Annotated in this window: 107 protein-coding genes and 2 pseudogenes (1 of these 109 cut by a window edge); 66 read left to right on the top strand and 43 right to left on the bottom strand. The window is 61.5% G+C overall.

What is annotated here, in order from left to right:
• Together P0D73_RS20295 and P0D73_RS20290 are read left to right on the top strand one after the other, a co-directional pair.
• Positions 1–1,058: the 3' portion of an MFS transporter gene (locus P0D73_RS20295; RefSeq protein WP_408176993.1), read on the top strand. It extends 67 nt beyond the left edge of the window; only the last 1,058 of its 1,125 coding nucleotides appear in the window; the start codon falls outside the window, past its left edge; it ends in the stop codon at positions 1,056–1,058.
• 87 nt (positions 1,059–1,145) lie between these two features.
• Positions 1,146–1,877 carry an SDR family NAD(P)-dependent oxidoreductase gene (locus P0D73_RS20290; protein WP_408176994.1) on the top strand — a complete coding sequence of 244 codons (732 nt, stop codon included), beginning with the start codon at positions 1,146–1,148 and terminating at the stop codon, positions 1,875–1,877.
• Positions 1,878–1,926: 49 nt separating this feature from the next.
• Here the strand turns inward: P0D73_RS20290 and P0D73_RS20285 are convergent, their stop codons facing one another.
• The 3 genes from P0D73_RS20285 to P0D73_RS20275 all read right to left on the bottom strand — a co-directional run bounded on the left by P0D73_RS20285 (position 1,927) and on the right by P0D73_RS20275 (position 3,999).
• The gene (locus P0D73_RS20285; RefSeq protein ID WP_408176995.1) at positions 1,927–2,379 is read right to left on the bottom strand and encodes a winged helix-turn-helix transcriptional regulator; all 453 of its coding nucleotides are present in this window, start codon (positions 2,377–2,379) and stop codon (positions 1,927–1,929) included.
• A 227-nt stretch (positions 2,380–2,606) separates the two neighbouring features.
• Positions 2,607–3,020 (bottom strand): DUF302 domain-containing protein, encoded by a 414-nt coding sequence (locus P0D73_RS20280; RefSeq protein ID WP_408176997.1) that lies wholly within the window; start codon positions 3,018–3,020, stop codon positions 2,607–2,609.
• Positions 3,021–3,123: 103 nt separating this feature from the next.
• Positions 3,124–3,999 carry a glutamate/aspartate ABC transporter substrate-binding protein gene (locus P0D73_RS20275; protein WP_408176998.1) on the bottom strand — a complete coding sequence of 292 codons (876 nt, stop codon included), beginning with the start codon at positions 3,997–3,999 and terminating at the stop codon, positions 3,124–3,126.
• A gap of 370 nt (positions 4,000–4,369) precedes the next feature.
• On the opposite strand from P0D73_RS20275, the gene P0D73_RS20270 reads away from it, so the two are divergent.
• Positions 4,370–5,857, top strand: a complete 1,488-nt coding sequence (locus P0D73_RS20270; protein ID WP_408176999.1) for an alkaline phosphatase family protein — start codon at positions 4,370–4,372, stop codon at positions 5,855–5,857.
• Between the two features lie 7 nt (positions 5,858–5,864).
• On the opposite strand, the gene P0D73_RS20265 is transcribed toward P0D73_RS20270, so the two are convergent.
• The 3 genes from P0D73_RS20265 to P0D73_RS20255 all read right to left on the bottom strand — a co-directional run bounded on the left by P0D73_RS20265 (position 5,865) and on the right by P0D73_RS20255 (position 11,736).
• Entirely contained in the window at positions 5,865–8,942 is a 3,078-nt protein-coding gene (locus P0D73_RS20265; protein ID WP_408177000.1) for an efflux RND transporter permease subunit, read from the bottom strand.
• Positions 8,943–8,954: 12 nt separating this feature from the next.
• Complete coding sequence (locus P0D73_RS20260) at positions 8,955–10,106, bottom strand: efflux RND transporter periplasmic adaptor subunit (RefSeq protein WP_408177002.1); 1,152 nt, start codon at positions 10,104–10,106, stop codon at positions 8,955–8,957.
• 124 nt (positions 10,107–10,230) lie between these two features.
• Positions 10,231–11,736 carry an efflux transporter outer membrane subunit gene (locus P0D73_RS20255; protein WP_408432696.1) on the bottom strand — a complete coding sequence of 502 codons (1,506 nt, stop codon included), beginning with the start codon at positions 11,734–11,736 and terminating at the stop codon, positions 10,231–10,233.
• A 262-nt stretch (positions 11,737–11,998) separates the two neighbouring features.
• Between P0D73_RS20255 and P0D73_RS20250 the strand changes: the two genes are divergently transcribed.
• The 3 genes from P0D73_RS20250 to P0D73_RS20240 all read left to right on the top strand — a co-directional run bounded on the left by P0D73_RS20250 (position 11,999) and on the right by P0D73_RS20240 (position 15,313).
• Positions 11,999–13,369, top strand: coding sequence for an MFS transporter (locus tag P0D73_RS20250; protein ID WP_132382202.1), 1,371 nt, complete (start codon positions 11,999–12,001; stop codon positions 13,367–13,369).
• Between the two features lie 393 nt (positions 13,370–13,762).
• Positions 13,763–14,695 carry a hypothetical protein gene (locus P0D73_RS20245; protein WP_408177004.1) on the top strand — a complete coding sequence of 311 codons (933 nt, stop codon included), beginning with the start codon at positions 13,763–13,765 and terminating at the stop codon, positions 14,693–14,695.
• Between the two features lie 45 nt (positions 14,696–14,740).
• Complete coding sequence (locus tag P0D73_RS20240) at positions 14,741–15,313, top strand: OsmC family protein (protein WP_408177006.1); 573 nt, start codon at positions 14,741–14,743, stop codon at positions 15,311–15,313.
• A gap of 149 nt (positions 15,314–15,462) precedes the next feature.
• Here the strand turns inward: P0D73_RS20240 and P0D73_RS20235 are convergent, their stop codons facing one another.
• From P0D73_RS20235 to P0D73_RS20225, 3 genes are all read right to left on the bottom strand, one after another.
• Positions 15,463–16,311 (bottom strand): SDR family oxidoreductase, encoded by an 849-nt coding sequence (locus P0D73_RS20235; protein WP_408177007.1) that lies wholly within the window; start codon positions 16,309–16,311, stop codon positions 15,463–15,465.
• A 72-nt stretch (positions 16,312–16,383) separates the two neighbouring features.
• Positions 16,384–17,145, bottom strand: a complete 762-nt coding sequence (locus P0D73_RS20230; protein ID WP_408177008.1) for an SDR family NAD(P)-dependent oxidoreductase — start codon at positions 17,143–17,145, stop codon at positions 16,384–16,386.
• Positions 17,146–17,174: 29 nt separating this feature from the next.
• A complete protein-coding gene (locus P0D73_RS20225; RefSeq protein WP_408177009.1) occupies positions 17,175–17,915 on the bottom strand; it encodes an SDR family oxidoreductase in 741 nt (246 codons plus the stop codon).
• 269 nt (positions 17,916–18,184) lie between these two features.
• Here P0D73_RS20225 and P0D73_RS20220 point away from each other — a divergent pair, with 269 nt between their 5' ends.
• The gene (locus tag P0D73_RS20220; protein WP_408177011.1) at positions 18,185–19,126 is read left to right on the top strand and encodes an AraC family transcriptional regulator; all 942 of its coding nucleotides are present in this window, start codon (positions 18,185–18,187) and stop codon (positions 19,124–19,126) included.
• A gap of 90 nt (positions 19,127–19,216) precedes the next feature.
• On the opposite strand, the gene P0D73_RS20215 is transcribed toward P0D73_RS20220, so the two are convergent.
• Entirely contained in the window at positions 19,217–20,032 is an 816-nt protein-coding gene (locus tag P0D73_RS20215) for a class II aldolase/adducin family protein (RefSeq protein ID WP_408177012.1), read from the bottom strand.
• A gap of 294 nt (positions 20,033–20,326) precedes the next feature.
• Positions 20,327–21,481, bottom strand: coding sequence for a porin (locus tag P0D73_RS20210; protein WP_408432692.1), 1,155 nt, complete (start codon positions 21,479–21,481; stop codon positions 20,327–20,329).
• A 295-nt stretch (positions 21,482–21,776) separates the two neighbouring features.
• Here P0D73_RS20210 and P0D73_RS20205 point away from each other — a divergent pair, with 295 nt between their 5' ends.
• On the top strand, positions 21,777–22,583 hold the full coding sequence (locus tag P0D73_RS20205; RefSeq protein ID WP_408177014.1) for a MetQ/NlpA family ABC transporter substrate-binding protein: 807 nt from the start codon (positions 21,777–21,779) through the stop codon (positions 22,581–22,583).
• 123 nt (positions 22,584–22,706) lie between these two features.
• On the opposite strand, the gene P0D73_RS20200 is transcribed toward P0D73_RS20205, so the two are convergent.
• The 3 genes from P0D73_RS20200 to P0D73_RS20190 form a co-directional block, all read right to left on the bottom strand.
• A complete protein-coding gene (locus P0D73_RS20200) occupies positions 22,707–23,822 on the bottom strand; it encodes a succinylglutamate desuccinylase/aspartoacylase family protein (RefSeq protein WP_408177015.1) in 1,116 nt (371 codons plus the stop codon).
• 260 nt (positions 23,823–24,082) lie between these two features.
• Complete coding sequence (locus P0D73_RS20195) at positions 24,083–24,865, bottom strand: ABC transporter substrate-binding protein (protein WP_132382224.1); 783 nt, start codon at positions 24,863–24,865, stop codon at positions 24,083–24,085.
• 378 nt (positions 24,866–25,243) lie between these two features.
• Positions 25,244–25,486, bottom strand: coding sequence for a hypothetical protein (locus P0D73_RS20190; protein WP_408177016.1), 243 nt, complete (start codon positions 25,484–25,486; stop codon positions 25,244–25,246).
• Between the two features lie 477 nt (positions 25,487–25,963).
• On the opposite strand from P0D73_RS20190, the gene P0D73_RS20185 reads away from it, so the two are divergent.
• The 5 genes from P0D73_RS20185 (at position 25,964) to P0D73_RS20165 (ending at position 30,447) form a co-directional block, all read left to right on the top strand.
• Positions 25,964–27,112 carry an ABC transporter substrate-binding protein gene (locus P0D73_RS20185; RefSeq protein WP_408177017.1) on the top strand — a complete coding sequence of 383 codons (1,149 nt, stop codon included), beginning with the start codon at positions 25,964–25,966 and terminating at the stop codon, positions 27,110–27,112.
• On the top strand, positions 27,112–28,926 hold the full coding sequence (locus P0D73_RS20180; protein ID WP_408432689.1) for a diguanylate cyclase domain-containing protein: 1,815 nt from the start codon (positions 27,112–27,114) through the stop codon (positions 28,924–28,926). The genes P0D73_RS20185 and P0D73_RS20180 overlap by 1 nt, the downstream gene beginning before the upstream one ends.
• A gap of 343 nt (positions 28,927–29,269) precedes the next feature.
• The gene (locus P0D73_RS20175) at positions 29,270–29,578 is read left to right on the top strand and encodes a hypothetical protein (RefSeq protein WP_132382232.1); all 309 of its coding nucleotides are present in this window, start codon (positions 29,270–29,272) and stop codon (positions 29,576–29,578) included.
• Positions 29,575–29,982, top strand: a complete 408-nt coding sequence (locus P0D73_RS20170; RefSeq protein WP_408177020.1) for a hypothetical protein — start codon at positions 29,575–29,577, stop codon at positions 29,980–29,982. Before P0D73_RS20175 ends, P0D73_RS20170 begins: the two co-directional genes overlap by 4 nt.
• An 18-nt stretch (positions 29,983–30,000) precedes the next feature.
• Positions 30,001–30,447: a lytic transglycosylase domain-containing protein gene (locus P0D73_RS20165; protein ID WP_408177021.1), complete on the top strand. Its 447-nt coding sequence runs from the start codon at positions 30,001–30,003 to the stop codon at positions 30,445–30,447.
• 61 nt (positions 30,448–30,508) lie between these two features.
• Here the strand turns inward: P0D73_RS20165 and P0D73_RS20160 are convergent, their stop codons facing one another.
• From P0D73_RS20160 to phnG, 7 genes are all read right to left on the bottom strand, one after another.
• Positions 30,509–31,642, bottom strand: coding sequence for an alpha-D-ribose 1-methylphosphonate 5-triphosphate diphosphatase (locus P0D73_RS20160; protein ID WP_408177023.1), 1,134 nt, complete (start codon positions 31,640–31,642; stop codon positions 30,509–30,511).
• A gap of 91 nt (positions 31,643–31,733) precedes the next feature.
• A complete protein-coding gene (phnL, locus tag P0D73_RS20155) occupies positions 31,734–32,498 on the bottom strand; it encodes a phosphonate C-P lyase system protein PhnL (RefSeq protein ID WP_408177024.1) in 765 nt (254 codons plus the stop codon).
• 8 nt (positions 32,499–32,506) lie between these two features.
• Positions 32,507–33,277, bottom strand: a complete 771-nt coding sequence (gene phnK, locus P0D73_RS20150; protein ID WP_132382240.1) for a phosphonate C-P lyase system protein PhnK — start codon at positions 33,275–33,277, stop codon at positions 32,507–32,509.
• On the bottom strand, positions 33,274–34,206 hold the full coding sequence (locus tag P0D73_RS20145; RefSeq protein ID WP_408177025.1) for an alpha-D-ribose 1-methylphosphonate 5-phosphate C-P-lyase PhnJ: 933 nt from the start codon (positions 34,204–34,206) through the stop codon (positions 33,274–33,276). The genes phnK and P0D73_RS20145 overlap by 4 nt, the downstream gene beginning before the upstream one ends.
• On the bottom strand, positions 34,203–35,333 hold the full coding sequence (locus P0D73_RS20140; protein WP_408177027.1) for a carbon-phosphorus lyase complex subunit: 1,131 nt from the start codon (positions 35,331–35,333) through the stop codon (positions 34,203–34,205). Before P0D73_RS20140 ends, P0D73_RS20145 begins: the two co-directional genes overlap by 4 nt.
• Positions 35,333–35,956 carry a phosphonate C-P lyase system protein PhnH gene (gene phnH, locus P0D73_RS20135; protein ID WP_408177028.1) on the bottom strand — a complete coding sequence of 208 codons (624 nt, stop codon included), beginning with the start codon at positions 35,954–35,956 and terminating at the stop codon, positions 35,333–35,335. The genes P0D73_RS20140 and phnH overlap by 1 nt, the downstream gene beginning before the upstream one ends.
• Positions 35,956–36,453 carry a phosphonate C-P lyase system protein PhnG gene (phnG, locus tag P0D73_RS20130; RefSeq protein ID WP_408177029.1) on the bottom strand — a complete coding sequence of 166 codons (498 nt, stop codon included), beginning with the start codon at positions 36,451–36,453 and terminating at the stop codon, positions 35,956–35,958. Before phnG ends, phnH begins: the two co-directional genes overlap by 1 nt.
• A 181-nt stretch (positions 36,454–36,634) precedes the next feature.
• Here phnG and phnF point away from each other — a divergent pair, with 181 nt between their 5' ends.
• The 3 genes from phnF to phnN are packed head-to-tail and all read left to right on the top strand — an operon-like array spanning position 36,635 to position 38,669.
• On the top strand, positions 36,635–37,393 hold the full coding sequence (gene phnF, locus P0D73_RS20125; RefSeq protein ID WP_408177031.1) for a phosphonate metabolism transcriptional regulator PhnF: 759 nt from the start codon (positions 36,635–36,637) through the stop codon (positions 37,391–37,393).
• Complete coding sequence (locus P0D73_RS20120) at positions 37,390–38,112, top strand: DUF1045 domain-containing protein (protein ID WP_408177032.1); 723 nt, start codon at positions 37,390–37,392, stop codon at positions 38,110–38,112. Before phnF ends, P0D73_RS20120 begins: the two co-directional genes overlap by 4 nt.
• A 2-nt stretch (positions 38,113–38,114) precedes the next feature.
• The gene (gene phnN, locus P0D73_RS20115; protein WP_132382253.1) at positions 38,115–38,669 is read left to right on the top strand and encodes a phosphonate metabolism protein/1,5-bisphosphokinase (PRPP-forming) PhnN; all 555 of its coding nucleotides are present in this window, start codon (positions 38,115–38,117) and stop codon (positions 38,667–38,669) included.
• Positions 38,670–38,675: 6 nt separating this feature from the next.
• Here phnN and P0D73_RS20110 read toward each other — a convergent pair whose 3' ends face one another.
• The gene (locus P0D73_RS20110; RefSeq protein WP_132382255.1) at positions 38,676–39,584 is read right to left on the bottom strand and encodes a LysR family transcriptional regulator; all 909 of its coding nucleotides are present in this window, start codon (positions 39,582–39,584) and stop codon (positions 38,676–38,678) included.
• A gap of 134 nt (positions 39,585–39,718) precedes the next feature.
• Between P0D73_RS20110 and P0D73_RS20105 the strand changes: the two genes are divergently transcribed.
• A complete protein-coding gene (locus P0D73_RS20105) occupies positions 39,719–40,909 on the top strand; it encodes a M20 aminoacylase family protein (RefSeq protein ID WP_408177033.1) in 1,191 nt (396 codons plus the stop codon).
• 63 nt (positions 40,910–40,972) lie between these two features.
• Complete coding sequence (locus P0D73_RS20100; protein ID WP_408177035.1) at positions 40,973–42,274, top strand: MFS transporter; 1,302 nt, start codon at positions 40,973–40,975, stop codon at positions 42,272–42,274.
• Positions 42,275–42,319: 45 nt separating this feature from the next.
• On the opposite strand, the gene P0D73_RS20095 is transcribed toward P0D73_RS20100, so the two are convergent.
• A complete protein-coding gene (locus P0D73_RS20095) occupies positions 42,320–43,144 on the bottom strand; it encodes an IclR family transcriptional regulator (protein WP_132382367.1) in 825 nt (274 codons plus the stop codon).
• A 205-nt stretch (positions 43,145–43,349) separates the two neighbouring features.
• On the opposite strand from P0D73_RS20095, the gene P0D73_RS20090 reads away from it, so the two are divergent.
• The 9 genes from P0D73_RS20090 (at position 43,350) to P0D73_RS20050 (ending at position 52,911) form a co-directional block, all read left to right on the top strand.
• Entirely contained in the window at positions 43,350–44,054 is a 705-nt protein-coding gene (locus P0D73_RS20090; RefSeq protein ID WP_132382369.1) for a FadR/GntR family transcriptional regulator, read from the top strand.
• 67 nt (positions 44,055–44,121) lie between these two features.
• Positions 44,122–45,012, top strand: a complete 891-nt coding sequence (gene ltnD, locus P0D73_RS20085; RefSeq protein WP_408177036.1) for an L-threonate dehydrogenase — start codon at positions 44,122–44,124, stop codon at positions 45,010–45,012.
• 13 nt (positions 45,013–45,025) lie between these two features.
• Positions 45,026–46,336 carry a 3-oxo-tetronate kinase gene (otnK, locus tag P0D73_RS20080; protein ID WP_408177037.1) on the top strand — a complete coding sequence of 437 codons (1,311 nt, stop codon included), beginning with the start codon at positions 45,026–45,028 and terminating at the stop codon, positions 46,334–46,336.
• Positions 46,333–46,995 (top strand): 3-oxo-tetronate 4-phosphate decarboxylase, encoded by a 663-nt coding sequence (otnC, locus tag P0D73_RS20075; RefSeq protein ID WP_408177038.1) that lies wholly within the window; start codon positions 46,333–46,335, stop codon positions 46,993–46,995. Before otnK ends, otnC begins: the two co-directional genes overlap by 4 nt.
• A 70-nt stretch (positions 46,996–47,065) precedes the next feature.
• Entirely contained in the window at positions 47,066–48,403 is a 1,338-nt protein-coding gene (locus tag P0D73_RS20070) for an MFS transporter (RefSeq protein ID WP_408177039.1), read from the top strand.
• Positions 48,404–48,472: 69 nt separating this feature from the next.
• On the top strand, positions 48,473–49,261 hold the full coding sequence (otnI, locus tag P0D73_RS20065; RefSeq protein ID WP_408177040.1) for a 2-oxo-tetronate isomerase: 789 nt from the start codon (positions 48,473–48,475) through the stop codon (positions 49,259–49,261).
• A gap of 17 nt (positions 49,262–49,278) precedes the next feature.
• Positions 49,279–50,259 carry a D-erythronate dehydrogenase gene (gene denD / locus P0D73_RS20060; protein WP_408314692.1) on the top strand — a complete coding sequence of 327 codons (981 nt, stop codon included), beginning with the start codon at positions 49,279–49,281 and terminating at the stop codon, positions 50,257–50,259.
• Positions 50,260–50,639: 380 nt separating this feature from the next.
• Positions 50,640–51,842 (top strand): 3-oxoadipyl-CoA thiolase, encoded by a 1,203-nt coding sequence (gene pcaF, locus P0D73_RS20055; protein ID WP_132382383.1) that lies wholly within the window; start codon positions 50,640–50,642, stop codon positions 51,840–51,842.
• A 496-nt stretch (positions 51,843–52,338) separates the two neighbouring features.
• The gene (locus tag P0D73_RS20050) at positions 52,339–52,911 is read left to right on the top strand and encodes a hypothetical protein (protein ID WP_408432682.1); all 573 of its coding nucleotides are present in this window, start codon (positions 52,339–52,341) and stop codon (positions 52,909–52,911) included.
• A 92-nt stretch (positions 52,912–53,003) separates the two neighbouring features.
• On the opposite strand, the gene P0D73_RS20045 is transcribed toward P0D73_RS20050, so the two are convergent.
• A complete protein-coding gene (locus P0D73_RS20045) occupies positions 53,004–53,384 on the bottom strand; it encodes a DUF2917 domain-containing protein (RefSeq protein WP_408432680.1) in 381 nt (126 codons plus the stop codon).
• A gap of 412 nt (positions 53,385–53,796) precedes the next feature.
• Positions 53,797–55,785: a sigma-54-dependent Fis family transcriptional regulator gene (locus tag P0D73_RS20040; RefSeq protein ID WP_408432678.1), complete on the bottom strand. Its 1,989-nt coding sequence runs from the start codon at positions 55,783–55,785 to the stop codon at positions 53,797–53,799.
• Positions 55,786–56,197: 412 nt separating this feature from the next.
• Here P0D73_RS20040 and P0D73_RS20035 point away from each other — a divergent pair, with 412 nt between their 5' ends.
• From P0D73_RS20035 to P0D73_RS20005, 7 genes are all read left to right on the top strand, one after another.
• The gene (locus tag P0D73_RS20035) at positions 56,198–57,262 is read left to right on the top strand and encodes an ATP-NAD kinase family protein (protein ID WP_408432676.1); all 1,065 of its coding nucleotides are present in this window, start codon (positions 56,198–56,200) and stop codon (positions 57,260–57,262) included.
• A 40-nt stretch (positions 57,263–57,302) separates the two neighbouring features.
• Entirely contained in the window at positions 57,303–58,286 is a 984-nt protein-coding gene (locus tag P0D73_RS20030) for a thiamine pyrophosphate-dependent dehydrogenase E1 component subunit alpha (protein WP_132382393.1), read from the top strand.
• Between the two features lie 36 nt (positions 58,287–58,322).
• Positions 58,323–59,327, top strand: a complete 1,005-nt coding sequence (locus P0D73_RS20025) for an alpha-ketoacid dehydrogenase subunit beta (RefSeq protein WP_408177048.1) — start codon at positions 58,323–58,325, stop codon at positions 59,325–59,327.
• A 3-nt stretch (positions 59,328–59,330) separates the two neighbouring features.
• The gene (locus tag P0D73_RS20020; RefSeq protein ID WP_408177049.1) at positions 59,331–60,443 is read left to right on the top strand and encodes an acetoin dehydrogenase dihydrolipoyllysine-residue acetyltransferase subunit; all 1,113 of its coding nucleotides are present in this window, start codon (positions 59,331–59,333) and stop codon (positions 60,441–60,443) included.
• 1 nt (position 60,444) lies between these two features.
• Positions 60,445–61,431, top strand: coding sequence for a lipoyl synthase (lipA, locus tag P0D73_RS20015; RefSeq protein WP_408177051.1), 987 nt, complete (start codon positions 60,445–60,447; stop codon positions 61,429–61,431).
• A gap of 286 nt (positions 61,432–61,717) precedes the next feature.
• The gene (locus P0D73_RS20010) at positions 61,718–62,755 is read left to right on the top strand and encodes a hypothetical protein (protein ID WP_408177052.1); all 1,038 of its coding nucleotides are present in this window, start codon (positions 61,718–61,720) and stop codon (positions 62,753–62,755) included.
• Between the two features lie 152 nt (positions 62,756–62,907).
• A complete protein-coding gene (locus P0D73_RS20005) occupies positions 62,908–63,114 on the top strand; it encodes a hypothetical protein (RefSeq protein ID WP_408177053.1) in 207 nt (68 codons plus the stop codon).
• A 139-nt stretch (positions 63,115–63,253) separates the two neighbouring features.
• On the opposite strand, the gene P0D73_RS20000 is transcribed toward P0D73_RS20005, so the two are convergent.
• From P0D73_RS20000 to P0D73_RS19985, 4 genes are all read right to left on the bottom strand, one after another.
• Positions 63,254–63,646, bottom strand: coding sequence for a 2-oxoglutarate dehydrogenase (locus tag P0D73_RS20000; protein WP_408177055.1), 393 nt, complete (start codon positions 63,644–63,646; stop codon positions 63,254–63,256).
• Positions 63,647–63,729: 83 nt separating this feature from the next.
• Positions 63,730–65,577 (bottom strand): S10 family serine carboxypeptidase-like protein, encoded by a 1,848-nt coding sequence (locus P0D73_RS19995; RefSeq protein WP_408177056.1) that lies wholly within the window; start codon positions 65,575–65,577, stop codon positions 63,730–63,732.
• Positions 65,578–66,029: 452 nt separating this feature from the next.
• On the bottom strand, positions 66,030–66,518 hold the full coding sequence (locus P0D73_RS19990) for a GNAT family N-acetyltransferase (protein WP_408177057.1): 489 nt from the start codon (positions 66,516–66,518) through the stop codon (positions 66,030–66,032).
• Positions 66,519–66,541: 23 nt separating this feature from the next.
• On the bottom strand, positions 66,542–67,759 hold the full coding sequence (locus P0D73_RS19985; protein ID WP_408177058.1) for a sensor histidine kinase: 1,218 nt from the start codon (positions 67,757–67,759) through the stop codon (positions 66,542–66,544).
• A gap of 281 nt (positions 67,760–68,040) precedes the next feature.
• On the opposite strand from P0D73_RS19985, the gene P0D73_RS19980 reads away from it, so the two are divergent.
• Entirely contained in the window at positions 68,041–68,400 is a 360-nt protein-coding gene (locus tag P0D73_RS19980) for a response regulator (protein WP_243658532.1), read from the top strand.
• A gap of 103 nt (positions 68,401–68,503) precedes the next feature.
• Here P0D73_RS19980 and P0D73_RS19975 read toward each other — a convergent pair whose 3' ends face one another.
• Positions 68,504–69,403, bottom strand: coding sequence for a LysR family transcriptional regulator (locus P0D73_RS19975; RefSeq protein WP_408177061.1), 900 nt, complete (start codon positions 69,401–69,403; stop codon positions 68,504–68,506).
• A 104-nt stretch (positions 69,404–69,507) separates the two neighbouring features.
• Between P0D73_RS19975 and P0D73_RS19970 the strand changes: the two genes are divergently transcribed.
• Positions 69,508–70,389 (top strand): aldo/keto reductase family oxidoreductase, encoded by an 882-nt coding sequence (locus tag P0D73_RS19970; protein WP_408177062.1) that lies wholly within the window; start codon positions 69,508–69,510, stop codon positions 70,387–70,389.
• A gap of 18 nt (positions 70,390–70,407) precedes the next feature.
• Here P0D73_RS19970 and P0D73_RS19965 read toward each other — a convergent pair whose 3' ends face one another.
• Positions 70,408–71,316, bottom strand: a complete 909-nt coding sequence (locus P0D73_RS19965) for a LysR family transcriptional regulator (RefSeq protein ID WP_408177064.1) — start codon at positions 71,314–71,316, stop codon at positions 70,408–70,410.
• Between the two features lie 71 nt (positions 71,317–71,387).
• Between P0D73_RS19965 and P0D73_RS19960 the strand changes: the two genes are divergently transcribed.
• Positions 71,388–72,164, top strand: coding sequence for an NAD(P)H-dependent oxidoreductase (locus P0D73_RS19960; RefSeq protein ID WP_408432670.1), 777 nt, complete (start codon positions 71,388–71,390; stop codon positions 72,162–72,164).
• Between the two features lie 187 nt (positions 72,165–72,351).
• Positions 72,352–73,206 (top strand): alpha/beta hydrolase, encoded by an 855-nt coding sequence (locus P0D73_RS19955; RefSeq protein WP_408177066.1) that lies wholly within the window; start codon positions 72,352–72,354, stop codon positions 73,204–73,206.
• Positions 73,207–73,254: 48 nt separating this feature from the next.
• Here P0D73_RS19955 and P0D73_RS19950 read toward each other — a convergent pair whose 3' ends face one another.
• Entirely contained in the window at positions 73,255–74,547 is a 1,293-nt protein-coding gene (locus tag P0D73_RS19950; protein ID WP_408432668.1) for an aspartate carbamoyltransferase, read from the bottom strand.
• Between the two features lie 385 nt (positions 74,548–74,932).
• Between P0D73_RS19950 and dapA the strand changes: the two genes are divergently transcribed.
• A complete protein-coding gene (gene dapA / locus P0D73_RS19945) occupies positions 74,933–75,856 on the top strand; it encodes a 4-hydroxy-tetrahydrodipicolinate synthase (protein ID WP_408177069.1) in 924 nt (307 codons plus the stop codon).
• A 101-nt stretch (positions 75,857–75,957) separates the two neighbouring features.
• Positions 75,958–76,227 (top strand): hypothetical protein, encoded by a 270-nt coding sequence (locus P0D73_RS19940; RefSeq protein ID WP_408177070.1) that lies wholly within the window; start codon positions 75,958–75,960, stop codon positions 76,225–76,227.
• Positions 76,228–76,237: 10 nt separating this feature from the next.
• Here P0D73_RS19940 and P0D73_RS19935 read toward each other — a convergent pair whose 3' ends face one another.
• The 3 genes from P0D73_RS19935 to P0D73_RS19925 all read right to left on the bottom strand — a co-directional run bounded on the left by P0D73_RS19935 (position 76,238) and on the right by P0D73_RS19925 (position 78,902).
• Positions 76,238–77,836, bottom strand: coding sequence for a SagB/ThcOx family dehydrogenase (locus P0D73_RS19935; RefSeq protein WP_408177072.1), 1,599 nt, complete (start codon positions 77,834–77,836; stop codon positions 76,238–76,240).
• Positions 77,837–78,035: 199 nt separating this feature from the next.
• Entirely contained in the window at positions 78,036–78,290 is a 255-nt protein-coding gene (locus P0D73_RS19930; protein ID WP_408177073.1) for a hypothetical protein, read from the bottom strand.
• A 294-nt stretch (positions 78,291–78,584) separates the two neighbouring features.
• A complete protein-coding gene (locus P0D73_RS19925) occupies positions 78,585–78,902 on the bottom strand; it encodes a hypothetical protein (RefSeq protein ID WP_132382427.1) in 318 nt (105 codons plus the stop codon).
• A gap of 594 nt (positions 78,903–79,496) precedes the next feature.
• Between P0D73_RS19925 and P0D73_RS19920 the strand changes: the two genes are divergently transcribed.
• From P0D73_RS19920 to phaP, 4 genes are all read left to right on the top strand, one after another.
• The gene (locus tag P0D73_RS19920; RefSeq protein WP_408432665.1) at positions 79,497–79,628 is read left to right on the top strand and encodes a hypothetical protein; all 132 of its coding nucleotides are present in this window, start codon (positions 79,497–79,499) and stop codon (positions 79,626–79,628) included.
• Positions 79,629–79,815: 187 nt separating this feature from the next.
• Entirely contained in the window at positions 79,816–80,034 is a 219-nt protein-coding gene (locus tag P0D73_RS19915; RefSeq protein ID WP_132382429.1) for a hypothetical protein, read from the top strand.
• 435 nt (positions 80,035–80,469) lie between these two features.
• The gene (locus P0D73_RS19910) at positions 80,470–80,667 is read left to right on the top strand and encodes a hypothetical protein (protein ID WP_408177074.1); all 198 of its coding nucleotides are present in this window, start codon (positions 80,470–80,472) and stop codon (positions 80,665–80,667) included.
• 162 nt (positions 80,668–80,829) lie between these two features.
• Entirely contained in the window at positions 80,830–81,396 is a 567-nt protein-coding gene (phaP, locus tag P0D73_RS19905; RefSeq protein ID WP_408177076.1) for a TIGR01841 family phasin, read from the top strand.
• 221 nt (positions 81,397–81,617) lie between these two features.
• Here the strand turns inward: phaP and P0D73_RS19900 are convergent, their stop codons facing one another.
• Positions 81,618–81,821, bottom strand: coding sequence for a hypothetical protein (locus P0D73_RS19900; protein ID WP_408177077.1), 204 nt, complete (start codon positions 81,819–81,821; stop codon positions 81,618–81,620).
• A 1,295-nt stretch (positions 81,822–83,116) separates the two neighbouring features.
• Here P0D73_RS19900 and P0D73_RS19895 point away from each other — a divergent pair.
• A complete protein-coding gene (locus P0D73_RS19895; RefSeq protein ID WP_408177079.1) occupies positions 83,117–84,208 on the top strand; it encodes a TIGR03118 family protein in 1,092 nt (363 codons plus the stop codon).
• A gap of 164 nt (positions 84,209–84,372) precedes the next feature.
• Here P0D73_RS19895 and P0D73_RS19890 read toward each other — a convergent pair whose 3' ends face one another.
• Complete coding sequence (locus P0D73_RS19890) at positions 84,373–86,448, bottom strand: putative bifunctional diguanylate cyclase/phosphodiesterase (protein ID WP_408314795.1); 2,076 nt, start codon at positions 86,446–86,448, stop codon at positions 84,373–84,375.
• 75 nt (positions 86,449–86,523) lie between these two features.
• On the bottom strand, positions 86,524–86,958 hold the full coding sequence (locus P0D73_RS19885; protein WP_408432663.1) for a rhodanese-like domain-containing protein: 435 nt from the start codon (positions 86,956–86,958) through the stop codon (positions 86,524–86,526).
• 132 nt (positions 86,959–87,090) lie between these two features.
• On the opposite strand from P0D73_RS19885, the gene ftrA reads away from it, so the two are divergent.
• The 8 genes and pseudogenes from ftrA to P0D73_RS19845 all read left to right on the top strand — a co-directional run bounded on the left by ftrA (position 87,091) and on the right by P0D73_RS19845 (position 94,536).
• Positions 87,091–88,056, top strand: coding sequence for a transcriptional regulator FtrA (ftrA, locus tag P0D73_RS19880; protein ID WP_408432661.1), 966 nt, complete (start codon positions 87,091–87,093; stop codon positions 88,054–88,056).
• An 87-nt stretch (positions 88,057–88,143) separates the two neighbouring features.
• Positions 88,144–88,464, top strand: coding sequence for a hypothetical protein (locus tag P0D73_RS19875; RefSeq protein ID WP_408432659.1), 321 nt, complete (start codon positions 88,144–88,146; stop codon positions 88,462–88,464).
• 45 nt (positions 88,465–88,509) lie between these two features.
• Positions 88,510–88,776 (top strand): annotated as a pseudogene (locus tag P0D73_RS19870) (DUF2252 family protein); the annotation flags it as partial.
• A 529-nt stretch (positions 88,777–89,305) separates the two neighbouring features.
• Entirely contained in the window at positions 89,306–90,409 is a 1,104-nt protein-coding gene (locus P0D73_RS19865; protein ID WP_408432657.1) for a tyrosine-type recombinase/integrase, read from the top strand.
• Between the two features lie 332 nt (positions 90,410–90,741).
• Positions 90,742–92,076, top strand: coding sequence for a hypothetical protein (locus P0D73_RS19860; protein WP_408432655.1), 1,335 nt, complete (start codon positions 90,742–90,744; stop codon positions 92,074–92,076).
• 422 nt (positions 92,077–92,498) lie between these two features.
• Positions 92,499–93,836, top strand: coding sequence for a hypothetical protein (locus P0D73_RS19855; protein WP_408432653.1), 1,338 nt, complete (start codon positions 92,499–92,501; stop codon positions 93,834–93,836).
• Entirely contained in the window at positions 93,833–94,216 is a 384-nt protein-coding gene (locus P0D73_RS19850) for a hypothetical protein (protein ID WP_408432651.1), read from the top strand. The genes P0D73_RS19855 and P0D73_RS19850 overlap by 4 nt, the downstream gene beginning before the upstream one ends.
• 68 nt (positions 94,217–94,284) lie before the next feature.
• The gene (locus tag P0D73_RS19845) at positions 94,285–94,536 is read left to right on the top strand and encodes a CppA family protein (RefSeq protein ID WP_408432649.1); all 252 of its coding nucleotides are present in this window, start codon (positions 94,285–94,287) and stop codon (positions 94,534–94,536) included.
• A gap of 742 nt (positions 94,537–95,278) precedes the next feature.
• Here P0D73_RS19845 and P0D73_RS19840 read toward each other — a convergent pair.
• Entirely contained in the window at positions 95,279–95,875 is a 597-nt protein-coding gene (locus tag P0D73_RS19840) for a helix-turn-helix domain-containing protein (RefSeq protein WP_408432647.1), read from the bottom strand.
• Between the two features lie 321 nt (positions 95,876–96,196).
• Between P0D73_RS19840 and P0D73_RS19835 the strand changes: the two genes are divergently transcribed.
• The 6 genes from P0D73_RS19835 (at position 96,197) to P0D73_RS19810 (ending at position 100,168) form a co-directional block, all read left to right on the top strand.
• Positions 96,197–96,745, top strand: a complete 549-nt coding sequence (locus P0D73_RS19835) for an HAD domain-containing protein (RefSeq protein WP_408432645.1) — start codon at positions 96,197–96,199, stop codon at positions 96,743–96,745.
• Positions 96,746–96,747: 2 nt separating this feature from the next.
• Positions 96,748–97,275, top strand: a complete 528-nt coding sequence (locus tag P0D73_RS19830; RefSeq protein ID WP_408432643.1) for a hypothetical protein — start codon at positions 96,748–96,750, stop codon at positions 97,273–97,275.
• Between the two features lie 220 nt (positions 97,276–97,495).
• Positions 97,496–97,777: a hypothetical protein gene (locus P0D73_RS19825; protein WP_408432641.1), complete on the top strand. Its 282-nt coding sequence runs from the start codon at positions 97,496–97,498 to the stop codon at positions 97,775–97,777.
• Positions 97,778–97,851: 74 nt separating this feature from the next.
• Positions 97,852–98,283: a DUF6088 family protein gene (locus tag P0D73_RS19820; protein ID WP_408432639.1), complete on the top strand. Its 432-nt coding sequence runs from the start codon at positions 97,852–97,854 to the stop codon at positions 98,281–98,283.
• Between the two features lie 303 nt (positions 98,284–98,586).
• Positions 98,587–99,573: a hypothetical protein gene (locus P0D73_RS19815; RefSeq protein WP_408432637.1), complete on the top strand. Its 987-nt coding sequence runs from the start codon at positions 98,587–98,589 to the stop codon at positions 99,571–99,573.
• Between the two features lie 13 nt (positions 99,574–99,586).
• On the top strand, positions 99,587–100,168 hold the full coding sequence (locus P0D73_RS19810) for a DUF2442 domain-containing protein (RefSeq protein WP_408432635.1): 582 nt from the start codon (positions 99,587–99,589) through the stop codon (positions 100,166–100,168).
• An 866-nt stretch (positions 100,169–101,034) separates the two neighbouring features.
• Here P0D73_RS19810 and P0D73_RS19805 read toward each other — a convergent pair.
• On the bottom strand, positions 101,035–101,178 hold the full coding sequence (locus P0D73_RS19805; RefSeq protein ID WP_408432633.1) for a hypothetical protein: 144 nt from the start codon (positions 101,176–101,178) through the stop codon (positions 101,035–101,037).
• Between the two features lie 418 nt (positions 101,179–101,596).
• Here P0D73_RS19805 and P0D73_RS19800 point away from each other — a divergent pair, with 418 nt between their 5' ends.
• Entirely contained in the window at positions 101,597–102,250 is a 654-nt protein-coding gene (locus P0D73_RS19800) for a hypothetical protein (protein WP_408432631.1), read from the top strand.
• A 699-nt stretch (positions 102,251–102,949) separates the two neighbouring features.
• Here the strand turns inward: P0D73_RS19800 and P0D73_RS19795 are convergent.
• Positions 102,950–104,758, bottom strand: coding sequence for a phospholipase D-like domain-containing protein (locus tag P0D73_RS19795; RefSeq protein ID WP_408432629.1), 1,809 nt, complete (start codon positions 104,756–104,758; stop codon positions 102,950–102,952).
• Positions 104,759–105,367: 609 nt separating this feature from the next.
• On the opposite strand from P0D73_RS19795, the gene P0D73_RS19790 reads away from it, so the two are divergent.
• The 3 genes from P0D73_RS19790 (at position 105,368) to P0D73_RS19780 (ending at position 108,381) form a co-directional block, all read left to right on the top strand.
• Positions 105,368–105,805, top strand: a complete 438-nt coding sequence (locus tag P0D73_RS19790) for a hypothetical protein (RefSeq protein WP_408432627.1) — start codon at positions 105,368–105,370, stop codon at positions 105,803–105,805.
• Between the two features lie 807 nt (positions 105,806–106,612).
• Positions 106,613–107,542: a non-homologous end joining protein Ku gene (gene ku, locus P0D73_RS19785; RefSeq protein ID WP_408432625.1), complete on the top strand. Its 930-nt coding sequence runs from the start codon at positions 106,613–106,615 to the stop codon at positions 107,540–107,542.
• On the top strand, positions 107,539–108,381 hold the full coding sequence (locus P0D73_RS19780) for a tetratricopeptide repeat protein (protein ID WP_408432623.1): 843 nt from the start codon (positions 107,539–107,541) through the stop codon (positions 108,379–108,381). The genes ku and P0D73_RS19780 overlap by 4 nt, the downstream gene beginning before the upstream one ends.
• A 204-nt stretch (positions 108,382–108,585) precedes the next feature.
• Here P0D73_RS19780 and P0D73_RS19775 read toward each other — a convergent pair.
• Positions 108,586–108,803: pseudogene (locus P0D73_RS19775) on the bottom strand (hypothetical protein).
• Between the two features lie 72 nt (positions 108,804–108,875).
• Positions 108,876–109,085: a hypothetical protein gene (locus P0D73_RS19770; RefSeq protein WP_408432621.1), complete on the bottom strand. Its 210-nt coding sequence runs from the start codon at positions 109,083–109,085 to the stop codon at positions 108,876–108,878.
• A gap of 146 nt (positions 109,086–109,231) precedes the next feature.
• Here P0D73_RS19770 and imuA point away from each other — a divergent pair, with 146 nt between their 5' ends.
• The 3 genes from imuA to P0D73_RS19755 form a co-directional block, all read left to right on the top strand.
• Positions 109,232–109,939 (top strand): translesion DNA synthesis-associated protein ImuA, encoded by a 708-nt coding sequence (gene imuA, locus P0D73_RS19765; protein WP_408432619.1) that lies wholly within the window; start codon positions 109,232–109,234, stop codon positions 109,937–109,939.
• Positions 109,869–111,338: a Y-family DNA polymerase gene (locus tag P0D73_RS19760; RefSeq protein WP_408432617.1), complete on the top strand. Its 1,470-nt coding sequence runs from the start codon at positions 109,869–109,871 to the stop codon at positions 111,336–111,338. Before imuA ends, P0D73_RS19760 begins: the two co-directional genes overlap by 71 nt.
• 5 nt (positions 111,339–111,343) lie before the next feature.
• The coding region (locus tag P0D73_RS19755) for a PHP domain-containing protein (RefSeq protein WP_408432615.1) at positions 111,344–112,144 on the top strand (801 nt) is incomplete at its 3' end.

The following is a 112,144-nucleotide window of genomic DNA, read 5'->3' as shown; positions in this document are numbered from 1 at the left end:
ATCTGGGCGTGGCCGAAGGAACAGCCGGGCTAGCGGTCACTGCCACCGCGGTACTCGGCTTTATCGCCGCGCCGGTAACGGCGATTGCAATCGGCAAAGCCGACCGCAAGCTCGTCCTGCTTGGTCTCACGGTCTTGCTCATCATTTCCAGCGTATTGTCGTGGACTGCCGGAAGCTTCGCGACGCTACTGATCGCCCGCATCATCCTCGGCATTGGGGTAGGTGGGTTCTGGGCCATCTCCATTACCGCGGCAGCGAAGCTTGTTGCGCCGGAGAAGGTGCACGCGGCGTCGTCGCTCGTGTTCGCCGGCATATCGATCGGTTCTGTGATCGCAGTTCCGGCCGGCTCCTACATCGGTGCTCATGCCGATTGGCGTGACGGATTTCTTGGCGCGAGCATCCTGGCCGTTGTTTGCTTCATCTTGCAGCTCGTTTTTCTTCCGACGCTCAAGATGAAAGAAGGGGTAAGCGTCAGTGACTTCTTTGGCTTGCTGAAGGACCCAAAGATCCGGGCGATCTTCTTGACCGTGATCTTCATCGTTGCCGGGCAGTACGCAGGCTACACTTTCGTCACGCCTTACCTGGAACAGATCACTCATCTCGATGCCGCCATCGTCAGCGGCCTGCTGTTCGCGTACGGCGTGTCTACTGTCGTCGGGAATTTTGCCGGCGGTGCCTTCGCCGGGCGGAACCTGCATAGCACGGTGGTCGCCACGGTGTGGATCTTCGTGTTGTCTCTCGCTGCGATGGCAGTCTTCGCAACCAGCCCCATCTTCGCTGGCGCGGCGTTGCTGATATGGGCTCTTTCGTGGGGAATGGCTCCCGTGGGAACTCAGCTGTGGCTATATAACGCGACCTTGCATGCGCCTGAAGCCGCGCAGGCGATGAACACGAGCGTGTTCCAGCTGTCGATAGGATTGGGCTCGCTGGCCGGAGGCATCGTAGTCAATAAAGTTGGATTGCGCGGTTCGATGTGGCTCGGTGTCCTGATTCTGGCCCTTGCGGTCATGATGGTCTACATCGTCGGCCGTACGAATCCGCAGGCTGCCGTCGCGTGAGATGGATATCCTTCTCACGCTAGTAACGAACGCCGAACTCTTTTCGATCGTGCTGTGCTCGATGTGTTGACTTGACAGGAGATGAAGATGCAACCAACCGCAGTAGTGGTGGGCGTTGGCTCGGAGGAAGGCCTTGGCGCCGCAGTCGCGCGCCGATTCGCGCGTGGTGGCTTCCATGTGCTAGTGGGCGGCCGTACTATGAGCAAGCTCGAACAGGTAGTGGCGGGCCTCGCTGACGGAAACGGAACGCCGGTTCAGGTGGATGCTACGAACGAAGAGGATGTCCTGCGGCTATTCGAGCTGGCGTCGTCTCCTGGTGTCGGGCGCTCACCAGCCAGTGTCGTGGTCTTCAACGCCGGAAACAACCAGCACATCCCGTTTCAGGAGGTGTCCAGCGCTCAATTCGAGGACTTTTGGCGTGTGGGCTGTCTTGCCGGTTTTCTGGTCGGCAAAGAGGCGGCGAACCTTATGTTGCCTCAACGCCAGGGTACGATCATCTTCACCGGAGCGTCGGGTAGCTTGAGAGGAAAGCCCGGCTACGCGCATTTTGCAGCGGCGAAGGCGGGGCTTCGCATGGTAAGCCAGAGCATGGCGAGGGAATTCGGACCACAAGGCCTGCATGTCGCTCATGTGGTGATCGATGGTGGCATCAACGGAGCCAGGCTGAAGAACCTGCGTCCAGACGCCGTTGCCCAGCGAGGAACGGATGGTCTGTTGAACATCGATGCTATTGCCGAGACTTACTGGCAACTGTATCTGCAACACCCCACTGCGTGGACTCACGAGATCGACCTGCGGCCGTTCAAGGAATCGTTCTGACGCGTCTGGATGAGTCCATTCTTTAAACCGATGCAGCCCTCACCGCCGGCTAGTTCATGAAGACGATGCGGGGCACCAGAACATCCTTCGGATGGAGATGGCGCCCGTCTTCCGACATCATCGCTAGCCGCTTGAGAGGCCGCTTTTTCTTGGCATCCAAAGGGATGGAGCCGCGCTCCCCGGGTTCGAACAGATATTCGGCGCCCCACTGACCGAGCGCGACAAGCACGGGGAGCAAAGCCTCCCCTTTGCTGGTCAGTGCATACTCCTGGTATGCGCTGCCATCCGAGGCGGGGACAATTTCCATCACCCCCTGTTCGACCATTGATTTCAGACGGGCCGACAGGATATTTTTGGGGATTCCGAGGCTGCGCTGGAACTCGCTGAAGCGGCCTATGCCGGCCGTCGCGTCGCGGATGATGAGCAGCGACCACCAGTCGCCAATTTCATCGAGCGCCCGGGCGATCGCACAGAGATTCCCTTCGAGACTTTTGCGTTTCATGGCTGATCCTGCTTGACTATGCCCTAGCATATCATATCTGGTATCTTTATTGAACCAACGTGATGGAGGCATGAGAGAGTCTTCGCGGTGACTATCTCGTCATTGCACCCGCCAGGAGAGGCTCTGTCGCAGGACTGCGATCGGCTCGCCCGGACCGGGCCTGCCGCGATGGTTATTGCTGGTGGGAGGCCTGTCCTGCGGGCGATGGATTGTCTTTCTCCGCCTAGTCAATGCGCAGCGGCTGCCTCGACCAGAGCGACCACGCCACTGAGCGGCTTCATCAAATCATCCGGAAGTCCATGACGTTGGCGGAGATACTCGATCGAGTTGAACGACAACCATGTACGGCCATCGGTATCCTCCCAGACGAGTACCTTAAGCGGAAGATCCAGCGCAGCAGTAGGCGCGCATTGCATCAATGGCGTACCAGCCTTGGGGTTGCCGAAGATCACGAGTCGACTGAAGCTTAGCGCGAGCCCGGCTCGCTCGGCGTCGCCACTGAAATCGATGCAGCTGAAAAGCATCAGCCCCCGTTCCCGGATCAACTGTTGGAGGCGCTCGGTTGTTGCGGCACCGGAGCGCGCGCTTGCAAAGGTGACGATGCCGTTATCGGCACTCTCAGTAGTTGAGTTGGTGGTCATGGTGTCTCCAATGCGGACGGTACGCGTTCGACGTAGTCCAGACGAGCGCACCAACTCAGTTTAGGTGTTCCCGGAACCAGCGTGGTCGATTTTTAGCCCAGTCTCAATCAAACGACTTGTCGTTCGGCGCTGCGTACAATTTTTCCAGTCCCTCGCTCATGGGAAAGTCAAAGTTGATGCCTTTCGGCGGTACCGGCTTCATGAACCACTTGTCGTACATGGCTTTGATATCGCCGCTTTTCATCTCGTGAATCATGACGTCGTCGACCAGCTTCCTGAACTCCGGGTCGTCCTTGCGGAGCATGAAGCCATACGCTTCGGACGATTGAGGCGTTCCCACAATGACCCAGTCGGCGGGCTTGGCCGTCAGCGAGCGCGCGCCGGCAAGCAGGACGTCGTCCATCATGTAGGCCACGGCCCGGCCGGTTTCGAGCGTGACACGGCCTTCACCGTAATCTTTCGCGCTGATGATCTGCATGTTCATCTTTTTCTCCTCGTTCATTTTCCTGAGGAGACGTTCTGACGTGGTTCCCTGGTTGGTCACGACGGTCTTGCCGGTAAGATCGGCGAAATCCTTGATGCCGGAGTCTTTGCGCGTCAGGAGACGCGTCGTGGCAACGAAGAACGTGTTGGAAAACGCGACCTGGTTTTGCCGGGCCGTCAGGTTTGTCGTCACCCCGCATTCGAGGTCGACGGTGCCGTTCTGCACGAGTGGAATGCGGTTCTGCGAGGTGACCGGTATGAAGCGGACGCGCAGATCGGGGCGGCCAGTCTTGGCCTTCACCGCGTCGATGATTCTGTTGCAAATATCCTGGGAAAATCCGATCACCTGATTATTCGTATCAACGTACGAAAACGGCACGGATGTTTCGCGGTGGCCGATCGAAATCGAATTTCCGTTCTGGATTTTTGCCAGGGTCGACTGCGTCTCCTGCGCCGAGGCGGTGGTCGAAACAACGGCAAAAGTCGCGAGGGCCATCAACAGCCTGTGTTTCATAACAATTTCCCCATCGTGGTAAGAGCCCGTCTCTGCGCGTGTGCGCGGCCGATTTGATACATATGTTGCCAAAAAAATATTTAATGCAACATATGTTAACCACTGATACGCCAAACATTTGGCCGCTTTGATTGCACGAGCGGCACAGGGGGTCGACGGGTGCCTCACAAGGGCCGGTCACGCTGCGCTGCAATCCACGTCTGCGAATGCGTGTGATTTCGCCTGTCGGCATCGCGGCCGGAATCCGCTCGGGGGAGGGGAACGTTAAATGCTACTTCGGTCGACGGAGTCGCGCGGCGGCACGAACGAATACAGCCGCGCGAGTTGCACATCGACCCTGGAGACAAACAAAATGAGCACTCGGCCCACCAATCCGCCTGATCCTGCACGCCGGAAAATTCTCGCTGCGCTGGCAAGTTCTATTGCGTTGTCGGCTTGCGGCGGAGGTGGCGGCGGCAACTCCGGGTCAGGCGGGTCGACCAATCCTGCGATCGGAGCGATCCCGCCAGATCGCGCCAATCTTCCGCGTCCTCCATTGCCCGATCCGTCGACTTCCGGCATCGACCATATCGTCCTCGTCACGATGGAAAACCGTTCCTTCGATCATCTGCTCGGCTGGGTGCCGAACGCCGAAAGCGCGCAGGCTGGGCGCACGTTGACTGATGCGTTCGGCACGGCCCGCGCGTCGTTCGCGCTCACGGCAAATGCGGCCTATGGCTTCCAGGGCTGCGCATACGCGGACCCGGATCACGCGTACGACGCCGGGCGCACCCACCTCGCAAACGGCGCAATGAACGGCTTCCTGCTGACGCCGGCCACCAGCCTCACGCCTGGCGACTTGCTGCCGATCGGCTATTTCCAGGCCACGGATCTGGAGTTCTACCAGGGGGCTGTCGCGCAATACACCGTCTGCGACTATTACATGAGCGGCATTCTTGCCGACACCTACCCGAATCGCGTCTACCTGCATAGCGGTGAAACGGACCGCCTTTCCGACACGCTCGACACCTCGTCATTGCCGACCATCTGGGACCGTCTCGACGCGAAGAACATCTCGTCGACGTACTACTTCCACGACGTGCCGTTCACGGCGCTCTACGGAACCCGCTATGTCGGCCGTTCGAAGTTGTTTGCCGATTTCCTGACCGATGCCGCCGCGGGCACCTTGCCGTCGTTCTGTATGGTCGATCCGAGTTTCGGCGGCGAAGCACAGGGGACGTCGAACGACGACCATCCGCATGCCGACGTCCGCAACGGCCAGGTGCTGTTGGGGCAGATCTACGATGCGCTGCGCACCAGCCCGAACTGGAGCAAGACGCTCGTGATCATCGTCTACGACGAGTGGGGCGGCTTCATGGAACATGTCGCGCCGCCGATAAGGACGGTGTCGGCCGCCGAAAGCGCGTTGGGCAACGACGGGCGGCTCGGGTTTCGCGTGCCTTGCGTGCTGCTCGGACCGCGTGTGCGGGCGAACAGCGTGTCGCGCTATCCGTTCGATCCTAGTTCGATCCATCAACTGCTTGCCTGGCGCTTCGGGCTCGACCCGCTCGGCGTGCGGGGAAGCGATCCGGGAACGGTCAACCTGGCGTACGCATTGGATCTGGCGGACGCGCCACGCACCGACGCGCCTGCCATCGCCGTCACGCAGGGTGTTTTCGGCGCGGCGTGCGCGGCGTCGGCGTCCACCGGCGCTTCGGTCGTGACCGGCATCGGAGAACTGGACAAGAGCCAGGTCACGCCGGGAAGCACCGTCCCCGATACGTCAGTGAGCCCGGTGGGCGGCCGTTTCGCGGAGCTGAGAACGAAGGCGGACGCTCTTGGCTTCCCGAGCCCGAAGTAACCTGGCGTCAAGCGTGATCCGCTGGATTGCCTTGACCCGCCTTCGGCGCTCCGGCGTCCTGATGATGATCGGCGGCGAGAAACATATACATCGCGGGCACCACGAACAACGTGAAGAGCGTGCCGATCGACAGCCCCGTGAAGATCACGAGGCCCATCGCATTGCGGCCCGCGGCGCCTGCCCCGGAGGCGACCACGAGCGGCAGGACGCCGAGCACCATCGCCGCCGTGGTCATCAGAATCGGGCGCAGCCGCACGCCGGCCGCCTCTTCCAGGGCTTCGCGCTTCGATCTGCCGGCATGTTGCAGTTCGTTGGCGAACTGGACGATCAGAATGCCGTGCTTGCTGACGAGCCCCATCAGCGTGACGAGCCCGACCTGCGTGTAGATGTTCAGCGTCGTCAAGCCGATGTTGATGAAGATCAGCGCGCCGAAGAGCGCCATCGGCACCGAAATCAGAATCACGATCGGGTCGCGGAAACTTTCGAACTGGGCCGCGAGCGCAAGGAACACGATGATCGTCGCGAACATCAGCGTGATGATAAAACCGCCGGACTCCTGCACGAACTGCCGCGATTGCCCCGAGTAGTCCGCCGAATAGCCTGCTGGTGCTGCCTGTGCGGTCGCCTTGCGCAGAAAGTCGAGGACCTCGCCTTGTGACACGCCCGGCACGATCACGCCGGAGATCGTCGCCGAGTTGAGTTGCTGGAAGTGGTTGATCGATTCCGGCACGACGTTGTGTTCGAGATGCGCAATCGTCGAAGCCGGCATGACACTGCCGTCCGGCGTGCGCAGGTAGTAATCGAGCACCTGTGAAGGATTCAGGCGGTCGGTCTGCAATACCTGCGGAATCACCTTGTACGAGCGCCCGGCGATCGAGAAGTAGTTGACATAGCCGCCGCCGAGCGCCGACCCGAGGGCCTGCCCGACGTCGCTCTGCGAGAGGCCGAGCGAAGCGACCTTGTCGCGGTCGACGACGAGCGTGGCTTCCGGCTTGTCGAGCTTGAGATCGCTGTCGACGAAGAAAAACATCCCGCTCGCGCGGGCTTGTTGCAGAACTGCCTGCGATACCTCGTTGAGGTTCTCGAAAGGCTCGGTCGTGCTGATGACGAACTGCACCGGCAAGCCCTGCGAGCCCGGCAGCGGCGGAAACTGGAATGCCGCGACACGTGCCCCGGCAATCTCATTCCATTTCTGCTGCAATTCCTGTTGCAACGCGGTCGCGCCCTTGCTGCGCTGATCCCATGTCTTGAACAGCACCCCGCCGATTCCCTGGTTGAGTGTCGGTGAGCCCGTGAGCTGGAACATCTGCGAGTATTCAGGCAAGGCCTTGGATATGTCGAATACCTGGTCCGCGTACGTCTGCATCTGCTGGATGGTCGCGTTCGGCGGCCCCTGGATCTGCGACAGTACGATGCCCTGATCCTCCTGCGGCGCGAGTTCCGATTTCGACGTCATGAACAGGTAGACCGTTCCGCCGAGCAGCAGCGCGCCCATCACGGTGAATACGGGCCAGGTGTCGAGCGTCGCGTGCAACAGACGGCCGTAGCCACGATGAAGGCGTTCGAACTGGCGGTCGACGAAGCGCGCGAAGCGTCCCGACTCCTGGTCCGCGCGAAAGAAGCGCGAGCACATCATCGGCGACAACGTGAGCGCGATCACGCCGGACACCGTCACCGCGCCGGCCAGCGAGAACGCGAACTCGGTGAAGAGGGCGCCGGTCAGGCCGCCCTGAAAACCGATCGGCGCATACACGGCGATCAGCACGACGGTCATCGCGAGGATCGGGCCGCCGAGTTCGCGCGCGGCGATCAGCGCGGCCTCGAATGGCGCCTTGCCTTCCTCCTTCATGTGGCGATCGACGTTCTCGACGACGATGATCGCGTCGTCCACCACGAGCCCGATCGCGAGCACGAGCGCGAGCAGTGTCAGCAGATTGATCGAATAGCCGAGAAACTGCATCACGAAGAACGTGCCGATGAGCGACAACGGCATTGCGATCAGCGGCACGACGACCGCGCGCAAGCTGCCGAGGAACAGGAAAATCACCGCGGTGACGATCAGCAGCGCCTCGACCAGCGTCTTGATGACTTCGACGATCGCGGTGTTGATGAAATCGGTTGCGTCATAAACGATCTCGCCCGTCATGCCGGTCGGGAACTGCTTCTGCAGCCCCGGAAAGATGGCCTTCACGCGCTTGGCGACATCGAGAATATTGGCGTCCGGCGCGACCTTGATGCCGATGAACACCGAACGCTTGCCGCTGAACGCGACATTGAAGTCGTAGCTGTCGGCGCCGAGCACGACGTTCGCGACGTCTTCGAGGCGCACGATCGCGCCGTTCTTCTGTTTGACGACGAGTTGCTTGAAGTCGTCGACGGTGTGCAGGTCCGTGCCCGCGTTCAGATCGACGCTGACCATTTGCCCCTTGGTCGTGCCGAGCGTCGCGAGATAGTTGTTGTTGCCGAGCGCCGTGAAGACGTCGGCTGCCGTCACGCCGTGGGCGGCGAGCCGCGTCGCGTCGAGCCACGCGCGCAACGCGAACTGCCGGCCGCCGAGGATTTCAGCCGTCTGCACGCCTTCGATCGAATCGAGCTTGGGCTTGATGACGCGTAACAGGTAGTCCGTGACGTTGTTGCTCGGCAGCACGTCGCTGTAAAAGCCCATGTACATCGCGTCGGTGGTCTGCCCGGTCTGTATCGTCAGCACCGGCTGCTGCGCCTGCGGCGGCAACTGGTTGCGCACCGAGCCGATCTGCGTATTGATCTCGGTCAGCGCGCGGTTCGCGTCGTAGTTCAGGCGCAGCGTTGCGATAATGGTCGACACGCCGGTGCTGCTCGTCGACGACATGTAGTCGATGCCTTGCGCCTGGGCAATCGCCGACTCGAGCGGCTGTGTGATGAAGCCGGCGATGGTGTCGGCGCTCGCCCCGTAGTAGGCCGTGGTGATCGTCACGATGGCGTTTTCGGTCTGCGGATACTGGCTGACTTTCAGCGCGGCCAGCGAGCGCAACCCGAGCACGAGGATCAGCAGGCTGACGACCGAGGCAAGCACGGGCCGGCGGATAAAGAGATCGGTGAAGGTCATCGCGCGGTCTCTCTATTGTTCCTGGGGCGCCGGGTTCGGATTGTCCGACGGCTGCACGCTGTTGTTGATGACGAGCGGCGTGCCGTTCTTCAGCTTGAGCTGACCGCTGGTCACGACCTGCGTGCCGGCGTCGATGCCTTTGAGGATCGCGACCTGATCGCCGCGCGTCGGGCCAGGCGTGACGAACACCTGCTGCGCGACGGGCAGCGCCTTGCCCTGTGCATTGGGTTGCGTGCCCGGCTTGACGATGAACACGGTCGCGCCATAGGGGTTGTAAGTGATCGCGGTTTGCGGGAGCGTCAGGTAGCGCTGTCCGGCGCCCGCGTCGATCTTCACGTTCGCGTACATGCCCGGCAGCAGCTTGCGCTCGTGGTTGTCCACGCTGGCTTCGATCTGCACGTTGCGCGTGGTGCTGTCGACCTTCGGGCTGACCGACTGGATCTTGCCCTTGAACGTTTGCCCGCTGTAGGCGTTAGTGTCGACCACGATGGTCTGGCCGATCGCGAGTTGCCCGAGCTGCTGCTGCGGCACGTAGAAATCAGCGTAGATCGGATCGATTGCCTGCAGTGTGACGATCGCATCGCCCGGATTGATGTACTGCCCCGGATTGATCGTGGTGATGCCGAGACGTCCCGCAAACGGCGCGCGAATGATCTTCTTGTCGACAAGCGCGGCCTGTTGCGCGACTTGCGCCTTCTTGCCCTTGAGGTCGGCGGCGTCCGCGTCGAGCTGCGCCTTGGCGATCGCCTTGATGTCGTACTGCGCCTTGTCGCGCATGTAGACCGTCTGCGCGAGTTCTGCGGCTGCCTGGAGCGACTGGAGCAGCGCCACGTCGCTGTCCGCGTTGAGCCTGACAAGCACTTGTCCGGCTTTCGCTTCCTGTCCCGAGCTGAATGCCACCTCGCGCACGAGGCCGGCGACTTCGGTGGTGACATCGACGCCGCGCACGGCGCGCAGGCTGCCGACCGCCGCAAGCTGCGGCTGCCATTGCTGATAACCGGCGACGACTGCCGAGACGGTGGCGGGCGGCGCCGAGTTGCCCGCCATGAACTTGGCGAACATATGCGTGCGAAACACGTTGAAGCCGACGAGCGCGGCCAGCAGCAGGCCGACACAGATCAGCATGATCACCATCCGTTTTGTCAGCGGTTTTCTTTCGGTCATCGTGATGTCCTTGCACGGCATTGGGCGAAAGCGCCGGACGGTTCGTCCTTTCGTTCCTTCGTTTCTGACGGCGCGTGTTGCAAAGAGCGGTGAAGCGAGTGTCCCGTCGGGCTATGGCAATGCGTCAATGCGTGGTCGCGGCGGTGGCCGGCGCGGCGGCGTTCCACCAGCCGCCACCGAGCGCCTGGAAGAGGGCCGCGGTGTCGGCGTAGCGGGCTGCCTGAGCCTGAGCGAGGCTCACCACGGTTTGCTGGTACTGGCGTTGGGCATCGAGAAGCGATAGATAGCTCACGCCGCCGACGCGGTACTGCCCACGCGTGAGTTCCAGCGAGTCGTTGGCGGCATGCCAGGCATCCGTCTGCGCTTTCAGGCCGGTCGCGTCGTGATCGAGCGCGCGCAGCGAGTCCGCGACGTTCTGAAACGCCAGCAGCACCGTTTCACGATATTGCGCGTCGGCCTGCTCGTACGCCGCCTCGGCTGCGCGCTTCTGCGCGCTCAGTTGCCCGCCGTGGAAGACCGGTTGCAGCAGGCCGGCGCCGATGCTCCAGATCGTGCTGCCGGCTTTGAACACCTGTGCCGGCGTCAGAGCCTCGGCGCCGTAGCTGGCCGACAGCGTGATCTGCGGATACATCGCCGCGGTGGCCACGCCGATTTGCGCGCTGGCCTGATGCAGCACGGCATCGGCGGCGAGAATGTCGGGCCGCTGTTGCACCAGGGCCGACGGCAGGCTGACAGGCAGCGTTTCGGGTAACGAAAACATCTCGAGCCTGAATTCGGGCAACGCGGTGTCGCTGGGCAGTTTGCCGGCCAGCACGGCGAGCTGGTGACGCACCTGGTCGAGTTGTTGTTGCAGCGGCGGCAGCGTAGCGCGGGTCTGCGCCAACAGGGTCTGCTGCGCGAGCACCGTCGTACGGCCCACGCCCCCAAGTTCGAACTGCTTGCCGAGTACGCCCAGTTGCTCGTCTTCTTGCGCGGCGATCTGCTCGGTCGCCTCGATCTGGGCGCGCAGCGACGCTTCCTTGACGGCCGCGGTCACGATGTTCGCCGACATCGCGAGATAGGCCGCCTGCAACTGGAAGCGCTGGTAATCGACTTGCGCGTGCACCGCTTCGAGTGCGCGCCGGGTGCCGCCGAACACGTCGAGTTTGTACGACACGTTCACCGATGCGTTGTAGAGATTGAACTCCTCGACGAGTCCGGGCTCGCCGAATGTGACGCCGTTGAATTTTTCGCGCGTGGCGCCGAGTTGCGCGTCGACGCTGGGCAGAAGGGTGCCGCCCGCTTGCGCCGAGAAGTTCTCGCGCGCCTGCCGCAGGGCCGCTTGCGCCGCCGCGATGTTCGGACTGTTGACGAGAGCCTGACGGATCAGCGTGTCGAGCGGCTCGCAATGAAAGAGGGCCCACCAGGCGGCGGGAATGTCCTGTCCCGGCACGAAGCGCTGCGGCAAGCCGGCGGCTCCCGGGGAAGAGGCCGTCTGCTCGGGCAGCGGCGAGGCGGTGTAGGTGTCGGTAGCGGGCGCGGGGGGAGAGCGGTAGTCAGGACCGACCATGCAGCCGGCCACTGCGGCGCAGCCGCATAGCGCGACGCACAGGCGCCGCTGCCGGACAATACGCGGGTTAACGTCGGTCATCGATCCACCTTATATCGCCTGCGTTCTGACTAAACGAGCGAGCGGACGCGGATATTCGGGCAACGTGAACGTTCGGTGTTTCTTTTCCTGCCTGACGCCGGAATTTACCACGCGGGACGATAGCTACGCGTAGCCTAGCACGGTCGATTGCTGCGCTCGCACACGAGATCACGTAGGCAGTGCGCTTGACCTGCCGCCACCGGAATCTCCCATCGCGCAAACGGTCTATACTGGAATATCGCCCTTTTTTTCGGGGGATCAAATGGCTGCCACGCAATCCGGGGCGACGCCCCTCTCCGATCAGGACGCTCGGCGGCAGTTACGCCGCGCCGTCATCGCCAGCACGATTGGCACTACGATCGAATGGTATGACTTCTTCCTCTACAGTACGGTCACCGGCCTGGTTTTCGCGAAGCTGTATTTTCCCGGATCAGACCCACTTGTCGGCACACTGCAAGCTTTCCTGATTTACGCCGTCGGCTTTATAGCGAGGCCGGTTGGCGCGGCTATTTTCGGCCACTACGGCGATCGCATCGGACGTAAAGCCACGCTCATCGTCACGCTGTTGTTGATGGGATTCGCCACGTTTGCCGTGGCCTTTGTTCCGACCTATGCGACGATCGGCATCTGGGGCGCCGTCGCGCTCACGGTGCTGCGTTTCATCCAGGGCGTGGGCGTCGGTGGCGAATGGGGTGGCTCGGTCCTGATGTCGATGGAATGGGCGCGCACCAACGCGCACCGCGGCTTCGTCGCCTCCTGGCCGCAGTTCGGGGTGCCGGCGGGACTGTTCCTGGCCAACCTCGCCGTGCTGGCCATGAGCGAGATCTCCGGCAGCGCTTTCCTGACGTGGGGCTGGCGCGTTCCCTTCTTTCTCAGCATCGTACTGGTCGCGATCGGCCTCTACATCCGCCTGAATATTCTCGAGACGCCGATCTTCGCGCGGCTCCTCGCCGAACACAAGATCGAGAAGACGCCGATGCTCGAGGTATTGCGCCGCCAGCCGAAAGACATTCTTCTCTCGGCCTTTGCGCGCATGGCGGAACAGGCACCGTTCTACATTTTCACGGCCTTCGTCTTCACCTATGGCGTCACGACGCTGGGCGTGACACGCGACCTGCTGCTGACGGCGGTGCTGGCGGCTTCCGTGCTGGAATTCGTCACCATCCCGCTGTTTGGCCATGTGTCCGATCTGATCGGGCGGCGGCGGATGTACATGATCGGTGCCGCCGCTGTCGGCGTATTCGGCTTCCTCTATTTCGGCATGGTCGACACCAGGAATCCAATGTGGATCTTTGCGGCCATCGTGCTCTCGCTGGTACCGCATTCAATGATGTATGGTCCGCAAGCTGCATTGATCGCCGAATCGTTCACGGGGCGGCTGCGTTACAGCGGGGCGTCCATGGGCTACCAGTTGGCTTCGGTCATTGCGGGCGGCCCCGCGCCGCTGATTGCGACCGCGCTCTTCGCTTACTACCATTCGGGCTATGCGATCGCCGGCTATGTGCTGGTGTGCTCGGTGCTCAGCCTGATCGCCGCTTCGCGGCTGGGTGACTACACGAACAAAGACATCTCGCAGGAATACGACGATGCGCGGACGATGGGCGATAGCGGGCACGCCACTCCAGCCGCATGATTAGTCGGCTTGCCGCGGCTTCCATCAATAGGCCGCGGTCAGAGCGGGTCGGGTTCGCATTGCCTGTCTTCATTTCCACCACGCTAATTCCCGTTACCTCTGGTCCTACATACCTCGACAACATCCGCGGGCGCGCGACCTGACCGGTGCCTCATTGCGCCCATTGGCCAGATTGCCAGCGTGCCCCGTGCCATGCCCGACGCAATGTTCCTTCACATGCGTCGAATCTGATCAGGCGTTTCAGTCATATCTTACGGCGACCTGATCATAGAACCTCGCGTCTCCCAATCGTACATTTGAGCCACCGGAATGCCAGGTCAGCCGCCTGCCTTCAGGCCGGTAGATGAACGCTCACGGCCCCGCCGCATGACGATCCATATTGGGAGAAATGCTATGAATGCAGTATCGCGACTCACCGACCGCGATCGTTACGCGCGGTGCATTCGCGCTTCAAAGATGGTCAGCTGGGACATCGACCGTGACGTGATTCGAGGCCGCACCTTTGACACGTCGCAGAAGTATTTGCCAGACGGACTCTCGCTGGCTCCGAATTTCATCACGCTCTCGGATAGCGAGAAGCTTTTTGTCAGCCAGATTCAGGGACGCACGTATGCCAACGTGTTCGGACTGGTGGAGCGCTTCATCAACGCCAAGGTGCTGGAAGTCAGCCGTGACTATTGGCTTGGCGACCAGGTGGCGCTCGAGGCGCTGGTCCGCTTTAGCGACGAGGAGCTTAAGCATCAGGCGCTGTTTCGCCGCATCGACATGCTGGTCGGTGAAACGCTGCCCGCTGGCTATCGCTTCAACGTCGACCCTGATGCCATTGCCGCCGTGGTCCTCGGCAAGAGCACCTGGGCCGTGCTGGCGCTGACGCTGCATATCGAACTGTTCACCCAGCTTCACTATCGCCATAGCATTGATCCAGACGGTCAGCTTTCCGAACTATTCAAGAATGTATTCCTTTACCACTGGAAGGAGGAGAGTCAACACGCCATTCTCGACGAGCTCGAATGGGGACGTCACGACGCCACTGTCACGGCTAACGATCGCGACAAGGCTGTTGACGAGTTCATCGAACTGGTCGTCGCGATCGACGGCATTCTGCAGGCGCAGGCCGTAGCCGACGCGCGTTACTTCGTGGCCAACTGCGGCCGCGCGGTCTATGAAGCGGAAACGCTGTCGATCGAAGCGAATTTCCTCGAGGCCTACCGGTGGCAATACATCCACTCGGGTGTACGTCACCCTCATTTCAGGGAGGTGCTTTATAGCCTTATTTCCGAAGACCAGGCCATGCGCATCCAGACTGCGCTCGCCACCCTGCAATAAGACTTTCTGAAGCTGAACAACCCACGTTTGTCCAGGAGATGGAACATGAATGCCAATGCACAGACCCATGAAACTAACATCGTCAACGGCCTCAACGTCGACGACCTGTTCTCCCTGATCGAAGGCGTCAAGGGCGATGCGTCGAAAGCCAACACCAGTTGGCGCGTTGCCACGACCTGGAAGGGCCAGGCCCGGAGTCACTCCGAGGTAAAGGGGTTCGCGATCGGAGGGCAGGACGTGTCGCGTCGATTCACGATCGATATCGATGAACCTCTCGAACTCGGCGGCTCGAACCAGTTCGCCAATCCTCAGGAGCATCTGATCGCGGCGCTGAACGCTTGCATGACGGTGGGTTACGTGGCGCAGTGCGCTGTTCGCGGAATCACGCTCCAATCTCTCGAGATTGAAACGGAGGGCGACATCGACCTTAGAGGCTTTCTCGGGCTCGACCCGAAGGTGGCAAACGGCTACGAGAGCCTGCGTTATACCGTTCGTATCAAGGGCAGCGGTACCAAGGAACAGTTCGCCGAAATCCACGACGCTGTCATGGCCACTTCTCCCAACTTCTACAATCTAGCAAATGCCGTCTCCTTGAAACCCACGCTTCTGGTCGGGTGAGCTTCGCGATGTAGGGCGGCGCGACTCGAATCGTTTCCGTCGCGCCGCCTTCCAACTGCGGATCGCCAACTCAGCTGTCCGGTGAACGGTCATACGCGTTCACCGACGTTCACCGGTTCCAACTTTTCGGCACGTGTTCAGGCTTGAAGTTACTCGACGAAATCCGTTGCTTCGGAAGAGCCTTTCCAGGCGTCGACATCGTGCTGGACCGCCGCGGTCTTTTGCGCCGCCAGTTCGTTCGCAATCTTGCCGGCGAACAGGTGCAACGGGGGTTCTGTTACGTCCACCGCCTGCATGATCAGCAGGGCCAGCTTGTCCGGGTCGCCTGCCTGACGACCGTGCAGCGTGCCGAGATGCAGATCGAGCGATGCCTTGGCCTCGGTGTATTCATCGATCTGCCGTTTGGCCACCGCTAGCGCGCCACTCGACAAAAACTCCGTGCGCACCGGCCCCGGATATACCACCGTTGCCTTGATGCCGAACTCGGCCACCTCGGCGGCCAGCGACTCCGTCAGGCCGGCGATGGCGAACTTGCTCGCCACATAGCTGCCCCAGCCGGCGTAGCCGCCCTGGAAACCCACGATCGAAGCGATATTGATCACGTGCCCGCCGCGCTGGGCACGCAGGTGCGGAAGTGCATGCCGCAGCACCGTCAGCGGGGCGAACAGGTTGATGTCGAAGTTTTGCCGAAGCTCCTCGTCCGAAAGCCCTTCAACGGTGCCTTGTTGCGCATAGCCGGCGTTGTTGACGACCACATCGATCTTGCCGAAGGTTTCGATCGTCCTGGCGATAGCGGACCGCACGCTCTGGTCGTCGGTGAGATCCACTTGCAGAGGAAGAAACTGCCCGGAAGCCTGGCCGATCGCTTCGGTCAGCGACGCTACGGTTCGCGAGGTCGCCGCGACGCGATCGCCGCGCGCGAGGAGTTGCCGCACGAGTCGTTGGCCGACGCCTTTCGACGCGCCGGTGACAAACCAGATTTTTGCAGACTTGCTCATGATGATGTCCTTTGATAGATCAGTCATGCGAAATTAATGGAGGCTAATTGTTTAAAGGAACACGGCCATGAATTACTTGAGCGCCACGCTCATTCCACCATCGGCCATCACCACCGCGCCGACGATATAGCTGGCTTTATCGGAAGCCAGGAAGGCGATCACTTCGGCGATTTCCCGCGGATCGGCCGCCCGTTTGATCGGCGCGCTCTTGCCATGCGCGGCGAGAAAAGCCGGCCCGTCTTCGTGGATGTGGTTCGTGATGTTCGTCACCGCATCGCCCGATCCGACCGCATTGACGCGAATGCCGTGATCGATCGCCTCGAGCGACATGGCGCGCGTCAACTGGGCGAGCGCGCCTTTCGACGCCGCATAAGCGGCGATCAGCGGAAACGCCTGATAACACGCATATGAACCCACGTTGACGATCGCGCCCGTCTTCGCCGGCATCATCGCGCGCATTGCCTCGCGCGAGAAAAGGAACGCGCCGGTGGAATTGACTGCCTGAATGCCGTTCCAGTCGTCGAGCGTCATGTCAATGACCGGCTTGTTGATGATGATGGCCGCGTTGTTGACCAGAATGTCCAGCCGCCCAAAGCGTTCTGTCGCTGTCGACACCGCACGCACCGCGCTTTCTTCATGCGCGACGTCGGCGATGAGCGGCACGATCCCCGGCTGGGCCAACGCTTCGACATTGGCGCCGCGATCGACGGCGATCACGGTGGCGCCTTGGGCGTGCAGTAGTTCGGTGGTGGCGAGTCCGATGCCGCTAGCCGCGCCAGTGACGATGGCGACTTTGCCGGCGAACAGCTGGTCTGTGGATGCAGATGAGGTCATGATGAATTTCTCCTGGGGGAAGGGGATGCTTAGAAGGGACTGGCCGTCGGACGCACGACGAGTTCGCTCACGTCGACATCCGCCGGCTGCTCGATCGCGTAGGCGACTGCGCGCGCAATGGCGTCGGAGGTCAACGCGATCCGGCGGAAGTCACGCATTGCGGCCCGCGCCGTCTCGTCGGAGATCGAATCGGCCAACTCCGACTCCACGACGCCCGGGCAGATCACGGTCACGCGAATCTTGTCGGTTTCCTGCCGCAAGCCATCCGAGATGGCGCGCACGGCGAATTTGGTGGCGCAGTACACGGCGGCCGTCGGCGTGACGGCCAGCCCGCCGATCGAGGACATATTGATGATCTGGCCGAACCCCTGCCGCTCCATGGTCGGCAGTACCGCGGCGATGCCGTGCAACACGCCGCGCACGTTCACGTCGATCATGCGATTCCACTCGTCCACTTTGAGCGAACTCAAAGGCGACAAAGGCATCACGCCGGCGTTGTTGACGATCACGTCGATACGGCCGAAGGTGTCTAGCGCGAACTGGGCGAAAGCGTTCACGTCGGCGGCGGACGTGACGTCGAGTGCCCGATAATGAACCGAGCCGCCGCTCGCCTGGATTGTCTCGGCCAACGCCGCGAGTCGTTCGGTGCGCCGTGCGCCGATCACGAGCTGATGCCCCTGGGCAGCGAGCAGCCGAACCGTTGCTTCGCCGATACCGCTGCTTGCCCCGGTGATGAGGATGACCTTGGGTTGGTTGGTTTGCGTTGTCATGGTGCGTTCTCCGTTCCGATAGTTCGTGCAGGTTTTGTCCGAGGGGCGCCGCGAAGGCCGTACATCAGAAAGCAGGGCAATCGCGGCGGCGTGTCTCTCGAGACCTTCGGCAGCACTGTGCAACCGATGACCCATCTTATGAGCCGGCCACCTGCGTGCGAATACACGCGACAATGGCGGTATTGCCTATTCCTATCGACGTGGGTTGTTGCCCGTTGATCGAGTCCGGCGGAATCGCTTAACCTGACCTCGCAAAAAAAGGAGTTCTCGTGACCGTTGCCGACAACCCGGTTTCCACAAGAATGGTGAGCCTGCTTGGGCGTCTGGCGCCGAATGAGGGGTACACCCAGTCCGCACTGGAATCGGTGCGGTTCATGCGCTCGAACCGGCCGCTGGGGCGCACACCCGTGCTGTACGAACCCAGCATCGTGATCGTGTGCCAGGGGCGCAAGCTGGGCTTTCTGGGCGAAGAGGTGTACGTCTACGATGCGCAGCACTACCTGGTTCTGTCGGTACCGCTGCCGTTTTCGACGGAAACCGAGGCGAGCGAGTCCGAGCCGATGCTGGCCGTGTCGCTGCGGCTTGATCTCACCGATCTGACCGACCTGATTCTGGCGATCGATCAAGCGGCGTGCCAGCAGCAAGGCACGCCGCTTGGGATCGTCTCCACGCCGCTGGAGGGCGATCTTGCCGACGCTACGTTGCGCCTGCTACGGGCGCTGAGCTCGCCGCTCGATGCCCAGGTGCTCGGGCCGTCAATCGTGCGCGAAATCTGCTATCGGGTCCTGGTGGGGGAGCGTGGTGCGGCGATGCGAGCGGCGCTCGCCCATCAAGGCCGCTTCGGCAGGGTGGCCAAGGCGCTGCGGCGGATCCACACGGACTTTGCCGAGCCACTCGATGTCAGCCGTCTCGCCGACGAGGCCGGCATGAGCGTGCCGGCTTTTCACGCCAATTTTCGGGCCGTCACGCAGACTTCTCCGATCCAGTACATCAAGTCGACGCGCCTTCATCAAGCGCGCCTCATGATGATCCGCGATGGCTTGACTGCCGCGTCCGCGTCGGCGCGAGTCGGCTATGAGAGCCCGTCGCAGTTCAGCCGCGAATTCAAGCGGTTTTTTGGCCGCTCGCCGGTGGACGAGGCTCGGGACATGCGAGCGTCTTTCGCGCTTTCGCCCGCCGCGAAGATCGACGATTTTGTTGCGTCTCACTGATAGCCCGCTTCACTCATGCTGCGCGCGAGTTACGGCGCTCAGACCGGGCATCGGCGCTGAGCGCAAAGGCAACGGCAACGGAGAATGGCGCTAGCTGCGGTAATCGGATTTCGGGTCGTCGATCAGACGGAGCGCGGCTTGCCACGCCAGCTCCGCGATTTCCGCCGAATCCTCGCGAGCGAACTGGCTCGCGGTCAGTTCACAGACTTCGCGCGGCGGGATGCGCAAGGCGCTGCCGCCGGCCAACGCCTGAATCTGCGCCTGGCAGGCACGTTCGAGGAAGTAGATCTCATGGAATGCTTCGGCGGCCGTGGCGCCTGCGGCCAGCAATCCGTGATTGCGCAGGATCATCGCCTTGCAGGTGCCGAGATCGCGGACCAGACGTTCGCGTTCGCCGAGTTCCAGCGCGATGCCTTCGTAATCGTGGTAGCCGAGCTTGCCGTAGAACTTCAACGCATGCTGGCTGATCGGCAGCAGCCCTTGTTCCTGAGCGGATACAGCGGTTCCGGCGGCCGTGTGCGTGTGGATCACGAAATGCAGGTCGTCCCGCGCGGCGTGAATCGCCGAGTGGATCGTGAAACCCGCGGCGTTCACGCGGAACAATGCGGGCTCGGTTTGCGCGCGCTCGTCGACGACCTTGCCCTGATGATCGATCTTCACCAGATCCGAAGCGCGCATCTCGTGGAACAGGACACCATAGCGATTGATCAGGAAGGCGGCTGGCTCACCCGGCGCGCTCGGCAGACGCGCGGTAATGTGCGTGTCGATCATGTCCGTCATGCGGAAATGCGCGACGAGCCGGTAAAGCGCGGCCAGTTCTTCCCGCACATGCTGCTCGCTATCGGATTGCGTGCTGCGTGCTGCGCGCGATTCCAGCGCAGGGTCGGATAATTGGGTCGTTTGCATTTGAGAAGGCTCCGAGGTTCGCACTTGTTGTCGTGTGCGTAATGTTCGCTGCCGGCGAGGCTGGCAAGCGTCGCGGCTTCAGTAAACAATACGCCGTTATCGTCGGCGAGGACCAGTCCGTCGGACCGTACCATGCTCGCGCATGGTCTCGTGCCGTTAACGGAAGCCAAAAGCAACGGGGCGAATGATCTCCGATAAAAAAGAACTCGCCCAAAAAGAAAAACGCCCCGCAGGGCGTTTTTCAAGAACCTCGGTCCAGCAGGAAACTCGCGTTCCCCGCTGAGAGAGACTCGCTTAGAACTTGTGACGGATACCGACGCGGAACGCCAACTGGTTGTCCGAACCCGTGCCCGACGTGTTGAAAAAGCTCGTGCTCGAACCAATCTGCGCCTGCACATCGCCCGTTGCCGCGTTGTGGCCCGAAGCGATCTGGTAGATACCCAGTGCATATACGTCCGTACGCTTGCTCAGCGCGTAGTCGACGCTCAGGTCCGCCTGGTTCCAGTGGCCCGTGTTCGCGTTGCTCAGGTGCATGTACGTGTAGCCCGCGCCTGCCGTCAGAGCCGGCGTGAATGCGTACTTCGCGCCTGCTTCATAGGCGGCGAACGTCGTCGAACCACCCGTGATCGGCTCGAAGCGCGTGTTCGTGTACAACGCCCACAGCGTCGCTGCGCCGATCGAGTAACGGCCGCCGACGCCGAACGTGCGCAGATCGCGCACCGTGCCGGTCGTCACGTTGGCCATGGCCGTCGGGAACGCCGGCGTTGCCTGACCCGGGAAGCGGATGTCCGTGTAAGCCGCGCCGACGCCGAACGGGCCGTTTGCGTAGTTCACGCCGAAGCTATAAGCACGCGACGAACCGGCGGTCGTGCCGACCGTCGGTGCGCCGGCAAATGCGCCTGCCTGGTTCGAGAAGCCGTACATCGCGCCGAAGGTCAGGCCCGCGAAATTCGCGCTGCTGAACTTGACTGCGTTGTTGATACGGCTCGACGTCAACTGGTCGACGTCGTTGATGTGGTAAGCGTAGTTACCCGCGACGGTCTGGCCGCCGGTCGAGTAGTTGCCGCCCAGATAGTCCGTCGAAAACGAGTACTGGCGACCGAACGTCAGCGAGCCGATACCGTCCTTCGACAGACCGACATAAGCTTGACGGCCGAACAGCGCGCCACCCTGGCCGAGCGTGCCGTTGCCGCTGTTAAAGCCGCTTTCCAGGACGAACAGCGCCTTCAGGCCGCCACCCAGATCTTCCGTGCCGCGCAGGCCCCAACGGCTGCCTTGCGAAACGCCGTCGTCGTACTTGAAGAGGTTGTCGTGACCCGTTGCGGTCTTCGAGTTGTTCACGTAGCTGATACCGGCATCGATCAAGCCATACAGCGTGACGCTGCTTTGCGCGTGGGCGGCGGTGGCGAAGACGGCGAGAGTAGCGGCGGTCAATACTTTCTTGTTCAAGACTTTCTCCGATTAAAAATTAAGCGATCGCGGCGCCGAACTCTTTGGTCAGGTCGTGCGATGGCCCGAAATTTAAGGGAACGCAGAGTAAGGTATGTGACAGCATGGGTTATTTTTGAAATCTGTCGCGCCGGCGCGACACTCACATGGCGCCGCCCGCTCAAATCACGCAGGCCATGCGCGTATAAGCTTTTTCCGGATCGTGCATATAAGCGTGTGAAAAACGATTGGTTTCGGGCGCCCCGGCCGCATGCGACGATGCGCGCCTATCAACAAATCACACGTGGGGCAACGCATGCAACGCCGGAGAATCATCCAGAACCTGCTCGCTATTGCGGCCATTTCGCTCACGGCCACGTTCGCGCACGCGGACGACAAACAACTCAAGATCGGCACGATGAGCGGTCCCGACGCGCAAATCTGGACGGTCGTGACGAAAGTGGCGGCGCGCGAAGGTCTGAACGTCAAGGTCATCGAATTCAACGACTACGTGCAGCCGAACGCGGCGCTCGACGCGGGCGATCTCGACGCCAATGGTTTTCAGCACCAGCCGTTTCTCGACAGCCAGATCAAGCAGCGCGGCTACAAGATCGTCAACGTCGGCCTGACCTATGTGTCGCCGATGGGCTTCTATTCGAAGAAACTCAAGTCGCTTAAGGACTTGCCGGAAGGCGCGAAGGTCGGCATCCAGAACGATCCGTCGAACGGCAACCGTGCGCTGCTGCTTCTGCAGAAGTACGGCGTGATCAAACTCAAGCCGGGCGTCGGCACGAATGGGGTGAACGCGACGCCGCTCGACGTCGCCGAGAATCCGAAGAAGATCAAGCTGGTCGAACTCGACGCCGCGCAATTGCCGCGCGCGCTCGGCGATCTCGACGCGGCGTCGATCAATACCGACTACGCGGTCAAGGCCGGCCTGCAGCCGACCAAAGACGCGATCGCGATCGAGGACCTCAAAGGCCCGTACGCGAATCTGATCGCGGTGCGCGAGCAGGACCGCAATCAGCCGTGGGTAAAGAAGCTGGTGGCGGCGTACGAGTCGGACGAAGTGCGCAAGTACATCGATACGCAATTCAAAGGCGCGATCATTCCGGCCTTCTGAGCGCGGCTTCGACACACGGAGTGCAAAAGCAGATCGCCCGCTGAAACAGCGGGCGATTTGTCTTTCGGCTCAAGCTTTTACAGGTGCAATGCGCGGCAACGCGGCACCGTCCACGGTTGCGCTTTAGTTGCTCAACAGCGAGCCGCTGCGGAACGCCTTCGCGCCGGCGATGCGCGCGAACTCCAGACCGGCCGTCGCAAAGCGCGTCAAATGCCGTGCGTACAGCACGCCGGCCACGCTGCTCTTCAGCGTGACGACTTGCTCCGTCAGCGGATCGACGATATCGGCGATCTCATGGCCCACGTCGACCCAGGTGCCCACTTCGCAGCGATACACCAGCACGCCGCTCATCGGCGCGACGATCGGCTCGGCGCCGGCGAGCGGCGTGGCGGCGAATTCGAGCGGCGGCAGCGGAGCGGCCGTGCCGTCGATCACGCCGCGCGAGGTCAGGTATTCGATGATCGCCTGGGCATCATGCTCGGCGTACTCGTACGACACTTCGCGCTGGCCGCGCAGCTCGATCGTGACCGAGATCGAGCCGTTCGGAATCGGGAAGCGGTCGCCGTAGCGGCCACGCAGATCCGACCAGCAGAAGCTGTGGATTTCATCGAACGGGTTGCCCACCGAATTGAGCGCGAGCAGCGAGGCCTTGGCATCCAGGTAGCAGGCGAGCGGCTCGACTTCCGGCCACAGATCCGGATTCGTGTAGAGGTGCATCGCGGCTTCCCAGTCGCAGTGCAGATCGAGCACGATGTCGGCGTCGTACGAGAGCTTTTGCAGTGCGAGGCGCTGCGATTCGAGTTCGGTTGCCGGCTGTTGCGCATCGAGCGCCTCGCGCATGGCCGTACGGATGGCGGTGCGGTTGGCGTCGACGTTGTCGGTCAGGCGCGACTCGATTACCGGCTGCACCAGCGCCGACAGATCGTGGAAATTACGGTTGAAGTTCTGCGCGGTGTTGGTTTCGAAGCGTCCCGTCAGATGGCCGAGAAAGTGCTGGTTCAGGCCGATCGGATTGGCCACCGGCACGATCACGACTTCGCCGCGAAGCTTACCGGCCGCTTCCAGCGCGGCCAGCTTGCGGCGCAGCGCCCACGACACCAGCATGCCGGGCAACTCGTCGGCATGCAGCGACGACTGGATGTAGATCTTCTGCCCGCCGCCGGGACCGTAGTGGAAACTCATGAGGTTGCGGGCGGTGCCGAGCGTCGGGGCAATCAGCGGATGGGTTTGGGTTTGCATAGTTTTCAAATCCGCGGCCAGGTGGGGCGTGCCGCGCTATCTCGTTGATAACAGTGGGGAAACTTGCTTGGCGGCCGGTCAGTCTCGGGGCCGGCGGGTGGCGCCTTGCGGGCGCCTCGATCGCACGATCTTAGCCGATATGACGCAGTGTGTGGTTTTATGCGACGCCGCAAATGAAACGGGCTCCGCATGTGGCGGAGCCCGTTTCGGCAAACCGGCAGGCGCGCCGTCAGACGCGCATGGCTGGTTGAGTTGGCAACTTAGCTGCCGTACACGTCGAAGTCGAAGTACTTCTTCTCGAGCTTCTTGTACGTACCGTCCTTGATGATGTCGGCGATCGCCTTGTCGATCTTCGCCTTCAGATCGGTGTCTTCCTTGCGCATGCCGATGCCCGCGCCGTTGCCGAGGATCTTCGGATCGTCGAGGTTCTTGCCGACGAAGTCGAAGCCGGCGCCGCGCGGCGTCTTCAGGAAGCCGATTTCAGCTTGCACCGCATCTTGCAGCGCTGCGTCCAGACGGCCCGACAGCAAGTCGGCATAGACCTGGTCCTGGTTCTGATACGGCACGACCTTCGCGCCCTTCGCTTCCCAGTACGTCTTCGCGTAGGTTTCCTGGATCGTGCCTTGTTCCACGCCAACCGTCTTGCCCTTGAGCGAGTCGGCCGTCGGCAGGATGCCCGAACCCTTCTTCGCGACTAGGCGCGTCGGCGTGTTGAACAGCTTGTTCGAGAAGGCGATCTGCTCGGCGCGTTGCGGCGTCATGGACATCGACGACAGCACGCCGTCGAACTTCTTCGCCTTCAGGGCCGGGATCATGCCGTCGAAGTCGTTTTCGACCCACACGCACTTGGCCTTCAGGCGCGCGCAGATTTCATTGCCGAGGTCGATGTCGAAGCCAACGAGCTTGCCGTCCGAGCCCTTCGACTCAAACGGAGGATAGCTGGCGTCAACGCCGAAACGGATGGTCGACCACTCTTTAGCGTGTGCGCCAATCGAGACGGTAGCAAGCAGAGCAACCGTCAAAGCCGCTAGCAGTTTTTTCACTGTTTAACTCCTCGTGTAGTTCAAATACGCCCGCATGCGGTTGTACCGCTGCGAGTCACCCGGCGCGACTCACGACCGGGCTTGGGTTGAAGCTGCCAGCCGGGGCGGCCAGCAGCGCGCGCCAAGCTTATCAGTTCAAAAAGATTGGGTAGCTAGTGAAACACCGGATGGCGCGGGAGGATAGCTTTTAAGGTCCAAGTGTGGTGGAGATTCAAAAGCGGCCGTGATGCGTATTGGATGGAATGGCCGCTCGCCTTGCGCATGTAATCGCGTAGTAATGAAGTTGGCTAATTGCGTCCGTATTGCAGTTCGGCCGAATGACGCGCGATTCAAGCCACCCGGGCGCGGCGGACTAAAAACCGGCCATTTACTCCTTATTTACTGCTTACCCAGCGAATCCGCGCGCCCGGCGCCGACCTCGCCGCACCACAGTTCGCCTTTGTCCATCATCTGCGCCTCCTGCGCGGACATGCCCGCGCAGGTGCCGCGCATGTCCGGCGTCTCGCGCTCAGTGCGCGCGAGCGCGGCCCGGTTCATTTCGCCCTGAAGCCAACTGCCGAAGCACCCAATCGACCCGGCCGCGACGGCCACCCACATCCACTCTGTTTTGCTCAAGCGCATTGTCTGTTTCTTGTCCGACTCTTCGACTGCCCGCAAGACAGGCCGCGCGACATCCGGCGACGCTGCCGTCGACCGCCGGCGGCGGACTGGGCAAGAGAGTTTATCGGCACCGGCGCGGGGTTCTTTAGAGGCGGCCCTCTATCTCCGAATGGCGTTATTAAGCGCGGACAATCGCGCGCTATTACAGCGCTTGCGCGCGTTTCAATCGATAGGCGGCGAGTTAAAGTTTCCGCATAAAGTGCCGTTAAATGCAGTTGAGCGGCTTTGATGCATCACGTTCGACCGGATATTTTTTCGACTCTGGCTAAGCCAAAAACCAAAAATGGTTTCCTTAGCGCTATCATCGATGCTCCTCGCGCTCCGCTACACGCAGCATCGAGCGCATCTGTCTGAAGAAAGTCACCGAGCACCCCGTCCGCGGATCGAGTCCGCGTGTTTGCGCTCGTCGGAAAGACCTTCTGCTAAACGGTGTTGGTTATGCACATGATGTTGACGGCAGATGAAAAGCGCTTTTGTAAACGATTCTTCCATTCACGAATCGCTGCCGCCTTGGCGCGCGCGCGTTTGTCGTGTCGCGGCGTTTGTTCGGGATATTTAACATTTCTGATTGGCGCGGTTATCTGCCTGGGCGTTTGTTTGGCGTCGCCAGTTAAAGCCGAAGAAAAGATTCTGCGCGTGCTGGCATGGCCCGGCTACGCGGACGCCGACGTCGTCAAGAATTTCGAGGCGCGTTATCAAGCCAAAGTGGAAGTGACGCTGGTCGATTCCGACGAGGCGCTGTGGGCGCAAATGCACGCCAAACATGCGCCGCCTTTCGACGTGCTCGCCGCCAATACCGCGGAAATCCAGCGCTACACGCAGGCGAATCTGCTGGCGCCGCTCGATCTCGCCAGCTTGCCGAACACCAAAAAGCAATTGCCGCGCTTTCAGGCGCTCGCGTCGATCGGCGGCATCACGTCGGGCGGCAAGGCGTACGCCATTCCGTTCACGTATTCGTCGATGGGGCTGATCTACGACCGCAAGCAGGTCGCCGTGGCACCGCGCTCCATGCGCGAATTGTGGAATCCGCGCTACCGCGGCAAGGTGCTCGACTTCAATAGCGCGCAGCACAATTTCTCGTTCACGGCGCTGGCGCTCGGCTATCCCCATCCTTTTCAGCTCGATGCCGCGCAAATGCGCGCGATCGCGCACAAGCTCGTCGATCTGCGCCGCAATCTGTTGACCTATTACACGTTGCCCGAGGAGGCGACCGCGTTTTTCATCCAGCACAAGGTTGCGCTGATGTTCGGCAACTACGGCACCCAGCAGGTCGAATTGCTGCGCCGCGCGGGCGCCGACGTCGGCTACGTGATTCCCGACGAAGGCGCGCTCGCGTGGCTGGATTGCTGGTCGATGACGCGCGCGGCGGCCGATCAGCCGCTGGCGCTCGCGTGGATCAATTACATGCTCGAACCGGACGTGAGCGCCTTGCTGACGCAACGCCAGGGACTCGCCAACACGTTGACGGCGCCCGCGGAAAATAGCGATAACGCGCGCATCGTGTGGATCGGCCCGGTCGAAGATATTCAGCGGCGCGAGGACCTGTGGGCCAGAATCGTGTCCGGGGACCGGTCGGAGCGTTTTTGATGATACGCCCGGGGCTGACCTTCAAACTATCCGTGCTGCTTGCGTGCATCGGCGTGCTCGCGTCCGGCGCGACCGGCTATTACGCGTATCGCGCCAACCGCACGATGCTCGTGAACGAAGCCGAGCGCAGCCTGCTTACGTCGACGGAATTGCTCGGCCAGCGCTTTTCCACCTCGATCGACGACGTCGCCGCCGACGCGCTCGTGCTCGCGAGCATGCCGTCCACGGCGGAGGTCGCGCAGACCGACGACGGTATCGGCCCGAACGTGGCGCGCGAACGGCTGGCGCAGGTGTATTCCAGTTTCATGGTGCATCACCCCGAGTACCTGCAAGTCCGTCTGATCACGCGCCAGCACTATGGACTCGAACTGGTGCGCTTCGACCGCGACGCCGACGGCCTCGTGCGCGTCGAAGGCAACAAGCTGCAGGAGAAAGGCCAGTTCGCGTACGTGTTCGACACGCTGGCGTTTTCGCCGGGCCGCATCTACACCTCGCCGATCTCGGTCAACCACGAGTACGGCACGCATGCCGCGGAGGGCAAGCCGACCTTGCGGGTCGGCACGCCGGTGTCGAACGTCAATGGCGCGGTGGTGGGCGTGATCGTGATCGACATCGATCTGGCGGGTTTGTTCAAGCGCCTGCAAAGCGATTTGCCGAGCGACTATCAGGTCTATCTGGCTAACGAGTGGGGCGATTTCCTCGTTAATCCGGATGCGTCGAAAACCTTCGGCTTCGATCGTGGCCGGCGCGTGCTGATGCAGGACAGTTTCTCCGTCACCAAGCCGCTGTTCGAGCAGACGCAAAGCGAGGTGCTGGTCAACGGCCTTGGGCGGCCACGGCAGGCCGCCGGCCAGGTGCTCGCTTTCGTGCGCAGGCCGTTCGGCGATCTGGAGGGCAACCGCTTCATCGTGCTCGGTCTGGCCAAGCCGCTCGAAGACGTGCTGTCCGGCGCGAATCTGCTTGGCAACAGAATCGTGCGCATGGTGCTGATTTTCAGCGTGCTGGCGCTGTTCCTTGCGGTTCTGTTCGCGCGCGCGCTGACCAAGCCGCTGCACATTCTCGCGTACGCGGCGACGCATCTGTTCGCCGAGCACGCCATGGAAACGCTGCCGCTCAAACGGACCGACGAGATCGGCGTGCTGGCGCGCTGCTTCGACCGGCTGCGCCGCGAAATCGAATCGCAGATGGACGTGTTGCACACCAAGCAACGCGAGCTCGTGCATCTCGCCACGCACGACGTGCTGACCGGACTGCCGAACCGCGTGCTGTTCATGGAGAAGCTCGAAAGCGCAATCGACGAAGCGACGCGGCGCGAGGAAGGGCTGGCCGTGCTGTTCGTCGACCTGGACCGCTTCAAGCAGATCAACGACCAGTTCGGCCATGCCGTCGGTGACAAGGTGCTCGTCGCGGTGGCGCGCCGCTTGAAGCAGGTGCTCTGTTCCGCGGATGTGGTGGCGCGTCTGGGCGGCGACGAGTTCATCGTGCTGATCGAGGGGCCGCGCTCGGCGGAGGCGGCGCCCGCGATTGCCTCGCGGATCATGGCGACGTTGAACGAGGAACTCCGCGTGGACGGGCAGGGCATGACGGTGGGCGCGAGCATCGGCATCAGCCAGTTCCCCGACGACAGCGGCACGGCCGAGGAGTTGCTGCTCAACGCCGACGCCGCGATGTACGCGGCCAAATCCGGCGGACGCTGCGCCTATATGCGCTATCACGTCGTGCTCGAAATGCGCCGCCGCGAACAGCTCGAGCAGGCGCACGCGCAGGCAGACGTAGGCGCAACGGAAGGGCGCGAGGCCAAGCCGACGGCCTGATGCGCCTGTTACGCTTGAGCTGCACGCCCAGCTTTGCTGGCTGCTTGCCGGTTGCTTGCCGGTTGCTTTCTAATTGCTTTCTGATCGCGTCGCCTGCTGCTCTCTCCCCAGCAAAACCGCGAGGCAACTTTGCCTCGATCCTCGCTTTGCCGAGCGTCGAAGCAATCGTTTGCGCCGATCTTGAGGCAAGTCTTTTTGATTTTCGGCGAAGCGTTTCCGCCATATCAACTTTGCCGCGGGCCTGCCGAAAACTCCGATATAGCAACGGATTTGACGGGAGATTGCCGTGAAGCGACAGATAGGGTTGTTGGCTGCCGTTTTCGCGTTCGCCGGGTGCGCCCAGATGCCTCCGCCGACTGCGGCCCATACGGACAAAGCGCCGAACGAGGTGATCAGTTTCGACATTCCGCCCGACGCGCTCGGCGCGCGCGATCCGCAACTCAGCGCCGTGCTCGCCAAAGCGGGCGCGTTGGCCGCCGCGCAGCCGCAGTCCACCGTCGTTCTCGTGACCGCGCTGGGGCAGGATTTTGCGTACCTGAATCAGGCGGTATGGAAGGGCGTGCCCGCACAGCGCACGGCCCGCGTGAACTTCGAGAACCGCACCGCCGGAGTGGGTCAGCCGTATAGCGTGTCGATCAGGACGGTTCAATGATGGAGGGTACCGTGACGGTTCGCATCATTTTGCTGGCGCTGGCCGCGCTTCTGAGCGCGTCGGCCTTTGCCGGCCAGCCGGGCGCGGACCTGCAATCCGCCGGCGCATTTCCCGCAGCATTTCCCGCCGCGGCGGACAAGGTTTATCCGCCGTTGCCGTCGCTCGCCATGCTTCCGCCTCCGCCCGCAACCGACGACGACTTGCCGCTCAAACCGGCTACGCGTCGAAAGAAGCCGCATGGGGCGGTTCAGACGCAGGAGCGCAGAGGTCCGCCGGGCCCGGTCGTGCGCATCGTCGTGTCCGACGCCTCGCATGCCTATCTCGACTCCGTGCAACGACAGATCGATCAGGCGTTGGCCAGTAAATCGGGCGGCGACCCGACGCTCGCCACTCTTTATCACTAACTAGCGGAAGGATGCGTCATGTCCTTGAAGATCTTCCTTATTGCGCTCGCCTGCCTGCCGGTGTGCGGCGTCGCGCAAGCAGCCGACGATTGCTTCAACGAAGCCGCGGCGTATCAGGGCGTCAACCCGTGGGTGCTGCGAGCGCTTGCGTGGTACGAATCGAAGGGCGACGCGAGCGCGATACGCCAGAACGCAAACGGCTCGATCGACGTGGGTCAGCTGCAGATCAACTCGATTCACTTCGACGACCTCGCGCGCGAAGGCGTGCCGCATCGCGCGCTGATCGATCCGTGCGTGAACGTGTACGTGGCCGCCTGGCTGCTGAAACAGAAGATGGTCAAGCACGGCAATACGTGGCGCGCGATCGGCGCTTACCACTCGGAAACGCCAAAGCAGCGCGATGCGTATGCGCGTGGGATTCAGAAGGTGCTGGTGGCGTGGGGGCAACTGCCGTCCACGCCATGAGGATGCTCGCGAGCCGCGCATCGCGAGCCCGGCGAGCAATAAAAGCCCTATAAAAAAGCCTTCAAACGATCCGTGCCCCGCCGCGATACGTCGCGCGCGGCACCGGCAGCTTATCGAGCATCGTCACGCGCACGAAGTCCCCGCGCAAACCCGCTTCGATCGCGCCGCGGTCGTGCAAACCGGCGGTGCGCGCCGGTTCGGCGGAGACCGTCGCCATCGCTCGCGGCAAGGTCCAGCCGGCTTTGTCGACCAGTTCGAACACGGCGGTCATCAGGCTCGACGGCACGTAATCCGACGACAGGATATCGAGCAAGCCGGCTCGCGCCAGTTCGAGCGCCGAGACGTTGCCCGAATGCGAGCCGCCGCGCACGATGTTCGGCGCGCCCATGATGGTCGAAATGCCGTGTGCGCGCGCGGCCTCGGCGGCGATGCGGGTGGTCGGGAATTCGGCGAGCACGATGCCTTCCTCCTTGGCCTGCTCGACGTGTTCGATCAGCGTGTCGTCGTGGCTCGCCACCGGAATGCCGAGGCGGTTGCAGCGTGCGACGATCTCGCGGCGGTGCGCATCGGCGTAACGCGCCTGTTCGACCGACAGTTCGGCGAGCGCGGTCGCGACGTGTTCGTCGCTCAGCTTGCCGTTGCGTTCCTGGAAGCGGCGCCATTGCTCGCGGTCGTGCCACTGACGCTGACCCGGCGTGTGATCCATCACCGAGGCGAGCCGCAGCAGCGGATGCGCGCACAGCGAGTCGAACACTTCCACGACGTCGGCGGTGGCGATTTCACAGCGCAGATGCAGGAAGTGTTCGGCGCGCAGCAGCTTGCGCTCGGAAAACCGTGTGAGCGATGCCGCGCATTGCGTCTGCAAGTCGCGGCCCCGCAGCCCCACGTTCGTGCGCGAGCCGATGGCGAGCGCATCGAACACCGTGGTGATGCCGGCCGCGGCCACTTGCGCGTCGTGGATCACGAAGGCGGCATCCGTATTCCATTGCACGCCCGGACGCGGCGCGAGATGCTTCTCCAGATTGTCCGTGTGCAGTTCGATCAGACCGGGCAACAGATAGTCGCCGTCCCAATCTTCGGCTTCGCGCGCGCTGGTCGTGCCGCGCTCGACGTCGCGAATCACGCCGTCTTCGACGCGTAGCACGCCGGTGAATACTTCGTCTCGCGTCACGATGCGAGCGTTCCTGATCAACATCGACTTGCTCCGTAGTCAGTCAGACTTGAGTGTGGCTGTGTGGTTGCTGTGTTGACGCCGCATGCGTCAGTGTAGTGCCGTTTGGTGTCACTTAGTGACGCAGCGGCGGCTGCAGTTCCAGGCGGCGCGTGGCCACCTTGCCGCGCGTATCCTCATCGTGAAAGATCCCGACGATCGCCGCGCCGCGCTCGCGCGCTTCGACGATCAGATCGGCGACCACGTCGCGGTTTTCCGCGTCGAGCGAGGCCGTCGGTTCATCGAGCAACAGTAGCGGATGCTCCGCGATCAGACCACGCGCGATATTCACGCGCTGCTGTTCGCCGCCGGAGAACGTGGCGGGCGCGAGCGACCACAGACGTTCCGGCACATTCAATCTGGCCAGCAGCGCGGCGGCGCGCGAGCGCGCTTCGTCTTCAGGGACGCCGCGCGAGAGCAGCGGTTCGGCGACGAGCGTGAGCGTCGGCACGCGCGGAATCACGCGCAAAAACTGGCTCACGTAACCGACCACGCCACGGCGCAGGCGCAGCACGTCGTGCGGTTCGGCGCCGGTGATCGACACGGGCCGGCCGTCATTTGCCGCATCGCGAATCGCAATCGAGCCGCGGCTTGCCAGGTAATTGCCGTACAGGCAGCGCAGCAGCGTGCTCTTGCCCGCGCCCGACGGTCCGACCAACACCACGCATTCGCCGCGCTCGACTTCGAGCGAGACGCCCGCGAGCGCTTCGATCTGCACGCCGCCCTGGCCATGCAAGATAAACGTCTTGCCGATGCCGACCGCGCGCAGCATCAGCGCCGCGTTGTCGATGAACGCGCGCTCGCCGGCGCGCGCTTCACTGCTTGTTTCAATGGATCGCATTGTGAGCCTCAAACCGGCAGAACCGAGGAAACCAGCGTTTGCGTGTACGGGTGCTGCGGATCGTCGAGCACCTGATCCGTCAGGCCCGCCTCGACGACTTCGCCACCCTGCATCACCATCAACCGATGCGCGAGCAAACGCGCGACGCCGATATCGTGCGTGACGATCAGCACCGACAGATGCAGCGTGGACGTCAGCGTGCGCAGCAGATCGAGCAGACGCGCCTGCACCGACACGTCGAGACCGGCGGTGGGTTCGTCCATGAAGACGAGCCGCGGACTGGTGACGAGATTGCGCGCGATCTGCAAGCGCTGCTGCATGCCGCCCGAAAACGCAGCGGGAAATTCGTCGATACGCGAAGCGTCGAGTTCGACGCGCTCCATCCACTGCGTGGCCGCGTAACGGATATCGCCATAGTGACGCGCGCCGACGGCCATCAACGGCTCGCCGATATTCGCGCCGGCCGAGACGCCGCTGCGCAGTCCGTCGCGCGGATTCTGCTGGACGAAGCCCCACTCGGTGCGCATCAGCAAGCGGCGGCGCGGTTCGGACAACGCGAGCAGATCGAGCTGGTCGCCATGCGTGGCCGTGTAGTGAAGCGAGCCGCTGTCGGCCGCGGTTTTGAGCGCGAGCGTGTTGAGCAGTGTGGTCTTGCCCGAGCCGGATTCACCGACGATGCACAACACCTCGCCCGGATACAGGTCGAAGCTGACGTTTCTGCAGCCGTTGCGGCCGCCGTATTGTTTGGTGAGCGAGCGGGCGCTCAGAAGCGGCGTCATGCGGGCTCTCCTTTGCGTGCTTCGCGTGCCGGCAGATCGAGATCCGCGTCGCCGCGGCGTTCGTGGCAGTAGTCGCTATCGGAGCAGACGAACATGCGTTTGCCGGCGTCGTCCACGATCATTTCGTCGAGAAAGCTCTCCGTCGATCCGCACAGCGCGCACGCGTGCTGCCACTTCTGCACTTCGAACGGGTGATCGTCGAAGTCGAGGCTGCGCACCGGCGTGTACGGCGGAACTGCGTGAATGCGCCGTTCGCGGCCGGCGCCGAACAATTGCAGCGCGGGGTTCATATGCATCTTCGGATTGTCGAACTTCGGAATCGGCGAGGGCGAAGCGAGGTAGCGATGGTTGACGATCACGGGATAGTCGTAGGTGGTCGCAATGCTGCCGTGATGCACGATATCCTCGTAAAGCTTCACGCTGATCAGACCGTAATCGGCGAGCGCATGCAGCTTCTTGCATTCGGCGACGCGCGGTTCGAGTCGAAAGAGCGGCTCGGGCATCGGCACCTGATAGACGAGAATCTGCTTGTCGGTGAGCGGTGCTTCGGGAATGCGGTGACGGGTCTGGATGATCGTCGCGTCGACCGTGCGGCGCGTGGTCGCCACGCCGGTGGTGCGCGCGAAGAAGCGGCGGATGTTGACCGCGTTGGTGGTTTCGTCGGAGCCCTGATCGATCACCTTCAGCGTGTCCTCCCTGCCGATGATCGCCGCGGTGACCTGAATGCCGCCGGTGCCCCAGCCGAACGGCAGCGGCATTTCACGCGAGGCGAACGGCACCTGATAACCCGGCACGGCGACGGCCTTGAGCAAGGCGCGCCGCAGCATGCGCTTGGTCTGTTCGTCGAGGTACGCGAAGTTGTAGCCGTCGGCAGCGCTGTCGTATGATGCGGCGGACGCGGTGGCGAGAGATGTGTCGGGCGCGTTCATGCTGCCTGCTCCTGCTGAGCGTTGGGTTGGTCCTCATTCTGCATGGCGTGCTGCGCACGCAAACGGCGCACGAGTTCCAGCTCCGATTGGAAGTCGACATAGTGCGGCAGCTTCAGGTGCTGCACGAAACCGGACGCTTCGACGTTATCGCTATGCGAGAGCATGAATTCGATGTCCTGTGTCGGCGAGGCAAGCGTTTCACCGAGCTCTTCGGCGCGCAAAGCGCGGTCGACCAGCGCCATCGCCATCCCCTTGCGCTCCGAGTGGCCGAACGCGAGACCGTAGCCTTGCGTGAAGGTCGGCGGCACCGCGCCGCTGCCGGCGAACTGGTTGATCATCTGGCATTCGGTAATGTCGATGTCGCCGATTTCGACCGTTTCGCCTAGCTCGTCGAGTTCCATTTCCACGGCGATCGTGCCGAAGCGGATCTCGCCCGCGAACGGATGGGAGTGCGCATAGCCGCGCTGCGTCGCGTAACCCATCGCGAGTAGGAAACCTTCGTCGCCGCGCGCGAGATTTTGCAGGCGTGTGGCGCGGCTCGCGGGAAAGGCGAGCGGCTCGCGCGACAGATCGCCGGGTTCAGGCGCATTCGGCGTGGGACGTTCCTGTTCGATCAACCCTTCCTTGTCGAGCAGACTGACGACGCGCGGCATCGCTTCCGTTTCCACTGCGGCGACTTGATTCGAAGGTGACGGCGCTACGCTAACAGCCCCATCGCTTTCAGCGAGCAACGCGAAATCCAGCAGACGCTGCGTGTAATCGTACGTCGCGCCCAGCAACTGCCCGCCGGGCACGTCCTTGAAGGTCGCCGAAATGCGGCGCTCCACCTGCATCGCTTCGGTATCGATCGGCTGCGTGTAGCCGAAACGCGGAAGCGTGGTGCGATAGGCGCGCAGCAGGAAGATCGCTTCCACCAGATCGCCTGCGGCTTGCTTGATCGCGAGCGCGGCGAGTTCTTCATCGTAGACCGAGCCTTCGGTCATCACGCGCGCCACTGCGAGGCGCAATTGTTCGCGAATCTGCGCGACGCTGAGTTCGGCCAGCCGCGTGTCACCGCGGCGTGCCTTGTCGAGCAGACGCCACGACGCTTCGATCGCGCGTTCTCCACCCTTGACGGCAACGTACATCAGTTCACCTTCGCTTGAGTTGTGCGCGGCAGGCCGATCAGGCGCGCGCCGCAGACGAGATAACAATCGACGCCGCAAGGAAAGAGCGGCGCGAGCGCGGCGCGTTCGCGCCAGAAATGCTCGGGCAGGCCGACCGGCGCAATCGTCGTTGTGTGCTGGATGCCGGGGCCGCTCAGCACGATCGGTGCGCCGCCCGTCAGCGCGTCGACGCGGATCAGCAGCGTGACCGATTGCTCGGGCGATTCCGCCGCGCCGAGCGCGAAGCTTTCCAGCGGCGGCAACGCGCCTGCGTCGTGGATATAGGCGAACGCGGCTTGGCCCGGTTCGTCGACGAGCGGCGCGCCGGTGTGAAAGCGCAATGCCGAACCCAGCGCCGTATCGGGTTGCGCGAGCCACACGGGCGTCGCGTAGTCGCAGAGCGCGAGCAGCGCGGCGAAGGGGGCGAGCTCGGTGCGTGTGGCCCGCCCTTCGGGCAGCACGTTCTCGATCACGCCGACCGTGCCCGGCCGCGACAGCGCGTCGAGCAGAGTGCGAAACACCGCCTGGGTGTCGTGTACCGGGTCTGCGAAACCCGGCGCTAAGGTGGATAACGCGGTAGACAATGCAATCTGTGAGTTTTCCATCAGTCGCCCCGGACCATCGTAAAGAATTCGACGCGCGTGGCCGCGGCGTCCTGTTGCCGCCCGGCGCGTTTCGCGGCCTGCTGCGTGGCAAACGGCTCGATCAGTTGCTTATGCAAGACGGCGTGATGCTCAGGCATTTGCAGGAGCGCGTCTGCGAACGCAGCCAATTCGGCGCGGCGGCGGTCGCGGCCCAGATGGCACGCCACGCCGACAGCCGCGGCGGCATCGCCCGACGCGCGCAGACGCAAGGTGGCGCGCGTTACCGTGGCTTCGCCGAGATTGAACGGATCGCCGCTGCCGCCGACGCGCCCGCGCACCATCGCAAGGCCGATCTCGGGTGGGCGCAGCCAGTCATACGTCGGAGTGGGGATGTCCCGCAGTGCGCGCTCGAGCGCGGCTTCGAGATCGGCGCGCGGCGTGCGGGCCAGGACGGCCATCCATGCGCGCCGGACAGCCGGTGGCGGAGCGGAGGAAGGCGAGGCGGAAGTGGCACTCATCGAATTTCCTGTTGATCCAGCGAGTAGACATTTGACCATCTATTCATCTAAACGTCTAGACGTTTAGGGGTATGCTTGTCGAGCCGTGTAGCGCATGCCGGCCGTTTCACATTTCCATCACGGCTTGCGCACTACAATGCACGTCATAGAGAATATTTGAACCCAAGGGAATGACAGCACCATGACATCGAACGACAACGCGACGCCGGGCACGATGCTCGAACGCGGCGCGGGCGTTGCCGTGTGGCGGCAGATCGAGCAGATCCTGGCGGCGGAGATCGCCGCCAGCGGTTTCGGCGAAGAAGGGCGCCTGCCGAGCGAGGGCGAACTCGCGAAACGCTTCGACGTGAACCGGCATACCGTGCGCCGGGCCATGCTGGGTCTCGCGGCGTTGGGCCTCGTCAGCGTCGAGCAGGGGCGCGGCACCTTCGTGCAGCCCGGCGCCATCGACTATACGATTGGCCGCCGCACGCGGTTTACAGAAAACTTGCGCCAGCAGCATCACGCCGCGGCGGGCACGATGTTGTCGGCCGCGCGCGTGAAGGCCGAGCCGAGCGTCGCGAAGGCGTTGAGCCTGCGGGCCGGCGCGTCGGTCTACCGGATCGAATCGCTGCATGAATCCGACGGCGTGCCGCTCACGTTCGCGCGCAACTGGTATCCCGCGGTGCGTTTCGCGGACCTGCCGGAGGTGCTGGAGCGCACCGGCGGCATCACCAAGGCCATGGCGGAATTCGGCGTGAACGACTATCTGCGCAAGTGGAGCCGTATCGGCAGCGTGCTGCCCGAGCCGGAGGTGGCGCGGCGTTTGAATATCAACCGTCAGCAACCGGTGCTGTGGGTCGAAAACGTCGATGTCGATCTGCAAGGCACGCCGGTCAAATACGGCTTCACGCACTTTGCCGCGGACCGTGTGCAACTGCTGGTGGAGCACGACTTATGAGCGGCGCCGTATGGGGTGCCGACGCTCGTTTCGCTGTGTATTACGCGCCGTCGCGTGAATCGGCGTGGTGGCAGGCCGGCTCGGCGTGGCTCGCGCGCGACGCGGAAAGCGGCGAGCGCTGCGAATCTCCTCAACCTCCCGAGTTGTCGCGTCCACTCGCAGAACTCACCGAAGCGCCGCGCCGCTATGGTTGGCACGGCACATTGGTCGCGCCGTTTCGACTCGCCGACGGCGTGACGCAGGCACACGTATTGCAAGCCACGCGTGAGTGGGCGCGGAACCAAAGCGCATTCGCGTTGCCGGTGGAAGCCGCGACGCTCGGCGATTTCGTGGCATTGCGGCCCGCCGATGCGCAAGGCGAAGCCAGCATCCGCGACGTGGCCACGAGCGCGCTGCAAACGCTCGATGCCTTGCGCGCGCGGCAGTCCGCGGCCGATCTGGCACGCCGTTTGGCGGCCCCGCTCAGCGAACGGCAACGCGCGTTGCTGATCGAATGGGGTTATCCGTACGTGTTCGACGAATTCCGATTTCACATGACGCTTTCCAGTTCACTCGCCGACGCGCAGGAGCGCGCCACGCTGGTCGCATGGTGGCAGGCGCGAACGGCCGCGCTCGGGCCGCTGCTTGTCGATCACGCCGCGCTCTTCGTCGAACCGGCTCCCGGCGAGCCGTTCGTGCTGTGGCAACGTATGCCGTTCCGGACCGACGAGGTGAAATAACAATGACAGGTCGTTTGATCTATGTAATGGGGCCGTCCGGCGCGGGCAAGGATTCGTTGCTGGAGTTCGCGCGCAAGCACTTGATGGGCGAGCCGATTCTGTTCGCGCATCGCTACATCACGCGGCCGAGCGGCAATGGCGAGGCACACGTGGCGTTGAGCGTCGAAGAGTTCGCGGCGCGTTCCGTGCTCGGCCTGTTCGCGCTCGAATGGTCGAGCCACTCGCTGCGCTATGGCATCGGTATCGAACTCGATGTGTGGCTGGCACGCGGCTGCACGGTAGTCGTCAACGGCTCGCGTCAGCATTTGCAGCATGTGCTGGCGCGTTATCCGAATACGGAAGTGGTGCATGTGGACGCCGCGCCGCATATTCTCGAAGCCCGGCTCGGCGCGCGGGCACGCGAATCGGCGGAACAGGTGGCGGCGCGGCTCGCGCGCCGCGCGCCGTTCTCGTTGCCGGATGGCGTGCGCTGCACCACGATCGACAATTCCGGCGAGCTGAACGAAGCCGGGCATGCGTTGATTGCGTTCCTCAAGGCGGAAGCCGACGTTCAGTAAGCCGTATTATTCGGCCATCGCCATGCGTTCCCGCGTGGCGTCCTGCAGGCAGGACACGAACTGCAGGACGGCCGGCGTCGGCAGCAGGCCGCGCCGCGAAATGATGCTCAGATCGTAGTTCGGCAGCGCCTCTTCGATCTGCGCGACGCGGATGCCGAGCGGCGCGACCATCTGCGCGAGCGGCCGCGTGAAGCAGCCGATCACATCGGTTTGCGACACCAGTCCGAGCGTCACCGCGAACGACGACGGCGCGCGCACCAGCCGCTTCGGCACCGGCAGGCCGTGCGCGTTGAACATCGCCATCATCACGCTGTGCGGGAAGTGATCGGCGCCCACGGTCACGATCCACTCCGCGTCGAGCAGTTCATGCAGGCGCGTCACGTTGGCCAGCGGATGCCCGGCGCGCATGGCGACGACGAACTGCGTCGAATAGAGCGGCGCTTGCACCAGATCGCTGTCGAGCGCCTGCACGTGATGGATCGCCGCGATATCCAGCGCGCCGTTGCGCAAACGCGCGACGGCGTCCGGGATCGTCACTTCTTCCAGATGCAGATTGACCAGCGGCATCGCGCGGCGAAACTTCGAGACCGCATGGGGCAGCGCCGTGAGCGCGATCGACGGCATGGTGCCCACGCTGACCTTGCCGGCCAGTTCTCCCTTCACCTGTTCGACGGCTTCGACCGTGCGCCGCATGTCGCCCAGCAACTGCTCGGCGCGCGGCAGCAGCGCGAGCCCGCATGCCGTCAATTCGATGCCGCGCACGCTGCGCACCATCAGTTCGGCATTCAGCGCGCTTTCGAGCTCGCGGATCGTATGCGTGACGGCCGGTTGCGTCACGCCGAGTTCGCGCGCGGCGGCGCGCAGACTGCGGTGATGGGCGGCGGCGACGAACGCCTGCAACTGCTGCGGTTTCATTGGGGTAATCCCGTATATAACGCTTGTTAATCGGGGTGAAAAAAACAGCATCTTATTCGAACAAAACGGCGTGGCTATAGTGCTGGCCTGTTGGCCGCGTTTTGATGCGGCCATGAATCCATGGAGCCCTAGAGATGAGCGAAGCCGCGCGTTTTACCGAAGTGTCCGACCTGGCGCCCGCCGCCGACAGCCTGCGCGAGATTCGCCATCACATTCACCACCACCCGGAACTGGCCTACGAGGAACACCAGACGAGCGCGCTGGTCGCCGAGAAGCTCGAGCAATGGGGCTGGCAGGTCACGCGCGGCGTCGGCCAGACGGGTGTGGTGGGCACGCTGAAGGTGGGCGACGGCAAGCGCAGCATCGGCATTCGCGCCGACATGGACGCGCTGCCGATCGTCGAGCAAACCGGCCTGCCGTATGCGAGCGGCACGCATGGCAAGATGCACGCATGCGGCCACGACGGGCACACGACGATGCTGCTCGGCGCCGCGCAACGGCTCGCGGCCACGCGCAATTTTTCCGGCACGGTGCATCTGTACTTCCAGCCGGCCGAGGAGAGCGGCATCGACAGCGGCGCGCTGAAGATGATCAACGACGGCCTGTTCGAGCGCTTCCCCTGTGACGCCGTGTTCGGCGTGCACAACCATCCGGGCGAAGAGCCGGGCGTGCTGCTGTTCCGCAAAGGGCCGTTCATGTCGGCGGGCGACAAGGCGATCATTACGATTGAAGGCGTCGGCGGCCACGCGGCGCGTCCGCATCTCACGGTCGATCCGGTGGTGGTGGCGGCGAGCATCGTGATGGCGTTGCAGACGATCGTCGCGCGCAACGTCGATCCGTCGCAACCGGCGGTGGTGACAGTCGGCTCGATGCATGCGGGCACCGCGAACAACGTGATTTCGAGCAGCGCGAAGCTGGAGCTGAGCGTGCGCTCGTTTAGCCCCGAAGTGCGCGCGCTGCTGAAGAAACGCATTACCGAGCTCGCCGAAAGCCAGGCCGCGAGCTACGGCGGCAAGGCGGTGGTGGAGTACATCGAAGGCTATCCGGTGGTGGTCAATTCGGATGCCGAAACGGACTTCGCGGTGGAGGTGGCGCGCGAACTGGTCGGCGACGACAAGGTGGTCGCGCAGACCGACATCCTGATGGGCAGCGAAGACTTTGCCTTCATGCTGCAGAAGCGGCCGGGCACGTTCCTGCGCATCGGCAACGGCGCGGGCGAAGACGGCTGCATGGTGCACAACCCGCACTACGACTTCAACGACCGCAATTTGCCGGTCGGCGCGGCGTTCTGGACGCGGCTGGTGGAGCGCTATCTCGGCCAGTGATCCGGTGCGGCGAGCCGCGCCTGAGTCGAGTCCCACAACCATAACGACGAGGAAGACCACGCGATGAGTACCACGACCAATGCGAGCCACGCCGTTCAGGCGAGCCGGCCCGCCAGCCGCGGCGCGATCGCCGCCGCGGTGATCGGCAACTGGCTCGAGTTCTTCGACTTCACCGTGTACGGGTTTTTTGCCGTGATCATCGGCAAGCTGTATTTCCCGTCGGCGGATCCGACTACGTCGTTGCTGCTGTCGGTGGCGACCTTCGCGGCGGGCTTCATCACGCGGCCGCTCGGCAGCGTCATGCTCGGCGTGTACGCGGACCGCAAGGGCCGCAAAGCCGCGCTCAATCTGACCATCATGCTGATGGCGGTGAGCACCGGCCTGATCGCGATCGCGCCGACCTATGCGCAGATCGGTCTCGCCGCGCCTTTGCTGATCGTGCTGGCGCGTCTCGTGCAAGGCTTCTCGCAAGGTGGGGAGTTCGGCGCGGCCACATCCACACTGCTCGAACAGGGCGGCGGCACGCGGCGCGGCTTTCGCGCGAGCTGGCAACTGGCCACGCAAGGCGGCGCCGCGCTGATGGGCTCGGGCATCGCGGCGGCGCTGTCTGGCGCGTTGCCGAAAGAGTCGCTGGAAAGCTGGGGTTGGCGCATTCCGTTCCTGCTCGGCGTGCTGATCGCGCCGGTCGGCATGTACCTGCGCCGCCGCTTGGCCGACGACGCGGCCAGCGCGCACAGCCACGCCATCGAGCGCGGCGTGCTGCATGAACTCTTCACTAGCCATTTGCGCCCGCTCATCCTGATCACGCTGACGGTGATGGGCGGCACGGTCTCGACCTACATTCTGACCTTCTACATGCCGACCTACGCGATCCACACGCTCGGCCTGCCGATGTCGCTGTCGATGCTGGTGGGCGTCGCCTCGGGCTTCGTGATGCTGATCACGTGTCCGCTCTTCGGCATGCTGTCGGATCGCATCGGCAGCCGTAAGCGGCCTATCCTGTTCGGACGCGGCGTGCTGGTGCTGCTGCTATTTCCGGCTTTCATGCTGATCAACCGCTTTCCGCAGTTGCCCGTCATCATGTCGCTGACCGCGCTGATGCTGCTGTTCTACTCGATGGGCTCGGCGTCGGAATTCGCCTTGATGTGCGAGTCGTTTCCGCGGCGCGTGCGCGCCACCGGCATTTCGATCGCGTATGCGTTGAGCGTGTGCGTGTTCGGCGGGACCGCGCAACTCGTCGCGACCTGGCTGATCAAGCTGACCGGCAGCAAGCTGGCGCCGGCCGGGTATGTCGCCGCGTGCGTCGTGGTGTCGTTGATCGCGGTCTCGATGTTGAAGGAAACGGCGGATAAGCCGATCGATTGATTGCTCGAACAGGGCGCCGTCATGACGCGGCGCCCACGACCGGAATTACCCGCGCCGTGCCACCATCTCCGAGACGGTTTGCGCGGCGTGCTGCAGCGGCTCCAGAAACGCCTTCACCATCTGCTTGGCCGAATTGCGCTGCGCATTGCCGCTGATATTCATCGCGGCGATCACGCGTCCCTGGCGATTGCGGATCGGCGCGGACAGGGAAATCAGTCCGCCTTCCAGTTCCTGATCGACGATCGCCCAGCCTTGGCGGCGCACCTGCGCGATCAGCTTCTTCAACTCTTCCTTGTCGGTGACCGTGCGCGGCGTGTGCGCGTAGAGCGGCGCCGAATTCAGGGTCGTCTCGAGCGTTTCCTCGTCGAGCGCGGCGAGCAGCACGCGGCCCATCGACGTGCAATAGGCTGGCAGCCGGCTGCCGATCGACAGGTTGATCGTCATGATTTTGTGAGTCGGCACGCGCAGCACGTAGACGATCTCGGTGCGGTCGAGCACGGCCGCCGAGCAGCTCTCGTGGACCTGCGCCGACAGTTGTTCCATCACCGGCTCGGCGAGGTTCCAGAACGGCATGGAGGTCAGATACGCGAAGCCGAGGTCGAGAATCTTCGGCGTGAGGCGGAACAGGCGCCCTTCGGCCTCCACATAGCCGAGCGTTTGCAGGGTCAGCAAAATGCGGCGTGCGCCGGCGCGTGTGAGGCCGGTGGCGGCGGCGACGTCTGTGAGCGTCTGTTCGGGGCGCGTGGCGTCGAACGCGCGGATCACCGCGAGGCCGCGCGCGAACGACTGCACATATGAGTCGCCCGGTTTGTCCGGGGCCGGTTCGGCGCTGACGGGAACGGCGGAAGACGGCGGCAGGGCTTTGCTCATGGGCCTTGAAGGATGCATTCGAGGAAGGGCGGACCCGCGCCGCGCTTGAATCCCCCACGCGGCGCGCTAAAGGCGTGACGATAGCTTAAGCCTTCTGTTTCGCCAACTTTGCGGCCCGATGCACAAAAATCCCAGGGTTTGCATGGATGCAGCCGGCATCTAAAATTTGTATGATGACCCGATAACATGATCAATCGAGGCATCGATGTTCGACAAGATTCCTGCGAGAGCGTTGAGCGACACCGTCGCGCAGCAGCTTCTCAAGCAGATCGACAAAGGCACCTTCGAGCGCGGCGGCAAGCTGCCGACCGAGGCCGTGCTCGCCCAGCAGTTCGGGGTGAGCCGCACGGTGATCCGCGAGGCGATCTCGCGGCTGAAGAACGAGGGCGTGGTCGAGCCGCGCCAGGGCAGCGGCGTGTTCGTCGCCGCGCACGGCACGGTCCGGCCGCTGCGGATCGACTACGCGGAAGCGGTCGAACCCGGCTCGGTGGTGCAGATTCTCGCGTTGCGGCGCGCGATCGAAGCGGAAGTCGCGTCGGAAGCCGCCATGCGTCGCAGCGACGCCGACATGATGTCGATCGACGCGGCGCTCGCGAAGATCGACGCGGCGGTGGCCGAAGGCGAGGACGGCGTGGCTGAAGACGTCGCGTTCCATCGCGCGATCGCGGCGGCCACCGGCAATCCGTATTTCCTCAAAACCCTCACGTTCCTGAATCAATACCTCGAAGCCGGCACAGTCGTCACGCGCCGCAACGAGGCGCTGCGCGAAGACTTTTCGCGTCAGGTGCGCGAAGAGCATGCGGCGATCGCTGCCGCGATTCGCGCAGGCGATCCGATGGCGGCGCGCAATGCGGCGCGAACTCATATGTACAACGCGGCACGGCGTCTCGCGGAAGCGGGGATTTGCTGAGCTTCATTGCTCAGATTCAGTGCTCAGTTTCAGGCGCGAGCGCCCAACGAATTCATAGAGGTCAAGCATGTCCAGAAATGTCGGTGTCATCGGTCTTGGTGCAATGGGCCTGGGTGTCGCGCGCTCGCTGCTGCGCGCGGGTCTGCGGGTCCATGCGTGCGATCTGCGGAGCGAGATCCTGAATGCGTTCGTCGCGGAAGGCGGCGTGGGTTGTGCGACGCCTGCCGAACTCGGCGCGCAGTGCGAGGTGGTCGTCACGCTGGTGGTTAATGCCGCGCAAACCGAGGCCGTGCTGTTCGGCGAGCAGGGCGCGGTCCCAGCGATGAAAAAGGGCGGCGTGGTGATCGCCAGCGCGACCGTGGCGCCGGACTTCGCGATCGAACTCGGCAAGCGGATCGAGGCGGCCGGTTTGCAGATGCTCGACGCGCCGGTCTCGGGCGGCGCGGCGCGCGCGGCCTCCGGCGAGATGACCATGATGACGTCCGGTCCTGCTGCGGCCTATGCCGCGTGCGAGGACGTGCTGGCCGCGATGGCCGGCAAGGTGTACCGCCTCGGCTCCGAGCACGGCGCCGGGTCGAAGGTGAAGATCATCAATCAGTTGCTGGCCGGCGTGCATATCGCGGTGGCCGCCGAGGCGATGGCGCTCGGCCTGCGCGAAGGTGTCGATCCGGATGCGTTGTACGAGGTCATCACGCACAGCGCGGGCAATTCGTGGATGTTCGAGAACCGCGTGCCGCACATTCTTAACGGCGACTACACGCCGCTGTCGGCCGTCGATATTTTCGTCAAGGATCTCGGCCTCGTGCTCGATACCGCGCGTCGCTCGAAATTTCCGCTGCCGCTGTCGGCGGCGGCGCATCAGATGTTCATGATGGCGTCCACGGCCGGTCACGGTGGTGAAGACGATTCCGCGGTGATCAAGATTTTCCCCGGCATCGACGTGCCGGCGGCGAAGTAAGCAGGAGACCGTCATGACGGCAAACACGAAACGCGCGCTACTCGGCTGCATCGCCGACGACTTCACCGGCGCCACCGATCTCGCCAACATGCTGGTGCGCGGCGGCATGCGCACCGTGCAAACCATCGGCGTGCCCGCATCGAGCGAAACGCTCGAAGCCGACGCACTGGTGGTCGCGCTGAAATCGCGCACCATTCCCGCCGCCGATGCGGTCGCGCAATCGCTCGCCGCGCTCGACTGGCTGCGTGCGCAAGGCTGCCGGCAGTTTTTCTTCAAATACTGCTCGACATTCGATTCGACCGACGCGGGCAACATCGGCCCGGTCACGGATGCGCTGCTCGACGCGTTATCCGCGAACGGCAACGTCAATGCGTTCACGATCGCGTGTCCGGCATTTCCTGAGAACGGCCGCACGATCTTTCGCGGCCATCTGTTTGTCGGCGACACGTTGCTCAACGCGTCGGGCATGGAAAACCATCCGCTTACACCGATGCGCGATGCCAACCTCGTGAGCGTGCTGCAACGGCAGACCCGATCGAAAGTCGGTCTCGTGCGTTACGACGCCGTGGCGCGAGGCGTGTCGGCCGTGCGCGAATCGTTCGATACGTTGCGCGATGAAGGCGTGCGCATGGCGATTGCCGATGCGGTGTCCGACGCCGACCTCTACGTACTCGGCGAAGCTTGCGCCGACCTCACGTTGATCACCGGAGGTTCCGGCGTCGCGTTGGGTTTGCCGGCCAACTTTCGCCGCGCGGGTTTGCTCGAAGAACAGGGCGACGCCGCGCAGTTGCCGCCGGTGGACGGACTGTCGGCGGTGCTAGCCGGCAGCGCATCGAAAGCGACCAACGCCCAGGTCGCGGAGTGGCGCGCCACACGGCCCGCATTTCGCATCGATCCGCTTGCCGCGGCGCGCGGTGAGAACGTCGTCGAACAGGCACTGGCTTTTGCGCAGCCGTACCTCGACAAAGCCGAGCCCATGCTGATCTATGCCACTGCCACGCCCGACGAAGTCAAGGCGGTGCAACGCGCACTCGGTGTGAATGAAGCAGGACATCTGGTCGAATCCACGTTGGCCGCGATTGCTCGCGGTCTGCGCGAGCGCGGCGTGCGCAAGTTCGTGGTAGCGGGCGGCGAGACCTCGGGCGCCGTCGTTCAGGCGCTCGACGTGCACACGCTGCGGATCGGCGCGCAGATCGATCCCGGCGTGCCCGCCACCGCCACGACCGGCGCCGAGCCGCTGGCGCTCGCACTGAAATCCGGCAACTTCGGCACGACCGACTTCTTCGAAAAAGCGCTGCGTCGTCTGAGCGGAGCCGCGCAATGACCGGCACGCCCGCACTCCATACGACCAACGAAGCGCGCGTTCGCGAAGAAATCTGCGTGACCGGCGCGAGTCTTTATCAACGCGGCTACACGGTGGGCACCGCCGGCAACATCAGCGCGCGGCTCGACGACGGCTGGCTGATCACGCCGACCGATGCCTGTCTCGGCCGGCTCGATCCCGCCGATATCGCCAAGGTCGATCTCGACGGCAACGCGGTGTCCGGCGGCCGGCCGTCGAAAACGCTGGCGCTGCATCGCGGCATCTATGCGCGCAACGGCGAGGCACGCGGAATCGTCCACACCCATTCGACGCATCTGGTCGCGCTGACGCTCGCGGGCGTCTGGCGCGAGACCGACGTGCTGCCGCCTATCACGCCGTACTACGTGATGAAAGTGGGCCACGTCCCCCTGATTCGCTACAAGCGGCCCGGCGATCCGCAGGTCGCAGAACAGATCGCCGCGCTCGCCGACAGCGTTCGCGCCGTGCTGCTCGAACGTCTCGGTCCGGTGGTGTGGGAGCGGTCAGTGGCGCAAGCCGCGTATGCGCTCGAAGAACTCGAAGAGACCGCGCGTTTATGGTTGATGACGACCCCGCGGCCCGCACCGCTCGACGAAGCCGCACTCGAAGAACTGCGCACCGTGTTCGGCGCGCGCTGGTAGGGAAACCGACATAACAAAGCCCGGCTGCGCTCGTTGCGCCGCATCGGGCCATTCATCAAGGAGACAATGCATGAGTTCGTATCAGGCCACACCCAGCCAACCGATTGCAGCCGACGCCGCCGGACAACCCGGCGCCGCCGAAGTCGAGCGCACGTATAAGAAAGTGTTCTGGCGCATCGTGCCGTTTCTGATGCTGTGCTATGTGGTCGCCTATCTGGACCGCGTGAATGTCGGTTTCGCGAAACTGCAGATGTCGCAGGACCTGGCGTTCAGCGAAACGGTGTTCGGCCTCGGTGCCGGTGTGTTCTTCATCGGCTATTTCCTGTTCGAGTTGCCGAGCAACATTCTGATGCACAAGCTCGGCGCGCGGATCTGGATCGCACGGATCATGATCACGTGGGGCTTGCTCTCGGCAGTGTTCGTGTTCGTGAAGACGCCGATGCAGTTCTACATCTTGCGCTTCCTTCTCGGCCTTGCCGAAGCCGGTTTCTATCCCGGCGTGATCCTGTACCTGACCTACTGGTTCCCGTCACATCGGCGCGCGAAGATCATCGCGGTGTTCATGTCGGCGATTCCGGTGTCGGGCATCTTCGGCAATCCGCTGTCCGGCTGGATCATGCAGACGTTCCACAACAGCTCGGGTTTCGCGGGCTGGCAATGGATGTTCCTGATCGAAGCGATCCCCGCCATCTTGATCGGCATCGCCACGATCCTGTATCTCGACAACGGCATCTCCGCTGCGAAGTGGCTGAGCGAACGCGAAAAGCGCCTGCTCACCGATGAAATCGCCGCCGCGCAGCCGAAGGAGCAAACCCAGAAGCATTCGCTTGGCGCGGTGTTCCGCGATCCGCGCACGTGGTGGATGTCGCTGATCTATTTCGCGTTCGTCACCGGGCAATACGGCCTGACGTTCTGGATGCCGACGCTCGTCAAATCGACGGGTGTGACTGGTGCATTCAATATTGGTCTGCTGAGCGCGATTCCGTTTCTGTGCGCGATCGTCGTGATGAATCTGATGGGGCACAGCGCCGACAAGCGCCGTGAGCGCCGCTGGCATCTGATCGTGCCGGCGTTGTTCGGCGCGGTCGGCTTCACGGTGGCGGCTTCGTTTGCGGATAACACGGTGGTGTCGATCGCGTTTCTCTCGCTCGCCGCCGCCGGTGTGCTGACCTGCGCGCCGCTCTTCTGGTCGCTGCCCACCGCGTTCATGTCGGGCGCGACCGCTGCGGCCGGCATCGCGATCATCAATTCGATCGGTAATCTCGCGGGTTTCGCGAGCCCTTACATGATCGGCTATCTGAAGGACCTCACGCATAGCACGCAGACCGGTATGTACGTGCTGGCCGGCATGCTGGTGATCGGCGCGATCGCCACGTGGCTCACGCCGGCCAAACTGGTCAACCGATAAATCGACATTCACGCGCGGCATGGGTCGCTGCCGCGCGCCGCATCAGACCGTTTTTAAGGAGTCGCCGCCATGCCTCGCTTCGCCGCCAACCTCTCGATGATGTACAACGAGCACGCTTTCCTCGACCGTTTCGCCGCCGCGGCGCAAGACGGTTTCGAAGCGGTCGAGTTTCTGTTCCCCTACGATTTCCGCGCCGACGAGATCAAGGCGCGGCTCGATGCGAACGGTCTCACACAAGCACTCTTCAATGCGCCGCCCGGCGACTGGGCCGGCGGCGAGCGCGGCATTGCCTCGCTGCCCGGCCGCGAAGACGAATTCCGGCGCGGCGTCCAGACCGCGCTCGACTACGCGCGCGTGATCGGCAATCGCAAGCTGCATGTGATGGCTGGCCTGATCGGCGCGGATCAGCCGCGCGCGAAACATCGCGAGGTGTATCTGAACAATCTCGCGTATGCCGCCAAGGCCGCGCAAGCCGAAGGCATCACGGTCGTGATCGAGCCGATCAATACGCGCGACATGCCAGGCTTCTTTCTGACCCGTCAGGACGAGGCGCAAGCGATCTGCGCGGAAGTCGGTGCGCCGAATCTGAAAGTGCAGTTCGACTGCTACCACTGCCAGATCGTCGAAGGCGACCTCGCGGTGAAACTCAAACGCGATATGGGCGGCATCGGCCACATTCAGATCGCGGGCGTGCCGGAACGGCATGAACCCGATACGGGTGAGCTGAACTACCCGTATCTGCTCGAACTGATCGACTCGCTCGGCTACGACGGCTACATCGGCTGCGAATACCGGCCGCGCGCGGGCACTTCGGCCGGCCTCGGCTGGTTCAAACCGTATCTGAACGCGACCCGCTAACAAGGACGAAACTCATCATGAAAGTACTGATTACCGGCGGCGCGGGTTTTCTCGGCCAGCGTCTCGCGCGTGAACTGCTCGCGCGCGGCTCCCTGAAAGACACGCAAGGCACGCCGCAAGCGATCACCGAACTGGTGTTGCTCGACGTGGTGCAAGCCAACGATTTCGGCGACAGCCGCGTACGCACGGAAGTGGGCGACATCGCCGAGCGCAGCGTGCTCGAGCTCGTGATCGACGACAAGACTTCGGCGATCTTCCATCTGGCCGCGATCGTGAGCGGTCAGGCCGAAGCGGATTTCGATCTCGGCATGCGTATCAATCTGGATGCGTCGCGGCTGCTGCTCGAAACCTGCCGGCAGCGTGGCCACCGGCCGCGCGTGCTGTTCACAAGTTCCGTGGCGGTCTATGGCGGCGAACTGCCCGCGGTCGTGCAGAACGATACCGCGTTGAATCCGCAGTCCTCGTATGGCGCGCAGAAGGCGATCGCCGAGTTGCTGCTCAACGATTACGCGCGGCGCGGTTTCGTCGACGGCCGCGTGTTGCGCCTGCCCACCATCAGCGTGCGGCCGGGCAAGCCGAATGCGGCGGCGTCGTCGTTCGCGAGCGGCATCATTCGCGAGCCGTTGAACGGCGAAGCGGCGGTGTGCCCGGTCGCGGGCTCGACGCGCCTGTGGCTGCTGTCGCCGCGCAAGGCGATCGAGAGCCTGATCGCCGGACTCGAACTCGATTCCGCCGCGCTCGGTAACCAGCGTGTGCTGAACTTGCCGGGTATTTCGGTAAGCGTCGACGAAATGGTCGCCGCGCTGCGCGAGGTGGCGGGCGATGCGGTTGCCGGGCGGATCGTGTGGGAACCGGATGCGCGCGTCGAAAAGATCGTGGGTAGCTGGCCGGGACGGTGGGATACGTCGCGCGCCGAAGGGCTGGGGTTGAGCGGCGAGCGCAATTTTGCCGACGTGATCCGCAGCTATATCGAGGACGAGCACATCCAGCTCCGCTAGAAACACCCCCACGCAGTCTCCAGCCCCGTGCCCGCGCCTTGAAAACAGGGCTGCGGGCACGGGCGCGTCATTCGTCTGATCCTTGGCAAGAACGGCCGCGGCCTGCACGTATTCCCTGGTGCGGGCCTGGCCGCGCTTGACATGGTTTCGGCCACACGCCTATTATCGTATCTAGTTGTTCGATATATGACCGTATGTTCGTATCAAGAACAAATTGCGGAATTCTCGAGCCCATCGTTCATCGTCCTGCGCTAAGCTGAATCGATGCGACGGCTGCCTTGCAGCCGCTTCCCGTCGCGTTTGCCGGTGCGTCCGGTGCGCGCCACGCCGGCAATCCGGCCGCGGCGCAGCGCATGCAGCACATCAACTGGAGACATCACATGACCGAAGCATTCCTGTGCGACGCGATTCGCACCCCCATCGGCCGCTATGCGGGTTCGCTGTCGTCGGTGCGCGCCGACGATCTGGGCGCCGTGCCGCTCAAGGCGCTGATGGAGCGCAACAAGGACGTCGACTGGAACGCAATCGACGACGTGATCTACGGCTGCGCGAATCAGGCCGGCGAGGACAACCGCAACGTCGCGCGCATGTCGCTGTTGCTGGCCGGTTTGCCGCAAGGCGTGCCGGGCTCGACGGTGAACCGCCTGTGCGGTTCGGGCATGGATGCGGTCGGCATTGCGGCGCGCGCCATCAAATCGGGCGAGGCCGCGTTGATGGTGGCCGGCGGGGTAGAAAGCATGAGCCGCGCGCCGTTCGTGATGGGCAAGGCGCCCACCGCGTTTTCGCGTCAGGCGGACATCTACGACACGACCATCGGCTGGCGTTTCGTGAACCCGCTGATGAAGAAAATGTACGGCGTCGATTCGATGCCGGAAACGGGCGAGAACGTTGCGACCGACTACAACATCAGCCGCGCCGATCAGGACGCTTTTGCCGTGCGCAGCCAGCTGAAAGCGGCGCGCGCGCAACGCGACGGCACGCTCGCACAGGAAATCGTCGGCGTGACGATCGCGCAGAAGAAGGGCGATCCGATCACGGTGCTGCAAGACGAGCATCCGCGTGAGACGAGCCTCGAAACGCTCGCCAAGCTCAAGGGCGTGGTGCGTCCGGACGGCACCGTTACGGCAGGCAACGCGTCGGGCGTGAACGACGGCGCGGCGGCACTGTTGCTCGCGAATGAAGAAACGGCGAAGCGCTTCGGCCTCACGCCGCGCGCCCGCGTGCTGGGTATCGCCACCGCCGGCGTTGCGCCGCGCGTGATGGGCATCGGCCCGGCGCCCGCCACGCAAAAACTGCTGGCGCGTCTGAACATGACCATCGATCAATTCGACGTGATCGAACTGAACGAAGCGTTCGCGTCGCAAGGTCTCGCGGTGCTGCGCGCACTCGGCGTGGCCGACGACGACGCCCGCGTCAATCCGAACGGCGGCGCGATCGCGCTGGGCCACCCGCTCGGCATGAGCGGCGCGCGTCTGGTGACCACCGCGATGTATCAACTGCATCGCACGCAAGGCCGGTTTGCGCTGTGCACGATGTGTATCGGCGTCGGCCAGGGCATTGCGATCGCGATCGAGCGGGTGTGATGGTTTAGCGGCTTGGTCCGCGCTACGGTTGAAGCTGGATGAACAGCCTCGTCGCTCATGCGACGAGGCTGTTTCTTTTTGTGCGGCGAGCATATCGAATGCGTGTCTAATTCGATCTAATGACGCTTTTGATTATGGCGGAATACCGGAAAAACATCGATTGCCGATTCGGTCGCCACACAGTGTGCATTTAATGCTGTCTGCATTTAAAACGCGCCGTTCATTCTGAATGGCCGTGAGAATATCCTTGCTTGGCCGGCTGACAGGATGCCGCTGTGACGCCATGCCGCGGCGCTTTAATGGCCGCGCGCATTCATTTGAAAATCACAATTCAATCAATTGCGGGTTGTTGTCAGGCATGTAAAATCGTTTGCGTCGTATCTGTTGAAAACTACCATCCTGAAGATACACAGGCACTCATGGCGTTAAGAGTCCGCATTCCGCGGTTTCAGCTCGCCGTTACGCTGGATCGAACAAACTCTCAAGGAGCATGCAAATGAAGGCAGCGACGATTGGAGCAGCGTTGATGGTCGCGGCGTTTGCCGCAGCCCAGCCGGCATGGGCGCAAGATGCCATGGCCAGTGCCGCGCAAGGCATCGTCGGCGCGGTGGAGCCGGTGCATATGAAGGCGCAGATCGTCGGTATCGATCCGGGCACCCGCACGCTCACGCTCAAGGGGCAGGGCGGCAACGTGGTGGTCGTGCTCGTGGGCCAGCAGGTGGAGGGATTCGACAAGCTGACGGTGGGTGACCAGGTGGACGTGCTCTACAAGAATGCGCTCCTTGTGAAGGCCGAGAAGGTCACCGGCAAGGACAAGGGCATTCGCGCGCGTGTCGACACGCAGGTGTACGCCCCGGCCTCGGGCGGCTTCGAATCGGCGCGCCAGATCGAAGTGCTCGCCACCGTGCAGAAGATCGACCGCAAGAAGCGTCTGGTCACGCTGCGCGGCGCGTACCAGACGCAAACGCTCGAAGCCGGTCCCGACGTCGATCTGAAGGACGTCAAGGTCGGCGATACGATCCACGCGGTATTCGTGTCGGCGGCGGCCGTGCAGGTGACGCCGAAGTAACGTCGGACAATCGCATGCCACAAAAACACCCCTTGTTTTAAGGGGTGTTTTGTTTTTTTTGCCACGAACACAGCTCGCCTTCACGTGCGCGGCTAACGCGGCGCAGGCGGCCCCAGACTCAACCACGCGAGCCGTCCCAGCCAGCGTCTGAGCAGGCCGCCTCGCGCCGGCAGCGCGTAGCTCAGCGATACGCGCGCGGCGCATTCGCCATCCGTACTGAGCCACACACGCTCGCCGCGTTGCAGCTGGAATGTGTGGCCCGGATCGAGCCAATGATCGTAAGGTGAACTGACGCGTGTGAGCCAGAGGCGCGCGCCTTGCACGGCGAGCGTGCCATCGGCTTCGACACGCCAGGTCAGCGTCGCGCCTGGCATGACTGAAAAATGCAGCACCAGCTTCGGCAGACGCTCGTCGTGCCGATACGCCACCAGACTCGATTCATCATCCATGCACTGCGGGCTTGCCTGATCCATCTCGTTCTCCGTCATCAAGCCGGCTGACGGAGGCGCCCACAAAAACAAAAGGCCCCTTCCGTTACCGGCGGGGCCTTGGGGATATGTTACGCAGATTCAGACTGCTAACGCGCACGCACTCCCAATGGCCAGCCGATGATGGCTCGCTTCGGGTGTGTAATCGCATTTGCGATGGAGATGTGCGTCAACATGAGATCGAGTGTGCCGTTTTGCCGCAGGTCTTGTCAATCAAAAAATTGCCATTCATTTGAACGGGTGTGCGAACCGCTCGGGATCCTTCGCAATGCGTAGTGCTTGCGTCGCCAGCCTATGAGGCGACATCCCATGCCTGCGTTCGTGGTGGGTTACGAGATCACGTAGTGAAGACGTCGACCACGCGTCGACGCTACGGATCACGCTGACAGCCGGCGCTTCAGCGTCGATGCGGCGCGACGATACCCAGCGACGCAATGCGTCGATACAAGGTGGCGCGTGACATGCCGAGTGCTTGCGCCGCCGCGTTCGGCCGCCATTGATGGCGCGTGAGCGCATCGATAATGCGTGCGCGCTCTTCACGCGGGTCCTGCCGCGCATCCCGTTGCCGGCCGTCATGTGGGGGAATCCGCAATAACGCCGGTTTGTGCGCGGCTTCAGGCGCGAGCAACGCCGCTATATCCGGCGCGACATGGCGCAATTCCACGCGTGCGCCGTCACAGATCGCGCACGCGTAGCGCAGCACATTGCGCAACTGGCGAATGTTGCCCGGCCATGCGAACCCCACCAGGCGCTCGGCAAGTTGCGGGTCGAGCGTGAGCACGTGGCCGGCCATTTGCGCTTCTTCGTCGAAGACCGCGTCGATCACGTCGCGGATATCCGCGCGCTCGCGCAGCGGCGGCATCGGTAAAGACGCGCCGCTCAACCGGTAATAGAGGTCTTCGCGGAACGTGCCGGCCGCGACCATCTGCGCGAGACCGCGGTGCGTGGCGCAAATCACGTCGATATCCACGCGCACGGGCGCATCGCCGCCGAGCGGCGTCACTTCGCCTTCGGCCAGCACGCGCAGCAGCCGCGTTTGCAGATCGAACGGCATGTCGCCGATTTCATCGAGAAACAGCGTACCTGTATGCGCCTGCGCAATCTTGCCGCGTGCGCCGCGGCTGCGTGCGCCGGTGAAGGCACCGGGTGCGTAGCCGAACAATTCGCTTTCGATCAGCGATTCCGGGATCGCGCCGCAATTCACCGCGATAAACGGCCTCGCGCGCCGCGCGCCCGAATCATGCACCGCGTGCGCGAACACTTCCTTGCCGACGCCGGTCTCGCCGAGAATCAGAATCGGCAGACGTTTGCCCATCACGCGCAAAGCAACGGCCGCGTTATGCGCGATCTGCGGATCCGCGCTGTGTAGAAAACGTCCGAGCGCACCGAGTTGCAGATCGTTTTGCAACGCGGTTTGCGCCGATCTTGCGGCGCCATCGTGCATCGTGGACGCCGAGCGCGGCATACGCCTGAGCGGCGCGCGAATACGCGCATACAACGTCGTCCCGGTCGCGCGCAGGCGCAAGCCGACAATCGCATCCGTGCGCGCGACGTCGTGCAGGTGCGAGCCCGACGTGTCGAATACGTCGTCGATGTGACGCGGGCCGTTCAGCGCCGGAATGCACTCGCGCGCCTTGCGATTGGCGGCAACGAGATTGCCGCATTCGTCGAAGGCGATCAGCACTTCGGGCTGCGCCTCGACAAAGTTGCGGCTCGAATGGCCGAACAGAATCCAGTGCTGGGTCGTTTGATTGAGGAAGTAGCCGTCTTCGATCAGGCCAGCGCTTTGCCGCACCAGTTGAAACACGAGCCGCTGACTGTCGCGGTTATCCGGCGACTGCACGGCGGAGGCATCGAGCACGCCGATCATCTCGCCGGTCGGCGCGAAGATCGGCGCCGCGCTGCAGGTGAGCGTGGTGAACGCCGCGCGGAAATGATCGGTCTTGTGCACGATGATCGGCGCGAGATCGGTCAGCACGTTCGCCACGCCGCACGTGCCTTCTTCGCGCTCGGACCAGCACGACCCGATATACAGGCCCGCATGCTTGAAATCGCTGCGGCGTTCGCGATCGATCCGGTAGTCGATGGTGACGCCGTGCGCGTCGGTGAGCATCACGCAATAGTCGGCGACGCGAATCATGTCGTGCAGACGTGTCAGGCATTGGCCCGATGCACGCAGAAAGGCTTCTTCCTTGCCTTGCACTTCGCGCAATTCCGCCGACGTCAGCACGCGCGGTCCGATCACGGCACCCGGATCGAGCCGGTACTGTTCGAACGAACGCTGCCACGACGAGACGAGCCGCGGAGAATCGGCGGGCGCGGGCAGGCGCCCTTCAATGGCGCCACGCACGCGGTCGATGTGCTGGGTCTGCGAGACGTAAGGCATGGTCGGCTCCAGGCGAGCGACACACAGTGAGATCAGGGTGTTCTTGTATCACATCCCGCTTGATGAATCACATTGCAATGCAGCACGCGAGACGCGTGAGACGATTGTCTCAGTCTCAGGTGAGACGGTTCACCTTGTCGCGCAGATCGAGACGGGTAAAGGGTTTGCGACGCGTCTTCGTATTGCTCGGCCACGCTGCGAGCGTTGCACGCGCCGGGCGTGAGACGCCTGGAACGCTGCGTCGCGCGGTGCCGGCTCACCATCCCGATTTGCATCTCGATGCGAAAAGCCCTTTAAACAGGGCACTTTCGCGCGGCGGCGTGATTTCTCAGCAGATTGGCACACCCTTTGCAGTGTCCTACGCATGACAAAGCGCCATCGTTTGACGACGGCGACACAGGAGACAAGCACAGTGCCATCGCCCATCACCGTCGGCGTGATCGCGAACCCTGCGTCGGGTCGCGACATTCGCCGCCTCACTTCCTATGCGTCGGTGTTTCCGACCTCCGAAAAAGCCAACATGGTGGTGCGCTTGCTGGCCGGGCTCGGCATGCTCGGAGTAACGCGCGTGCTGTGTCTGCGCGACCGGACCGGCGTGGCGGCGCTGCTGCTGCGCGCGCTCGACACGCACGACGCCGTCGCCGCGCAACAGCGCTGGCCGGAAGTCGAGTTCATCGAACAGCCGATCACCGACAGCGTCGCCGATACCCACGCGGGGGTCGCCGCGATGTTGAAGGCAGGCGTCGAGTTGATCGCCGTGCTCGGCGGCGACGGCACGCACCGCGCCGTCGCCGCGCATTGCGCAAGAGTGCCGCTGCTGACTTTGTCCACCGGCACCAACAACGCCTTTCCGGATTTGCGCGAAGCCACCGTGGCCGGCCTCGCCGGCGCGCTCGTCGCGTCGGGCGCGGTGCCGCCGGATGTGGCGCTGATGCGCAACAAGCGGCTCGTGGTGCGCTGCACGGCCGGGCCGAATCGCGGCCGCGAGGAGATCGCGCTGGTCGATGTCTGCGTGAGCCGCCAGCGCTTCGTCGGCGCGCGGGCTGTCTCCGATCCGGCCGATATCGAAGAACTCTTTCTCACGTTCGCCGCGCCCGACGGCATCGGCCTCTCGTCGATCGGCGGAGCATGGGCGCCCGTGGAGCGCACCGCGTCGCACGGTTTGCATCTGCGCTTTGCAGCACCCGGCGAATCCGGCGTGCCGCTAGTGGCGCCCATTGCGCCGGGCCGCGTCGAGCGCGTGCTGATGCGCACGTGCGAACGCTTCGAAGTCGGCGTGTGGAGGACGCTGGAGACCGAGCACGGCACGCTCGCCTTCGACGGCGAGCGCGAAATCGAACTGGAGCGTGGCGACCGCTATGAGATCGCGCTGGATTGGGAAGGGCCGCTGACCGTCGACGTCGAACGCACGCTGCGTTTCGCGGCGTCGCGTCAACTGGTGCGGGAAGTGGCGAACGTGGTTGCGCATCAAAGGTAGGTAGTGGGCAGGCAGTGCATTCATTCCAAGGAGACACACCATGTCGGTTTCAACTGAGTTGAGCAAGGAAGATCTATTGAAGGCGTATCGCATGATGCGCACGATCCGCGAGTTCGAGGAGCGTCTGCACGTTGAATTCGCGACCGGCGAAATTCCCGGCTTCGTGCATCTGTACGCGGGCGAGGAAGCGTCGGCCGTCGGCACGATGCTGCATCTGAACGACGCCGACTATGTGGCGACCACGCACCGCGGCCACGGCCATTGCATCGCCAAGGGCGTGGATGTGCGCGGCATGATGGCCGAGATCTACGGACGCAAGACCGGCGTGTGCCACGGCAAGGGCGGTTCGATGCACATCGCCGACCTGTCGAAAGGGATGTTAGGTGCGAACGGCATCGTCGGCGCGGGCGGGCCGTTGATTTGCGGCGCGGCGCTCGCGGCGAAGTACAAGAAGTCGGGCGGCGTCGGCGTGTGCTTCTTCGGCGACGGCGCGTCGAATCAGGGCGTGATTTTCGAATCGTTGAACCTGGCCTCGGTATGGCGGCTGCCGGCGATTTTCGTGGCGGAGAACAATGGCTACGCAGAGGCGACATCTTCGACGTGGTCGGTGGCGACCGACAACATCGCGGATCGCGCGAGCGGCTTCGGCATGCCGGGCGTGATCGTGGACGGGTTCGACTTCTTCGCCGTGCATGAAGCGCTCGGTGAAGCGATCGAACGGGCGCGCAAAGGCGGCGGTCCGACGCTCGTCGAAGTGAAGTTCTCGCGCTATTTCGGCCACTTCGAAGGCGACGCGCAAACCTATCGCGCGCCCGGCGAAGTGCAGAAACTGCGCGACGAGAAGGATTGCCTGAAGCGTTTCGAAGAGCGCGTGGTGCGCGCCGAAATGCTGAGCGCGGATCAGTTGCGTGGTGTGGATGCCGAGGTGAAGAGTTTGATCGAGAGTGCGGTGACGGAAGCCAAGGCTGCGCCGTTGCCGACTGCTGAAGACCTGCTGAGCGACGTCTACGTGTCCTATCCGTAACGCACGCGTTGCATACCTAAACGATTGGAGACAGACATGGCACGCAAGATCACATTCTCTCAGGCAATCAACGAAGCACTGAGTCAGGAAATGGCCCGCGATGAAACCGTCATCGTGATGGGCGAGGACAACGCGGGCGGCGCGGGATCGCCCGGTGAACAGGACGCGTGGGGCGGCGTTCTCGGTGTTACGAAGGGACTGTTTCACAAGTATCCAGGACGTGTGCTGGACACGCCGCTCTCCGAAGGCGGCTATATCGGCGCAGCAGTCGGCGCGGCGGCCTGCGGCATGCGGCCGGTCGCGGAGTTGATGTTCATCGACTTCATGGGCGTGTGTTTCGACCAGATCTTCAACCAGGCCGCCAAGTTCCGCTACATGTTCGGCGGCAAGGCGGTCACGCCGGTCGTGATTCGCGCGATGCAGGGTGCGGGCTTGCGCGCGGCGGCCCAGCATTCGCAGATGCTGACTTCGTTGTTCACGCACATCCCCGGACTGAAAGTGGTCTGCCCGTCGACGCCATACGACGCCAAGGGACTGCTGATCCAGGCGATCCGCGACAACGACCCGGTCATATTCTGCGAGCACAAATTGCTCTATAGCCGCGAGGGCGACGTGCCCGAAGAGTCGTATGCGATTCCGTTCGGCGAGGCGAACGTGGTGCGCGACGGCGACGACGCCACCATCATCACCTACGGACGCATGGTGCATTACGCCACCGAAGCCGCCGAAAAACTCGCCAAGGACGGCATCCAGGTCGAGGTGATCGACTTGCGGACGACCTCGCCGCTCGACGAGGAAACGATCCTCGAGAGCGCGAACCGCACCGGGCGCGTGGTCGTGGTCGACGAAGCGAATCCGCGCTGCTCGATCGCCACCGACATTTCCGCGCTGATCGCGCAGCGCGCGTTCCACTCGCTCAAGGCGCCGATCGAAATGGTGACCGCGCCGCATACGCCCACGCCGTTTGCCGGTGTGCTCGAAGACATGTATATCCCGTCGGCCGCGCAGATCGCCGATGCTGTGATGAAAGTGAGGGCTTGAGCGATGCCGATCCATATGATCACGATGCCCAAATGGGGCTTGTCGATGGAGCAGGGGCAGGTCAACGGGTGGCTCAAGGCCATCGGCGACAAGGTAGTGAAGGGCGACGAGATTCTCGACGTGGAAACGGACAAGATATCGTCAGGCGTCGAGTGTGCGTTCGAAGGCATCCTGCGCCGGCAGATCGCCCAGGAGGGCGACACGCTGCCGATCGGCGCATTGCTGGCAGTGGTGGCGGACGCGGAGACGCCGGACGCGCAGATCGACGCCGAGGTCGAAGCGTTCCAGCGCGACTTCGTGCCGGCCACGTCGGCGGCGGGCGACAGTGGCCCGCAACCGGAGAAAACGCAGATCGGCGGACGCACCGTGCGCTATCTGAAACTCGGCGAAGGCGGTACGCCCGCGCTGCTGATTCACGGCTTCGGCGGCGATCTGAACAACTGGTTGTTCAATCACGCCGACCTTGCCGCGCATCGGGCAGTGTGGGCGCTGGATCTGCCGGGTCACGGCGAATCGGGCAAGACGCTCGACACCGGCAGTGCCGACGAACTCGCGGACAGCGTGATCGCCTTCATGGACGATCGCGGCATCGACAAAGTGCATCTGATCGGACACTCCATGGGCGCACTGATCGCGATGACCGTGGCGGCGCAAGCGCCGGGGCGGGTAGCGTCGCTGGCGTTGATCTCGGGCGCGGGTCTGGGCAAGGAGATCAACGGCGACTACATCCAGGGCTTCACTGAAGGCAGCAATCGCAATGCGCTCAAGCCGCAGTTGGCGAAACTCTTCGCCGACCCGAGTCTCGTGACGCGTCAACTGGTGGAGGACATCGTGAAGTACAAGCGGCTCGAAGGCGTGCCCGAGGCGCTGCGCAAGATCGCGGCGTCGGCCTTCGACGGCAACGTGCAACGCGCGAGCTATCGGGACCGGCTGGCGGAACTCGCGCCGCGCAGTCTGGTGATCTGGGGCGCCGGCGATCAGATCATCCCGGCCGGGCATGCGCAGGGTCTGCCAGGCGACATCCGCGTTCATGTGCTCGACGGCAACGGGCATATGGTGCAGATGGAGGCGGCCTCCGAAGTGAATCGTCTGCTCAACGATTTTCTGGGGAGCTGAGATGGACGCCGCATTGCATGCCGACAGCGTCACCGCGCTCGGTCAGCACGGTAAGCGCAGCGCTGACAAGCTCGCGCGGATTCCGGTGAAGATCGTGCCGGCCACGGACGGCGAAGTCCTGCCGAAGCCGCCGTGGCTGCGCGCGAAGCCGATGATGAGCGAGGCTGTCGCGGGCATTGCGGCGATCTTGCGCGAGCACCGTTTGCATTCGGTCTGCGAGGAGGCAATGTGCCCGAACATCGGCGAATGTTTTGCGCGGCGCACCGCGACGTTCATGATCATGGGCGGCATCTGTACGCGGCGCTGTGCGTTCTGCGACGTCGCGCATGGCCGCCCGGCGCCGCTCGACGAGGCCGAGCCCGCTCGGCTTGCCGATGCCGTGGCGGCGCTCGGGTTGCGCTATGTCGTCGTGACGTCGGTGGATCGCGATGATCTGCGCGACGGCGGCGCGACGCATTTTGCGCGCTGCGTGACCTTGCTGCGCGAGCGCGTGCCGGGCATTCGGGTCGAAGTGCTGACGCCGGATTTTCGTGGACGTATTGAGCGGGCGTTGCAGGCGTTCTCGGGCGCGTGGCCGGATGTATTCAATCACAACCTCGAAACGGTGCCCGCTCTCTATCGTGCCGCGCGTGCGGGCTCGGACTATCAGGGCTCGCTGCAACTGCTCGCGCGCGTCAAAGAGGCGAACGAGGCGATGCTGACCAAATCAGGATTGATGGCCGGATTGGGGGAATCCGACGAAGAACTGCTCGGCGCAATGCGCGATCTGCGCGCGCATCGCGTGGACATCCTGACGATCGGGCAGTATCTCGCGCCGTCGCGTTTTCATATGCCGGTGCGGCGGTATGTGACGCCACGACAGTTCGACGCCTGGGGCGAGGCCGGCTTGGAGATGGGCTTTCGCGAAGTCGTGGCGGGGCCGCTGGTGCGCTCGTCGTATCAGGCGGACCAAGTTGCCGACATCGCCATGGCACGCGCAACGCAATGATATGAAGAACGGTTGCCGCCCTCGCTTGTCGTTATAGACGACAGCGAGGAGCGGCACCGTCGCCGTTTAAAAGCAGGCGCGGCTCGTCATTTCGTTTGCAACAATCTATGTCGGAATATGTCACGCAGCGCGAAAAACGCCCGCAAACCCTTGTCGCGCGGGCCTTCCTCGTGGTGAAACAGGGTGACATATCTTCCCTGTCGATTATGTCGGTGCGTCCTTCTATAGTCCGTTCTGTCGCCACGCAGCAGTGACAGAAGTGGCCCGAATCCAAGAAGGACATACCGTGAAAAATCATTCGTTCGTCGTCCCGGCCGCCGCCTCTGCCTTTGCCTCTGCAACCGACTCAGTGTCGAGCGCCTCATCCGCACGCGGCGCGCTGCGCAAGCTCGTCCTCTCCGCCACGGTCGCCGTGCTCGCGCTCGGTAGCGCATCGGCGTTCGCCTGGTCGCAACACGGCACGGCGTACACCTCGCGCGGCACCTATAACGGCGCGCGTTACGGCTCGTGCGGCGGCAGCAGCTGTTCGCATGCGGGCGGCGTCGCCGGCCCTTACGGTGGCCTCGCGACCAACACCGGCACGGTGACGCGCAATGCGCCAGGCCAGTTCTCGAATTCGGGCACCGCGACGGGGCGCTACGGCAACTCCGTCCAGCATGCAGGCGACACCAGCTGCGCCGGTGGCACGTGCTCGCACACCGGGACGTTGACGGGCCCGGATGGCAAGACGGCCACCACTTCCGGCGATGTCACGAAGACCGGCACGGGGCAGTATTCGTCGTCGGGATCGGTAACGGGTTCGAACGGCAACACGGTCAACCATTCGGCGTCGACGAATTGCGCCGGCTGGACGTGCTCGCGTTCGGGCACCGTGACGGGTTCGGATGGCGGGACCGTCAACCACTCCGGCTCGGCCACGCGTGTGGCACCGGGTGTCGTGACGACTTCGACGAGCGTGACGGGCACGCACGGCAATACGGTGACGTCCAGCGGGACGGTCGTGGCGACCACGGGTGTCGTCGCGACGGGCGGCACGACGGTGGTGGTCGCGCCGAAGCCGGTGGTGGTTGCGCCGCCGGTTGTGTACGTGCCGCCGCCTCCGGTCGTGGTGACGCCTGCGCCAGTTGTCGTGACGCCTGCGCCGGTGGTGGTTGCGCCTAAGCCCGTTGTGGTCGCGCCGCCGGTTGTGTACGCACCGCCGCCCCCGCCGCCCGCCGTGTATGTCGCTCCGCGGGTCGTGTATGTCGCGCCGGCGCCGCGTCCGGTCGTGTGGGTGCCGGGTCACTGGATTGGGCGCGTCTGGGTGCCGGCGCATTGGTCTTGATCGGCGCGGCCATGCGAGTCAAATCCCGCGTGACAGTTGTGCAAGGTGGGGACATGGTGCGCCGATCGTCTTTCGATGCTTCATCGACACGGCGGTTTTATCAAGCAGGCGCGTTGGCAGCGATGGTGGTTGCCGCGGGGGTGGCGATTGCAATGAGCCGCTTCGTGGCACCAGCGGATACGCGCGGGGCGAGTGGATCGTCGCAAGAATGTTCCACTCGCTACGCCGCGTTGCTCGATCTTGCGGAACTGGCGAGACGCGACGGCAAATCATCCGAGGTGGTCGTGCGCGGGCTGCGCGACAGAGGCGGTGTGATGAGCGGATGTTTGTCGGTGGGCGGCAGGGCTAATGCGGATTAGCGTTCTGATTGCTGCTCGCGCCACTCACGCCACTCACGCTACTCGCGCTACTCGCGCTACTCGCGCCACAAAAAAAGCGCTCCCGGTTCCATAACCGGGAGCGCTTTTTTGTCATGCGCGGCGTAGTGGCGCTTCCGCGCTACCGCCCTTGCTGCTGCAAATACTGCCTGACATCGCTCAGCGTCACGCTGCCTTTATGGCTCGTGTCGATCTGATCGAAGTGCTTCGCCACAAAGCCGAGACCCTGGGTTTGCGCCTGCGCTTTGGTGACCGACGCGCCGTTGCTGAGCGCCGAGTTCGCCCCGAGACGCGCCTCGAGCCGTCGTTGCGCTTGCTGCTGCAATGCCGTGCCGGTCGATGGCGCAATCGGTGCCGCCCGGTTTTGCGGGAAGAACGGCCCGTCGACGCCGCGTGCGCCGTTGGGCGGCGTCGCGGGCGCCACCGCTTGCGGCGGCAACGCATATGCACTGCCGACCAGGCAGCCGAGAGCAATCAACGGGGAGACGCGCCGTAACTTATCGATAAGAGACATGATGACTCGCATGGATTGAGTGAATAGGGTATCGCGAACGAGGTTCATCCGATCGGTTCCTTGAACGTTCCATGAGTGCGCGGTCAGGGCGCCGTCACTTGCGCCGTGGCCGTGGCGGTCGGCTCGCTGGCGGGACTTTCGTCGCGCCACGGCGCCGGCAGCGTCCAGAGGGCGAGCGCATCGGGCAGCGGCGTGCCGCGATAGAAGCGCACGAGGTCGCGCTTCATCAGCGGACGGGCGACGTCGTCCAGATAGATCATGTGGCCACCCTGGAAGAAATTGACCTGCAAGTCAGGATTCAGCCCGGGCACGGTCTGCAACCGCGCCAACTGCTTCTCGGTATTGAGGAACGGCGTGGCCAGATCGTGGAAGCCGTTTTCCGAGAGCACCCTGAGCTGCGGATTGAGCGTCAGCGCACCGAGCAGGTCGGGGATCGTGTCGGGCAACGCCTGTCCGTCGTGCGAGAAATCCCACAGCTCGATGATGTTGTCGTTCAGCGGCATATAGGTCGCGTTCGGCGCCGTGTACCCGAGATAGTCCGGCATCTGGGTGGCGAGCGCCGTGGTGAACGGCTGCGAGATCAGGATGTCGGACGGATCGGAATCGCTCTGCAGACGCGGATCCGAATTCGGCAACGACACGCGCCCGTCATAGCGGCCGATCGTCGTGCCGGGCAGCAGGCTCGTCGAGAACGGATCGCGGTTGAAATAGCCCTGCAATGCCTGCACGGTCAAACCCGACGGCAGGGTCCAGGAGTCGAGCGTTTTCGCATTGGGGAAGACGGGCTTGCCCAACGCGTCGGGTATGCCGAGCTGGCTGAGCACCCATGATTGCGAGTAACGCCTGAACTTCTTATATTCCGCCGTGACGAACAGGCTGGTCTGCAACGCGTAAAGATCCTGATTGAGCGGCGCGGGCGACGCCTGGTTGTAATACGCCGCGACCTCCGCATAGCCGGGGAAATAGCCCGCCAGCGTATCCGTATCGAGCGCCAGCTCTTCCGACGACGCCGTGATGGCGACAGCTTCGATCGCATCGGCGAAATAGTTCAGGATTGCCGATTGCAGCACGATGCCGGTCAGATGCACGCCGGCGGATTCGAGCGCCAGCGCCAGCATGTCGGTACGCGGCGTGCCGTACGACTCGCCATACAGATAGATCGGCGAGCCGCCGCGATTGTTGACCGCCAGATAGCGCTGGATGAAGTCGCGCATGATGTTGACGTCGGCGTCGGTCGTCCAATACTTCTTGTTCGTGTTCGGCAGAATCGCTTCGGAAATCCCGGTTCCGGGCGGGTCGATGAAGACCATGTCCGTGGTGTCGATCAGGCTCTCCTTGTTATCCACGAGCGGATAGTTCGGCCAGTTGCCGAACACCGGGTCGGGCGTGGCCACGCGCGTCGGCGCGAATGAGCCGAGCCGCAGCCAGATCGAGGAAGAGCCCGGGCCGCCGTTATAGACGAACGTGACGGGGCGCGCCGCGCCGTTCGCGCCCGGCGCGGTGTACGCCACATACGACATGGTGGCTTCGGGGTTGCCGTTCGCATCGGCCGCCGTCAGATGGCCGGTGGTGGTGGTGTAGTTGATCGGCGTCTTGCCGAACGTCCACTGGTAGTGCATGACCGCCGCCTTCTCCGCGGCCTGGGCCGGCGCGAGACCGTCGTTGGCTTTGGCCGAATAGGCGACCAGGTCGATATAGGTTTGATTGGCGGTCGGCGCCTGCGGCTGCGACGCGGCCTGGGCGCTGAGTTGCTGATTCGCAGCGGTCTGCTGCATGCTCACGGCCGTGCCGGAGGACGAACTGCCGTCCCCGCCGCCGCATCCGCCGAGCAGCATGACCGTTGCTGCCATTGCCACTGTCAGGGTTCCCGGAGCCGGCAGCTTGCGCTGACGAAAAGGGCTGTTGCCTCGAAGACGCTCGTCTCGTTTCATCTCTATCCTCGGTGGTGGATTCAGATACCTTTTCACAAAGGCCGCTGTAGCGGATGAAGATGCATCGGAGTTCGAAATATTCTGGATGCATCGCCGCAAATACAGCGGTGGAGACCAATTTTCTTAAAAATGCATAGCCATTTCCCTGCTATGCGGGATGCGTAGAATAACTAAATATTGTGATTGAATATTCCGGTTATCTCGGCATGTTTTTCCGTTTTTCCGCAATCGAATATTCGTATATTGGCGGCAGATAAAAAATAGGTGACGCCGTAGCCCTTTGTCAAGGACGCGACGAATTTCCGTAATGACGGCTTCGGAATGCTGCGCGTGGATTCGTGCGGAACTAAGTGCGTACGGGCTTTACGGCGCAATTAATTCGCTGATTATTTATTACAAAATGGAAGTTTTTGTTTGCTAAACGTAATGATTAATTTGTGTGGATTGCCCGGTTATGCCAATTGATTTTCCGGGTGAATCAGATTGAGTTCCAGAAATACCGCGCCGGCAATCGGATTGAAGACATAAGCCGGAATCCGTTCGAAACCCAGCGATGCATAAAGCTCGAGCGCGGCTCGCATGGTCGGCAGCGAGTCGAGGCGAATGCGGTGATATCCCGCGTCTCTCGCGATATCGCAAATGCGCGTCGCCAATTGCCTGCCGGCCTGCAGACCGCGTCCCGCTGGACGAACATAGAGCCGCTTCATTTCGCACGTCGTGTCGTCGAGAGGCCGCATGGCGACGCAGCCAACGAGTTCTTCATCGTTGTGCGCGAGAAGCACCCGGCCTCGCGGTGCCGCGAATGTGCCGGGCAAGTCGGCGAGTTCGGACTCGAAGTTCTGGAAGCCGAGATCGATGCCCAGGCTCTCGGCGTATTCGCGGAAGATGGCCCGGACCGCTTCCAGTTGCTGTGGGAATTGGGCGGTCGTGATCTGGATCATGGGTGTTCGTGGGTCGTGCGGTCCTATTGCGGTTCCACTAACACCAGCGGGAAACGGATCTCGAACGTCGTCCCCACCCCTTCGCGCGAGACGAAATCGATGTGTCCGTTCAACACGCGACACAGTTCCTTGACGATGGCGAGACCGAGGCCCGTGCCGGGAATATCTTCACCCGCGGCGCGCTCGAATTCGTCGAACACGCGGTCCGCATCCGAAGGCGCGATGCCCACGCCGGTATCCGCGACGCGAATCGACCAGTGCTCCGCGTCGGCCATCGCGAAGTTCAATTCGATTTCCCCCGATTTCGTGTACTTGGTCGCGTTGGAGAGCAGATTGACGGCGATCTGTTTGAGCTTGAGACGATTGGATGTGACCGCCGTCAACGCCGGATCGAATGCCGCGCGCAACGTGAGTCCTTTTGCCTCGATCGAAGGACGCGACGAGGTGACGAGCTCGTCGTACAGCTCGCGCAGTTCAACCTGTTCGAATGCGAACGGGGCGCCGTCGCCGAGCACCATGGAATACTCGACCATCTGCTCGACCAGCTGTTTCATATCGGCAGCCTGACGGTTCGCCAGCGTCAACGCCGTTTCGGCCCTGGCAGGCGCGCGCGAGATCAATTGCAGCGCGATGGAAAAGGTGTTCAAAAAATTGCGCAGATCGTGGACCACGCTGCGTGTGATCTGCATACGCGACTCGTACAGGTCGCTCACCAGCCGCTGCTTCAGCATCAACTCGTGATTGGCGCGCTCGAGCCGGCCGGTGTACTCGTCTATCTTGCGGTCCCGTTCGCTGACCACTTCCCTGATCGACGTGAGCGTGACCATGCTGAAGGTTTCGGCGATCAGGCGCCGTGCCCGGCTCTCATGGCGGCGCGTGAAGGTGCTGTCGAGACTGGCGAATTCCTCGAGCGCTTCGGCCAGCACCTGATCGAAGAGATCGAGTTCGCGCACCAGTTCCTCGATACGATAGCCCTGGCGCCAGCGGACCTTGCCGTGTTTTCTCGCATTGCGCTCGATGGTCGTCTCGACCCGTTCGAGATCTTCGACATCGAGCGCCGCGCACAGTCCTTCGAGAATCTCCGGCAGATGATCCGCCAGTTGCTGATAAGTGAGTTTGTCCGCTTCGACGAGATCGGTGTCGCCGAATACGGCATTCATCCATTGCTCGGTGAGTCGGGTCCGTTCCGCGCGAACGAAGTCAGCAAAATTGCGCAGCGGGCTAACACGTGTGTCGGTCATGATGGCGCATTGGGGTGAAGTTTCTACAACGTACAAAGGCTCGAACTACCCACGCGCGTCGGACCGGAGGCGCATGGCATGCCTCACAGGACAGGTACGTTCGGCTGGAGTCAATTAAAGGCCTGGCCGGCAAGCTCTCTGCCCTCGCGTGTCCCGAAAGCGCCGCCGCAGCCGATTATTCGCACCATTATCGCCGCAATCGCGGATTGTGGAACACCTCTTGCGGCGCTGTAGTCGGATGACAATAACGCTAACTCGAACGTTTAACCCGGCGGCCACTGATGCACTCAATCTTGCTGGTAGACGACGAGCCGGAAATCCTGGCGGCGTGGCGCCTGATACTCGAGAACGAAGGTTACGAAGTCGGTTGCGCGAGCAACGGCGCGGAGGCGGTCGCGCGTGCCGCAACCAGCGTTCCCGCCCTGATCATCACCGACTGGATGATGCCCCTGGTGGACGGCGCTGAATTGTGCCGTCGACTGAAGGCGATACCGGAACTCGCCAACGTGCCGATTCTCGTGCATACCGCTGTTCCGCCGCCCGAAGGCGCGGTCAAGAACTGGGATGTCTGCCTGAGAAAGCCGGTAGGCGCGGAGCTTTTTCTGACGACGGTCGCGCAACTGTGCAAGCAGCGGTATTAGCTGTTGATCGTTTGAGCGCACAACGGGCGGTTTCTTCCGATTCTCGCGTGCCGCATCTTTGATGACCGGCAATATTGTCTCGCGCATTTCTCTGCGCCTCTCATCAACCCGAATTGAGCACCTTCAAAAAATCGACGAATGCGCGCAACGGCGCCGGCAAATGACGATGCCCCGGATAGTAGAGAAACGGCCCTGAAAAACGCTGCCACCACGGCTCCAGAATCGGCTCCAATGCGCCGCTGTCGAGATGCGGGCGAAGCATGTCTTCGAACAGATGAATGACACCCACGCCCGCGACGGCCGCGCTGACCGCGAGATCGATTGCCGCGCCGGGCCGCACCAGCAGCGGTCCCGATGGATTCAACTGCAACACTTCGCCATCGCGCTCGAAATACCAGATCGGCATGGCGCCACCGGCGAACTGTCCGCGCAGGCACGCATGCGAGAGCAACTCGCTGGGATGATCGGGACGGCCGTACGCGTCGAGATAGCCCGGCGCTGCCGCCGTGGCGAAGCGTTGCACGCGCGGTCCGATCGGAATCGCGATCATGTCCTGTTCGAGCCGCTCGTCATAGCGAATGCCGGCGTCGCAGCCGATCGACAGCACGTCGACGAAACCATCCTCGACCACGACCTCGACGCGGATGTCCGGATACGTCTTCAGGAAGGCAGCGACGATGCTCGGCAAGACGATCCGGGCGGCGCTCGACGGTACGTTCAGTTTGAGCGTGCCGGCCGGCTTGTCCCTGAACACGTTCAGCACGTCCAGCGCCGCTTCCATCTCGCTGAAGAGCGGCGTCAGCTTCTCGATGAGACGCAAGCCGGCCTCGGTCGGCGCCACGCTGCGCGTGGTGCGGTTGAGCAGGCGCAGACCGAGCTTGGCCTCGAGGCGGCGCACGGCGATGCTCAGACTCGACGCCGACACGCCGCTGATGCGTGCCGCGTCGCGAAAGCCGCCCGCGCGGGTGACCGAGACGAAGGCGGCCAGATCGTTCAATTCCATGGCGATTGTGCAGAATTTTAAACAACCCGTACACGTTAGACGGCTTTATTTAACAACGCAACCACGTCCATACTGGCGTTCAACCACTCACCAAGGAGCGCGTCATGTCGAACCTCATCACCACGGACACCTTTCCGCTCGCCGGCCGCTCGGTACGCCGCATGGGCTACGGCGCCATGCAACTCGCCGGCCCCGGCGTATTCGGTCCGCCGAAGGATCGCGATGCAGCGCTCGCCGTGTTGCGCGAAGCGGTGGCGTCGGGCGTCAACCACATCGATACGAGCGACTTTTACGGGCCGCACGTCACCAACCAGTTGATCCGCGAAGCGCTGCATCCTTATCCCGGCGACCTCGTGATCGTCACCAAGGTGGGCGCGGTGCGCGGCAGCGACGGCGCGTGGCTGCCGGCATTCGAACCGGACGATATCGAGCGCAGCGTGCACGACAACCTGCGCAATCTCGGCCTCGATGTGCTCGAGGTCGTGAACATGCGGATCATGGGCAGCGTGCATGCGCCCGCCGAGGGTTCGATCGAAAAGCAGGTCACGGCACTGGCCGAACTTCAGCGACGTGGACTCGTGCGTCATATCGGCTTGAGCAACGTGACGGCGACGCAGATAACGGAGGCGCAGCGCATTGCCGAGATCGTCTGTGTGCAGAATCACTACAACCTGGTGCACCGGGAAGACGACGCACTGATCGAGGAACTCGCGGGGAAGGGGATCGCGTATGTGCCGTTCTTCCCGCTTGGCGGGTTCACGCCGATTCAGTCGTCAGCGCTGTCGGACATTGCACAAACGCTCGGCGCCACGTCGAGGCAAGTCGCGCTCGCTTGGCTGTTGCAGCGGGCACCGAACATTCTGCTGATCCCCGGCACGTCGAGCGTCGGGCATCTGCGTGAAAATCTGCAGGCGTCGCAATTGAAATTGTCCGCCGAGGTGTGCGCGGAACTGGATGCGATCGGTCTCGCCAACGGCGAAGCGTGATCGCAAAGCACTGCGATTTCACACCGAATTCGCGATGGTCTCCCGCAGCCACTGATGTGCCGGATCGCGGTGCGAGCGCTCATGCCAGAGCATCGCGATCTCGTAGCCCGGCACATCCAGTGGCGGCTCGACCACCCGCAGCGCGTTGTTGTCGCGTACCAGCCGTTCCGGAAGCATGCCCACCAGGTCGGTGCTTGCAAGAGCCGACAACATGAACAAAAAGTGCGGCACGGACAGCACGACCCGACGCGTCATGCCGGCCTTCGCGAGCGCTTCGTCTGTCGCGCCGGCAAACCCGCCGCCGTCCGGCGATACGATCACGTGCTCCAGTTTGCAGAACTGCGCGAGAGTCGGCCGGCGCTTCAGACGCGGGTGACCCGCGCGACCCACCAGAACATAGCGCTCGGCGAACAACACCCGGTGGCGCAATCCTTCGGGCGCGCCTTCGCTGGTATGAAATCCCAGATCGATCTCCCCTTGTTCCGCTTGCCGCGCAATACGTGGCGGAGCCAATTCGACGACGGCGAGGCGCGTGCCCGGCGCCGCCGCGCGCAAGCCGGCCAGCGCGGGCAGGATGATCGTCAATTCGACGTAGTCGGTCGCGGCAATGCGCCAGCTTTGCGTTGCTTCGGCGGGATCGAAAGGGCGCGCCGGCGCCACCGCGCGTTCGAGTGCTTCGAGCGCTTCGCGCAAGGGTTCGCGCAACGCCTCGGCGCGCGCGGTGGGCCGCATGCCGCGCGGTCCGGGCAGCAACAGCGGGTCGCCAAGGACATCGCGCAGTTTGGCCAGATGCACGCTGACCGACGGCTGCGAGAAGTTCAGCCGCTCCGCCGCGCGCGTGACATTGTGCTCCGACAGCAGCACGTCGAGCGTGACGAGCAGGTTGAGGTCGAGTCTCCTGAGATTATTCATGGCTATACCTGACATATTGGCAATTCATTTCCAATATACCGGAGCGCGGTCTATCTTTGGTTTCTTTCAACCATGAAGGCCATGTGATGAACGTTCTTCTTGTTTATGCGCACCCGGAACCCAAGTCGTTGAATGGGGCGCTCAGGGACTTTGCGGTCAAACGTCTTGAAGATGCCGGACACACCGTTCAGGTATCCGACCTGTACGCAATGCAGTGGAAAGCATCGCTCGATGCGCACGACAGCCTCGCGAAACAACCCGGCGAGCGCTTTGATCCGGCGCTCGACTCGAAGCATGCGTTCGAGAACGGGCTGCAGAGCAAAGACATCGAACTCGAACAGGAAAAGCTGATGTGGGCGGATGCAGTGATCCTGCAGTTTCCGCTCTGGTGGTTCACCATGCCGGCCATCCTGAAAGGCTGGGTGGAGCGTGTGTATGCGTACGGCTTTGCATACGGCGTCGGCGAGCATTCCGATGCGCGCTGGGGCGAGCGCTACGGCGAGGGCAAACTCGCCGGCAAGCGCGCGATGCTGATGGTCACGACGGGTGGTTGGGAATCGCACTACAGTCCGCGCGGCATCAACGGTCCGATGGACGACGTGCTGTTCCCGATTCAGCACGGCATTCTGTATTACCCCGGCTTCGACGTGTTGCCGCCGTTCGTGATCTACCAGACGAGCCGCATCGACGAAACGAACTATCCGGAGGTGCGTGACGCACTCGGGCAACGGCTCGACGATCTTTGGACCACAGCGCCGATTCCGTTCCGGCCGCAGAACAGCGGCGCATACACGATTCCGGAACTGACGCTGCGGGCCGATATCGAGCCCGAAAAGGTCGGGTTCGGTGCGCACGTCGAATAGGATCCTGACGGGGCGCGCATAGTAGGTTCTTCATACAAGGAGGCGCGCCTCTTGTCGCGACCCCAAGCTGACGGGATCGTATGTTTAGCTGAAATTTGGTTGTAAGTCGCCGTTGCTAGAGTCGTCGACAGAATTGTGCCGCCGTATGCCGGACAGTGGACACCTGGAAAGGGAAGAGCGACAAACCATGAATAAAGCTCGTGCGTTCTGGCTCATTCTGACGCTGCTTTTTATGACGCCCGCCTGGGCGTTTCAGTCGCGCGTCGTCACCATTCCGAGCGCGGCCATGCATAAGTCGCTCGAAGCGACCGTCGTGCTGCCCGATCAATATGCGCGCGGCAAAGCGGACGACCGCTTTCCGGTCGTCTATCTGCTGCACGGCTCGGGCGGCGACTACACCGACTGGACCTCGAATTCGCAGATCGGCAAGCTGGCCGACCGCTATCACGTGATACTCGTGATGCCCGATGGCGGCCACGAAAGCTGGTACATCGACAGTCCGGTCGATCCGCACAGCCGCTACGAAACCTATGTGGGCACTGAGGTGGTGGGTTACGTCGACGCGCATTTCCGCACGATCGCGACGCGTCAGGCGCGCGCCATTACCGGCTTGAGCATGGGCGGCTTCGGCGCCTTGCATATCGCGCTGGACCGGCCGGACGAGTTCGGCGCCGCGGGCAGCATCAGCGGTGCTGTGGATCCGCGTGGCTGCGAGGACGAGCCGGGCATCGACCAGGTATTCGGCGATCCGATGCGGCATGCCGACTTCTGGAACAACGAGGCGATCGTCGAGAATGCGCGCAGTTTCGGCAACGCGCATATCGCGCTCACGATCGACTGCGGGGTGAACGACTCGCTGGTGCAATCGAACCGCACGCTGCACGAGCGGCTGGTCGAACTCGGCGTGCCGCACGACTACGCGGAGCGGCCCGGCGGCCACACCTGGAAGTACTGGGCCAACGCGGTGCAGTATCAGGTGCTGTTTTTCGCCGGGACGTTCAAGCGCAACGGGGCCACTACTGCGGCAAGCGCCGCAGCTTGAGGCTGTGCCCGCGCGCAGCGGGGCGGTTTCAAGCCGCCCACTTTTCCATCAATCGATGCCGTGAAACACCGCATCGTCCGGACCGAGATAGGCGGGCGGGCGCCACGCCGCATCGCGCATGGAGTGCTGGACCAGTTTCTCGACGCCCAACAGCACCGCGAAAATCGCCATCCGCACCGGAATGCCGTTATCGGTTTGCCGGAAAATCGCCAGCCGTGAATCGTGATTCAGGTCCACGCTAAGATCGTTGGCGCCTGGCCGGCTGTCGCGCGGGAGTGGGTGCATGATCAGCGTATCGGCGCCGCACACGCCATCCACCAGCGCCTGATTGATCTGGAAGTCCGGCGTGTAGCCTTCGAACGATTCGTCGGTGAAGCGCTCTTTCTGGATGCGCGTGGCGTACACCACGTCGGCGCCGCGCAGCCCGGCGGTCAGATCGTGGGTCTGCTCGATCACGTGGTCGTTGCGCGAAATCTGTTCGATGATATAGCTCGGCATTTCGAGCATGGGCGGCGAGATCAGCGTGAACTTGATGCCACGATACAGCGCCAGCAACTTGACCAGCGAGTGCACGGTGCGCCCGTATTTGAGGTCGCCGACCAGCGCGATATGGGCGCCGTCGACGATCTTGCCGAGGCGCGAGAACTCGCGCTGAATGGTGTACAGATCGAGCAGCGCCTGGCTCGGGTGTTCGCCCGGGCCATCGCCGCCGTTGATCACCGGCACGTTGGTGGCGCGCGCGAATTCGGCCACCGAGCCTTGCTCCGGATGGCGGATCACCAGTGCGTCCACGTAGCCGCTCATCACGCGGCTGGTGTCGTAGATCGACTCGCCCTTGGCCATCGACGAAAACGTGAAGCCGGTGGTGTCGCACACCGATCCGCCCAGCCGGCAGAACGCCGCGCCGAAGCTCACGCGGGTGCGCGTGCTGGCTTCGAAGAACAGATTGCCGAGCACCGCGCCTTCCAGCACACGGGAGATTTTGCGGCGCCGGGCGATCGGCTGCATGATGTCGGCCACGCGAAACAGCGCCTCCACCGAGTCGCGCGAGAATTGATCCACCGAGAGCAACTGCGGCTTGCCCTCAAACAGCGTCTGGCTGGCGAGTGACTGTGAGTCTACGCTTTGCGTATACTTATCGCCCGGCTCGCCGTTCACCACGATTTCCGACACGAAGCGCTCGACGATCTCCGGCATGGCCCGCGATTCCTGCGAGTCGTCCGGCAGGAGCCATGTATCGAGCGCCCGGCGCGACACGCCGATGCGGCTCGCGAACGTGTCGCGCGTCATGTTCAGGCGACGCATCGCATCGCGTAGTAAGGCTTGTTGCGGGACGCTCATGGGGCACCTGTCGGAAGAGGGGATGGCGGGCTGATGTACGCGGTGCGTATATTAGTTTTCCTGCGGCAGAAGTCAAGCAATTTCGCGATGGACTTTGCCAAGCCGCGCCGGTCGCGGTTACACTGCGTGTCATGCATTCCGGCCCAACGCTCAGACTCCGCCCGTCGACTTCCGCACGTCTCGCTCACGCGAGCGTCGCCGTCGCACGCTCGTGGGGTTCGAACGCCGGCGCCAAAGCCAAAAAACAGCCGCTCATCTGACCGGAGCTCGCTGTTCCGTCAGATGTGCGACGGAACAGCCGGTCAACGCCCGCCTGGGCACTTTCCTGTCTTTCCTCCCTCGCACTGCCTGACGGAATCGATACGGTCGTCATCGAGGTAAAGACATGTCTATTTTTTCGGGTATCTGGGTTCCGCTCATCACGCCATTCGCCGACGGCGCCGTCGATCACGCCGCCTTGCGCGCGCTGGTGCGCCGCTATACCGGCGCGGGCATCGCCGGGCTGGTCGCGCTCGGCACGACCGGCGAACCCGCCGCGCTCGACGCCGCCGAACAGGACGCCGTGCTGGCGACGATTCTCGACGAAGCGCAGGCCGCCGCCCATCTCGCGCAGGATGGGCGAGCGTTGCCGGTGCTGGCCGGCGTGTCGGGCAATCACACGGCGAGCATGCGCGAGCGCATCGAGCAATTGAACGCGCTGCCGGTTGCCGGCGTGCTGATGGCCGCGCCGTATTACATCCGGCCTTCGCAGGCGGGGATCCTCGGCCATTTCATGGCACTTGCCGATGCCAGCGAGAAGCCGGTCGTCCTGTACGACATTCCGTATCGAACCGGCGTGCGGCTCGAACTCGACACGCTGCTCACGCTCGCGGCGCATCCGCGGATTCAGGCGGTGAAGGATTGCGCCGGTTCGCTCGACACCACGCTCGCGCTGATTCGCGACGGCCGCTTGCAGGTGCTCACCGGCGAGGACATCAATATCTTCAATACCTTGTGTCTCGGCGGCAGCGGGGCGATCGCGGCGTCCGCGCATGTGCGGCCCGAGCGCTTCGTCGAGATGTATCGCGCGCTCGCGGCGGGGCGGCTCGCCGAAGGCCGGCGCATTTTCCATTCGCTCGCGCCACTGATCCAGGCGCTGTTCGCCGAACCGAATCCCGCCCCCGTCAAGGCCTTGCTGGCCGCGCAAGGCCTGATACGCGACGAACTGCGCATGCCGATGACGCGCGCCAGCGGTGCGCTGATCGAGCGGCTCGAAGCGCTGGCTGAACGGGAACGGAGCGAGTCGCGGGAGACCGAAGTATCGGTTTGAGCGAGGCGATTCATTCAATATTCCGGTCGTTTTCCAGGTCGACGCACCGGGATTTCTGGCCGGCATCGAGGACGATGGGTCGAGCGGCGCCCGCCCACATCATGAAGGCCCACATCAACATGGGCGGTGGCCGCGACGGCGACGAGGTGGCGGCCCGGACCAGCGCGGACGTCAACTTCATGGACCGGCAGATCGGGGTCGGCGTCCTCGACGGCAGCAAACGTGAGGACGACCCTGCGCGCCGCGTGGCCAGGGAAATTCGCCGGGCCCGACGATCTCGCCGCGCATCGATAAGGAAAACGAAGACTATGTGTGACGTTCAATCGCCGGGCGCTCGTGGGGAATACCGCCTCGCCACGATCGCGACGTGAGGCTCTCGCTTCAAGGTTGAACCTCATACGGTGGACATGTGGACAGGCGCTGATCGTCTACCGCACCGCCGACGGTGAAGTGATACAGGCTTTGCCAGGTGTGATCCGCTACGCCGAGCAGTGCGTGCATTTCATCGTCGAAGAAGCAGCCAATCCCTGTCGCGCGCACGCCGGCGGCTTCGGCTTCGAGATAGAGCGCCTGGCCAAGAATGCCGCATTCCCAGAACAGATGGCGATAACGCCACGGCTGCTTCAACGCGGTTCCGAATTCCGCGATCATCCCCAACGCAAAGCAGGAATCGGCGCCGATATCCTGGTGACAGCAGATCAACTTTGCCGTCGCGCGCAAATCGTAAGGCAACAGAAGATAGAGCGGCAGATGATCAGGGCCGGTCTTTTGCCACAGCCACTCTGGACGTAGGGACCGCTTGAGATCCGGCAGCGCGCCCGGATTTCTCACGAACATATACAGACCCGGCTCCAGCTCGCCCACGCGATGCACCATTAGCGCTGCATGCACTGCTGCGGGAGACATCAGCGCATTCCACGGCGGCGTGTCATGACGTGGCAACAGGCACGCCAGCATGCTGAAAAACGCCGCCTCGGCGATGCGCGTCGTACCGTCGAAATTCACCGCGCTGCGGCGCTGCCGTGCGATCCTGGCAAAGCTGAGATCAAGGGCGGGCGACGTGGGTGACGGGTGCTCTTCCGGAGTCGGCAAGGTCGGTTCGCGAGTACAGGGCTTATGCGTGGCGCGATGGATCGAATCGATATCCGGCCACTTCACATGTCCCGGACTCAGCTGATTCGCGCGTCCGTGCCACTGTGCGCTATCCAGGACGATCAGCATGCGCTCAAGATCAGGCCGCAATTCAGGGTTGCCGATCCAGAGCAAGGCATCCGGCGCTTCTGCCTCTGCCTGCCCGAAATCTTCTCCGCGGTTCAATCCAAGCAGGTTGGCCACTGCGTCGTCCGCAGCCGCCTCCATCAGCCGCGTCTGCCAGCCAAGCGCTGCCGCTGCGTAACTCATCGCGGCGATGACATGGCCGCAATCGTGCTGGCAGTAGCGCCAGGCGCGCATGCCGTATTTCCACGCCTCGCGCCAGAAAATCGAGCTTATGCCGACCAGGACGCCACCTGGCGGGAACGCCTCGGTCCATCGTTCGTCATCCACGGCAGCGCGACATTCAAGGGAATGGTCCCGGCTCTGGTAATGGTAGATCCCCGCGGACAAGCCGGGCAGCGTCGGACACAGAAGATAGCCCTCGGTCGGATGCAGATTTCCGCTCGAAGGGTTGCAGCGCAGTGCCCACCGCTGGGTGCCGTACGATTTCCACGCCGACAGGCCGAGCGAAACTTCGAACAGAATTGCCAGACTGGAAAGATCGAATCTGCGCGCGGGCGGCAAAGCTCCGCAGCGTAGTTCGTTGTAGCGTGTGGTGAGGCTATCCGCGGCCAACGGCAGACCAATACGCGGTGCGCCGTGAAACACCCGGAACGGATCCGGTTGGGTTGCCCAGTCGAGTTTCCCGGGGCCAGGGGCATAGCCGCTGACGCGGTGCTTGCTGCGGTCGTGATATTCAAGCATCGCATGCTGTAACCGGTCCATGTTCCCCTCAGACCAGGAATATCCGCACATGCGACTGTACAAAGCCGGCTGGCTCGACGTTCGGGCGCGGTCGTCATCAAGTCGTGGAATGGAACGCGCTTCGGCAATTGCTATTGCGTTCGACGCCTCCTGTGCGATGCCCCGGCTATCGGGTTGTCTTCACGAAAGCAGGGGATGTTTTCGGCGCATATTTCACCCTTCAGGTGTCTTTGAAGGTTTTCGGGACCGCCGACTTCAAAAACTCGTGGCCATCCCAGCTTAGCCGCCAGTCGCTACCCGTCGAGCGGACGAGATTTGCGTCGGCAAGCAGGCTCAACTGATACCACACACCCCGGTTTGAAACATCGAACGCATCCTTGAGCGCGCTTTCAATGTCAAATTCGCTGAGGTGCGGGGATTTGTTTTCCTCGAGAGTCTTCAGTATTGCGAATGCCAGATTCATATCGCGCTTCACGATCCCCTCCTGTCGCAGATAGGACATACCTCGAAACGGCGCCGCGGGTATAAGGTCCGCAATCATGCCGGGTGTGGCTTGTTGCACGGCTCTTTGCGCTTTCGCACAGTTCCACGAAAAGGGTGGCACGACGCGAGCCTCGCAGATCCACGACCGAGGTTCATTAGATGGAAAGCCAGCGAACGTCCCATCTAACTGGGAGGTTGTGGCCGACCAGCCATGGTCCCGTGCGGTCGTCGGGCATCGTGAGCCTGATTGCTTTGTTGTGCTGGTCGCGAGTGCGCTCTCTGGGATTCAACGCTTCGGTCCCCTCATACCCTCGTTTTCCATCGCGGCATGTCGCTCTTCGCTGGCTTCAATGGGTTCCATGGTCTCGTCGATCGAAGCTGTCGCGCGTTCTGTGGCCGCCTTCGTTTCGTCGACGGCGGAACCGAGTCCTCCGTCGTCGTCGCTCGGGGGCTCCAGCATGTCTCGAAGCATGGCCGCCAATTCCGGCGTGTTCCACGGTGCGCCATGCTGCTCTTTCTTCTTTATGTAGTGCCTGACTTCTGCGTCCTGCTCCGGCGTCAGGGGAAGACCTCGAAATGTGCTTTGAGGGGTAGCGTCGGTCATGGTATTGCTCCGGAATTTATCCCATTTTGAGTGTAGCCCTGTTGTGGCCAGCGAGCCTCAACTATCGGTCTGCGTATGGACTGATCCGTCCATTCGCATCGGCCCGTCCAGCGAGCAGACATTGCTGTTGGCACAGATACGAGCTCGGCGATTTGCGCAATTGCTGCTGATAGGGCACCTTGGAAACAAGCCCCAGGCGGGACAACGTCACGCGATGACATGGTTCAGCGCAGGGGTCTTGCGCAGATGGGACATATCTCAAGCGTGGCTTAGCGTCTTTTTGCGGCACCTGCAGGCGGTTTCGACCGCTCATGGCGATGCGCGCACCAATGCAAATTGCGACGGGTCATGAAGCGTGGCGGGAGCTATGACAAAACTGTCCGGACATCTTTTCATCGAGCGCGTGCACGAAAGCTGTACGCTGGTGGTTCCCGACTGCGACCGGATCGGACCCAGATAAGCACACGACATTCGGTTTTCACAACCCCCAGGCGCAACTGCGACAGACTCGGGCACTGCGTCACGTTCTGGGATTATGGCGACGTCGTGAAGGGGAGCACGAATATCGGTGTCGAACAGACGGAAGGGCGGAAGATGCAACTGATCGAACCTGATGAACGCCAGGCTTTCCTGGCGACCAGAAGTGAATTCGAACTGCTGGAAACGGATATGACTGACCCCAAGGGTGACGAGAACGTCATCTGTTCGGCGATGCCGACGCGGTAACATAATTTGCTCGATGAGCAGCATGATCGTCGGTACGGGTTGGCCACGCGGTGGGACTCAGGGATTCGCCCGACGCAGCGGTCCAGTTTCATACTGACGTGAAACGCCGTCCAGGCCGCAGCGATAAAATCGGCGATGCGGCAGCGATCGATTTCGCCAGATCAAGGGGGTATTGGTTATGGAGTGGATGGACGCGCGACCCGTAGTGCCGGGCTACTACTGGGTGCGATTTACGGACGACCGGACGCCGAAGCAGACCATCGCGGAAGTCGCGGAAGTGCCCGGGAACGGTTCACAGCAGTTAGTCGTGATCCTTCTGGGCGACGATGAAATATTGGAACTGGACGATTCGTTCTTCGACCGCGCACTGTTTGCCGGACCGATGGAACCTCCGCCGATGGAGTGACCGCCATAGCCGGACCGGCTGCCACTCCATTGGCAGAACTTCAAACCGTCGCAGTTCGTGCCGTATGGCGAAGGCATCTCTAGAAGCCGCCCGAAATGACTGCGCGATGCGTGCGTAGTACGACATCCAGTCTTCTCGGGCTAGGGCGCGGTGATGACCTATTCAGCTTGACCGACGCGCCCCGCGTCTGAGCCCCCCTCTTCCGAAGGAGCCATTGACGGCCCGGAACTGATTTGCGCGCTGACGCACAATCATCTGACAAAAAGTAAAAAAACTTACTAAGATGAGAATTCGGGGGTGGCGGCGTACGCGTAGCCACCAGGCAGACTCGCACCTGAAACTGTTTGATTTGCCGAATGCGGCTCACGCGGTTTGCGTGACAGTGGTCGTTCATCCCGTCCGGCGCCGTTGATCCTGCTCACCTGGGAGACGCATATGCTGAGCCCCCATGAATTTGCGACTTTGATGCTCGTCAAGGACACCTCCGATCCAGCCGGACTGGATCGCGCGGAGTTGGACGCCCTGGTGGAGCACCAACTCGTCGCGCTGGAAAAACTTGCTTCCGGAGGAGAGCGTTTTTCCATCACCTGCGATGGGGATTCCATTCTTCAGGCCGTCGCCCGGATCAGTTGAACGACTGCCGCACGTGTCGTACCGGGTGGACAGAGCCGGTGGCGTGCGTTTGAGCCTGTGCGGAAAAAGCGGTGCGCCGCCCACACTTTTGTCGATCTATTCACGCGATCCTGCCTGCCCGTCCGTGGAACCTGTGTCGGATCGCCATTCAGGAGCTTCATGATGAATCTGTTGACACCTGAACAAGTCGCTGCGGCCCAGCGAGCCAACCTCGGCGTTCTCTTCAGCCTGACCAGTCAGTTTGTCGAGGGTACCGGGAAGCTGGCAGCGCTGCATCTGACAGCGATCAGGTCGAGCCTGGCGGAAACCCGGGAGATCGCGGTAAAAGCGCTTTCCGCCAACGGGCCGCAGGAGTGGTTCGCGCTGCAGGCCGCCATCGCCACGCCGATGGCGGAAAAAGCGCAATCGTACAGTAGTCACGTGCTCGAGATCGTCTCGGCTACGCAGGCCGAATGTCTGCGCATTGCGCAGACATCGCATGAGGCGTACAACGGCCGCGTGCAGGCGCTCGTCGAGGACGCCGCCAGGAATGCACCGGCGGGCTCCGAAGCCGCCATCGCCGCGTGGAAGTCGGCGATTGCTACCACCAGCACGCTGATCGAAACGTTGCAGAAAACAGGCCAGCAAGCGGTACAACTCGCCGAAAGCAACTTTGAGGCTGCGACGGCCGCGGCCTCGAAGGCTGCCCGACGCACCATCGAGCAGGCGTCGGCTGGCGCGAAGCGGTAACGCCCGACGCGGGCGGCACGCCCGCGTCCGTGAGCAACGTCATGCAAAGGACGTCCGATCGACATCGGCTCCGCTGAATGATTCCCGGACGGACGTCGTCGCTCTCCTTATGAGTGCGGCGCGACACGCCTCCCCGACGTCGACGAATCGACAACACGATACGAGCCGCGCAAGCGGCCGGATTGAAGCCATGCCCGACGGTACGGGCCATTTTCGACGGCCTATTTCATCGCGTCGATGCGGCGCTCCGCGTCGACGCGAGCCTGTTCGATTGCCTGCTCTGGCGTTCCCGCAGGCGTCTCCGGGTTTTTCCAGTAGATGGGCGGTTTGGTCAGCGTGTATGCCCAGTCCCACCTGCCGTCCTTCTGTTGGGTCACGTAAACGCTGTAGTTGACCTCGTGGTACGAGTAATTGTGGCTGGCCATGAAGGTTTCTCTCGGAGTCTTTGAGAAATCCTAGCATGAAGGAACTATGTGTAAGCCGGCTCCCCGGCGCAGGTGAATCAGTGCTGCCCCGCGTTCAGGAACACCCAGAATTGTCGCGCCGGCGGCACCGGGGAGTGCGCGCAAATACGCCGCAGCAGTAACCGCAGGTGCAGTCCTCTTCGATGCGCGCATCGGGCGGCGACGCGTCGACGCGGAACTCTCTATCGTCGAACTTCGTGGCCGTCTCCGAAAGGGCGCGCTACTCGTCGTCGCGCTGGACCAGTTGCGGGCGTCCTGCCGGGTCTCGACCTATGTCCGCGAGCTTGTTCCGGTAGTCGCAGCCAAGACAAATGAAAAAAAATCCTTCCTCATCGATTTGGGGCTCGACCTCATCGACGGCGAACCGCGCATTGCAGTTTCGGCAAGTCCACATAGCTGTCTCCATCGCCGTGTTCGACGCTTCGCCGGATATCGAGGTTCGCAGAGGCGAGGCGGTAATTCATAACTTATGCTCTTTAAGCAACTTGCTGGCAAGAGCGAGCGCTGCATCTCGTGCCCGATCCTCACGCGCGAATTCCTGTTCAGTTTCGTGCGGATCGTCCGACTCAGGTTCAGCTCCCACTCGCCGCGGATGCACGATTCCCCGATAGTAGCCTGTCACAGTCTGCATCACGCGAACTCCCGTCACATGCGTGTGAGTTTCGTATATCTAACATTCCACAACAATGGGCGCGTATGCAAGCCGAAAGCGATTCGCGCGAGGGCACATCGAAGCGGATCTTCTGCACCGGGTAGTCGCAATACATGACCGAGCAACCGCCGATATTTGCCCAGTCCCGTTACCACTTCATCAACGTGACTGTGCCGGTCCGAGTAGCGTTTCATTCGTCGCGTTTCCCTTCGCAATGCTCAACAGTCAGCCGATGGTTTTCTATTCGCCGTCGCAGATCGTGCAGGATGCCACGCGCCATGGCGTGAAGGTGATTTGTAATTGCCGTTGAAAGTCAATTGCCATCTGAGCGCCGCGAGTGAATATCAACGTCCGTACGCACCGCCGCCTCGCAATGCGAACCTCAGGTAGCTCAAATACGGATCGCACGGAATAAACACGCGTGCTTGATCGTTCAATGCGCAATGACGACGAACCGCCGACGCGAAGGTCGAGGGGCAAGGATGCCATCCACGCCGCTCGCGGGTTGGTGCGCTCGTTCAGAACAGAAACGGGTCGACGCGCGTCGCCAATGGTTATGCCGCGCGGGGACTATAGGCAAATCATCCAAAGATCAGGAGGTGACATGCATAAGCTTGCAACTGTTTTCTCGCTTGCTGGAGCGGCCACGCTCGCACTTGCTGCGTGCGGCGGCAATTCAGACAACAATATGCCCACGCCGACCGCCGGTACATTCAAGTCGACCATTCTCGTGTCCGACGGCAGCGTCGCCGCGCCGCACGTCGACCCCAATCTGCAAAACGCCTGGGGCATTGCGTTCGGTCCGACCACCCCGGTCTGGGTATCGGATAACAATACACAGAAGTCGTCGCTGTATGACGGTAATGGCGTGGTGCAGTCGCTCGTCGTCACGCTACCGCCGGCCGCAAGCGGTCAACCCGCTAGTCCGACCGGTATCGTTTTCAACGGCACCACGGACTTCGCCGTCACGGCGAATGGCGCAACCGGCAACGCGGCATTCATTTTTGCCACCCTCGCCGGCACGATCGCGGCCTGGTCGCCCAAGGTGCTGCCGACGCAGGCTGTCACCGTTCACGATGACGGCGCGGGCGCAGCCGAATACACAGGCCTTGCGATTGCCAGCAACGCCGGCGCAAGCATGCTGTACGCCGCCGATTTCCATAACGGCAAAGTCGATATGTTCGACAAGACTTTCACGAAGGTCACGGTTGCCGGCGCCTTCAGCGACCCGAACGTACCTGCGGGTTTTAATCCGTTCGGCATCCAGGCCGTCGGCACTACGATTTATGTGGCGTATGCGAAGCTCGGGCCCGATGGTCACAGAGATCAAAGCGGTGCGGGCAACGGCGTGGTGGATGCGTTCGATACCGCCGGCCACCTGCTCAAGCGCATCGCCTCAAACGGGCCGCTCAATTCGCCGTGGGGGATCGCCATGGCGCCCGCCAATTTCGGCGCGTTCAGCAACGATCTGCTGATCGGCAACTTCGGCGACGGCACCATCAATGCGTTCGATCCTGCGACTGGCGACTCGAAAGGGCCGCTCACACAGGCCGATGGTTCGAAGGTGACGCAGCCAGGGCTCTGGGGCCTGGCGTTCGGCAACAACGCCGACAACCAGCCTTCCAACACGCTGTTTTTCGCGGCAGGTCCGACGGCGACGACGGGTGTCTATGGGCGCATCGATTCGTCGATGTAGCCGGCTGAAGGTCCAGGCGCTCGATGCGGGATCGTCAAGCATGGCGCCTGAGCAGGCGAGCGGTCCCATTCAAGCGCTCATAGTGGAAACGGGATCCAGCGCCGGCCGCGGTGCGACCGGCCGCATGGCCGTGCCGCGCCGCGCGCTTCAGACGATCGTCAGGCTCACGCGGCCACCATTCTTTCCCGCAGCAGGTTGCCGAAGTCGTCGGCGCTGAGCGGCTTGCCGAGCAGGAACCCCTGCATCTCATCGCACATCATCGTCTTGAGCATGTCGAGTTGCGATTCGGTTTCGACGCCCTCGGCCACCACGTCCATTTCCAGCGAGTGCGCGAGCGCGATGATCGCCGACACGATCGCGCTGCCTTCCGGGCCGTGCGCGTCGAGGCCGTTGGTGAAGAAGCGGTCGATCTTCAGTTGCTTGACGCGAAAACGCTGCAGATAGGCGAGGCTCGAATAGCCGGTGCCGAAGTCGTCGATCGCGATCTCGAAGCCGCTCGCCTGGAATTCGCGGATCATTTCGATGGTTTTGGGCGCGTCCTGCATGGCCACGGTTTCGGTGATCTCGAACATGATCTGCTCGCAGGCCACGCCTTCGGCCTCGACGATCTCGAGCATGCTCGCCACCAGGTTCGGCTGCAGCAACTGGCGCGGCGACAGGTTGATCGCCACTTTCATCGACGGCAGGCCTTGCGAGACCCATTGGCGAATCTGCCGGCAGGTTTCGCGCACGACCCAATAGCCGATCTGCACGATCTGCCCCGAGCGCTCGGCGATCGGAATGAACTCGAGCGGCGTCAACGTGCCGAGTTGCGGATGATGCAGACGGATCAGCGCTTCGGCGCCGGCCAGCGAGTTGCCGCTGCCATGAAACTTCGGCTGGAAGTGCAGCGAAAAATGACCGGCGGCGAGCGCGTCGTGCAACGCGTTCTGAATCTGCAGCGTGCGCGTGGCGGCTTCGTTCATGCTGCGTTCGAAGAAGCGATAGGTGCTGCGGCCCGCGCGCTTAGCCTCGTACATGGCGGCGTCGGCGTGCTTCAACAGCGTTTCGACGGTGTCGCCGTCGTGCGGATAGAGGGCGATGCCGATGCTCGGCATCACCTGCAGCGGTTGCGAGTCGGTCCACACGCCGAGGCGCATGCGCTCGAGCACGCCTTCAGCTAGCGCGCCGGCGTCTTCGCGCGAGCCGAGGTTTTCGGACAACACCACGAATTCGTCGCCGCCCAGCCGCGCCACGGTGTCGCTCGAGCGCACGCACAGCAGCAGGCGCTGCGCGAACGCGGTCAGGACCTGGTCGCCGGCCGAGTGGCCGAGCGAATCGTTGATGGTCTTGAAGCCGTCAAGGTCCATGAAGAGGATGGCGAACAGCGTGCGTTGCCGGCGCGCGCTGAGGATCGCGCGTTCGATGCGGTCGGTCAGCGTGCTGCGGTTCGGCAATCCGGTCAGCGTGTCGAGCGTGGCGAGCCGCACGATCTGGCCGTTCAGCTTCGACACCGCGCCGACCAGAAAGGCCGTGCGCGCATCGAAACGCGACAGCATCAGCGTGACGATCAGAATGGCAAAGGTAAGCAGGATCACCGAGGTCGCGAGCCACGTGGCGTTCACGCCTTTGGCCGCGCCGCAGACGGCGCCGAGCGGAAACTCCGCGGCGGCCATGGCGGCGTAATGCATGCCGGTGATCGCAACGCCCATCACCAGCGCCGCGGCCAGACGCTTGCGCACCACGTGGCGCGCGTCGTCGTTGCTGAGCGCGCGGGCCATCCACAGCGCGGCGGTCGACGCGCCGATCGCGATCGCGAGCGATGCCGCAAACCACGCCGGCCGATAGTGGATGCCCGGCGCCATCTGCATCGCTGCCATGCCGGTGTAGTGCATGCCGGCAATGCCGAAGCCCATCACCACGCCGCCCGCCAGCAGGCGGCCGGCGGTGAGCCGCACACGCGTCGTGACGTACAGGGCCAGATAGGAGGCGCCGATCGCGAGGCCGAGCGACGCGGCGGTCGTCGCGAAGTCGTAGCCGAGCGGAATCGGCAGCGAAAAGGCGAGCATCGCGATGAAGTGCATCGACCAGATGCCGACGCCGAGCGCCGCGGCGCCGCCCAGCCGCCAGACGTGCCGCAGCCGCGCCGATGCCAGCAGGAAAATGCGGCCGGTCAGATCGAGCGCCGTGTACGACGCGAGCGTCGCCACGACGAATGAGATGGTGACCAGCCAAAGGTTGTATGAGCTCTGCATGTTCAGTCCAACCGCCAGGAGGGAAGCGGCTGAACATGTTATCGACAGTTCGGGGCTTTTATTTAATTGATTTTCAATATGTTAGCCATTGGCGTCGGCCGTCTCGCCGGCGCGCGCCGTTTGTGCGAGGGCGAAGCCTTCGTCGAGCCAGCCGGTGATGCCGCCGCTCATCAGCTTGACGGGCCGCCCCAACTCGGCGAGACGCAGTGCGCCGCGCGCGGCGCCGTTGCAATGCGGACCCGCGCAGTACGTGACGAAGAGCGTCTCCCGCGGATAGCCGGCGAGCTTCGACGCCACGATCTTGCCGTGCGGCAGATTGAGCGCGCCCGGCACGTGACCCTGCACGAACAGCGCAGGGCCGCGCACGTCGAGCAGCACGAAGCCGGGCGCGCCGCTCGCGAGCGCTTCGTGGACGTCGGCGCAATCGGTTTCGAACCGCAGCGAGGCCAGGAAATGGGCTTGCGCGGCGGGGCTGTCGGCGGCGGGAATGGCGGTAACGGCGTTCAAGGTCGGCATGGTGAAGTGAGGTTCCGGTGGGAGCGGTGGGTGGGTAGTTGTCTGGCGATCGCGATTCGGACGCCTTCATTGTGGCGTTGCGCGCCACGCGGGATAAGTGGCGGAATCGTCAATCTCCGGTAACATCACGCCATGCACAATCATCTCGTCGTCGCGCTCGCCTACGACCGGCTCTGCACCTTCGAATTCGGCTGCGTGACCGAACTGTTCGCGCTCGAGCGTCCTGAGCTCGGCGTGGACTGGTATCGCTTCGCGGTCTGCGCAAGCGAGCCGGGCCCGATCCGGGCGGCGGGCGGCATCACGCTTGCCGCGCCTTATACGCTCAAGTTGCTGGAGCGCGCCGACACCATCGTCATTCCCGGCTGGCGCGATGCCGACGAAGTGCCGCCCGAACCGCTCCTGAAGAAAATCCGCGCCGCCTACGCGCGAGGCGCGCGCCTCTGTTCGATCTGCTCGGGCGTGTTCGTGCTCGCGGCGGCGGGCGTGCTCGACGGCAAGACCGTCACGACGCACTGGCGCTATGCCGAAAAATTGCAGCAGCGCTATCCGCAATTGCGCGTGCAGCCGGACGCGCTCTATGTCGACGAAGGGCAGATCATCACCTCGGCAGGTTCGGCGGCCGGGCTCGACATGCTGCTGCATGTGGTGCGGCGCGATCACGGCAGCGCGGTGGCAAACCGGGTCGCGCAGCGGCTCGTGGTGCCACCGCATCGCGAGGGCGGCCAGGCGCAGTTCGTGCCGCGTCCCATGCCGCAGGACGACAGCGGTCGTCTGTCCAAACTGATGGACTGGGTGCGCAGTCATCCCGCTTTGCCGCACACGTTGCGCTCGCTCGCCGAGCGGGCGGCGATGAGCCCGCGCACACTGCAGCGGCAGTTTCACGATGCCACCGGCATGGCGCCTTATGAGTGGCTCGTGCGCGAGCGCGTGGCCATCGCGCGCGAGCTGCTCGAAGCGCAGGCGCCGCTGTCGATGGCGCGCGTCGCGGAACTGGCGGGATTCGGTTCCGAAGAATCATTGCGGCGGCATTTCCGGCGCATCGCATTGACGAGTCCGGGTGCGTATCGCAAGAAGTTCGGCGCGCGGGAAACGGCATAGACGCGCGCCCGTGTGGTGAGCAACACCCGCACCGAGAAAAACGCTAACCATGCAAACTAGTCTCGATCACCCGCCGCTCGGTTCATCGTGTCCTTCGCGTTGCTGTGGCTGCCGGCGCGGATCGGCGCGGCGCTTCTGCGGCGCTTCAGAAAAATCGAGGACGACGCGATGTGGTCTACTGTGAAGCAGTCGGCCGCCGCGCAGCCCACGCCGGTGGTCGCGCTCGCCGTCGCGGGAATGAACGATGTGCTCGACACGCAGGGCTATACGCAAGCCACGTGGTGGAACCGCATTCCTTATGCGGCGTGGGCGCTCATGATCGCCGACATCGACAGTGCGCGCGGTGGCGTGATTCGCGTGAAGCCGCTCGATCTGCATGCGCTTGCGGAGTCCATGCGCCCGCATTGAACGATGGTCGAGGCTCGCGCTGAGCCTCACATGCAAAGGAAACTCATGCTCGATATCGCCAGGACGATCGCCAGTTTCAACGCCGGTCGAGATCCCGAACGGCTCGCGATGAAATACAAGGCCATGCGCACTTCACCGTTCGTGTTTTTGCGCGGCACATGTCACCTGTTTTACGAACGCCTGCCGCGCGACAAGGTGTTCGACGGCGCGCCGCCGGTGTGGATCTGCGGCGACATGCATCTGGAAAATTTCGGCAGCTACAAGGCCGACAATCGCCTCGTCTACTTCGACAACAACGACTTAAGCTGGGCCAGGTGTGTCAATTTAACGGTTTAATTAACTATATTTTTAAAAAATTTCAGCTTGCCTGCTGGCAAGCTGAGCGCGTAAGTGTTTTTTAACAACACTTTTGCAGCAGTTGCAGAAAACTAACGGTGTGCAAGCCCTGAACTGATGTTGCACTTGATTCTTATGATTGAATTGCTGTTGGCGCCCATGAGCGAAGATGATATCTTCGCAGAAGGGCCGAGACCTGAAGGCCTTCCGCTCGAGAGGAGAAGCCTTGGACGAGGCAAAGGTGCGCGATAGTATCGTTCCAGTCGCGAAGTACAAGATAGATAACCCGTTGCGCTTTTCCTAATCGAGCTAGCTGAAGCGGACACCAAACATACGAGAACCGTATGAATGTGTTCGCTGATGCTCGTCGTTTTCTCCCTTTCCCGGTCAGTCTTCAGAGGTCTCTGGGCCTAGATTTGCCCAAGGGACGGTGTTTCGACAGCCTCGAAAGGCATGCCGAGTACCAGCAGCGAGCATCTGTGTCGCCGCCCGTCGGAGCGGCGCGATGAAGCTCCTCTTCCACAGCGATGGGGTGCCCGGCTTTGTGCCAACTGGTTACGCACTACCGCAACTGATTGACTCCAACGGTCGGTTGTTGCTTCCAGTGTTCTTCTATGTCCTCCATCAAATCGCAACCAACGCATGGACCTCTGACGCTTCCGCAAGGACAATCTGCCAGCGCCTGCTGGATATCTTTGCCTACTTCGAAGATAACCATATCCCCTTTGAGAGCATCACCGTCGAGAAGCTAACTGAGTATCGTGAATTTAAGCTGAAACACGGAATCGAAGGGAAGATATGTACCCAGTTGACTGTCAATCAGGCTATAGACGCGTTCAAGTCGCTCTGGAAATGGTGCGTCAGAAATGGTCGCGTTGTCGACACATCGCCAGTATCGATTTCGAACTATCGTGTAAAAACTCGTGGGCTTCCGGCGTTCGGCAATGTCTCGTTACCTCTTGGCGAAGACATCGCAAAGCACCTGAATGTTCTTAGGGGTCCAGAGGAAAGAATCGCGACCGGATTATTTTTTGGTGCTGGGCTCAGAAGGGCTGAGGTCGTCGGTCTTCCTGCTGACATCATCCTTCCAATTGAAAAGTTGGAGATGCGATGCGGTGCGGTACGGCTATTTCTCGATGGCCACCATGCTCCGACCAAAGGTTCGAGGGAACGCTTCGTCGAGATTCCTGAGCGCCTCTATGGAGAGATGACTCACTATCTGATGAGTAATCGTCGCGCCAGTCGTGTGGAGCGTGCGAACGTACAACCAAAAAGCCTCCTCGTTTCCAAGTACGGTTGCGAATACAAGCCCGGTTGGGCCAATGATTTTTTCACTCGGGCAAACCAGCTGACGGGTTTTTCGTTGTACCCGCACCTGCTGCGGCACTGGTACTCCACGCGATTCCTCGAGTACGAAACTCCAGACCGCTTCGGTTGTAACGAAGACGCAGCCTTGAACGCGCTTCAAGGCCTTCTCGGTCATGGGCATCCGGATACGACCCGCGTGTATACGCACTTGGCAGTAGTCGAATCTTCGGAAAAGGTAAAAAAGATATCCAGATATCAGGAAAATCTGAACCGCATCATTGACGAGGGAGTATCAGAGTGAGAAAGAGTCGCGCTCGGAAAAACTCCATCTCGGAAAACGTGCAATCTGGTCTCGACGAGCCAGATTGGCCAAGGTGGAAAAACATCGAATCGAATGGGCAGAGCAACACCCTCGATTTCAGTAAAGGGATTCCGTCGGAGCTATACCCATTGGCAAAGGACTTCAGTCGTACATTGTACCGACTCCGACTTGAAATTCGGCCGTATTACATCGTCATGCTTCACAACGTCGCTATGGCGTATCTTAGATTCATCGCTGCGACTCATCAGGCTGAACGGCCGGCGTCAATCGCCGATATATCTGTGACACATCTTGACAGACTAAGAGAGCATTTGAATCAGCCAAAAAGAAATAGAGTAATCCTAATAAATGCAGCTGGTAGAACTGTTTCTAGATTCCCTGCTGATTTGAAAAGGATAGTGAGCGACGCCTGGAGATTAGGGGTTGCTACTGGTGCAGTCAGACCGAATCTAGGGGGACCAAAGCCCGGTGAGCAAAAGTCAAAAGGAGCGAAGGAAAAGAGGTTGTACTCCCGTCGGGAGTTCCGCGAGATAGTTCGTTTTCTGATAAGGAGAAGGCAGGTGCCTCGTGGCACCACACCAGACGAGGAACGAGCCTATCTCGCAGCCTGTTCACTAGTTCTTGGGGCGTTCATTCCAATCAACCTTTCAGGCGCGTTTATGCTTGAGAGCTATTCGTTGAGAAAAGGAGAGACAGACCAGGCTCTCGATGTAATTGTGGTCAGGAAAAATAGGCCACGCGAGTCGGCTAACAGATTGCCAGAGCCGAAGGAAAATCTTGAAGATGGGCTATTCAACGAGCACCAAGTAAAAAGCGCGCAGAGGCACGTCCGCAAGATATTCGAAGAAAATACCATATTTAACGAATCGATAAGTTCGCAGGAGAGAGCAGGTCTCTTCTGTTGCTTCTATCCTAAAAGTCGAAAATTGCACCGCGGCGCCTACGACCGTCTCAATCAACATTCTTATAGCCACGGGGTGAGAATTCTCCATTCCGAATTCTCAGTAACTGGAGACGACGGGCGGCCGCTTCGGATTTCCATGAAGAGGCTACGCGACAGCTTCGAGAACGGGCTGGGCAAAGACGTCCCTATGGGCGATAAGGCAAAAATACTGAATCACAAGGATAAGAATCTTACTGGAACAGTATATGAAGCTGTTACAGATGAAGACCATCTACGCTTCCATCATGGCCTTAAAGCGATACCGATTGCTGTGCGGAATGACCTTGAGGGAGCGAGTGTTTGGGCGAGAGAGAGTGGCTTGTCGAGGGAGGTGATAGAGAGGCTGATTAGCGGAATCTTGGCTACGCGAGCGGCATCATGCACCGACCCTGTGAACGGGGAACTCGCTCCAAAGAACGGTCATGATTGCCCCAACACATTGGCCTGCTTTCACTGCCACAACCTCGCGGTTGTTGTTGACGACCTCTATCGATTGGCAAGCCTAGAGAGACGCATCAATCTCGACTTGGAGTCGGGGCGTTTGCAAGGCGAGTCTCGAAATAAATTCCTTTTCATTTTGAACGTTATCAAGGATGAGATATTTTCGAAGTTTGAGAAACGCCATATCGAAAGCGCAAGGCGAAGAGCGGCAAAAGAGCTTCATGTGCTTTGGCGCAGACCGTTGGAGGATGCATCTCTATGAAGAATTCGGGAACAAAAATTCAAGTACTCCGTGATGACGCTGGGGAGCTTCCATTTCCGTTCACTATCGGAGCTCCTCGATGGGTAACAACACAGGAGATTCGGGACAAGCATCAACTTCGGGACGGGACCTCATTCGACTTCGGCATCTGCTTCGCGGACGGGAGCCGTTTTACGGACCTGCGGTATCGGCAAATGCTACTGGTAACTCAGAAATACTTGCGAGAGTTGTGGCGGGGAAGTGGTAAGTCATCAACCTACCAGAAGTGGAATCGTTTGAGTCAATTCGTCAGATTCCTCGTGGATGTTAGGAAGGTCACTTGCTTTAGCGCAGCGTGGGGCATTGATGAATATGTCGCGTTTCGCAAGAAGGCAGGAAAGCTACCGCCGGGAGGGAGAAAACGTAAGGGCGAGGCTAGGCCAATGAAAGAAGCCACGTTGAACGACTATCTGAAATTAGTGAAGGGTCTTTGGCGGTTTAGTCACCGGATGCCATTTGGCCTTCGGATAGAGCCATGGGTAGGTCGTTCCACTGCTCAGGTTGCGCATTTGAAAACACACGGTGCTCGTAACCAGGTGCTCCCCTACACATTGGATGAGTTTGCAGGTTTCATCCGTATTGCGCTTACAGACATAGAGAAGGTAGATGAAGTCTGCACGTTGTTTCGTTCCCGCACTAGGTGGGACGTACGTCTGGCTGCGGCCGCTCGCCTGCGTACAGCCGCGTCCGTCATTATGTTTGCATTGGAGGGAATGCGGCCCGAAGAGATTTATCGACTTCCATACGATTGCTTGAGGAAGGGAACGCTAACCACCGAGGACGGGGTTGTTGACGTAGTCTGGCTTTGCGGTCGGATTTACAAAGACAAGCCGCCAGGTGGAGTTGCGCATCGGTGGCTTGCAGCAGATGAGGTAGTAAAGGCAGTTTTGGCCCTCAAGAAGCTTTGGCGAACCTTGGAAAATGCGCTACAAAAGCCTACAGAGGAGGGCGGCATCCCTGAGAAGACGGCGCCCGCTATCGAGAGTGCGCGCGGATTCTTGTTCCCAAAGCTACGTCTGGCGGCGGGGAATACGGGGCTTGCAACCAAGACTGGTCTAGCTGCTCTCAAACTCTATGCTTCTTCGTCGGAGTTCACCGAAGCCAATATCCGACCCTCTGCCGTCACTCACAAGCGGTTCAGGCCGACCTTGGCGCGCGCATTTGCGAGGCTCAAGCTTGGAGATGTCCGCTACTTCATGAGTCACTTTGGTCATGAGCAGTGGAAGACAACAGAAGGCTACTTCCTGACGTTTGCGGACGATGAATTGCAGGGGGACGTTGATAGACAAGTGAAGAGCGAGGGGCAGGCCATTATCGACACCATCCTGTCGTCGCCGGTACCTTTGCTTGGTGGCAGGGGGGAGCAACTCGAGGTGCACCGGAGGAGCTATCCGGTTATGACCTTTAAGGACCGGAAGGACCTCGTGCGCACTATGGAGCGGGGATACAAAATCAGACTTGGGCCACAGGCGCTATGTATGGTCGAAAAGAATGGCGAATTCTGCCCGCCCGATTGCCTCTACGAAGAGGAGCGCTGCCTGCATTGTCACAAGGGTGTGGTCGGGTACGGGCATGTTGAGGTGTGGCAGGACATGTATGCTCGCGGCACTGCATTTCTCGACGAAGTGCCGCCGGAGAGCCCCGCGGCCACGGTCACGCGCGCGAATCTGAGAGAAATCAAAACTACGATTCTGACGTTAGGTGGAGAGGTGGCAAGATGAGTAGAGACCGTTCGCGAACAGCAGTTGAATCTTACCTTCTTGAGCTTCTGCTAAAAGCCGGAAGTGGAACACTAGACGGTCGATTGTTGTCTGCAAAGTCCTTCGCTGAACAGGCGGGCTTGTCCCGGCAAGCCCTCTACAAGGGACACGCAGACGTGGTCGCTGCGCTGAAATTTATGTCGCGAATTGCGCGCTCAACTGCACCTGATTCTCCGCAGACAGAGCAGCTGGTGAGAGCGAAGGAGGAGGTGGAGGCGTTGCAGCGGCAGTTGGATGGCGCGACCAAACAGAATTCAGAACTTGGTGTGCAGATTTACGAGCTTCAGGAGCAGTTGAAGCGCCGAGGACTCACGCCGGTCCCTCGCACCCAGAGCTGGTGATTAACACCGCCGCGGTTCTTCATCTTCGCCACGGTGGTGCTTGATTGGTTTTGGAAAAGGAGAGAAACATGTGTGACGACAAGGGCCCAATCATAGTCAACTCTGCCCGTGACCGCCGCACTCTCGAGTATCTCGTGGAGAAGTGCGGGATTGAAGCGGTGGAGCAAGCCTGTGCCCAAGTGGCTGGTCAGCGCCGCCTATACGTATCCAACATCGCGAAGGTGCTCGGGGTGGAAATTCCGGACGAAGTCGTCATCACACCCCGAGCGGAAGCGCTTGTGCATCTGGAGAGATTGAAGAAGCTACTAAGGAAGTCGTGAGCGCGGTCAACTGCTCTCGATGCGAGATTGACTTTCAGCCATGCGAGAGCAGCAATAACAACAGGGAACCTGTCTTAGCGGGACCGCCTACTGAAGAGCGCGCTACCGCTTAACATCAAGGCGCCGTACGTCCTTGGCGTCACTTGATGTCGGGCAGATGGTGATGGCTGCGCAGCGGCCGGCTTTTCCCGATAAAACTGGCGCCCTACAGGGGGTATGAACTCTCCCGAACAAAACCCCGCCCATTCATACCTTGACGCCTTCGAGCTCGCGGACGAGCTCGGTATATCACTTCAAACTGTTATCAATCGAGCGAGGTATCGGCCTTGGCTGTTACCTCCGCGCGCGACCCTGTACGACCAGCAACTGCTGCGTTGGCGACAGGACGTCGTCGAAACGTGGTTAGTCACACGCTTCTGACCGCGAAAGGTGCAGCCTTGCTCTAGCAAAATCTCACGCTCGCTTCTCCGTACGGGTTCGACAGTCGTAGCGCGGGTGATTTTTGCCAAGTCTGCGTCGCCGTACAGGTAGCATGAATGTTCGCGACCCGCTGCCGCCGGCTAAGCTCGACGTCCCAGGACGTTGCTGACATGCTCGGCGTCTCCCCGCGCATATTTACTCTGCGCGCAAATCATCGCCCCTCGCTGCTACTACCACGGGCCGAACTTCGCGACCGCGAGCTTCTTCGTTGGCGACAGGACGTCGCCGCTAGGTGGATTTTGGCGAACCCGACCTCGACGAATTAGAACAGCTCAGTCGGTTTGACGCCAAACGCTGCGGCAAGCCTTTCGAGCGTCGATAACTGTAGCGCCGCAACTTTCCCGCTCGATGCCTCGATTTGCGAGATGCGGTTGCGGTCCATGCCGGTGCGGTTGCCGAGGTCTTTTTGAGTTATCCCTTCAGCCTGGCGAAGTTGCCGTACTTTCTCTCCTACCGTCTCACTTGAGACAGGCGTGCCGGGTTGCACGCGGATGATATCTTTGTCACTCGGAGTGTCTAAGAGGACGCGAACATCAATATCTAGTCCTCGCGCTAGAGCGTCGGCACGCTCCAAGGTCATTCGTGACGAAGTGCGCTCGTAGCGGCTGATTACAGTTCTATCCGAGCCCAGCCGATTTCCGAGCTCCTCTTGAGAACACCCAAGGCTCACCCGGTAGCGCCTCAAATTTTGGACGAAGCGCTCCTGAAGCGACATCAGTCCGTCCCTAAAAAATAAAAATCCTATTTTCCTGTCTACAAGTCCGATGTCTACAGCGGGGGCATTGTAGACATGGACGTTGTAGGCGTCGGTCTTGTAGACGTTTACATATACAACGCAAACGCCTACACTTGCGCTCATCTGAAACGATTTGAGCGGCAGAAAAGCCGTGGGCGCTCGAGCGAGGAAGACTTTTTAGATGGTCACCGCTAACGCACGCGACCTGATGTCAGTAGCCGAACTGGCAAAGTTGCTTTTCGTGTCAAAAACTTATGTGCGCAAGAAGCTGTTGCGGAAACACACTTTGCGGCCAGTAGCAGTGCGCCGCGGTCGTAAGTTCGTGCTTCGGGCAAAAGCAGAAGCTTACCGACGCAAGCGGCAGAGAATTGCACGCAGGGCGCTCCGCGAGCTAGCGGGTTTATCTCAGGAATGTGAACTTTACGGCAACACAAAGATGGACAGATGAGGGATGTTTTGACGCCACCGCCCGTTGTGCCCCCACCGGCGGAAACTGGTGGATTCGTCCTGTACTTGGACTTTGACGGGGTGTTGCACCCAGAGAATGTCTATATGCGTCCAGGCAGGGGGCCGTACATTGAGTCACCCAGAGGGCATAAGTTGTTTGAGAATGTAGGACTGCTTGAAAAAGCCCTGTTGCCATATCCAGACCTAAGAATTGTCCTTTCGACGTCGTGGGTTCGCGTGTACAAAAGCGTCGCACGAGTGGCACGCAAGTTGCCGCCAGAACTGCGTGCCCGAGTGGTAGGGGCGACCTATCACGGAGCGATGGATGCGGAGCTGTTTCGGCAAGCGCCGCGTGGCATGCAAATATGGGCGGACGTTTTGCGGCGTAAGCCGAATGATTGGTTGGCTGTTGACGACGACTATCTCCATTGGCCGACGTGGTGTCGCGACAAGCTAGTGCGAACACATGAGGTCCTCGGGATTAGCACGCCAGTGGTGCTAGCGGAACTGCGAGCGAAATTGGCGGCAATGTATCAGCAGGAGTAGTGATGGCAGTTTATGCGGTTGACAGCACAGCATTCCGGGACAATGAAGGCATAGTGATTGGAATCTACACCGGTCGTTTTGGCTTCAACCTGCAGTGGTCTCAGGTTCTGCACGGCCGTTGCATACAGCACGGCGGCGCTGCAGACATCTGGGTTGACGCCTATCACGCTCTGTACCGGTACGAAAGCGCTCAGCTCGTGTTAGACGACAATCCGGTGACTCGACCTGAGCAGATAGCACCAACAAAGCGCACCCGCGTGACGAATGTGACCTGCTTCGTCGAGCGGGAATATGGGCGCGTGCAAGATGCGGCTGCGCGCTTCACCGTGTCGGTCGACTCAGTGGGCCGGGTGCGGGGCGAAGCTGTGGCCACTGGCCAGTCAACAGTAAATATCACGCGGATGCGCGTCGACCCATCGCACTCGGCAACCGAAATCGGCCTCGCAGTGCTGCTCCACTTGGCAAGCAGAGAGCACCACCCTGCGGTCGCGGACCTCATGCAGCGTATACGCCGAGGAGACAAGCAATAAAGCTTTGTTTGGCATCGTCTGAATTGGGCTCGCACGTTGAAGTCTGACGCGCGATTGTTGATGTAGGTGAGGTCTGCCTGTCTGCAATAAACGCGTTGACGCCGGAGGGCAGTGTTGTAGAGCAATAAACTAATGAACCACCAACGCTCATCGACAATTTCGTCCGTGTCTCGTCGCAGGGCCGCATCGCTAAACTGACGCTAAAAAGGATTAAGCACTTATGAAGGTTGCCGAACTGATTGCGCTTCTACGCAACGCCGACCCAGGGGCCTCGGTTATGTTTGTGCCCCTTGGCGAGAGCGAAGAGGATGCCCAGGAGGTCAAGCTGATTTCACCGAGTCCCGTTCAATGGACTCGTGAAAGCGGAATGGATAAGGGCCGACCATACGAGTTCCTTTACCCCGGCGAGCCGCATCGCGACCTACGCACCGACTGCGAACAGGTCACCTACGAAAACGTGTCGGTCATGTTGCTTGCACCAGTCGAAGCGACCCCGCGCTAAGTGCCAGTATCTCCACCATTGCTGACCATAGCGCACTAACGGTCAACGATATGGGGTGAAAGAGAGAACTCGCCATGAAACTCGAAGACCGAGTTGCTCGCTCCATCGCCCGACGGAAATCCGTGGTGATTCTCCGCTCGGAGTTGTCCAACCTTGGAAGTCCGGCTCAACTCAGCCTGGTCTTATCCAATCTGGTCAAGGCGCAAAGACTAGTGCGAGTAGGCGTAGGAATTTACGCAAAAACGCGACTAAACAAGTTTACGCATGAGCTTGCGCCGGCCGCCACGTTTGAGGAAATAGCGGCGGAAGCTTTCCGCAAGTTAGGAATTGATGTCACTCATGGCAAGCTCGCCCGCGAGTACAACGCAGGAAAAACCAACCAAGTGCCAATGCTAGCAGTAGTAGATACCGGGCACCGGCGTATCACGCGGCGGATTTCTCTCGGCAGCAGGTTTATCAGCTACGAGCGAAACGGCAAACGCAGGCCCAAGGAGCAACGACCGTGAAAGTACGAGACATGCTGTGTCGCTTGCGAAACGCTGACCCCGATGCGGTCGTGCTCTGGCGACCACCTTGGGCTGATGCGAGCGACGCAGAAGAAACCTGCGAAGTGGTGCTCGTTCACGAGGCGTGGACGTGCGAACGTCACCGCGCGACTGACGGCAGCACTTCCGATGCCCATCATCCATCTGGCCACGGCTTGTCGCTCGGTTGGGACCAGGCGACGGACAAACAATCGACGGTACACGTGGTCATATTGTCTCCAACACCGGGAGCTGTAGATGGCTAGAACCGGCCGGAACATTGCGATGCGCAACATTGACGCAGAGTTCGACCTCCCCCAATTCGAAGCGTCAGCGCTTGTGCGCAAAATCGCCGCGAACCGATTCCGGCTACCGACAGCGGACCGCGCTAAGTTCCAAAAGCTCCCCGATGAGGTGATTGCTCGCATAGAAGACATTGTTTTCGAGGCGTACCTTGAGGCCGGTGAAGACGTTGGCGGTGAAATTCTGCGGGACCACTATTGGCAACAAGCCTTGGCCGCTCGGCGCGAAATGATTGCAAACGGGGAACTGCTGACATCGACTGAATTCAAAAAACGCATCGGCCTAAGCGAGAAGCGACTGGCGCGGTTGGTTGCAGAAGGGAGTGTCTTTACCGTCGACGTCGATGAGACTGCATACTTCCCCGCGTTGTTGGCCGACCCGTTGCTGAATCGCAAGCGGTTGCAGACAATTTGCCGAATTATCTTTCCTGCTGAACCGATGAGTCGACTTGATTTTCTGACGTCGCGGCGAGGCAGCTTGGGTAACCGCCGTCCGCTCGACATGCTCGATAGCGACGATAATTTCAAATCGCTGAGTCGTCTAGCTGAGGCTTGGGCCGCGGAGTGGTCGCGCACCGCCGTTAAGATGTATGAGGGTGAGCACCAAAGTGCGCCAGGCGATGTTGAACCTCTGTACACAGCGATAGTAGAAATCGACCCTCGGAGAGCACTGTGGGAACGCGCATCGGAGGCGCTTCACGTCCACGGATACCAGTGGCCACTTGGGCCGTACCCCGACGTTCGGCAATTTACGCTTTTTGTTGAGCTACAACCAGCTGGAGATGCTACGCCGACACCGGAAGCCTGCGTGCAAATCGTTGTCGACGGCGATTACATCCAAGTCCGCATCGTCGCTGCCCCGGGCGCTGTGCTGCATTCATCAACGGTGCCTGGTAGCAAGGACAAGAGATTTATCGAAGTTGCAAAACGTGCCATCGCTCACCTCCTCGCGATGAGCGCGGGCCGCTAAGGAGCGGTGTCAAATGATAAGTCGCATACGGCCAATTGCAACCAAGGTACTCGTGGAAGAGGATAGCTTGAGTGTCCTCCTAAAGCGCGGGGGCTCGCTGCACCTCCCATTGCGATTGTTTCCAAGATTGTTGACGGCAAGCCCTGAGCAACGTAGCGACGTTCGCATCTCCGCGTCTGGCGCGGGCTTGCACTGGGACCAACTCGACGAAAACCTCAGCGTTACGGAATTGATGCAGGAAGCTGAGCGTCGTCATCGCGACGAACGGCTTAGCTCACAGGTGCCTGCCGATTTTCCGTGGGACCCAACGCCTGCACTGCTATCAGGCTCGCAGCCAAAACTTGCGGGAAGGTGGCTAGACGGCAGATTTGTTGTTGGCCTGACTGCGGAAGAACGATGGGTCCGTTGGGATATGTGCGAAGACTTGGCCCAGCAACTGGTGCCAAAAACCCTTAAAGACGCAGCGAAATACCCCGAGCATTCGCACGACGTAACGCTGCGGCGCATCAGGAGGGCGATTGCAAACAAACGGTGGACAGAGCGCGTGGAGACCGATTGGCTTATGCAACGGCTGCGAGCCCTGCTTGGCTGGTAACAGGCAACTGCGCGAAGGCTTGCCGATTATTACCGGCCGGTGAATATGTTTTGGTGTCGGGCGGCAACAGGACGTCTAAACGCGCGCGTACTACCAGTTCCTACCTGACGTGTAGACAGCAGCACTTGACTCGACAGGCAGTGTCAGTTCATTTCGTCATTCTCGACTTGATAGCTGCCTTTCTGGAGCGAGGCGCAGGCTTGAGGTTCGACTCGTCCCAGAGAAACATTCCCTTGGTCGGGAGTGGGCGACATCTCAGCTGGCGTTGTCTGACCGGTCGAGTACCGGCAATACACCTGACGACATCGTCGCTCACGTCGAGCAACTTGCCCGTTGCGACGTGTCTAGAAGCTATCTCGAAGATGGCAGCGTGTTCATCGTCGAGGTCGATGAAGCTTTAGACATTCCTGCTCTGCTTGCAGAACCGGCACACCATCGAAAGCGCCTGTAGGCAATATGTCGAATCATCGTCGCGGCGCCGACGGACTCCCGGCTGGGTTTTTTAACCTCGCAACGTGGAAGTCTTGAGCGCAGCCCGCTTGACATGCTCGAGCGCGACGATGATTTCAAATCGCTGAGTCGCCGACTATTCGAGTCGCCTTCTGGTTTTCTCGCTGTACACTTAGCATCAAGGCTTTCACGAAGAACTGGAGTGGCGCCTCACCTACATGAGACACCGGGATACCGCTGGCCTGCTGACTGACATGCTCGGCTATCACATCGGACCACGGGACGTCGAGCCGAAGCTTAAGGTCAAAATCAGACCTTTGAAGGGAGCGACGGACTCCTCCACGCTCGTCGATAGGCTCGTTCACAGCATTTCGCTCAACCTGACCGTCCGTATAAGTTCAGTGAGGTCGGCAAGGTTACGCAATCAGCATTTGGACATGGCCCAGTTGTTTCTCGGCTGACCAATTGAACCTTCTTGCTGCTTCAGGCACTTCTAGGGCAACCGTTTCATTGCTCGCCACGATGGCAGCAACAGGGTTCAGGTCGTTGAGCAGTGCCATCGTGTAGGAGTATTCGTTCGGAGATGGCGCGCGGCACGTCTGTGCCGTACATGCCTCATCGGCTGAACGAAATCCGCGAGCCCTGTGCACGTGGCACCGTCCTGAAAAGCGGTCGCAGCATCGCAACTACCGACCTTTGCGAGACGGATGACACGTCCCATCGTTTGAAATAATGGCCGGTTCCAGCCTTGCGACCTTCTCGAGGGATAGGTCGCAAACCAATCGAGCAGTTGAATCGCGCCTAAGAGTTGCCGACCTTCATGCTGGAGCAATCAGTGGCCGCGCGCAGGGTCGGGGTAACACCCGACAGCATGTACTTGCCTGATGGGAGAAACCTGCTACAACTTAAAGAGCTAGGTTGGGTTCAAGCCATGGTGCCGGTCTGTTGAAAAGACGTGGGGTGCGACAGGGAGAAAACATGCAACCGGTACACGTCTTTCCCTTCACACTGTTCATATATGCATGGCTGCTGAACTTCGCTTTCTGGTGCCTTCCCTGGTGTGGGAGGTTTATTTCTCACGCATGCAAGTTAATGACCAGCAGCTACAGCCAAACCTGGGTTAACACGGCAATCTCGAACGAGAAGACAGCTAAACGGGTGGTTTCGGAGGAAGACAACAAGCATCTTAGGGAGCTTGTTGGACAGGCTTTGGCGCCGACTGAGCATTCTATGGGGAGAGTGGTGGCCTTGATAGAAGAGACACTATACCTGTACTCGGCTTTCGCCCAAATCGAATCGATTTTTTCCGGAGTCCTTCTGTTTAAGGCCTTTCATACGTGGATTTCAAGCTATCGACTCCACGTCGTCCCGTCCACTTCGGTTGCTTCCACGTATTCGCTCCACGTGAGAAAGCTATATGCTCGATTCGCCGACTCCCGCTCCTATATGCTGGTCAAATTTTACGAGTACGCGATAGGGAACTTCATCTCTTTAGGGAGTGCGCTCTTCTTCTATTTGCTTGTAATCAAGGTTGCGTACCATTGCCCTCAGCTCGGTAACTGGACCAACTACTGGTACGGGTTCGAAATGAGCAAACTTTGTATGCTTGACCCGGGCAGAAACCTGCCGTGACAAGAGAACTCTTTCCTCGCTTTAATGACCGCCGCCTGTTGCAACGCTTGATTGATTGGCCGAGGGTGTGATGGCAACTGCGCAGGCTCAGCCTCCGAGAGAGTGTCTATTAGTTGACGCTGCACTGGGATGGACTCAAGAGCTTAATGTTCATTGTCCAGACGGAGTAAGTACTACCCTTCTGGCTTTTGTTCGTGTTCGCGATTTCCAGGGAGCAGACGTCGCGGGCCTTGCCGCTGCGAACTTCAAGATAACTCGCCTTGGTGCATGGTCAGACAACGCAGCGGGCCAAGAACTTCCGATTGACGACTGCTGCGCAAATTCAGATTTCGCCTACGGCCCGGAACGTATCTACATTCTTAACCTCGGTACTCCCGCGATTGACAGTGGACCTCGGGAGTGTGCCTTGCTGATATCGGTCATCCAGAAAGGGAACCTCCCAGACGACTTTGTTTCAGGATTTAGGCTCGTCTCAGTTGTGCTGAGCCCAACAGAACCGGGCCCGTGAGCTGGAGCATTGGCGACCGGGCTGAGCACAGCGTGTCAGTTGGCCGACGTTGGAGGCCCTGAGGGTGCGTAGTCCCCCAAGATGCCGACGGACTGTTCGAATGTAGCTCGGGCTACGCCCGGTGCGATGGCGGTCCGGCGGAGGTACAGGAGTTCGGGCCGTAGGGGGCAGCGTCCGGAGGATGCCCGTCTTCATTGCTGAAACGACGCCATCGCGATTCTTGCTCGTTCCTCAGGACTTCCCGTCTTATAGTACTTTTCTGACCATGCGCGGTCCGGCGTGAGAATCAGGCGCGGTTTGAGGCGTTCCGGATGCTTTTTGTCGTCAATGTAGATTGCCCTTGCGCGGTAGTGCTCGTACAAGCGCATGAACTCGGCCACGTATGTCCGAGCCAGAGCCCCGTCCTTAATCTCAAGCAGGTTCTCGTCGTTGTTGTGCTCAGAGTTTTCGCTCATGTTGGCTGAGCCCGAGTAAATGATGGGACTCTCACTCTCGCCGTCGATGATAACGAACTTGTGATGGATAATAACTGGAGCGTAGTCGGGACCAGTCTCACCCGGAAAATTTCGATACTCAGGCTCAAACCCTGCTGGCACAGTTTTCGAGGAGAAATATTGCGCCTCTATAACATCTCTCTCCTCCTGACTGCGATGATACAGCTCCATATTCGCTAACGCCGGGGCTGTGGGCCTTGTACCAGACGCCTGAATCGTCTGTGTCTTTCTGGCTCCCTCTTCACTGACGTTGTTCACGATGCCAAACATCATCAAGCCATCTGCCGCAGCCTTGAAGCACGCCTTTCGCAGCCGCTCATCGGTTGGGGTAAAGATGCAGAACAGAACGGAATGCTTTGCTTCGCCTATCGCCTTGACGATGGTATCGATTTGGGTTGTCATCTTGCTCGACTCAGGTGACAGTGAGAGGCGAACCTCGGCGGTGCCGACGGTTATGGTTTTGGACCAGCCCGGTGTCAGCTTCGCCGTTGCAGGTCTTGTCGGATTCGACGCCAAAGCGAGTGCGCGGGCTTCATATAGCTTGGCAAGCTCCGGCGAGTCAAAAACATGTAGCACGTTCGCCTGCTGCGTAATGCCTTCCGTGGTGAAGTTCGCCGAACCCATCATCACTCGCGTGGGCGTCTGAACGGCGCTAGGGCTATCACTCACAATGTATTTGTGATGCATGATGCCCGTCTTGTCTCTGGGAAAAAACTGAATGAGTTTGTGGTACCTGTTGACCCCACTTTGGTTGGGCGACGGCTTCTCGGGGACAGCTTTTCGTGCCGGCTTACCGTCCTTGGCCTCGCGAGCTTTCACCGCCGGTATGACATGTGAGTCGTAGACAACTGCCAGCGAGTTTGCTCCCTTAGTATTGGCGAAAGCGACAAACCCAGGGATGACCCAGTTTGAGTCCGTCAGGTGATACACCGCGCTAACTGCTCGACTGGCTCCGCGGAGAATCTCGCCGAAGGATTTCTCCAAGTCGTTGGCCAGCCATTCCCGTAGGACAAGTGCCTTGTCGGCCGGTGGCTTCCTGTTCGGAGCCAGTTCCATGTCTTTGAGCTTCCGGGAGAATGCCTGTGAGCTCAATACTGCCCGGTTGAACCAGGTTCCGATACCGTTCGTCACGTGGTGAGGAAGAGTGACGCTTACTGTCGTTGCCTCGTCGTCGAGAGTGACTGGGTTTTGTGATTTGCCCACCACAGGGTAGGCGGTATATCTGAAAGTTGCGCCCCGGTCAGGCTCATCAATGCGGGCATCCCACCACATAAATTTCTGTATGGGCGCCTTGTTCGAATCGATGTCGTCCTGTACGGGCCCGTTGAAGCTCACTCGATTAGGCAACCAGCTCTCTGACTGCTGGGTTCTTCCGTCTACTGACCTGAAACCAGGCACGCGTTTAATGGCGAACCCCAGAAAGTCAGGGCGGCTTTTTCCCTGGTCCCAGTCCATCGCCAGCAGAACAAGCGTTGGTGACAGATAGCCCTTGATTTTTACAGTCATTGCTGTCTCCGCTTCGTTAGTGTTAGTTGCGATGGGCTATGCTGAAGTACAGGTACCCGCTCGAGCTTTCTCGGCTATCCCATGGCGCCTACGTGACGGCCATTCGGACAACACGCCATTTCGCGTAAATAACGCACTACTGAGTAGTATATGGACTCGCTCTTATCCGTCGCGTGGCTGGACCAAAGCGCCGTGCATGTCGGTGGCGAAACTGATATTGAAAGGACGGCGAGCACCGAGTGTTAATATTATTGAAAGCAAATGTGAAATGTGAAAATGTCTCGTTGCTGTGTGCGCCAACGCACATTCTTCGCGGTGCTGGCGGTGACCCGCCCTACGAATCCCATCGCACTTTGAATCGCTGTTCGAGGCGACCTCTAGACGCCATGCTTCTAGACCACAAGAGGAGTGGAATAGCGTTGGCTGAAAGCGCTTGACCGCATAGTTAAACATTTGGCGACCCGCCGAGAATCCTACCGGGACATAGTCAAGACGATAGTCTTGAAGGAGGGAACTTCCTGTCTCGCTGAAATTGTGAGCGACTGCGCGACTTCGGGTAATTCGTTGTTTCATGTCAGTGGTCGATGTCATGCAATAGGAGCCTCTAGCATGAACTCTCTAGCGATTTGTATGGCGCGAGCCAGCGTCGCAGTCCTGTCAAGAGAGTCGCTGCGCTGGGCGTTTGCCGTTGCGACAGGCTTTCTATTTGCTGAGGTAGCCTACGCAGTAGAATGCGCCCCTGCAAAGAGCGTGCTGCAGCAAACACAGCAGGCAGGCTACAAACGATTGCTCGTGGCGAATGTCTTGAGTATCGGCGATAGCGAAGCCAACGCGCCCGAGGTTGTCGGCGGGAGAAAAATGACAGCGCGGGAGGCTATCGAAATTGAGGTGAACATTGCGCAAAAGGCGGTTACATACGCGCAGCGGGCTGTCCAGCAGAGCGACATTCAACGGGCCAGGAGCACAAGTTTGTTGTCGATATGCGCGAGCTACTATTCCTCACGCTTAAAGAGCATGGCGCCGGCGCGGGGACCATTGGAATTTTGACTGGCCCAGACGGAGTTGGCATCGTTCTGAGGTGGCGCCTTGAATTTCCGAACGACGCGCGCGGCGGACAGATGGTTGCCTCCGATGAAATTTGCGTGCAAGACAGGATTCGACAGACCACGCGCTGGCCCGACGGACGGCCGGCAAGTCCTGCCGCTATCCTGCAGGGACCCGAACGACCTGACTGCAAAAACTTGTCTGATATATCGTTGCCATGCGCAAGCTTGTCGAGGCAACTCGAACTTGCGAGAGCGGCGAAGGAGGTCGTTTTCGCGACCGCCAGGTCGGGCTCTACGATTTGGGTTTTCACCCTCAGCCCGGCGGGTCGAGGCCGCGCTATCTTTGTCCATAGCGATGGTACGGCGCTACTCATTGACCAATACTTCGGTGCGCAAGTGACGTTCCAGCAGAAACAACCCGGCTTGAAGGAGTTAGGAAGCCTAGAACAACCCGCCGAGTCCAATTCTCCCGGCCGCCTTTCGCTGAGTCAGCCCTGGCGACAAGAACAACGCCACCGCGTGCTTCCTCACCAAACTGGCATCAATCATGCGGAAAGCCGAGTGCCCCTAGCGGCACGCTGGATGCCAATCTCAACCGCGCGCGTCGGCGGCAGCCGTTGGCGCCCACGAGTGATTCGTCTTCGGATGACCTTCAATCCTTGCAAATTTCGCGCTACCATCGACGGGAGTATCACGTGCTGTATTGCCCCAATCAAACTGCCTTTCCTAGGCGTAGCGCGGGCCGGGCCGGCCTGGTCGTAGACAGAAGCCGCGCGACGTCCTGCCGCCGGTGCAAAAGGAGAAATCCATGGCAGCGCGCTCAATCGCCTCCCTGACGCTATCCTTCGGGCTGGTTTCCATCCCGGTCAAGCTGTATTCCGCCACGGAGAGCGCCACAGGGGTTGGCTTCAATCTCCTCACGCCCGAAGGCGGCAGGGTGAAGCAGCAGTACGTTTCTGAGGCCACGGGCGAGGTCGTCGCGAGGGCCGCCATGAAGAAGGGATACGAGTTTGAGAAGGGGCAGTTCGTCGTATTCGCTCCGGACGAGTTGAAGGCACTTGAAGAAGGCGCTAGCCACGTCGTAGAGATTGTCTCGTTTGTGCCGGAGAAATCGGTCGACCCACTCTACTATGACAAGGCGTATTTCATCGCACCGGACAAGCGCGGTGGCAAGCCCTATAGTCTCCTGCAGCAGGCGATGCGCAAGAGCAAGCGTTGCGCGCTGGCGAAATGGTCGTACAAGGGGAAGACTCGCATCGTTCAAATACGGCCTGCAGAAGACGGGATGGTCTTCCAGCAACTTTTGTTCGCCGACGAGGTACGCGCGCTGAGCGACTTGCACATTGAACACGTGCAAGTGACCGACATGGAACTTCAGCTCGCTTTGCAAATCATTGACCAGGTCTCAGAAGATGCTTACGACTCGTCGGCTTATGAAGACGAAGAGAAAAAGCGAATCCTGGCGGCCATCGACCAAAAAATCGCCGGCAAGCAAATTGTTTCACCGGAGGAATCTACCGCTGAGTCTGGCGGCCAGGTAATTGACCTTATGGAAGCGCTACGCGCGAGCCTCGGCGCAAACAAGGCCAAAAGAGTCGCGCCGGCGAAGACGGCTGCTGCTAAAAAGGCATTGCCTACCGCTTCGGAGGTGCTTGCAAGCAAGCCTAGGCGGCCGGCCAAGCGGGCCGCCCCTAAGGTCGATGAAGCGCCGCCAGCAAAGGTCCGGGCTCGCAAGTGACGAAGCGCAATAACTCGCACGACTACTCGCTGCGCAGCCTACAGTCGTTGCTTGGTGTGTCGCGAAGAGTGCTGTCCGGCCTGATGGAAGCCGGATTTGTACAGCCCGCGCGCGGCCGACGCAACGAGCTTCGGTTCACGTTTCAGGACGTCGTGGTTTTGCGCACAGCATTCCAGCTGCAATCCGCGAACATCGCTTCGCGCAAGATTCTGCGCGCCCTCGCCAAGCTGAAGGCGGACCTGCCAGAAGAACTGCCGCTTTCCGGCATCCGTATCACGGCGGTCGGCGACACTGTGGCTGTCAAGACTGGACGGGCGCAATGGGACGCGGCCTCAGGCCAGCATCTGCTGGATTTCGAAGTCGCGCCCATTCAGGGCGATGTTGCGTTCCTTGACACAGCGCCACGAAATCTGAAAAGCCGGGAGCACCAAGCCGAGGAGTGGTTTGCACTCGGAGAACAGTTCACTCATACCGACGTTGTCGGGGCGGAGCAGGCTTACCGGAAGGCGCTCGAGCTGGCACCGAAGCCGCACTACCATGCATATACGAACCTGGGTGTGTTGCTATGCGAGGCCGAAACGCGTTGTGAAGAGGCGCTGTCTGTGTTTGACCAAGCACTGAAGCATTTTCCGGACGACGCACTTCTGCATTTCAATCGCGCCGTCGTCCTCGAAGAACTCAAACGCTACGATGTGGCGGTAGAAGCGTACGAGCGATGCATCGAACTCGACCCGGCGCATGCTGACGCTCACTTCAATCTCGCCCGGCTAAGCGAGATACGCGGCGACAAACAGGGGCTCTTAAGGCACCTAAGTGCATACCGCAGGCTCATTGGTTGATGGCGGCCGTTGCGTGAAAGCAGTTGCTGCGAGCTTGAGCTCGAACGTGTTCAGAGTGCGTCGTGGCAATGATGAAACTTCTTGATACCAGGCCATCGGCCGCGCCAATGTTCCGACAAACACTTTTCTTCGGCGACTGACGCGCTTCTTTCTGGCCGCGCTACAGAAGGTTAGTCCACAAGAGTCGCAGCAGCAGCCTGCGCGCTAGCCGTGGCTATCTACCCACGCCCGACACCACGAAAGGCCTACCAGCTCTGCTTCTTCGTCAGTATCGAAAGCGCCGAGTACCCCGGATACCTCGACGACCTTGGTGTCGCGGGTGACCGTGCCGCTTCCTGCGATTTCGCCGGCTGTGGGATTCCTTCCTGCTGCAAGATGGCATGACCCCACAGCGTGTATCCACGGTATTTCTCAGTTTGCATCTGTTGACCTCGAAGGACCTCTGAACCGATTCTTCTCGATGATTGGCCGAGTTCGCGCGACTCGGCAAGCAGCTACTGCTTAAGGCGTTGAGTCTCGACTCCGGCCATCTTCAATGTGGCGCCAATCATCTTCAGCTCCTGGCCGAAATCGAGCGGCCATTCCTCGCCGTCGCACCGCACGGTCATGCCGTTGTGCATCGAAATCAGACTACGTGCCTTGTACAAGGCATCCACAAGTTTCGATTCGCGTTCGGCCTCCCGAACCCATTCATCTGCTCTCATGATGGACCTCCTCTGAACACGGAAGCAGGGTATGAAGCCGAGCGACGGATGCCGCGCAGCCCCCTTACCTCAAATAAAAGTGACAGTTCACGCCTACGAATTTGCGTGTACGATACTGTATAAATATACAGGTTTTTTGTTGCCACATGTCCAGCGCTACCGTCACGGCCGAAGAGATACACCCGTCCTTGTGGCGTGCGTCCCAGCTCGCGCGTGGCCGTGGGCGGGTCGTTGAGACCGGCTATCCCGCGCTGTCGACCGAGCTTCCCGGCGGGGGCTGGCCGGTCGGTGCGCTCATCGACCTGATGGTGCAGCAGGCCGGGGTTGGTGAATTGCGACTGTTGCGCCCGGCACTCAGTGGTTCGGGCAACCGCCCTGTGGCGTTTGTGCAGCCGCCGCACACCCCGGACGGGCTTGGACTCAGCTACATCGGACTTCCTATTGACCAGGTCTTGCGGGTGAAAGCGCAGAAGACCGCAGATGCGCTCTGGTCGGCTGAGCAGATTCTGCGGACAGGCAGTTGCGGTGCGCTCATCTTTTGGACGCAGTACGCGCAGGCCTCATCGCTTCGACGCCTCCATCTGGCTGCGCAGTCATCCGAGACGCTTTTTGTGATGGTCAGGCCTCTGGCTGCCGCACAGGATTCATCGCCCGCGCTTTTGCGGCTCGCTTTAAGACCATCAGCCGACGGTCTGACCGTCGACATTGTCAAACGACGAGGGCCCGCGCGCGCAGAGCCTCTGTCGATTCCCCTTCAACCCACTCCTGTATTGCTTTCCCGACATGCGCGTCTTTCTCGCCGTCCACTTGCCCAAGCTGCCGCTCGAGGTGTTCCGACCGAAGTGGTCATCTGAGCTCGCGCACGGAAGTGCAGTACTGGAGAAAGACAAAGTGGTCATTACAGACAGCACGGCACGTGCAGCTGGCGTGCGCCTCGGGATGAAGCGCGGCGGAGTGCTGACACTGTCGCCGGAAACGGAGATGCATGAGCGCGATGTCGCCAGGGAGGCAGCAGCACAGCGCGAGGTGGGCATCGCCCTGATGCGCTTTTCACCTGAGGTCGCCTTGCTTGACGAAGCGACCGTCGTGGTTGAGGTCGGCGCGAGTCTGCGACTTTTCGGCGGACTGCTTGCATTGTGCAGGGAAGCGAAAGCGGTCCTTGGGACGCTCGGACTTACCGCACGCATCAGCGCTGCACCCACCGGCCAGGGTGGCTGGCTGCTCGCAAAGTTCGGGAACCGGCGCGTGCTCAAGCTGGCATCGCTTGAGCAACGGCTGGCCGCTTTGCCGATGATGGCCGTTCCTGAGGTTCGTCCGTTCGGAGACTGGTTCTCCGGACTCGGATGCGAAACCATTGCCGACGTAAGACGCCTGCCACGCGCTGGCCTGCAGCGGCGATGTGGCGAACATCTGCTTGATTCGCTCGACCGCGCGTTCGGCACGGCTCCCGAGCTGTTTGACTGGCTCGAACTGCCGCCCACTTTTTCCGCACGCATTGAAATGCCGGACCGCCTCGAGCATGCCGACGGTGCGGTGTTCGGTGCGCATCGACTCATCGTGCAATTGTGCGGCTGGCTTTGCGCCAAGCAGTTGGCGGTCACGGCGATTAAGCTGCTGCTCGAGCATGAACGTGGGCGCGACGCCATCGAACCGGCGTTGATTGAAATTGCGTTGGGCGAGCCGACGTGGAAAGAGGAGCATCTGGTCAGGCTGCTCAAGGAGCGGCTGCATCGCATTGAGCTGGCTGCGCCCGTCATCGCGCTGCGACTCGATGCCTCCAGAGTGGAATCCGCAGCGCCGGCATCTGACACGCTATTCCCGGAGCCGGGAGGTTCGAAGGAAGACCATGCGCGGCTTCTCGAGTTACTTGTTGCGCGGCTCGGAGAGGACAACGTTCTTCGCCCCGCACCGACTGCCGACCATCGCCCGGAGGTCGCAAACCGTTGGGTGCCGGTGACACTCAAGTCGAAGCAGGAAGCACTTCCGCTCGGCCTTCCAAGACCGACCTGGATGCTGGACAACCCGGTCCGCTTATTGACGCGCCAGCACCGTCCGTTTTATGGCTCAACGCTGCGCATGGTATCGCCAGGCGAACGCATCGAAAGCGGTTGGTTTGATGGGGAGTTGGTCACGCGGGATTATTTTGTCGCGCAGGCGGAGGACCAAAGCTGCTACTGGATTTATCGTGAACGCATAAGCAGTCGCGACGCAGAAGAAGACCAGCGTTGGTTCCTTCATGGCCTGTTTGGATGACCGTCATGGATTCCACGTTTTCCACGCTGCCGGACTACGCAGAGCTGTTCTGCTTTTCAAATTTCACGTTCTTGCACGGTGCTTCCCACTCGGAAGAGCTCTCTGAGCGAGCGGCGCAGCTAGGGTACTCAGCCCTTGCAGTCACGGACGAGTGCTCGCTCGCCGGCGTTGTGCGTGCGCATGTCGCTGCAAAGGAAGCAAAGCTGCCGTTTATAGTTGGTTCGTACTTTCGCTTGGTCAAAGCTGACGGGTCCCCAGCGTTCGGGCTGATTCTCCTAGCTAAAAACCGCGAGGGTTACGGCAACCTCTCTGAACTGATTACGCTTGCTCGAACGCGTGCGCCAAAAGGCGAATATCGGCTCACGCCTCAGGACCTGTCGCGGCCTGACAAGGAGTATCGACATCTGCTCGGCATGCCGGACTGCCTTGCCATACTTGTCCCCGACTTCCCGGCGAAAGAGGACCCGCTGGCGGCACAGCTCCAGTGGCTTGATGACACGTTCACGGGAAGAGCCTGGGCAGGCCTCGTACTACACCAGCGCGCAATGGACGATATTCATCGAGGCGCAGTGGAGTTTGTTGCCCGCAATCTGGATGTGCCGGTGGTTGCACTGGGCAACGTGGTAATGCATGTGCGTTCGCGGAAGCCGCTGCAAGACACAATGACCGCTATCCGCGTCGGCAGGCCCGTGCACGAGTGCGGTTATGACCTCGCGCCTAACGCTGAGCAGCATCTGCGTTCCAGATTGCGACTCGCGAATCTCTATCCCGATGATGCGCTGGCGGCGACCGTGGACATCGCGAGC

Origin of the sequence: Paraburkholderia sp. RL18-101-BIB-B (assembly GCF_046026985.1) — a bacterium.
Classification (GTDB): domain Bacteria; phylum Pseudomonadota; class Gammaproteobacteria; order Burkholderiales; family Burkholderiaceae; genus Paraburkholderia.
The sequence above is the reverse complement of the archived record's forward strand: the minus strand, read 5'-3'. Positions and strand labels throughout refer to the sequence as shown.

Excerpts from the sequence above, each read along its gene's own strand:
- P0D73_RS20290 (WP_408176994.1), top strand. The coding sequence starts at position 1,146 with ATGCAACCAACCGCAGTAGTGGTGGGCGTTGGCTCGGAGGAAGGCCTT.
- P0D73_RS20285 (WP_408176995.1), bottom strand. The coding sequence starts at position 2,379 with ATGAAACGCAAAAGTCTCGAAGGGAATCTCTGTGCGATCGCCCGGGCG.
- P0D73_RS20280 (WP_408176997.1), bottom strand. The coding sequence starts at position 3,020 with ATGACCACCAACTCAACTACTGAGAGTGCCGATAACGGCATCGTCACC.
- P0D73_RS20275 (WP_408176998.1), bottom strand. The coding sequence starts at position 3,999 with ATGGCCCTCGCGACTTTTGCCGTTGTTTCGACCACCGCCTCGGCGCAG.
- P0D73_RS20270 (WP_408176999.1), top strand. The coding sequence starts at position 4,370 with ATGAGCACTCGGCCCACCAATCCGCCTGATCCTGCACGCCGGAAAATT.
- P0D73_RS20265 (WP_408177000.1), bottom strand. The coding sequence starts at position 8,942 with ATGACCTTCACCGATCTCTTTATCCGCCGGCCCGTGCTTGCCTCGGTC.
- P0D73_RS20260 (WP_408177002.1), bottom strand. The coding sequence starts at position 10,106 with ATGACCGAAAGAAAACCGCTGACAAAACGGATGGTGATCATGCTGATC.
- P0D73_RS20255 (WP_408432696.1), bottom strand. The coding sequence starts at position 11,736 with ATGACCGACGTTAACCCGCGTATTGTCCGGCAGCGGCGCCTGTGCGTC.
- P0D73_RS20250 (WP_132382202.1), top strand. The coding sequence starts at position 11,999 with ATGGCTGCCACGCAATCCGGGGCGACGCCCCTCTCCGATCAGGACGCT.
- P0D73_RS20245 (WP_408177004.1), top strand. The coding sequence starts at position 13,763 with ATGAATGCAGTATCGCGACTCACCGACCGCGATCGTTACGCGCGGTGC.
- P0D73_RS20240 (WP_408177006.1), top strand. The coding sequence starts at position 14,741 with ATGAATGCCAATGCACAGACCCATGAAACTAACATCGTCAACGGCCTC.
- P0D73_RS20235 (WP_408177007.1), bottom strand. The coding sequence starts at position 16,311 with ATGAGCAAGTCTGCAAAAATCTGGTTTGTCACCGGCGCGTCGAAAGGC.
- P0D73_RS20230 (WP_408177008.1), bottom strand. The coding sequence starts at position 17,145 with ATGACCTCATCTGCATCCACAGACCAGCTGTTCGCCGGCAAAGTCGCC.
- P0D73_RS20225 (WP_408177009.1), bottom strand. The coding sequence starts at position 17,915 with ATGACAACGCAAACCAACCAACCCAAGGTCATCCTCATCACCGGGGCA.
- P0D73_RS20215 (WP_408177012.1), bottom strand. The coding sequence starts at position 20,032 with ATGCAAACGACCCAATTATCCGACCCTGCGCTGGAATCGCGCGCAGCA.
- P0D73_RS20205 (WP_408177014.1), top strand. The coding sequence starts at position 21,777 with ATGCAACGCCGGAGAATCATCCAGAACCTGCTCGCTATTGCGGCCATT.
- P0D73_RS20200 (WP_408177015.1), bottom strand. The coding sequence starts at position 23,822 with ATGCAAACCCAAACCCATCCGCTGATTGCCCCGACGCTCGGCACCGCC.
- P0D73_RS20190 (WP_408177016.1), bottom strand. The coding sequence starts at position 25,486 with ATGCGCTTGAGCAAAACAGAGTGGATGTGGGTGGCCGTCGCGGCCGGG.
- P0D73_RS20185 (WP_408177017.1), top strand. The coding sequence starts at position 25,964 with ATGCACATGATGTTGACGGCAGATGAAAAGCGCTTTTGTAAACGATTC.
- P0D73_RS20180 (WP_408432689.1), top strand. The coding sequence starts at position 27,112 with ATGATACGCCCGGGGCTGACCTTCAAACTATCCGTGCTGCTTGCGTGC.
- P0D73_RS20175 (WP_132382232.1), top strand. The coding sequence starts at position 29,270 with ATGCCTCCGCCGACTGCGGCCCATACGGACAAAGCGCCGAACGAGGTG.
- P0D73_RS20170 (WP_408177020.1), top strand. The coding sequence starts at position 29,575 with ATGATGGAGGGTACCGTGACGGTTCGCATCATTTTGCTGGCGCTGGCC.
- P0D73_RS20165 (WP_408177021.1), top strand. The coding sequence starts at position 30,001 with ATGTCCTTGAAGATCTTCCTTATTGCGCTCGCCTGCCTGCCGGTGTGC.
- P0D73_RS20160 (WP_408177023.1), bottom strand. The coding sequence starts at position 31,642 with ATGTTGATCAGGAACGCTCGCATCGTGACGCGAGACGAAGTATTCACC.
- phnL (WP_408177024.1), bottom strand. The coding sequence starts at position 32,498 with ATGCGATCCATTGAAACAAGCAGTGAAGCGCGCGCCGGCGAGCGCGCG.
- phnK (WP_132382240.1), bottom strand. The coding sequence starts at position 33,277 with ATGACGCCGCTTCTGAGCGCCCGCTCGCTCACCAAACAATACGGCGGC.
- P0D73_RS20145 (WP_408177025.1), bottom strand. The coding sequence starts at position 34,206 with ATGAACGCGCCCGACACATCTCTCGCCACCGCGTCCGCCGCATCATAC.
- P0D73_RS20140 (WP_408177027.1), bottom strand. The coding sequence starts at position 35,333 with ATGTACGTTGCCGTCAAGGGTGGAGAACGCGCGATCGAAGCGTCGTGG.
- phnH (WP_408177028.1), bottom strand. The coding sequence starts at position 35,956 with ATGGAAAACTCACAGATTGCATTGTCTACCGCGTTATCCACCTTAGCG.
- phnG (WP_408177029.1), bottom strand. The coding sequence starts at position 36,453 with ATGAGTGCCACTTCCGCCTCGCCTTCCTCCGCTCCGCCACCGGCTGTC.
- phnF (WP_408177031.1), top strand. The coding sequence starts at position 36,635 with ATGACATCGAACGACAACGCGACGCCGGGCACGATGCTCGAACGCGGC.
- P0D73_RS20120 (WP_408177032.1), top strand. The coding sequence starts at position 37,390 with ATGAGCGGCGCCGTATGGGGTGCCGACGCTCGTTTCGCTGTGTATTAC.
- phnN (WP_132382253.1), top strand. The coding sequence starts at position 38,115 with ATGACAGGTCGTTTGATCTATGTAATGGGGCCGTCCGGCGCGGGCAAG.
- P0D73_RS20110 (WP_132382255.1), bottom strand. The coding sequence starts at position 39,584 with ATGAAACCGCAGCAGTTGCAGGCGTTCGTCGCCGCCGCCCATCACCGC.
- P0D73_RS20105 (WP_408177033.1), top strand. The coding sequence starts at position 39,719 with ATGAGCGAAGCCGCGCGTTTTACCGAAGTGTCCGACCTGGCGCCCGCC.
- P0D73_RS20100 (WP_408177035.1), top strand. The coding sequence starts at position 40,973 with ATGAGTACCACGACCAATGCGAGCCACGCCGTTCAGGCGAGCCGGCCC.
- P0D73_RS20095 (WP_132382367.1), bottom strand. The coding sequence starts at position 43,144 with ATGAGCAAAGCCCTGCCGCCGTCTTCCGCCGTTCCCGTCAGCGCCGAA.
- P0D73_RS20090 (WP_132382369.1), top strand. The coding sequence starts at position 43,350 with ATGTTCGACAAGATTCCTGCGAGAGCGTTGAGCGACACCGTCGCGCAG.
- ltnD (WP_408177036.1), top strand. The coding sequence starts at position 44,122 with ATGTCCAGAAATGTCGGTGTCATCGGTCTTGGTGCAATGGGCCTGGGT.
- otnK (WP_408177037.1), top strand. The coding sequence starts at position 45,026 with ATGACGGCAAACACGAAACGCGCGCTACTCGGCTGCATCGCCGACGAC.
- otnC (WP_408177038.1), top strand. The coding sequence starts at position 46,333 with ATGACCGGCACGCCCGCACTCCATACGACCAACGAAGCGCGCGTTCGC.
- P0D73_RS20070 (WP_408177039.1), top strand. The coding sequence starts at position 47,066 with ATGAGTTCGTATCAGGCCACACCCAGCCAACCGATTGCAGCCGACGCC.
- otnI (WP_408177040.1), top strand. The coding sequence starts at position 48,473 with ATGCCTCGCTTCGCCGCCAACCTCTCGATGATGTACAACGAGCACGCT.
- denD (WP_408314692.1), top strand. The coding sequence starts at position 49,279 with ATGAAAGTACTGATTACCGGCGGCGCGGGTTTTCTCGGCCAGCGTCTC.
- pcaF (WP_132382383.1), top strand. The coding sequence starts at position 50,640 with ATGACCGAAGCATTCCTGTGCGACGCGATTCGCACCCCCATCGGCCGC.
- P0D73_RS20050 (WP_408432682.1), top strand. The coding sequence starts at position 52,339 with ATGAAGGCAGCGACGATTGGAGCAGCGTTGATGGTCGCGGCGTTTGCC.
- P0D73_RS20045 (WP_408432680.1), bottom strand. The coding sequence starts at position 53,384 with ATGGATCAGGCAAGCCCGCAGTGCATGGATGATGAATCGAGTCTGGTG.
- P0D73_RS20040 (WP_408432678.1), bottom strand. The coding sequence starts at position 55,785 with ATGCCTTACGTCTCGCAGACCCAGCACATCGACCGCGTGCGTGGCGCC.
- P0D73_RS20030 (WP_132382393.1), top strand. The coding sequence starts at position 57,303 with ATGTCGGTTTCAACTGAGTTGAGCAAGGAAGATCTATTGAAGGCGTAT.
- P0D73_RS20025 (WP_408177048.1), top strand. The coding sequence starts at position 58,323 with ATGGCACGCAAGATCACATTCTCTCAGGCAATCAACGAAGCACTGAGT.
- P0D73_RS20020 (WP_408177049.1), top strand. The coding sequence starts at position 59,331 with ATGCCGATCCATATGATCACGATGCCCAAATGGGGCTTGTCGATGGAG.
- lipA (WP_408177051.1), top strand. The coding sequence starts at position 60,445 with ATGGACGCCGCATTGCATGCCGACAGCGTCACCGCGCTCGGTCAGCAC.
- P0D73_RS20005 (WP_408177053.1), top strand. The coding sequence starts at position 62,908 with ATGAGCCGCTTCGTGGCACCAGCGGATACGCGCGGGGCGAGTGGATCG.
- P0D73_RS20000 (WP_408177055.1), bottom strand. The coding sequence starts at position 63,646 with ATGTCTCTTATCGATAAGTTACGGCGCGTCTCCCCGTTGATTGCTCTC.
- P0D73_RS19995 (WP_408177056.1), bottom strand. The coding sequence starts at position 65,577 with ATGAAACGAGACGAGCGTCTTCGAGGCAACAGCCCTTTTCGTCAGCGC.
- P0D73_RS19990 (WP_408177057.1), bottom strand. The coding sequence starts at position 66,518 with ATGATCCAGATCACGACCGCCCAATTCCCACAGCAACTGGAAGCGGTC.
- P0D73_RS19985 (WP_408177058.1), bottom strand. The coding sequence starts at position 67,759 with ATGACCGACACACGTGTTAGCCCGCTGCGCAATTTTGCTGACTTCGTT.
- P0D73_RS19980 (WP_243658532.1), top strand. The coding sequence starts at position 68,041 with ATGCACTCAATCTTGCTGGTAGACGACGAGCCGGAAATCCTGGCGGCG.
- P0D73_RS19975 (WP_408177061.1), bottom strand. The coding sequence starts at position 69,403 with ATGGAATTGAACGATCTGGCCGCCTTCGTCTCGGTCACCCGCGCGGGC.
- P0D73_RS19970 (WP_408177062.1), top strand. The coding sequence starts at position 69,508 with ATGTCGAACCTCATCACCACGGACACCTTTCCGCTCGCCGGCCGCTCG.
- P0D73_RS19965 (WP_408177064.1), bottom strand. The coding sequence starts at position 71,316 with ATGTCAGGTATAGCCATGAATAATCTCAGGAGACTCGACCTCAACCTG.
- P0D73_RS19960 (WP_408432670.1), top strand. The coding sequence starts at position 71,388 with ATGAACGTTCTTCTTGTTTATGCGCACCCGGAACCCAAGTCGTTGAAT.
- P0D73_RS19955 (WP_408177066.1), top strand. The coding sequence starts at position 72,352 with ATGAATAAAGCTCGTGCGTTCTGGCTCATTCTGACGCTGCTTTTTATG.
- P0D73_RS19950 (WP_408432668.1), bottom strand. The coding sequence starts at position 74,547 with ATGAGCGTCCCGCAACAAGCCTTACTACGCGATGCGATGCGTCGCCTG.
- dapA (WP_408177069.1), top strand. The coding sequence starts at position 74,933 with ATGTCTATTTTTTCGGGTATCTGGGTTCCGCTCATCACGCCATTCGCC.
- P0D73_RS19940 (WP_408177070.1), top strand. The coding sequence starts at position 75,958 with ATGAAGGCCCACATCAACATGGGCGGTGGCCGCGACGGCGACGAGGTG.
- P0D73_RS19935 (WP_408177072.1), bottom strand. The coding sequence starts at position 77,836 with ATGGACCGGTTACAGCATGCGATGCTTGAATATCACGACCGCAGCAAG.
- P0D73_RS19925 (WP_132382427.1), bottom strand. The coding sequence starts at position 78,902 with ATGACCGACGCTACCCCTCAAAGCACATTTCGAGGTCTTCCCCTGACG.
- P0D73_RS19920 (WP_408432665.1), top strand. The coding sequence starts at position 79,497 with ATGCAACTGATCGAACCTGATGAACGCCAGGCTTTCCTGGCGACCAGA.
- P0D73_RS19915 (WP_132382429.1), top strand. The coding sequence starts at position 79,816 with ATGGACGCGCGACCCGTAGTGCCGGGCTACTACTGGGTGCGATTTACG.
- P0D73_RS19910 (WP_408177074.1), top strand. The coding sequence starts at position 80,470 with ATGCTGAGCCCCCATGAATTTGCGACTTTGATGCTCGTCAAGGACACC.
- phaP (WP_408177076.1), top strand. The coding sequence starts at position 80,830 with ATGAATCTGTTGACACCTGAACAAGTCGCTGCGGCCCAGCGAGCCAAC.
- P0D73_RS19900 (WP_408177077.1), bottom strand. The coding sequence starts at position 81,821 with ATGGCCAGCCACAATTACTCGTACCACGAGGTCAACTACAGCGTTTAC.
- P0D73_RS19895 (WP_408177079.1), top strand. The coding sequence starts at position 83,117 with ATGCATAAGCTTGCAACTGTTTTCTCGCTTGCTGGAGCGGCCACGCTC.
- P0D73_RS19885 (WP_408432663.1), bottom strand. The coding sequence starts at position 86,958 with ATGCCGACCTTGAACGCCGTTACCGCCATTCCCGCCGCCGACAGCCCC.
- ftrA (WP_408432661.1), top strand. The coding sequence starts at position 87,091 with ATGCACAATCATCTCGTCGTCGCGCTCGCCTACGACCGGCTCTGCACC.
- P0D73_RS19865 (WP_408432657.1), top strand. The coding sequence starts at position 89,306 with ATGAAGCTCCTCTTCCACAGCGATGGGGTGCCCGGCTTTGTGCCAACT.
- P0D73_RS19855 (WP_408432653.1), top strand. The coding sequence starts at position 92,499 with ATGAAAGAAGCCACGTTGAACGACTATCTGAAATTAGTGAAGGGTCTT.
- P0D73_RS19850 (WP_408432651.1), top strand. The coding sequence starts at position 93,833 with ATGAGTAGAGACCGTTCGCGAACAGCAGTTGAATCTTACCTTCTTGAG.
- P0D73_RS19845 (WP_408432649.1), top strand. The coding sequence starts at position 94,285 with ATGTGTGACGACAAGGGCCCAATCATAGTCAACTCTGCCCGTGACCGC.
- P0D73_RS19840 (WP_408432647.1), bottom strand. The coding sequence starts at position 95,875 with ATGAGCGCAAGTGTAGGCGTTTGCGTTGTATATGTAAACGTCTACAAG.
- P0D73_RS19835 (WP_408432645.1), top strand. The coding sequence starts at position 96,197 with ATGAGGGATGTTTTGACGCCACCGCCCGTTGTGCCCCCACCGGCGGAA.
- P0D73_RS19830 (WP_408432643.1), top strand. The coding sequence starts at position 96,748 with ATGGCAGTTTATGCGGTTGACAGCACAGCATTCCGGGACAATGAAGGC.
- P0D73_RS19825 (WP_408432641.1), top strand. The coding sequence starts at position 97,496 with ATGAAGGTTGCCGAACTGATTGCGCTTCTACGCAACGCCGACCCAGGG.
- P0D73_RS19820 (WP_408432639.1), top strand. The coding sequence starts at position 97,852 with ATGAAACTCGAAGACCGAGTTGCTCGCTCCATCGCCCGACGGAAATCC.
- P0D73_RS19815 (WP_408432637.1), top strand. The coding sequence starts at position 98,587 with ATGCGCAACATTGACGCAGAGTTCGACCTCCCCCAATTCGAAGCGTCA.
- P0D73_RS19810 (WP_408432635.1), top strand. The coding sequence starts at position 99,587 with ATGATAAGTCGCATACGGCCAATTGCAACCAAGGTACTCGTGGAAGAG.
- P0D73_RS19805 (WP_408432633.1), bottom strand. The coding sequence starts at position 101,178 with ATGGCACTGCTCAACGACCTGAACCCTGTTGCTGCCATCGTGGCGAGC.
- P0D73_RS19800 (WP_408432631.1), top strand. The coding sequence starts at position 101,597 with ATGCAACCGGTACACGTCTTTCCCTTCACACTGTTCATATATGCATGG.
- P0D73_RS19795 (WP_408432629.1), bottom strand. The coding sequence starts at position 104,758 with ATGACTGTAAAAATCAAGGGCTATCTGTCACCAACGCTTGTTCTGCTG.
- P0D73_RS19790 (WP_408432627.1), top strand. The coding sequence starts at position 105,368 with ATGAACTCTCTAGCGATTTGTATGGCGCGAGCCAGCGTCGCAGTCCTG.
- ku (WP_408432625.1), top strand. The coding sequence starts at position 106,613 with ATGGCAGCGCGCTCAATCGCCTCCCTGACGCTATCCTTCGGGCTGGTT.
- P0D73_RS19770 (WP_408432621.1), bottom strand. The coding sequence starts at position 109,085 with ATGAGAGCAGATGAATGGGTTCGGGAGGCCGAACGCGAATCGAAACTT.
- imuA (WP_408432619.1), top strand. The coding sequence starts at position 109,232 with ATGTCCAGCGCTACCGTCACGGCCGAAGAGATACACCCGTCCTTGTGG.
- P0D73_RS19760 (WP_408432617.1), top strand. The coding sequence starts at position 109,869 with ATGCGCGTCTTTCTCGCCGTCCACTTGCCCAAGCTGCCGCTCGAGGTG.